The 111795-nt window shown below is 62.9% G+C and carries 112 protein-coding genes and 2 tRNA genes (2 of these 114 running past the window's edge); 66 read left to right on the forward strand and 48 right to left on the reverse strand.

The genetic code is table 11. The features are described from left to right. Together M9955_19870 and M9955_19875 are read left to right on the forward strand one after the other, a co-directional pair. A protein-coding gene (locus M9955_19870) for an amino acid ABC transporter permease (GenBank protein MCO5083901.1) crosses the window boundary here: on the forward strand, nucleotides 1–86 show its 3' end. The gene continues 1075 nt to the left of window position 1, outside the view; only the last 86 of its 1161 coding nucleotides appear in the window; its start codon lies off the left edge, out of view; its stop codon occupies nucleotides 84–86. Between the two features lie 83 nt (nucleotides 87–169). Beyond that, complete coding sequence (locus tag M9955_19875; GenBank protein ID MCO5083902.1) at nucleotides 170–919, forward strand: amino acid ABC transporter ATP-binding protein; 750 nt, start codon at nucleotides 170–172, stop codon at nucleotides 917–919. Between the two features lie 84 nt (nucleotides 920–1003). On the opposite strand, the gene M9955_19880 is transcribed toward M9955_19875, so the two are convergent. Both M9955_19880 and M9955_19885 read right to left on the reverse strand, forming a co-directional pair. Beyond that, nucleotides 1004–2212 carry an FAD-dependent monooxygenase gene (locus M9955_19880; protein MCO5083903.1) on the reverse strand — a complete coding sequence of 403 codons (1209 nt, stop codon included), beginning with the start codon at nucleotides 2210–2212 and terminating at the stop codon, nucleotides 1004–1006. Between the two features lie 11 nt (nucleotides 2213–2223). Next, a complete protein-coding gene (locus tag M9955_19885; protein ID MCO5083904.1) occupies nucleotides 2224–2469 on the reverse strand; it encodes a zinc-finger domain-containing protein in 246 nt (81 codons plus the stop codon). Nucleotides 2470–2612: 143 nt separating this feature from the next. Here M9955_19885 and M9955_19890 point away from each other — a divergent pair, with 143 nt between their 5' ends. Both M9955_19890 and ppx read left to right on the forward strand, forming a co-directional pair. Then, nucleotides 2613–4823, forward strand: a complete 2211-nt coding sequence (locus M9955_19890) for an RNA degradosome polyphosphate kinase (protein MCO5083905.1) — start codon at nucleotides 2613–2615, stop codon at nucleotides 4821–4823. Further along, on the forward strand, nucleotides 4820–6337 hold the full coding sequence (gene ppx, locus M9955_19895) for an exopolyphosphatase (protein MCO5083906.1): 1518 nt from the start codon (nucleotides 4820–4822) through the stop codon (nucleotides 6335–6337). Before M9955_19890 ends, ppx begins: the two co-directional genes overlap by 4 nt. Nucleotides 6338–6354: 17 nt before the next feature. On the opposite strand, the gene rnd is transcribed toward ppx, so the two are convergent. Then, nucleotides 6355–7512: a ribonuclease D gene (rnd, locus tag M9955_19900; GenBank protein MCO5083907.1), complete on the reverse strand. Its 1158-nt coding sequence runs from the start codon at nucleotides 7510–7512 to the stop codon at nucleotides 6355–6357. A gap of 68 nt (nucleotides 7513–7580) precedes the next feature. Further along, the gene (locus M9955_19905) at nucleotides 7581–8825 is read right to left on the reverse strand and encodes an MFS transporter (protein MCO5083908.1); all 1245 of its coding nucleotides are present in this window, start codon (nucleotides 8823–8825) and stop codon (nucleotides 7581–7583) included. Between the two features lie 190 nt (nucleotides 8826–9015). On the opposite strand from M9955_19905, the gene aspS reads away from it, so the two are divergent. Then, nucleotides 9016–10833, forward strand: coding sequence for an aspartate--tRNA ligase (aspS, locus tag M9955_19910; protein MCO5083909.1), 1818 nt, complete (start codon nucleotides 9016–9018; stop codon nucleotides 10831–10833). Between the two features lie 5 nt (nucleotides 10834–10838). Then, nucleotides 10839–11492: a pyroglutamyl-peptidase I gene (locus M9955_19915; GenBank protein MCO5083910.1), complete on the forward strand. Its 654-nt coding sequence runs from the start codon at nucleotides 10839–10841 to the stop codon at nucleotides 11490–11492. Nucleotides 11493–11529: 37 nt separating this feature from the next. Here M9955_19915 and M9955_19920 read toward each other — a convergent pair whose 3' ends face one another. Next, nucleotides 11530–12720: a YdgA family protein gene (locus M9955_19920; GenBank protein MCO5083911.1), complete on the reverse strand. Its 1191-nt coding sequence runs from the start codon at nucleotides 12718–12720 to the stop codon at nucleotides 11530–11532. Between the two features lie 203 nt (nucleotides 12721–12923). Between M9955_19920 and parC the strand changes: the two genes are divergently transcribed. Next, nucleotides 12924–15233, forward strand: a complete 2310-nt coding sequence (gene parC, locus M9955_19925; protein ID MCO5083912.1) for a DNA topoisomerase IV subunit A — start codon at nucleotides 12924–12926, stop codon at nucleotides 15231–15233. A gap of 10 nt (nucleotides 15234–15243) precedes the next feature. Here the strand turns inward: parC and M9955_19930 are convergent, their stop codons facing one another. From M9955_19930 to M9955_19945, 4 genes are all read right to left on the reverse strand, one after another. Further along, complete coding sequence (locus tag M9955_19930; protein MCO5083913.1) at nucleotides 15244–16179, reverse strand: DMT family transporter; 936 nt, start codon at nucleotides 16177–16179, stop codon at nucleotides 15244–15246. 35 nt (nucleotides 16180–16214) lie between these two features. Then, a complete protein-coding gene (locus M9955_19935) occupies nucleotides 16215–16967 on the reverse strand; it encodes an arginyltransferase (GenBank protein MCO5083914.1) in 753 nt (250 codons plus the stop codon). A 149-nt stretch (nucleotides 16968–17116) separates the two neighbouring features. After that, entirely contained in the window at nucleotides 17117–17587 is a 471-nt protein-coding gene (locus M9955_19940) for an RDD family protein (GenBank protein ID MCO5083915.1), read from the reverse strand. A gap of 116 nt (nucleotides 17588–17703) precedes the next feature. Then, nucleotides 17704–18759, reverse strand: a complete 1056-nt coding sequence (locus tag M9955_19945; protein MCO5083916.1) for an aldo/keto reductase — start codon at nucleotides 18757–18759, stop codon at nucleotides 17704–17706. Between the two features lie 225 nt (nucleotides 18760–18984). On the opposite strand from M9955_19945, the gene dnaE reads away from it, so the two are divergent. After that, a complete protein-coding gene (gene dnaE / locus M9955_19950; GenBank protein ID MCO5083917.1) occupies nucleotides 18985–22509 on the forward strand; it encodes a DNA polymerase III subunit alpha in 3525 nt (1174 codons plus the stop codon). A gap of 80 nt (nucleotides 22510–22589) precedes the next feature. Here dnaE and M9955_19955 read toward each other — a convergent pair whose 3' ends face one another. Then, complete coding sequence (locus M9955_19955) at nucleotides 22590–23711, reverse strand: M20/M25/M40 family metallo-hydrolase (GenBank protein ID MCO5083918.1); 1122 nt, start codon at nucleotides 23709–23711, stop codon at nucleotides 22590–22592. Nucleotides 23712–23764: 53 nt separating this feature from the next. Continuing rightward, nucleotides 23765–24646 carry an FCD domain-containing protein gene (locus M9955_19960; protein ID MCO5083919.1) on the reverse strand — a complete coding sequence of 294 codons (882 nt, stop codon included), beginning with the start codon at nucleotides 24644–24646 and terminating at the stop codon, nucleotides 23765–23767. A gap of 213 nt (nucleotides 24647–24859) precedes the next feature. Between M9955_19960 and M9955_19965 the strand changes: the two genes are divergently transcribed. From M9955_19965 to M9955_19990, 6 genes are all read left to right on the forward strand, one after another. Next, complete coding sequence (locus tag M9955_19965; protein ID MCO5083920.1) at nucleotides 24860–25942, forward strand: ABC transporter ATP-binding protein; 1083 nt, start codon at nucleotides 24860–24862, stop codon at nucleotides 25940–25942. A gap of 56 nt (nucleotides 25943–25998) precedes the next feature. Beyond that, nucleotides 25999–26817: an ABC transporter permease gene (locus M9955_19970; protein ID MCO5083921.1), complete on the forward strand. Its 819-nt coding sequence runs from the start codon at nucleotides 25999–26001 to the stop codon at nucleotides 26815–26817. Beyond that, nucleotides 26814–27611: an ABC transporter permease gene (locus M9955_19975; GenBank protein MCO5083922.1), complete on the forward strand. Its 798-nt coding sequence runs from the start codon at nucleotides 26814–26816 to the stop codon at nucleotides 27609–27611. The genes M9955_19970 and M9955_19975 overlap by 4 nt, the downstream gene beginning before the upstream one ends. Nucleotides 27612–27701: 90 nt before the next feature. Next, the gene (locus M9955_19980; protein ID MCO5083923.1) at nucleotides 27702–28775 is read left to right on the forward strand and encodes an ABC transporter substrate-binding protein; all 1074 of its coding nucleotides are present in this window, start codon (nucleotides 27702–27704) and stop codon (nucleotides 28773–28775) included. Nucleotides 28776–28848: 73 nt separating this feature from the next. Further along, nucleotides 28849–30099, forward strand: a complete 1251-nt coding sequence (locus M9955_19985; GenBank protein ID MCO5083924.1) for a Xaa-Pro peptidase family protein — start codon at nucleotides 28849–28851, stop codon at nucleotides 30097–30099. Between the two features lie 6 nt (nucleotides 30100–30105). After that, the gene (locus M9955_19990) at nucleotides 30106–31404 is read left to right on the forward strand and encodes an FAD-binding oxidoreductase (protein MCO5083925.1); all 1299 of its coding nucleotides are present in this window, start codon (nucleotides 30106–30108) and stop codon (nucleotides 31402–31404) included. A 17-nt stretch (nucleotides 31405–31421) separates the two neighbouring features. On the opposite strand, the gene M9955_19995 is transcribed toward M9955_19990, so the two are convergent. Further along, nucleotides 31422–31757, reverse strand: a complete 336-nt coding sequence (locus M9955_19995) for a DUF423 domain-containing protein (protein ID MCO5083926.1) — start codon at nucleotides 31755–31757, stop codon at nucleotides 31422–31424. A gap of 8 nt (nucleotides 31758–31765) precedes the next feature. Further along, on the reverse strand, nucleotides 31766–32797 hold the full coding sequence (gene hemB, locus M9955_20000) for a porphobilinogen synthase (GenBank protein ID MCO5083927.1): 1032 nt from the start codon (nucleotides 32795–32797) through the stop codon (nucleotides 31766–31768). 130 nt (nucleotides 32798–32927) lie between these two features. Here hemB and M9955_20005 point away from each other — a divergent pair, with 130 nt between their 5' ends. The 12 genes from M9955_20005 (at nucleotide 32928) to M9955_20060 (ending at nucleotide 45041) form a co-directional block, all read left to right on the forward strand. After that, on the forward strand, nucleotides 32928–33968 hold the full coding sequence (locus M9955_20005) for an enoyl-CoA hydratase/isomerase family protein (GenBank protein MCO5083928.1): 1041 nt from the start codon (nucleotides 32928–32930) through the stop codon (nucleotides 33966–33968). Beyond that, nucleotides 33965–34384 (forward strand): DUF6163 family protein, encoded by a 420-nt coding sequence (locus tag M9955_20010; protein MCO5083929.1) that lies wholly within the window; start codon nucleotides 33965–33967, stop codon nucleotides 34382–34384. The genes M9955_20005 and M9955_20010 overlap by 4 nt, the downstream gene beginning before the upstream one ends. A gap of 146 nt (nucleotides 34385–34530) precedes the next feature. Next, nucleotides 34531–35046 carry a winged helix DNA-binding protein gene (locus M9955_20015; protein MCO5083930.1) on the forward strand — a complete coding sequence of 172 codons (516 nt, stop codon included), beginning with the start codon at nucleotides 34531–34533 and terminating at the stop codon, nucleotides 35044–35046. Between the two features lie 307 nt (nucleotides 35047–35353). Continuing rightward, entirely contained in the window at nucleotides 35354–36607 is a 1254-nt protein-coding gene (locus M9955_20020; protein MCO5083931.1) for a L,D-transpeptidase family protein, read from the forward strand. 189 nt (nucleotides 36608–36796) lie between these two features. Next, nucleotides 36797–38104 (forward strand): serine hydroxymethyltransferase, encoded by a 1308-nt coding sequence (locus M9955_20025; GenBank protein MCO5083932.1) that lies wholly within the window; start codon nucleotides 36797–36799, stop codon nucleotides 38102–38104. A gap of 78 nt (nucleotides 38105–38182) precedes the next feature. Then, nucleotides 38183–38653, forward strand: coding sequence for a transcriptional regulator NrdR (gene nrdR, locus M9955_20030; GenBank protein ID MCO5083933.1), 471 nt, complete (start codon nucleotides 38183–38185; stop codon nucleotides 38651–38653). Next, nucleotides 38653–39777: a bifunctional diaminohydroxyphosphoribosylaminopyrimidine deaminase/5-amino-6-(5-phosphoribosylamino)uracil reductase RibD gene (gene ribD, locus M9955_20035; GenBank protein ID MCO5083934.1), complete on the forward strand. Its 1125-nt coding sequence runs from the start codon at nucleotides 38653–38655 to the stop codon at nucleotides 39775–39777. Before nrdR ends, ribD begins: the two co-directional genes overlap by 1 nt. Then, complete coding sequence (locus M9955_20040; GenBank protein MCO5083935.1) at nucleotides 39777–40394, forward strand: riboflavin synthase; 618 nt, start codon at nucleotides 39777–39779, stop codon at nucleotides 40392–40394. The genes ribD and M9955_20040 overlap by 1 nt, the downstream gene beginning before the upstream one ends. Nucleotides 40395–40517: 123 nt before the next feature. After that, nucleotides 40518–41003 carry a 6,7-dimethyl-8-ribityllumazine synthase gene (locus M9955_20045; GenBank protein ID MCO5083936.1) on the forward strand — a complete coding sequence of 162 codons (486 nt, stop codon included), beginning with the start codon at nucleotides 40518–40520 and terminating at the stop codon, nucleotides 41001–41003. A 1-nt stretch (nucleotide 41004) separates the two neighbouring features. Further along, nucleotides 41005–41505, forward strand: coding sequence for a transcription antitermination factor NusB (gene nusB, locus M9955_20050; GenBank protein ID MCO5083937.1), 501 nt, complete (start codon nucleotides 41005–41007; stop codon nucleotides 41503–41505). Continuing rightward, nucleotides 41502–42722: an MFS transporter gene (locus M9955_20055; GenBank protein ID MCO5083938.1), complete on the forward strand. Its 1221-nt coding sequence runs from the start codon at nucleotides 41502–41504 to the stop codon at nucleotides 42720–42722. The genes nusB and M9955_20055 overlap by 4 nt, the downstream gene beginning before the upstream one ends. 171 nt (nucleotides 42723–42893) lie before the next feature. Further along, entirely contained in the window at nucleotides 42894–45041 is a 2148-nt protein-coding gene (locus M9955_20060) for a sodium-translocating pyrophosphatase (protein MCO5083939.1), read from the forward strand. 96 nt (nucleotides 45042–45137) lie between these two features. Here M9955_20060 and M9955_20065 read toward each other — a convergent pair whose 3' ends face one another. Continuing rightward, nucleotides 45138–45650, reverse strand: a complete 513-nt coding sequence (locus M9955_20065) for an outer membrane protein assembly factor BamE (protein ID MCO5083940.1) — start codon at nucleotides 45648–45650, stop codon at nucleotides 45138–45140. Between the two features lie 109 nt (nucleotides 45651–45759). On the opposite strand from M9955_20065, the gene M9955_20070 reads away from it, so the two are divergent. From M9955_20070 to M9955_20105, 8 genes are all read left to right on the forward strand, one after another. Then, nucleotides 45760–46308, forward strand: a complete 549-nt coding sequence (locus M9955_20070; GenBank protein MCO5083941.1) for a ubiquinol-cytochrome C chaperone — start codon at nucleotides 45760–45762, stop codon at nucleotides 46306–46308. Then, nucleotides 46305–46856 (forward strand): DUF177 domain-containing protein, encoded by a 552-nt coding sequence (locus tag M9955_20075; GenBank protein ID MCO5083942.1) that lies wholly within the window; start codon nucleotides 46305–46307, stop codon nucleotides 46854–46856. Before M9955_20070 ends, M9955_20075 begins: the two co-directional genes overlap by 4 nt. A 105-nt stretch (nucleotides 46857–46961) precedes the next feature. Further along, the gene (gene plsX / locus M9955_20080) at nucleotides 46962–48026 is read left to right on the forward strand and encodes a phosphate acyltransferase PlsX (protein ID MCO5083943.1); all 1065 of its coding nucleotides are present in this window, start codon (nucleotides 46962–46964) and stop codon (nucleotides 48024–48026) included. A gap of 12 nt (nucleotides 48027–48038) precedes the next feature. Beyond that, nucleotides 48039–49010 (forward strand): ketoacyl-ACP synthase III, encoded by a 972-nt coding sequence (locus M9955_20085; GenBank protein MCO5083944.1) that lies wholly within the window; start codon nucleotides 48039–48041, stop codon nucleotides 49008–49010. 95 nt (nucleotides 49011–49105) lie between these two features. Next, nucleotides 49106–49426, forward strand: coding sequence for an integration host factor subunit alpha (locus M9955_20090; GenBank protein MCO5083945.1), 321 nt, complete (start codon nucleotides 49106–49108; stop codon nucleotides 49424–49426). Nucleotides 49427–49541: 115 nt separating this feature from the next. Continuing rightward, nucleotides 49542–50090 (forward strand): MerR family transcriptional regulator, encoded by a 549-nt coding sequence (locus M9955_20095; GenBank protein MCO5083946.1) that lies wholly within the window; start codon nucleotides 49542–49544, stop codon nucleotides 50088–50090. A gap of 148 nt (nucleotides 50091–50238) precedes the next feature. Then, complete coding sequence (locus M9955_20100; GenBank protein ID MCO5083947.1) at nucleotides 50239–50823, forward strand: NUDIX domain-containing protein; 585 nt, start codon at nucleotides 50239–50241, stop codon at nucleotides 50821–50823. 125 nt (nucleotides 50824–50948) lie between these two features. After that, the gene (locus tag M9955_20105; protein ID MCO5083948.1) at nucleotides 50949–51095 is read left to right on the forward strand and encodes a hypothetical protein; all 147 of its coding nucleotides are present in this window, start codon (nucleotides 50949–50951) and stop codon (nucleotides 51093–51095) included. Nucleotides 51096–51131: 36 nt separating this feature from the next. Here the strand turns inward: M9955_20105 and M9955_20110 are convergent. The 3 genes from M9955_20110 to M9955_20120 all read right to left on the reverse strand — a co-directional run bounded on the left by M9955_20110 (nucleotide 51132) and on the right by M9955_20120 (nucleotide 52947). Further along, a tRNA-Leu gene (locus M9955_20110) sits at nucleotides 51132–51216 on the reverse strand. Between the two features lie 83 nt (nucleotides 51217–51299). Beyond that, nucleotides 51300–52451, reverse strand: a complete 1152-nt coding sequence (locus tag M9955_20115) for a site-specific integrase (GenBank protein ID MCO5083949.1) — start codon at nucleotides 52449–52451, stop codon at nucleotides 51300–51302. A 16-nt stretch (nucleotides 52452–52467) separates the two neighbouring features. Next, nucleotides 52468–52947, reverse strand: a complete 480-nt coding sequence (locus M9955_20120) for a hypothetical protein (protein ID MCO5083950.1) — start codon at nucleotides 52945–52947, stop codon at nucleotides 52468–52470. 103 nt (nucleotides 52948–53050) lie between these two features. Here M9955_20120 and M9955_20125 point away from each other — a divergent pair, with 103 nt between their 5' ends. Both M9955_20125 and M9955_20130 read left to right on the forward strand, forming a co-directional pair. Further along, nucleotides 53051–53257: a helix-turn-helix domain-containing protein gene (locus tag M9955_20125; protein ID MCO5083951.1), complete on the forward strand. Its 207-nt coding sequence runs from the start codon at nucleotides 53051–53053 to the stop codon at nucleotides 53255–53257. Nucleotides 53258–53285: 28 nt separating this feature from the next. Then, nucleotides 53286–53960 carry a hypothetical protein gene (locus tag M9955_20130; protein ID MCO5083952.1) on the forward strand — a complete coding sequence of 225 codons (675 nt, stop codon included), beginning with the start codon at nucleotides 53286–53288 and terminating at the stop codon, nucleotides 53958–53960. A gap of 572 nt (nucleotides 53961–54532) precedes the next feature. Here the strand turns inward: M9955_20130 and M9955_20135 are convergent. After that, on the reverse strand, nucleotides 54533–55192 hold the full coding sequence (locus M9955_20135; GenBank protein MCO5083953.1) for a recombinase family protein: 660 nt from the start codon (nucleotides 55190–55192) through the stop codon (nucleotides 54533–54535). Between the two features lie 479 nt (nucleotides 55193–55671). Here M9955_20135 and M9955_20140 point away from each other — a divergent pair, with 479 nt between their 5' ends. Continuing rightward, a complete protein-coding gene (locus M9955_20140; GenBank protein ID MCO5083954.1) occupies nucleotides 55672–56046 on the forward strand; it encodes an excisionase in 375 nt (124 codons plus the stop codon). 22 nt (nucleotides 56047–56068) lie between these two features. On the opposite strand, the gene M9955_20145 is transcribed toward M9955_20140, so the two are convergent. Both M9955_20145 and M9955_20150 read right to left on the reverse strand, forming a co-directional pair. Continuing rightward, complete coding sequence (locus M9955_20145; protein MCO5083955.1) at nucleotides 56069–56458, reverse strand: hypothetical protein; 390 nt, start codon at nucleotides 56456–56458, stop codon at nucleotides 56069–56071. 86 nt (nucleotides 56459–56544) lie between these two features. After that, nucleotides 56545–56772: a hypothetical protein gene (locus M9955_20150; protein MCO5083956.1), complete on the reverse strand. Its 228-nt coding sequence runs from the start codon at nucleotides 56770–56772 to the stop codon at nucleotides 56545–56547. A 180-nt stretch (nucleotides 56773–56952) separates the two neighbouring features. On the opposite strand from M9955_20150, the gene M9955_20155 reads away from it, so the two are divergent. From M9955_20155 to M9955_20165, 3 genes are all read left to right on the forward strand, one after another. Next, nucleotides 56953–57462, forward strand: a complete 510-nt coding sequence (locus M9955_20155; protein ID MCO5083957.1) for a hypothetical protein — start codon at nucleotides 56953–56955, stop codon at nucleotides 57460–57462. Between the two features lie 96 nt (nucleotides 57463–57558). After that, nucleotides 57559–57855 (forward strand): type II toxin-antitoxin system HigB family toxin, encoded by a 297-nt coding sequence (locus tag M9955_20160; protein MCO5083958.1) that lies wholly within the window; start codon nucleotides 57559–57561, stop codon nucleotides 57853–57855. Beyond that, nucleotides 57855–58328 carry a type II toxin-antitoxin system HigA family antitoxin gene (locus M9955_20165; protein MCO5083959.1) on the forward strand — a complete coding sequence of 158 codons (474 nt, stop codon included), beginning with the start codon at nucleotides 57855–57857 and terminating at the stop codon, nucleotides 58326–58328. Before M9955_20160 ends, M9955_20165 begins: the two co-directional genes overlap by 1 nt. Before the next feature lie 126 nt (nucleotides 58329–58454). Here M9955_20165 and M9955_20170 read toward each other — a convergent pair whose 3' ends face one another. Beyond that, a complete protein-coding gene (locus tag M9955_20170) occupies nucleotides 58455–58658 on the reverse strand; it encodes a hypothetical protein (GenBank protein MCO5083960.1) in 204 nt (67 codons plus the stop codon). Nucleotides 58659–58806: 148 nt separating this feature from the next. On the opposite strand from M9955_20170, the gene M9955_20175 reads away from it, so the two are divergent. The 6 genes from M9955_20175 to M9955_20200 all read left to right on the forward strand — a co-directional run bounded on the left by M9955_20175 (nucleotide 58807) and on the right by M9955_20200 (nucleotide 63552). Beyond that, on the forward strand, nucleotides 58807–58971 hold the full coding sequence (locus M9955_20175; protein MCO5083961.1) for a hypothetical protein: 165 nt from the start codon (nucleotides 58807–58809) through the stop codon (nucleotides 58969–58971). Continuing rightward, nucleotides 58958–60925, forward strand: a complete 1968-nt coding sequence (locus M9955_20180; protein MCO5083962.1) for a phage tail tape measure protein — start codon at nucleotides 58958–58960, stop codon at nucleotides 60923–60925. Before M9955_20175 ends, M9955_20180 begins: the two co-directional genes overlap by 14 nt. Before the next feature lie 99 nt (nucleotides 60926–61024). Next, nucleotides 61025–61405, forward strand: coding sequence for a hypothetical protein (locus M9955_20185; GenBank protein ID MCO5083963.1), 381 nt, complete (start codon nucleotides 61025–61027; stop codon nucleotides 61403–61405). 163 nt (nucleotides 61406–61568) lie between these two features. Continuing rightward, nucleotides 61569–61793 carry an SOS response-associated peptidase gene (locus tag M9955_20190; GenBank protein ID MCO5083964.1) on the forward strand — a complete coding sequence of 75 codons (225 nt, stop codon included), beginning with the start codon at nucleotides 61569–61571 and terminating at the stop codon, nucleotides 61791–61793. Between the two features lie 4 nt (nucleotides 61794–61797). After that, complete coding sequence (locus tag M9955_20195) at nucleotides 61798–62835, forward strand: hypothetical protein (GenBank protein MCO5083965.1); 1038 nt, start codon at nucleotides 61798–61800, stop codon at nucleotides 62833–62835. Between the two features lie 30 nt (nucleotides 62836–62865). Further along, nucleotides 62866–63552 carry a hypothetical protein gene (locus M9955_20200; GenBank protein MCO5083966.1) on the forward strand — a complete coding sequence of 229 codons (687 nt, stop codon included), beginning with the start codon at nucleotides 62866–62868 and terminating at the stop codon, nucleotides 63550–63552. Between the two features lie 732 nt (nucleotides 63553–64284). On the opposite strand, the gene M9955_20205 is transcribed toward M9955_20200, so the two are convergent. The 3 genes from M9955_20205 to M9955_20215 all read right to left on the reverse strand — a co-directional run bounded on the left by M9955_20205 (nucleotide 64285) and on the right by M9955_20215 (nucleotide 67407). After that, the gene (locus M9955_20205; protein MCO5083967.1) at nucleotides 64285–65793 is read right to left on the reverse strand and encodes a tripartite tricarboxylate transporter permease; all 1509 of its coding nucleotides are present in this window, start codon (nucleotides 65791–65793) and stop codon (nucleotides 64285–64287) included. A gap of 4 nt (nucleotides 65794–65797) precedes the next feature. Beyond that, entirely contained in the window at nucleotides 65798–66262 is a 465-nt protein-coding gene (locus M9955_20210; GenBank protein MCO5083968.1) for a tripartite tricarboxylate transporter TctB family protein, read from the reverse strand. 167 nt (nucleotides 66263–66429) lie between these two features. Beyond that, nucleotides 66430–67407, reverse strand: coding sequence for a tripartite tricarboxylate transporter substrate-binding protein (locus M9955_20215; GenBank protein ID MCO5083969.1), 978 nt, complete (start codon nucleotides 67405–67407; stop codon nucleotides 66430–66432). Between the two features lie 211 nt (nucleotides 67408–67618). On the opposite strand from M9955_20215, the gene ade reads away from it, so the two are divergent. After that, the gene (gene ade / locus M9955_20220) at nucleotides 67619–69433 is read left to right on the forward strand and encodes an adenine deaminase (protein MCO5083970.1); all 1815 of its coding nucleotides are present in this window, start codon (nucleotides 67619–67621) and stop codon (nucleotides 69431–69433) included. 244 nt (nucleotides 69434–69677) lie between these two features. On the opposite strand, the gene M9955_20225 is transcribed toward ade, so the two are convergent. From M9955_20225 to ald, 3 genes are all read right to left on the reverse strand, one after another. After that, entirely contained in the window at nucleotides 69678–70283 is a 606-nt protein-coding gene (locus tag M9955_20225; protein MCO5083971.1) for a transglutaminase-like cysteine peptidase, read from the reverse strand. Nucleotides 70284–70503: 220 nt separating this feature from the next. Beyond that, nucleotides 70504–70707, reverse strand: coding sequence for a hypothetical protein (locus tag M9955_20230; protein ID MCO5083972.1), 204 nt, complete (start codon nucleotides 70705–70707; stop codon nucleotides 70504–70506). Nucleotides 70708–70757: 50 nt separating this feature from the next. Beyond that, on the reverse strand, nucleotides 70758–71873 hold the full coding sequence (ald, locus tag M9955_20235) for an alanine dehydrogenase (GenBank protein ID MCO5083973.1): 1116 nt from the start codon (nucleotides 71871–71873) through the stop codon (nucleotides 70758–70760). A gap of 162 nt (nucleotides 71874–72035) precedes the next feature. On the opposite strand from ald, the gene M9955_20240 reads away from it, so the two are divergent. Beyond that, complete coding sequence (locus M9955_20240; GenBank protein MCO5083974.1) at nucleotides 72036–72509, forward strand: Lrp/AsnC family transcriptional regulator; 474 nt, start codon at nucleotides 72036–72038, stop codon at nucleotides 72507–72509. A 20-nt stretch (nucleotides 72510–72529) separates the two neighbouring features. Here the strand turns inward: M9955_20240 and M9955_20245 are convergent, their stop codons facing one another. Further along, a complete protein-coding gene (locus tag M9955_20245) occupies nucleotides 72530–73102 on the reverse strand; it encodes a 5-formyltetrahydrofolate cyclo-ligase (protein ID MCO5083975.1) in 573 nt (190 codons plus the stop codon). 286 nt (nucleotides 73103–73388) lie between these two features. Between M9955_20245 and M9955_20250 the strand changes: the two genes are divergently transcribed. Further along, entirely contained in the window at nucleotides 73389–73598 is a 210-nt protein-coding gene (locus tag M9955_20250; GenBank protein MCO5083976.1) for a hypothetical protein, read from the forward strand. On the opposite strand, the gene M9955_20255 is transcribed toward M9955_20250, so the two are convergent. Next, nucleotides 73595–74410, reverse strand: a complete 816-nt coding sequence (locus M9955_20255; GenBank protein ID MCO5083977.1) for a DsbA family protein — start codon at nucleotides 74408–74410, stop codon at nucleotides 73595–73597. The two genes, M9955_20250 and M9955_20255, sit on opposite strands and share 4 nt — an antisense overlap. A gap of 46 nt (nucleotides 74411–74456) precedes the next feature. After that, the gene (locus M9955_20260; GenBank protein ID MCO5083978.1) at nucleotides 74457–75794 is read right to left on the reverse strand and encodes a M48 family metalloprotease; all 1338 of its coding nucleotides are present in this window, start codon (nucleotides 75792–75794) and stop codon (nucleotides 74457–74459) included. A gap of 205 nt (nucleotides 75795–75999) precedes the next feature. Here M9955_20260 and M9955_20265 point away from each other — a divergent pair, with 205 nt between their 5' ends. Next, nucleotides 76000–77148, forward strand: coding sequence for an aminotransferase class I/II-fold pyridoxal phosphate-dependent enzyme (locus tag M9955_20265; protein ID MCO5083979.1), 1149 nt, complete (start codon nucleotides 76000–76002; stop codon nucleotides 77146–77148). 86 nt (nucleotides 77149–77234) lie between these two features. Next, nucleotides 77235–77311, forward strand: a tRNA-Pro gene (locus M9955_20270). Between the two features lie 247 nt (nucleotides 77312–77558). Here M9955_20270 and M9955_20275 read toward each other — a convergent pair. The 4 genes from M9955_20275 to M9955_20290 form a co-directional block, all read right to left on the reverse strand. Continuing rightward, the gene (locus M9955_20275; GenBank protein ID MCO5083980.1) at nucleotides 77559–78794 is read right to left on the reverse strand and encodes an O-antigen ligase family protein; all 1236 of its coding nucleotides are present in this window, start codon (nucleotides 78792–78794) and stop codon (nucleotides 77559–77561) included. Then, on the reverse strand, nucleotides 78791–80323 hold the full coding sequence (locus M9955_20280; GenBank protein MCO5083981.1) for an undecaprenyl-phosphate glucose phosphotransferase: 1533 nt from the start codon (nucleotides 80321–80323) through the stop codon (nucleotides 78791–78793). The genes M9955_20275 and M9955_20280 overlap by 4 nt, the downstream gene beginning before the upstream one ends. Before the next feature lie 77 nt (nucleotides 80324–80400). Beyond that, complete coding sequence (locus M9955_20285; GenBank protein ID MCO5083982.1) at nucleotides 80401–81534, reverse strand: glycosyltransferase; 1134 nt, start codon at nucleotides 81532–81534, stop codon at nucleotides 80401–80403. A gap of 13 nt (nucleotides 81535–81547) precedes the next feature. Further along, entirely contained in the window at nucleotides 81548–82111 is a 564-nt protein-coding gene (locus M9955_20290) for a polysaccharide export protein (protein MCO5083983.1), read from the reverse strand. Nucleotides 82112–82371: 260 nt separating this feature from the next. Here M9955_20290 and M9955_20295 point away from each other — a divergent pair, with 260 nt between their 5' ends. After that, entirely contained in the window at nucleotides 82372–84603 is a 2232-nt protein-coding gene (locus M9955_20295) for an exopolysaccharide transport family protein (GenBank protein ID MCO5083984.1), read from the forward strand. Here M9955_20295 and M9955_20300 read toward each other — a convergent pair whose 3' ends face one another. After that, complete coding sequence (locus M9955_20300) at nucleotides 84604–85809, reverse strand: GNAT family N-acetyltransferase (protein MCO5083985.1); 1206 nt, start codon at nucleotides 85807–85809, stop codon at nucleotides 84604–84606. Nucleotides 85810–85897: 88 nt separating this feature from the next. On the opposite strand from M9955_20300, the gene M9955_20305 reads away from it, so the two are divergent. Next, nucleotides 85898–86956: a polysaccharide deacetylase family protein gene (locus tag M9955_20305; protein ID MCO5083986.1), complete on the forward strand. Its 1059-nt coding sequence runs from the start codon at nucleotides 85898–85900 to the stop codon at nucleotides 86954–86956. An 8-nt stretch (nucleotides 86957–86964) separates the two neighbouring features. Here the strand turns inward: M9955_20305 and M9955_20310 are convergent, their stop codons facing one another. Further along, nucleotides 86965–87180, reverse strand: coding sequence for a DUF2842 domain-containing protein (locus tag M9955_20310; GenBank protein MCO5083987.1), 216 nt, complete (start codon nucleotides 87178–87180; stop codon nucleotides 86965–86967). Nucleotides 87181–87301: 121 nt separating this feature from the next. On the opposite strand from M9955_20310, the gene M9955_20315 reads away from it, so the two are divergent. Further along, entirely contained in the window at nucleotides 87302–88396 is a 1095-nt protein-coding gene (locus M9955_20315) for a COX15/CtaA family protein (protein ID MCO5083988.1), read from the forward strand. 29 nt (nucleotides 88397–88425) lie between these two features. Here the strand turns inward: M9955_20315 and argC are convergent, their stop codons facing one another. The 5 genes from argC to M9955_20340 all read right to left on the reverse strand — a co-directional run bounded on the left by argC (nucleotide 88426) and on the right by M9955_20340 (nucleotide 92140). Then, entirely contained in the window at nucleotides 88426–89358 is a 933-nt protein-coding gene (gene argC / locus M9955_20320) for an N-acetyl-gamma-glutamyl-phosphate reductase (protein MCO5083989.1), read from the reverse strand. Nucleotides 89359–89408: 50 nt separating this feature from the next. Beyond that, the gene (speB, locus tag M9955_20325; protein MCO5083990.1) at nucleotides 89409–90353 is read right to left on the reverse strand and encodes an agmatinase; all 945 of its coding nucleotides are present in this window, start codon (nucleotides 90351–90353) and stop codon (nucleotides 89409–89411) included. Nucleotides 90354–90524: 171 nt separating this feature from the next. After that, nucleotides 90525–91007, reverse strand: a complete 483-nt coding sequence (gene rpsI, locus M9955_20330; GenBank protein ID MCO5083991.1) for a 30S ribosomal protein S9 — start codon at nucleotides 91005–91007, stop codon at nucleotides 90525–90527. Nucleotides 91008–91009: 2 nt separating this feature from the next. Then, on the reverse strand, nucleotides 91010–91471 hold the full coding sequence (gene rplM / locus M9955_20335) for a 50S ribosomal protein L13 (GenBank protein MCO5083992.1): 462 nt from the start codon (nucleotides 91469–91471) through the stop codon (nucleotides 91010–91012). Between the two features lie 216 nt (nucleotides 91472–91687). After that, nucleotides 91688–92140, reverse strand: a complete 453-nt coding sequence (locus M9955_20340) for a PaaI family thioesterase (GenBank protein ID MCO5083993.1) — start codon at nucleotides 92138–92140, stop codon at nucleotides 91688–91690. Between the two features lie 137 nt (nucleotides 92141–92277). On the opposite strand from M9955_20340, the gene M9955_20345 reads away from it, so the two are divergent. The 5 genes from M9955_20345 (at nucleotide 92278) to M9955_20365 (ending at nucleotide 95903) form a co-directional block, all read left to right on the forward strand. Then, nucleotides 92278–93096 carry an enoyl-CoA hydratase gene (locus M9955_20345; GenBank protein ID MCO5083994.1) on the forward strand — a complete coding sequence of 273 codons (819 nt, stop codon included), beginning with the start codon at nucleotides 92278–92280 and terminating at the stop codon, nucleotides 93094–93096. 2 nt (nucleotides 93097–93098) lie between these two features. Continuing rightward, nucleotides 93099–93518 (forward strand): VOC family protein, encoded by a 420-nt coding sequence (locus M9955_20350; GenBank protein MCO5083995.1) that lies wholly within the window; start codon nucleotides 93099–93101, stop codon nucleotides 93516–93518. Next, nucleotides 93515–94036 carry a CoA-binding protein gene (locus M9955_20355; protein MCO5083996.1) on the forward strand — a complete coding sequence of 174 codons (522 nt, stop codon included), beginning with the start codon at nucleotides 93515–93517 and terminating at the stop codon, nucleotides 94034–94036. Before M9955_20350 ends, M9955_20355 begins: the two co-directional genes overlap by 4 nt. Nucleotides 94037–94219: 183 nt before the next feature. Further along, nucleotides 94220–95503, forward strand: a complete 1284-nt coding sequence (locus M9955_20360; protein MCO5083997.1) for an O-acetylhomoserine aminocarboxypropyltransferase — start codon at nucleotides 94220–94222, stop codon at nucleotides 95501–95503. Nucleotides 95504–95543: 40 nt separating this feature from the next. Beyond that, nucleotides 95544–95903, forward strand: a complete 360-nt coding sequence (locus M9955_20365) for a cupin domain-containing protein (protein MCO5083998.1) — start codon at nucleotides 95544–95546, stop codon at nucleotides 95901–95903. Here M9955_20365 and M9955_20370 read toward each other — a convergent pair. Then, nucleotides 95890–97140, reverse strand: a complete 1251-nt coding sequence (locus tag M9955_20370; GenBank protein MCO5083999.1) for a cytochrome P450 — start codon at nucleotides 97138–97140, stop codon at nucleotides 95890–95892. The genes M9955_20365 and M9955_20370 overlap by 14 nt on opposite strands. Before the next feature lie 86 nt (nucleotides 97141–97226). On the opposite strand from M9955_20370, the gene M9955_20375 reads away from it, so the two are divergent. The 3 genes from M9955_20375 to clpX all read left to right on the forward strand — a co-directional run bounded on the left by M9955_20375 (nucleotide 97227) and on the right by clpX (nucleotide 100711). Continuing rightward, entirely contained in the window at nucleotides 97227–98327 is a 1101-nt protein-coding gene (locus M9955_20375) for an FAD-dependent oxidoreductase (protein MCO5084000.1), read from the forward strand. Between the two features lie 158 nt (nucleotides 98328–98485). Further along, nucleotides 98486–99118: an ATP-dependent Clp protease proteolytic subunit gene (locus tag M9955_20380; protein MCO5084001.1), complete on the forward strand. Its 633-nt coding sequence runs from the start codon at nucleotides 98486–98488 to the stop codon at nucleotides 99116–99118. A 318-nt stretch (nucleotides 99119–99436) separates the two neighbouring features. Continuing rightward, nucleotides 99437–100711, forward strand: coding sequence for an ATP-dependent Clp protease ATP-binding subunit ClpX (clpX, locus tag M9955_20385; GenBank protein ID MCO5084002.1), 1275 nt, complete (start codon nucleotides 99437–99439; stop codon nucleotides 100709–100711). On the opposite strand, the gene M9955_20390 is transcribed toward clpX, so the two are convergent. Next, the gene (locus M9955_20390; protein MCO5084003.1) at nucleotides 100701–102323 is read right to left on the reverse strand and encodes an AMP-binding protein; all 1623 of its coding nucleotides are present in this window, start codon (nucleotides 102321–102323) and stop codon (nucleotides 100701–100703) included. The two genes, clpX and M9955_20390, sit on opposite strands and share 11 nt — an antisense overlap. Nucleotides 102324–102450: 127 nt before the next feature. On the opposite strand from M9955_20390, the gene M9955_20395 reads away from it, so the two are divergent. After that, complete coding sequence (locus M9955_20395; GenBank protein ID MCO5084004.1) at nucleotides 102451–102702, forward strand: acyl carrier protein; 252 nt, start codon at nucleotides 102451–102453, stop codon at nucleotides 102700–102702. 1 nt (nucleotide 102703) lies between these two features. On the opposite strand, the gene M9955_20400 is transcribed toward M9955_20395, so the two are convergent. Further along, a complete protein-coding gene (locus M9955_20400) occupies nucleotides 102704–104113 on the reverse strand; it encodes a hypothetical protein (GenBank protein ID MCO5084005.1) in 1410 nt (469 codons plus the stop codon). A 420-nt stretch (nucleotides 104114–104533) separates the two neighbouring features. Here M9955_20400 and lon point away from each other — a divergent pair, with 420 nt between their 5' ends. Both lon and M9955_20410 read left to right on the forward strand, forming a co-directional pair. Then, complete coding sequence (gene lon / locus M9955_20405) at nucleotides 104534–106948, forward strand: endopeptidase La (GenBank protein ID MCO5084006.1); 2415 nt, start codon at nucleotides 104534–104536, stop codon at nucleotides 106946–106948. A 190-nt stretch (nucleotides 106949–107138) separates the two neighbouring features. Continuing rightward, nucleotides 107139–107411 (forward strand): HU family DNA-binding protein, encoded by a 273-nt coding sequence (locus tag M9955_20410; GenBank protein MCO5084007.1) that lies wholly within the window; start codon nucleotides 107139–107141, stop codon nucleotides 107409–107411. 53 nt (nucleotides 107412–107464) lie between these two features. On the opposite strand, the gene M9955_20415 is transcribed toward M9955_20410, so the two are convergent. After that, nucleotides 107465–108289 (reverse strand): helix-turn-helix transcriptional regulator, encoded by an 825-nt coding sequence (locus tag M9955_20415; GenBank protein MCO5084008.1) that lies wholly within the window; start codon nucleotides 108287–108289, stop codon nucleotides 107465–107467. 105 nt (nucleotides 108290–108394) lie between these two features. On the opposite strand from M9955_20415, the gene M9955_20420 reads away from it, so the two are divergent. Further along, nucleotides 108395–109606: an MFS transporter gene (locus M9955_20420; GenBank protein ID MCO5084009.1), complete on the forward strand. Its 1212-nt coding sequence runs from the start codon at nucleotides 108395–108397 to the stop codon at nucleotides 109604–109606. A gap of 25 nt (nucleotides 109607–109631) precedes the next feature. Here the strand turns inward: M9955_20420 and M9955_20425 are convergent, their stop codons facing one another. The 3 genes from M9955_20425 to M9955_20435 form a co-directional block, all read right to left on the reverse strand. Next, complete coding sequence (locus M9955_20425; GenBank protein MCO5084010.1) at nucleotides 109632–109898, reverse strand: hypothetical protein; 267 nt, start codon at nucleotides 109896–109898, stop codon at nucleotides 109632–109634. A gap of 159 nt (nucleotides 109899–110057) precedes the next feature. Continuing rightward, nucleotides 110058–110480 (reverse strand): hypothetical protein, encoded by a 423-nt coding sequence (locus M9955_20430; GenBank protein ID MCO5084011.1) that lies wholly within the window; start codon nucleotides 110478–110480, stop codon nucleotides 110058–110060. Between the two features lie 2 nt (nucleotides 110481–110482). Continuing rightward, nucleotides 110483–111795: the 3' portion of a TonB-dependent hemoglobin/transferrin/lactoferrin family receptor gene (locus M9955_20435; protein ID MCO5084012.1), read on the reverse strand. 763 nt of this gene lie beyond the right edge of the window; 1313 of the gene's 2076 nt are visible here — the last part of the coding sequence; the start codon falls outside the window, past its right edge; the stop codon is at nucleotides 110483–110485.

The raw sequence follows: 111795 nt of genomic DNA on the forward strand, positions 1-111795 counted from the left end.
CCGCTATTTTCTGGGTGTTCTGCTTCGGGATGTCGCGTTACTCTCAGTATATGGAACGGCGGCTCGATACGGGCCATCGCAAATAGCCCGCAAAGGGCGCTAGGGGAAACAGCACATGGCAATAGAAAATGCCGTCGCCGCCGAGGAAATCCAGGTCGATCGGTCGAAAATGCAGATCTCGACCACCGACGTGGCCGTCGAGATCGTCGGGATGCACAAGTGGTACGGCGAGTTCCACGTCCTGAAGGACATCAACCTCAAGGTCATGCGCGGCGAACGCATCGTCATCTGCGGCCCGTCCGGCTCCGGCAAGTCGACGCTGATCCGCTGCATCAACCGGCTCGAGGAGCATCAGAAGGGCAAGATCGTCGTCGACGGCATCGAACTGACCAACGACCTGAAGCGCATCGACGAGGTGCGCCGCGAGGTTGGCATGGTGTTCCAGCACTTCAACCTCTTCCCGCACCTGACGATCCTGGAGAACTGCACGCTGGCGCCGATCTGGGTGCGCAAGATCCCGAAGAAGCAGGCCGAGGAAACGGCCATGCATTTTCTGCGCCGCGTCAAGATTCCCGAGCAGGCGAACAAGTATCCGGGACAGCTTTCCGGCGGCCAGCAGCAGCGCGTGGCGATCGCGCGCTCGCTGTGCATGAACCCGCGCATCATGCTCTTCGACGAGCCGACTTCCGCGCTTGACCCGGAGATGATCAAGGAAGTGCTGGAGACCATGGTCGGACTCGCCGAAGAGGGCATGACCATGCTGTGCGTCACGCACGAGATGGGTTTTGCGCGCAAGGTCGCCAACCGGGTGATCTTCATGGATCAGGGCCAGATCGTCGAGCAGAACACGCCGGTCGAGTTCTTCGACCACCCGCAGCACGAGCGTACGAAGCTGTTCCTGTCGCAGATATTGCATTGAGGGAAAGCGAATAGGGAATAGGCTGCAGAGCGGACGGACAGAGCTTGCGAGCGGAACGCGCCTGCGTTTCATACTCGCTACTCGCTACTCGCTACTCATTCGCCACCCATACAACCAATCCAGATCGGCGGCGAGGCTTTCGCCGCCGCGAAGCTTCAGCACCAGATTGCGCGCCAGAGCGACTGGGCCTGCCGCGTGCCAGGCAAGCCGGTTGAGCGAGGCGCGGCGGCGGGCTTTCGCCACGCGCTCGCGCCGCTCGCGCTCCCATGCGGAAAGCGCGTCCGACAGGTCGTCGCGGCTTCGGGCCACGGCATCGGCCAGCGTGACGGCATCCTCGATCGCCATGGCGGCGCCCTGAGCCGCATAGGGCGTCATCGCATGGGCGGCGTCGCCGATAAGCGCGACGCCCTGCGGGACAGTCCATCGGGGCCGCGTATCGACGCGGTAGATCGGCCAGCTTGCCCACACGGGGGTATTTTCGAGAAGCTGCCGGAGCGGCGTAGCGCAACGGGCGAGCCCGCGTTTCAACGCGGCGTCCGAAGGCGGATGCGCTCCATCGGGCGAATCGCCGTGGGTAAAGGCGACGATATTGACGGTCTGGCCGGCCCGCAGCGGGTAGGCGATCAGATGGAAGCCGGGCTGGAGACAGGCGCTGATCTCGCGCGGCGAGCGGGAGGCGAATGGCCGGCCCGCCGGGCTGTCCGCCGCGATGGTGGCGCGCCAGGCGATCTCTCCGGCAAATGTCGCGTCGGCCGATCGCCCGCCCAGAGCGCGCACCGCCGAATGGACGCCGTCCGCGCCGACGAGAAGCCGGCATGGGAATTCGTGCCGCCGCCCGCCAATATCGACGGATACGGTGACGCCGCGGGCATGCAGCGCGGCATCGCGGACAGGCGCATCGAGCGTCAGGCTGATGTCGGCTTCACGCCCCACACGCGCCAGCAGGGCGCTTTGCAGGTCTGCCCGATGCGCTACCAGATAGGGCGCTCCCCAGCGCTCGCGCGCGGTTGCGCCGAGCGGAATGCGGCCAAGCTCGGCGAAGGAGGCGCCGTCCCGCAGGACGACGGCGGCCGGCTCCACCGCCACGGGCTTCAGCAGCGCGGTGACGCCGAGCAGGTCCAGCAGCCGGGTGGCATTCGGAGACAACTGGAGACCGGCGCCGGCCTCTTCGAGCCGGGGCGCCCGGTCGAAGACATGAACCGAAAAGCCTTTCGCGGCGAATGCAAGCGCGGCGGTCAGCCCGGCGATCCCGGCACCCGCGATCACGACCTGACGGGACGCCGCACTGGACATGGCCTGTGCGACTACGCGGCCTTTTCGTGAAAGATGCAGCCGGCGGGGCGCGTTTCGGTCGCTTTGAGAGTATGGTCGTAGCGATAAAGGGTCGAGCAATAAGGGCAGATCTTCTCGTCGTCGTCGCCCATGTCGAGGAAAACGTGCGGATGATCGAACGGCGCATCGGCGCCCACGCACATGAATTCCTTCACGCCGATCTCGATCAGCTTGTGCCCTGCATCGTTCTGGAAATGCGGGATAGCGCCGCCAGCCATGGCTTGTCTCCTGAAACCGCTCGTCATGCGTTTGGCGCAGGCGTGGTTGATTTGCAAGCGCCTGATATGAAACTGTCGCAAAAGCATGACAGGGGTTAGATTACCTAACCAAACACCGAGAAGCTGAGTTGACCAAGGATAACATGCCCGCGCTGCGGCCTTCCCAGACAGATTTTTCAGACACGGCCAAGGAAGGAGCTGACCCGGCGACGACGAACCCGGACCGCTTCGTCAACCGCGAATTCTCATGGCTGCAGTTCAATCGCCGCGTGCTGGAGGAGGCCGAGAACACCCGGCATCCCCTGCTGGAGCGCGTGCGCTTCCTGTCGATCTCGGCGGCCAATCTGGATGAGTTCTTCATGGTGCGCGTGGCGGGTCTCGCCGGACAGGTGCGACAGGGTATCGCGGTGAAGAGCCCCGACGGCCGCACGCCCGAACAGCAGCTCGACCAGATCCTGCTGGAAGTGGGGCGGCTTCAGGAAGACCAGCAACGGAGCCTGTCCACCCTGATGCAACTGCTGAAGGCGGAGGGCATCGAGATGATCGCAGGGTCGGGCCTCGCCAAGGACGACCGCTCCTGGCTCGAAGAGCATTTCATGGAGCAGATTTTCTCCGTGATGACGCCTCTCTCCATCGATCCGGCGCATCCGTTCCCCTTCATTCCCAATCTCGGCTTCTCGGTGGCCCTGCAACTGAGGCATCGCAAGAATGGCGAGGAGATGAACGCGCTGCTGCGCCTGCCTGTGGCGCTCCGGCGGTTCATCCGCCTGCCGGACCGCAAGAAGACGGTGCGGTTCATCACGCTGGAAGAAGTGGTGAACCTTAACATCGCGCGGCTCTTCCCTGGCTATGAGGTGAAGGGTGCGGGAACCTTCCGCATCATCCGTGACAGCGATATCGAGGTCGAGGAGGAGGCGGAGGACCTCGTGCGCTATTTCGAAACGGCCCTGAAGCGGCGCCGGCGCGGTTCGGTGATCCGGATCGAATTCGACAGCCAGATGCCGGCAGCGCTACGCGAATTCGTCGCCGGCGAGCTCGGCGTGCCTCCGAACAGGGTGAGCGTGCTCGGCGGGCCGCTGGCCATCAACCAGATTTCCGAGATCGTCTCGATTCCGCGCGACGATCTGAAGTTCCCTCCGTACAATCCACGCTTTCCCGAGCGCATCCGGGAGCATGGCGGCGACTGCTTCGCCGCCATCCGCGAGAAGGACATCATCGTCCACCATCCCTACGAATCCTTCGACGTGGTGGTGCAGTTCCTGCGCCAGGCGGCGCTCGATCCCGAAGTGGTCGCCATCAAGCAGACGCTCTATCGCACGTCCAACGACAGCCCGATCGTGCGCGCGCTGATCGATGCGGCGGAGGCCGGAAAGTCCGTGACCGCATTGGTCGAACTCAAGGCGCGCTTCGACGAAGAGGCCAACATACGCTGGGCCCGCGATCTCGAACGCGCCGGCGTGCAGGTCGTCTTCGGCTTCATCGAGCTGAAGACCCACGCCAAGATGTCGCTGGTCGTGCGGCGCGAGGACGGCAAGTTCCGCAACTATGTCCATCTCGGCACCGGCAACTATCATCCGATCACGGCGCGCATCTACACCGACCTGTCCTTCTTCACCTCAGATCCGGCCATCGCGCGCGACGTGGCGCATATCTTCAACTTCATCACGGGCTATGCGGAGCCGATGGAGACTATGAAGATCGCCATGTCCCCCAACACGCTGCGCAGCCGCATCCTGAAGCACATCGCCGACGAGATCGCCTTCGCGCGGGATGGCAAGCCGGCGCAGATCTGGATGAAGATGAATGCGCTGGTCGACCCGCAAGTGATCGATGCGCTTTACGCGGCGAGCCGGGCAGGGGTGGAGATCGACCTCGTCGTGCGTGGCATTTGCTGCCTGCGGCCGCAGGTCCCGGGCCTCTCCGAGAATATCCGGGTCAAGTCCATCGTCGGCCGGTTCCTCGAACACAGCCGCATCTACTGCTTCGGCAACGGCCATGGCCTGCCCTCGGATGACGCGATCGTCTATTTCAGCTCGGCCGACATGATGCCGCGCAATCTAGACCGCCGGGTCGAGACGATGGTGCCGATCACCAACCGGACCGTGCACGAGCAGGTGCTCGGGCAGATCATGCTCGGCAGCCTCGTGGACAACCAGCAGAGCTTCGAAGTATTGGCTGACGGGACGTCGCGGCGGATAACGCCTGACGAGGGGGAGGAGCCCTTCAACGCGCAGGAGTACTTCATGACGAATCCGAGCCTGTCCGGCCGCGGCGGTGCGCTCAAATCGCATGCGCCCAAACGGATTGCCCAGTTCAAGCGCCAGCGTAAAGCCAACGCCGTCGCCAGGTCATGATCGGGAATTCCCAGGGGCGGCTCCAGGACCGCCGGCCGCTGTCTGTCATAGACATCGGCTCGAACTCGATTCGCCTCGTCATCTATGAGGGGATAGCGCGCTCCCCGACCGTGCTTTTCAACGAGAAGATGCTCGCCGGCCTCGGCCGCGGCATCGTCTCGACCGGCAAGCTCGATCCGGAAGCGGTGCTGCGCGCCGTCGACGAATTCCGGCGCTTTCGCGCCCTTGCGGAGCAGGCCGGCTCGGAAAGCCTGCATGTCATTGCGACTGCCGCGGCGCGCGAGGCGGTCAACGGACCGGAATTCATCCACCGCGCCGAGGACATTCTCGGTACGGAGATCCGGGTGCTGAGCGGCAAGGAGGAGGCCTATTACTCCGCGCTAGGCGTCATCTCCGGCTTTCACGATCCGGACGGGATTGCCGGCGATCTCGGCGGCGGCAGTCTCGAACTGGTCGACGTGGCCGGGCGCGCGATCGGAGACGGCATCACGCTGCCGCTCGGCGGCCTTCGCCTGCAGGATATGGCGAAGGGTTCCATCGCCGAGGCTGCGCGCATCGCCAAACGCGAGCTTGCGCGCGCAAAGCTGCTCAAGGGCGGACAGGGGCGCGTCTTCTACGCCGTGGGCGGCACATGGCGCAACATCGCGCGCCTGCACATGAACACCGTCGATCATCCGCTCGCGGTGATGCATCATTATGAAATGGGCGTCGAAAGCTCCGCGCCGTTCCTGCGGCAGGTGGGACGCGGGGATTTCAGCCAGGTCAAGGGTATCGACAGAATCTCCAAGAGCCGCCGGGCGTTGCTGCCTTATGGCGCGCTGGTGCTACAGGAGATCATCGCGTCGATGAAGCCGTCGAAGATCGTCGTTTCTGCGCTCGGCGTGCGCGAGGGTTTTCTCTACTCGCTGCTGGATGAGGAGGAGCGGCGGGCCGATCCTCTCATCTCGGCCGCGGAGGAACTCGCGCGGTTGCGCTCCCGTTCGGTCGAGCATGCGCATGAGCTCGCGCAGTGGACGGCCTACACGCTGGAGGTGCTGGGTGTCGAGGAGACGGGGGACGAGGCGCGCTACCGGCATGCGGCGTGCCTGCTTGCCGACATAGGCTGGCGCGCGCATCCCGAATATCGCGGCACCCAGTCTCTGAACATCATCTCGCATGCGTCCTTCATCGGCATCGATCATCCCGGGCGGGCCTTCATCTCGCTCGCCATCATGTTCCGGCACGAGGGAATCTATGAGGACGCGGTGGCGCCGGCCTTGAGACAACTCGTATCGCCGCGTCTTCTGGAGCGCGCGCGGCTGCTTGGCGCCATGATGCGTGTGATCTATCTGCTGACCGCCGCGATGCCCGGGGTGATGCCGAAACTCAGATGGGAGAAGCGGCCGAACGGCGCGCTGGCGCTCGTGCTGCCGGCGTCTCTCGCCGGGCTTGACGGCGAGCGGCCCAAAGGCCGTGTCGCCGTCCTTTCCAAAGTGGTGGGACGACCGCTTTCGCTGGAGGTCGCGTCGGAATAAACGCGGCGACGATTCGCTCAGTCGGGAAGGTCGAAAACGCGTATCTTGCGCTTCTCGAACTTCAGGCCCATCTCGCCGCGAATGAGCTTCAGGGCGACTTCGCCGAAGACGTCCCGCCGCCAGCCATGCATGGCCGGCACGTCGGCATTCTCGGCCTGGGCGGCGATGCGGTCGAGGTCGTCCCCCGATGCCACCAGCTTGGCGGCCACGCCATGCTTTTCCGAGACGATGCGCAGCAAGACTTTCAGAAGCTCCGTCGCGGCGCTCGATCCCTCCGGCGATGAGGTCTGCCTGGGCAGGCGCGGCAGGGATTCCCTCGGGATCTCCATCGCGACGTTGATCGCCTCGAGCAGCGATGCAGCCGTCGACGAGCGTTCCCAGCCCCTTGGAGTCGTGCGGAGGCGGCCAAGGGCAACGGCGTCGCGCGGCTGTTGCTGGGCGATCTCATAGATCGCGTCATCCTTGATGATGCGTCCGCGCGGCACGTCGCGTTCGCGCGCCTCGCGCTCGCGCCAGGCGGCGACCGACTGAACCACGGCAAGCTCGATCGGCTTCCGAAACCGCATCTTGAGGCGTTTCCAGGCGTCCTCCGGGTGCGGATCGTAGGTCTCGCGCGCCGTGAGCACCTCCATCTCCTCATGGAGCCAGTGGCCGCGGTTCTCGCGCTCCAGTTCTTCCTTGAGGTGACGATAGACGTCGATCAGATGCGTGACGTCGGCCAGCGCGTAGACGAGCTGCTTGTCAGAAAGCGGCCGGTGACGCCAGTCTGTGAAGCGGGACGACTTGTCGATGTGCTGTCCGGTGATCTTCTGCACGAGCTGGTCGTAGGAAACGCTGTCGCCGAAGCCGCACACCATGGCGGCGACCTGCGTGTCGAAAACCGGGTGCGGGATCAGGCCGCCGAGATGGAAGATGATCTCTATGTCCTGCCGCGCGGCATGAAAGACCTTGGTCACCGCCTCCTTGGCCATCAGACGGAAGAAGGGAGCGAGATCGATGCCCGGCGCGAGCGGATCGATCAGCGCGGACAGGCCTGGCGCGGCCATCTGGATAAGGCAAAGTTCCGGCCAGAAGGTCGTTTCGCGAATGAACTCGGTGTCGACAGTGACGAATTCGCAGTTTTCGAAGCGGCGGATGATGTCTTCGAGTTCGGTCTGGTCGGTAATGACGTGGATCAATGGCGTATCCGATATTCTGCGGCGAATCCTAAACCGCAAGCATCACGCCTTCGTCAAGTGGCAGGTCATCCCGGCTCGTCTTTGTCGTGGCTTTCGGGTCTTCGCGCGAGCTTGGCGAATATGGTCGAGGTTCTGAGCAGCGCCGTGAACTTGCCGCGTGCGCCGGAGGGCACGCTGGCCCGCGCTCCCATGCGATAGATGATGAGCACCGTGAAGACGGCATAGATCGCTGTGGTGAAGAAGAACAGCGCCGTCGGACCGAACCACTGCATGAACGTCGCCGCCGCGAAAGGCCCGCCGATGGCGCCGAACGAATAGAAGAGCATGAGCGCGGCGTTCACGAGGACGAACTCGCCGGGTCCGGCGCGGTCATTCGCATGGGCGGCCGACAGTGAGTACATCGGCATGGCGAAAGAGCCGAAGATGAAGACGAGGGCAAAGTTCACCAGCGGATCGCCGCCGGCGAAGAGGCCGAGCGCCAGGCCGGTGACAAGCGAACCGATGGTCGTGACCAGCAGCACCTTGCGGCGGTCCCAGCGGTCCGAAAGATAGCCCAGCGGATACTGGATGATGCCGCCGCCGATGATGCCGACGCTGACGAAGGTCACTACGTCCGCGACCGACATGCCGAGCTGTTCCGCGTAGACGGGCGAGAGGCTGCGGAACGCGCTGTTCGAAAGGCCGACGATGATGCAGCCCATGCAGCCGAGCGGCGAGATCCTCCAGACGCGCGGCAGGTCGACCTTGACCTCCTCGGGCGGGGCGGGATTCGAGCGGTCGCCGAGCGACACCGGCACCAGCGAAAGCGTGATCATGATCGACATGATGGCGAAGATGGCGAAACCCTCGGCGCCGAAAACCGGGATCAGGAACTGGGCGCCGGTGACCGAGCCGATGTCGATCATCCGGTAGACGGCGAGAACCTGCGCGCGGTCCTGGTTGCGCACGCCGGAGTTCAGCCACGCCTCCATGACCGTGAACAGACCGGCGAAGCAGAAGCCGGTGAGGAAGCGGATGGTCGCCCAGACATAAGGATCGATCATCAGGACCAGCAGCAGGGTGCCGCTCGAAGCGAGCGCGGCAAGCGCGGCGAAGCTGCGGACATGGCCGACCGCCTTCATTATGCGTGTGACGGCGAGGCAGCCGAGCAGGAAGCCGCCGAAATATGCCGTGCCCATCAGGCCGATGGTGGCGGGCTCGAACCCTTCCTTGGCGCCGCGCAGTGCGATCAGCGTGCCCTGGAGACCGTTGCCGCCCAGAAGAATGCCGGCGGCGATCAGCAGGGGAATGAGCGGTCTGATGGAAGACATGCGGGCCGGAACACTCCGAGTCCGGACTGTATAGGCGAGCACTTGCCGGACGGCCACAGGCAATTCCACCTGTGTTGGGCCAACAGACCGCCTTTTCCTTGACAAAACCGGCCTTGCATGCGCTTTTCCGCGCGATTTCAGGCCGGCGCCCGACGCGCCGGCGTCAGCCGAGCTTCGGATAGATCAGGAAATGCATCGTTATCGCAGCCATACCTGCGCGCAATTGCGCAAGACCAATGTCGGTGACACCGTCCGCCTGTCTGGCTGGGTGCACCGGGTCCGCGACCATGGCGGACTTCTGTTCATCGACCTGCGCGATCACTACGGCCTGACGCAGATCGTCGCCGATCCGGACTCGCCGGCATTCAAAACCGCCGAGACGGTGCGCGGCGAGTGGGTGATTCGCGTCGACGGCGAGGTAAAGGCGCGCACGCCGGAGACCGTGAACCCCAACCTGCCGACCGGCGAGATCGAGCTTTTTGCCCGTGACATCGAAGTACTGTCGGCGGCCAAGGAACTGCCGCTGCCGGTATTCGGCGAACCGGACTACCCGGAGGACATCCGCCTCAAATACCGCTTCCTCGACCTGCGCCGCGACACGCTGCACCGGAACATCGTGCAGCGCACGAAGATCATCGCCGAGATGCGCAAGCGTATGGGCGAGGCGGGCTTCACCGAATATTCGACGCCGATCCTGACGGCCTCCTCGCCGGAAGGCGCGCGCGACTTCCTCGTGCCGAGCCGAATCCATCCGGGCACTTTCTACGCGCTGCCTCAGGCCCCGCAGCAATACAAGCAGCTCATCATGGTGTCGGGCTTCGACCGCTATTTCCAGATCGCGCCATGCTTCCGTGACGAGGACCCGCGCGCCGACCGCCTTCCGGGCGAATTCTACCAGCTCGACCTCGAAATGAGCTTCGTCGAGCAGGACGATGTGCTGGGCACCATGGAGCCGGTGCTGCGCGGCGTGTTCGAGACCTTTGCCGAGGGCAAGCCGGTCACGCAGAATTTCCCGCGCATTCCCTATGACGAGGCGATGCGCAAATACGGCTCGGACAAGCCGGACCTGCGCAACCCGATCGTCATGCAGGATGTGTCGGAGCATTTCCGCGGGTCGGGCTTCAAGGTCTTCGCCAACATCCTCGCCAACGATCCGAACGCCGAGGTATGGGCTATTCCCGCGAAGACGGGCGGCAGCCGCGCCTTCTGCGACCGCATGAATTCCTGGGCGCAGGGCGAGGGCCAGCCGGGTCTCGGCTACATTTTCTGGCGCAAGGAAATGGAAGCGGCCGGAAATGAGCCCGATGTCTGGCAAATTGCAGGAGCGGGACCGATCGCCAAGAACATCGGCGAGGACCGCACGGAAGCCGTGCGCCGGCAACTCGGACTCGATGATGGCGACGCGGCGTTCTTCGTGGCCGGCGATCCGAAGAAATTCGTGTCCTTCGCGGGAGCCGCGCGCACCCGCGCCGGAGAGGAACTGAACCTCGTCGACCGCGACCGTTTCGAGCTTTGCTGGATCGTCGACTTCCCGTTCTTCGAGTGGAACGAGGACGAGAAGAAGATCGATTTCGCCCACAATCCTTTCTCCATGCCGCAGGGCGGCATAGACGCCCTCAACGGCCAGGAGCCGCTGGGGATCAAGGCCTTCCAGTATGACATGGTCTGCAACGGCTTCGAGATCGCGTCGGGCGGCATCCGCAACCATCTGCCGGAGACGATGGTGAAGGCCTTCGAGATGGTGGGCCTTAGCCGCGAGACGGTGGAGGAACGGTTCGGCGGCCTCTATCGCGCCTTCCAGTACGGCGCGCCGCCGCATGGCGGCATGGCCGCGGGCATCGATCGCATCATCATGCTTCTCGTCGGAGCGAAAAATCTGCGCGAGGTCACCATGTTCCCGATGAACCAGCAGGCCTACGACCTGCTGATGAACGCGCCAGCCGAGGCGACGCCGCAGCAGTTGCGCGAGCTGCAATTGCGCGTCGTGCCGCAGAAGAAGGACGCCTGACGACGGTGGAGACCGGGCCGCGTGTTCTGGTGACGGGCTTCGAGCCGTTTCCGGGCGCGCCGGTCAATCCGACGGAATGGCTTGTAGGGGCTTTGCGAGAGGCCCCGCCGGTTCTGCCATGCACAGGCGCCTTCAAGGCGGAGATGCTTCCGGTAGCCTATCAGGCCGTCGCTGCCCGTCTGAGCGGGATCGGCGCGGATTTCCGGCCCGACATCGCCGTGCATTTCGGACTGGCGCAGGGATGCGCGGGTTTCAGGCTGGAACGCATAGCCCGAAACTGCTTCGTCGAGCCGCGCGCGGACAATCTCGGCTTCGTGCCAGCTTCCGGGCCGATCTGCGAAGGGCCAGGCACCTTGCCCTCTGGCCTGCCGCTGGAGGCGATCCACAGGGCGCTGACCGCTTCCGGATTTCCCGCCGAATGGTCGGACGATGCCGGCGGCTATCTCTGCAATACGGTCTTCACCCTGTCGCTGGCGCGGGGCGCCGCCGGTTTCGAGCCGACGATGAGCGGCTTCATCCATGTGCCGCTGCTGGACGAAGGCACGATAGGCCCGATCCGTCCTGTTTTCGATGCGAAGATGCTGCTCGAGGGTGCGGAGATCATCCTGCGCACCTGCGTCGCCGCCTATGTCGCAACGAAAGAAAATGGCCCGGCGTGACCGGGCCATCCCTTGCTCCTGATCGGTGGCGAACCGTTCACTCGTTCGCAGTTACGGTGACGCCGAGCGTTTTCGGCAGTTCCTGCGGAGCCGACATGGCGCCCGCAGCGATCAGTGCGAACGGCACCGGCTGTCCGGGGGCGGCCGTGATTTCGAGGCTTTTCGGATCGTCGAGGAACTTCGTGACCGCATCCGACACGCTCTTGATCAGCGCCTGATCCTGAACCACCTGCGCCAGCATCATCGGGGCCAGCGCCTTCGCCTGATTGGCGATATCGGCCGGCTTCAGGCCCTGCGTGTTGGCGACGAATTCCAGAAGCTTGTTGGTCAGCGAATCGTCGTCGAAACGGACGGAGGCGGTATGGAACGTAAGCTGCTGCATCAGGCCGAGCATCGCGAGACCTTGCGCCGAGTTGTCGGCGCCTGCCGGCTGATCGGCCATTTTCTTCTGCATGTCCTGCATCGACTTGATGAAATCAGGGGTGTAGCCGCCGAGGTCAACCGTGATGCCCAGCGTGCCCGCGTCGTTCACCGTGATGTCGTAGGTCGAGATCGCCATGCGCCCGTCTGTCGGCTGCCACGAGCCCTCCATTTCGACCGTGCCGCTCAGCGTCTGGTAGCCGAGAGCCTCGATCACCGCCTTGGACTGCGGGTCCTCGACCGATGAGAGATCGGCGTTCCAGCTTTCCGTGGACACGACGAAGGTCATAGGCTTGCCGTCCGCCGGCGCCGTGGCTTCGGCATGGGCGCCCTTCATCGCGAACAATTCCTTGCCGTCCTTGCTCACCGTGAGGCTCTCGACATCGGCGGTGTCGTACATCATCAGGTTGGCGAGCGGGTCGGTCGCTCCCTCGGCGCTCAGGCGCAGGCCAGCCATTTCCATGCCGGAAATGTTGATCGTCGCGCCGTCCTCAGTGATGTTGTAGTCGGGCAGGGTGACCGAGCCGATCCTGTAGCCGCCATTCTCCTCGGTGATATCGGAGAGCGTCACCGTGCCGACGGCGAACTCGCCCGGCGTTCCCACCATGCTCACCTTGACCCCGTCGAGAACCATTTCGGACGCGTCGCCGCTCGCACTCGCCCAGGAGATGGTCATTCCCTGATTTTCCATCACCGCTTTCAGGCGATCCCCGACCGCATTGATATCCTGAGCAAAAGCCCAACTGCTCGATGCGCACACCAGGAAGGTCGTAATGAAAAGCTTCCGCGACAAAGTCTGAGGTTTCATCGTTGTGTTCCCTGAGCGTTCGAGGTTTCCAGCTGCCCTCCCTGTGCGCAGAACTGGACGGGAAAAAGGCGTGCGGCAGCACATAGGGCGCAATTTCGGGCAAAACGCAATCCAATGGCGGGATACAAGCTTTCGCAACGTCAAGAAGACGTTGAAAAGGCTATTGCACTTGCCGCGAATCACCATCTTCGCTAGGCGAAACCATGGGAAAAAGCCTTGTTCCGCCCGGATCGGACGGCGGCGATCACGTTGAGCCGGTCGACCTCAAGAAAGCGCTTGAAGAGCGTTATCTGGCCTATGCGCTATCGACGATCATGCACCGCGCCCTGCCGGACGTGCGCGACGGGCTGAAGCCGGTGCACCGTCGCATCATGCACGGCATGCGCATTCTGCGCCTCAACCCGGACCAGAGCTTCGCCAAATGCGCCAAGATCGTTGGCGAGGTGATGGGTAATTTCCATCCGCATGGCGACCAGTCGATCTATGACGCGCTGGTGCGTCTCGCGCAGGATTTCTCCATGCGCTATCCGCTGGTGGACGGGCAGGGCAACTTCGGCAACATCGACGGCGATAACGCCGCGGCCATGCGCTACACCGAGGCGCGCATGACCGATGTCGCGGCGTCGATCCTAGAAGGCATAACGGAGGACGCGGTCGATTTCCGCCCAACCTACAATGAGGAGGACGAGGAGCCGGTCGTCCTGCCGGGGGCCTTTCCCAATCTCCTTGCCAACGGTTCGTCGGGCATCGCCGTCGGCATGGCGACCTCGATTCCGCCGCACAATGCGGCCGAACTCTGCAATGCGGCGCTGCACCTGATCGACCACCCGGACGCCGCGCTTGTCGATCTGATGACGTCGCCGACGCAGTGGGAGGCGATGAAGGACGATTCCATCGCGCGGCTCGATTGCAAGGTTCGCGGCCCCGATTTCCCAACAGGCGGAACGGTCGTGGACGACTGGTCGTCCATCGTCTCCTCCTACGAATCCGGCCGCAGCAGCGGTTTCCGGGTGCGGGCGCGCTGGATGCAGGAGGATCAGGGCCGTGGCACCTGGAACATCGTCGTCACCGAAATCCCCTATGGCGTGCAGAAGGCGAAGCTGATCGAGAAGATCGCCGAGCTGCTGGTGGCGCGAAAACTGCCGCTGCTGGAGGATGTGCGCGACGAAAGCGCGGAGGACATCCGCGTCGTTCTGGTGCCCAAGAGCCGCTCGGTCGATCCGGCGATCTTGATGGAATCGCTGTTCAAGCTGAGCGAACTGGAATTGCGCTTCCCCCTAAACATGAACGTTCTGTCACGCGGCAAGGTGCCGAATGTGCTGTCGCTGAAGCAGGTGCTGCGCGAATGGCTCGACCATCGCCGCGACGTGCTCGTTCGGCGCTCGAAGCACAGGCTCGCGGAGATCGAGCGGCGGCTGGAGATCCTTGCCGGCTACCTCATCGCCTATCTCAATATCGATGAGGTGATCAGAATCATCCGCGAGGAGGACGAGCCGAAGGCTGTGATGATGGCGCGCTGGTCGCTGACCGACACGCAGGCCGAGGCGATCCTCAACATGCGGCTCCGTGCCCTGCGCAAGCTGGAGGAGATCGAGATCCGCAAGGAGTTCGACGGCCTGAGCGCGGAGAAGAAGCAGATCGAGACGCTGTTGGCTTCGGAAGCGAAGCAATGGCAGGCGATCCGCTGGGAAGTCGGCAACATCAGGAAGCGCTTCGGCCTCGATACCGAGATCGGCCGGCGCCGCACCGATTTCGCGGCGGCTCCCGACCATGACGACGCCGACATCCACCATGCCATGGTGGAAAAGGAGCCGATCACCGTCGTGGTCTCGGAGAAGGGCTGGCTGAGGGCGCTGAAGGGGCACCTGACCGATCTGTCGCTGCTGAGTTTCAAGGAGGGCGACGGGCTGAAGCTGTCGTTCCATGCGCAAACGACGGACAAGATCCTCGTCTTCACCACCGGTGGGAAATTCTACACGATCGGCGCGGACAGGCTGCCGGGTGGCCGCGGCCATGGCGAGCCGATCCGCATCATCGTCGACATGGAGAACGATCAGGACATCGTCACCGCCTTCGTGCACGATCCGAAGCGGCGGTTGCTCGTCGTCTCGCACGAGGCGTATGGCTTCGTCGTGCCGGAGGCGGAAGTGGTCGCCAACACCCGGAAGGGCAAGCAGGTCATGAACGTCAAATCACCGGACGAAGGCGCCGCCTGCATCGCGCTGTCGGGCGATCACGTCGCCATCGTCGGCGAGAACCGCAAGCTGCTCGTCTTCGCGCTGTCCGAAATTCCGGAAATGGCGCGCGGCAAGGGTGTCCGCCTGCAGAAGTACAAGGACGGCGGCATGCTGGACGTGAAGACCTTCGCCATGGAGGCGGGCCTGACCTGGCAGGATTCGGCCGAACGGGTTTTCGTGCGCAAGCAGGAGGAACTGGCCGAATGGATCGGCAATCGCGCCGCCGCCGGCCGCATGGTGCCCAAGGGTTTTCCGAGAACGGGCAAGTTCGGTTGACGGCGTAGCTCTAGACCGGATGGCGGACATTGCCGCGCGCGGCGCGGCGCCTGCCTTCCGCGATCTGCCAGATCGAGTGGACGACGAGGGTGACGATGAGGATCGTGCCGCCGACCAGCGCATTGTTCGACGGGACCTCGTCGAAGATGATCCATACCCAGACTGGCGCCAGTACCGTTTCCAGCAGATAGAACATCGCCACTTCGGGACCGGACAGGTATTTGGGGCCGTTGGCGAGGCAGAAGAACGAGATCGGCATCACGATCGCGCCATTGAAGATGATCCACCATGGCGCATCCACGCTGAAGCCGACGGAGCTTACCATCGGAATGGCGATCAGAAACGGGAAGATCACGCCGACGAGCGCCGTAAAGCCCATGTCGCGCCCGCTGCGGCGGCTGATCGTGATCGCGCCGGCGATCGACAGAGACGACGACAGCGCCAGCAGATTGCCGCTCATGTTGCCCGAGCCAAGCCCGTCGGCGACGATGATGAGGACCCCGACGACCATCGCCGCCATGGCGGCCAGCGTTCCGTTGCGCGGGCGCTCGCCGAGGAAAATCCACGACAGGAGCGCCGCGAACATGCTGGTGAAAGCGAGGATGAAGACGAGATTCGCCGTCGACGTGCGATAGACGGCAAGGATGAAGCAGATGGAGCCGAGGCCGTAGAGCGCCGCCACGACGGCGCCGGCCACGCCCGGAAGCAGCGACGGCGCCCTGGGCGAAAGACTGCGCCACACGCTCCAGATCACCAGGGCGGCGAGAAAGGTCGTGCCGGTTCTCAGCAGCAGGATGGTCCAGGCTTCACCATCGGCAAGGCGGATCAACGGGATGTCGAAGGTCAGGACCAGACCGCCGATCGCGGTCATCAGCAGCCCTTTGAGATGATCGGGGGAAGGCGTGGTCACGATGCCATGGCGCTCGCGCCATGCTGCTCCCGGCATTGGCGGTTTGAGAACGAACGGGAGCGGACTGACGTCTATTCCGCGCCGAAGCGCGCCCAGCCTTTGGAACCAAGATGCTCCTGAGGCTGGAAGCGCACCTTATAGTTCATCTTGCGCGAGCCATTGACCCAATAGCCGAGATAGACGTGGGGCAGGCCGGCGGCAACCGCGCGCTGGATATGGTCGAGGATCATGAAGGTGCCGAGCGAACGGTCCTCCATCTCGGGGTCATAGTACGAATAGACCATCGACAGGCCGTCGCTCATCCTGTCGGTGAGCGCGACCGCGATCAGTTCGCCCGTACCGCGGCCCGTGATGAAGGTGTCCGGGCCACGCCGGCGGTATTCGATGACCTTGGTGTCGACATGGCTGTCCTCGACCATCATCGCGTAGTCGAGCACGGTCATGTCGGACATGCCGCCACGCTTGTGGCGTGCGTCGAGATAGCGGCGGAAGAGCGAATACTGTTCGGTGGAGGGCTCCGCGTCGTGCATCACCCCGATCAGGTCGGAATTGCGCTGCAGCACGCGCCGCATGCTTTTGCCGATCTCGAATTCCTGCGCGAGGATTCTGACCGACACGCAGGCGCGGCAATTCTCGCAGGCGGGCCGATAGGCGATGTTCTGCGAACGGCGGAATCCGCCCTGCGTGAGCAGGTCGTTCATCTCGGGCGCCTTGTCGCCCACGAGATGGGTGAACACCTTGCGTTCGAACTGCCCCTCCACGTACGGGCAGGGTGACGGTGCCGTCAGAAAGAACTGGGGCGACTGGGTGGAATGATGAGTCATCTAGCTGCGGTTTGGCCCCGGCGAACCTGATTTGTCGACTATAGCTCTCAACGTTCGGCGGGTGAAGCGTTACGCGCTATGCCGATTCCGTCAAGCGCGACGTTTCCGCCGCGCCATCAGATCTCGGGACATACTCGCAAAGATCGTGATCAGACGATGTCCGAGCGTGTCACGACCGTGCCGAGCAACAGGTCATGCAAGGTCCGTTTGCGGTCGCTGAACAGCGTCACGAGCAGGACAAGCGGCGTCAGCAGGGCATTGGCCGCCCAGAACAGCACGGAATGAACCACGGCCAGAAGGCCGTCCACCGGCCTGCCGTCGAGCCGGTCAAGGCGGATGCCCATCATGCGCATGCCGATCGTGGCCTGCTTCGGCCCGCCCATCGTGTTCCAGACATAGATCAGCGCGACTGCTGGCACGAGGGGCGTGAACAGCATCCAGCCGAATCCGAAGGTCAGGATGCCCAGCAGCAGAACGAGGATCGCGAACGGAATGAGCAACAGACCGACAATGATATAGTCGACGACGAAAGCCAGCATGCGCCGCGTCCGTACGCCTTCATAGGTCCGCATGTCGTCGAGCCGCGTCGCCAGTATCTCGCCGTCTATAGTGTGCGTCATCTTCCATCCAATCGAAACGTGCCTTCCGTAGGCGCGTCGTCCCGATTCATATGGGAAGATTTCGCAGGATTTCAAAATAAGCCCTGGCAGCGTTCTCCAGGCGGACGGATCAGGCTTCAGGTCGCTGTGGGATCGACATCGTCGCCAAGATAGAAATCCGGGGATCCGAGACGGTTCTTCGCTGTCAGGTGCTGGTGCCAGTAGGGATAGAGAAGCGGCGGCCGGCTGACGTTGTCCAGCCGCTTGCGTTCCTCGTCGCTCAGTTTCAGGCTCGCGGCGGCGACATTGTCCCTGAACTGAGCTTCCGACGTGCCGCCGACCACGAGCGAGGTGACCGCCGGCCGTCCGAGCAGCCATGCCAGCGCGATCTGCGCCGGCGACACGCCGCGTCCCTGGGCGATTTCCACCAGCACGTCGACGATGTTCCACAGCCGCTCCTGGTCGCGGATGGGCGGCTCCCGCCAGCCTTTGCTCTGGCGCGAGGACATGTCGCCACGCCGGTATTTGCCGGACAGCCAGCCGCCGGCGATCGGGCTCCAGACGAGAATGCCGAGGCCCTGATCGACGGAGACAGGTTGAAGTTCGTACTCCGCCTCGCGGGCTTCCAGCGTATAGTGGATCTGCTGGGTGACGAAGCGCGGCCACGCGTTGCGGTCGCTGATCGCCAGCGCCTTCATGACGTGCCAGGCGGAATAGTTCGAGCAGCCGATGTAGCGGATCTTGCCCTGCGACACCAAGGTCTCGAGGGCGGAAAGCGTTTCCTCCAGAGGCGTCATACCATCCCACTGGTGCACGTAGTAGATATCGATAACGTCCGTCTTCAGCCGTTTCAGGCTCGCCTCGCACTGACGGATGATGTGGTAACGCGACAGGCCGAGATCGTTCGGGCCGTCACCCATCGGCATGCGCACCTTCGAGGCGATCAGCACGTCGCCCTTGCGCTTGCCGCCGAGCGCGTTGCCGATGATCTCCTCCGAAAGGCCGCGCGAATAGACGTTTGCCGTATCGAGCAGGTTGATGCCGGAATCGATGCAGAGGTCGATCAAACGGCTTGCTTCCGCCTGCTGCGTCGTGCCGGTCGCGGCGAAGGGGCCACCGCCGCCGAAGGTCATCGTGCCCATGGTGATGGTCGAGACCCGCAGTCCCGAACGGCCGAGATAGCGATATTCCATCGTGGCGTCTCCCTGTAAGTCGATGGCCGCGGCGGCGCGGCAGGCGGGCCGGAACGTGCTTTTTTCCGCGTCGCGGCACAAGAGGAATCTTGATGGTGATGTCTGGTCCGGACCGATATGTCCATCGCGACACATCCTGTGAATCCGGAGACAATCGCGCCGGTTTGACTCGACCTCTCGGCTCGACGGCGCGACACTGGGGCGTCCGAATCCCTACATGGCTGATTGATGTCCGACCGACCCATCCGCGATCCGATCCGCCGCGCCGTCTCTGTTGCGGTGGCGGCGCCCGCCTTGCGGCCGTTCATCCACCTGCGCGTGCACTCGGCCTACTCGCTGCTGGAAGGCGCGCTGCCGGTCGGCAAGATCATCGGCCATGCGATGAAGGACAACGCGCCGGCGATCGCCGTCACCGACACGAACAATCTTTTCGGCGCACTGGAATTCGCGCAGAAGGCGACGAAAGAGGGCCTGCAACCGATCATCGGCTGCCAGATCGACGTGCATTTCTCCGGCGATCAGGGGCAGCAGGGCAGGGTGGGGCAGCGGCGGCATGGCGCCGAACTCAGGCCGTTGGTGCTGATCGCCGCGACCGAGACCGGCTACGCCAATCTGGTCGATCTGGTGAGCGCGGCCTATCTCGACACGCCGCCCGGCGAGCCGGTGCATGTCACCACTGACGACCTGCGCACGCGCGCGGAAGGCATCATCTGCCTGACAGGCGGCCCGCGCGGGCCGATCGGAACGGCGTTGAAGAGCGATCACGCGGAGCTGGCGGAAAACCGGCTGCTTACGCTGAAGGAGATGTTCGGTGACCGTCTCTATGTCGAGATCGAGCGGCTGGCGGGTTACGATCGCCGTCTGGAAGCGGCGACCGTCGATCTGGCCTACCGTCACGAACTGCCGCTCGTCGCCACCAACGAGGCGTTCTTCCCGGCGCGCGATTCTTTCGAGGCGCATGACGCGCTGATCGCCATCGCCGATGGTTCGGTGGTTGCCTCGGACGACCGCCGGCGTCTGACGCCGGACAACTATCTGAAAAATCAGTCCGAAATGTCGGCGCTGTTCGCTGACCTGCCCGAGGCGATCGACAACACCGTCGAGATCGCCATGCGCTGCTCCTACTATCCGCAGAAGCGCAAGCCGATCCTGCCGCGTTTCACCAAGGTCGGCACGGCCGATCCGGCCGAGGCCGAGAAGGCGGAAGCGGAGGAGTTGCGGCGCTTCGCCCATGAAGGTCTGGAAATGCGGTTCCGGACGCAGGGTCTGACGCCGGGCTTTTCCGAGGACGACTATCGCCGGCGTCTCGACTACGAACTTGGCGTCATCGAGCGGATGAAGTTCCCCGGCTACTTCCTGATCGTCTCGGACTTCATCAAATGGGCGAAGGCGCATGACATTCCGGTCGGTCCCGGACGCGGCTCGGGTGCGGGCTCGCTGGTTGCCTATGCGCTCACCATCACCGACATCGATCCCCTGCGCTTTTCCCTGCTGTTCGAGCGCTTTCTCAACCCCGACCGCGTGTCGATGCCCGACTTCGACATCGACTTCTGCCAGGACCGCCGCGAGGAGGTGATCCGATACGTCCAGAGCAAGTACGGGCGCGATCAGGTCGGACAGATCATCACGTTCGGTACATTGCAGGCGCGCGCGGTGCTGCGCGACGTCGGCCGCGTGCTGCAGATGCCCTACGGACAGGTCGATCGGCTGTGCAAGATGGTGCCGGCCAACCCGGCCAATCCGGTGAAGCTGGCCGACGCTATCGCCAACGAGCCCCGCTTCGCCGAGGAGGCGGAAAAGGAGCCGATCGTCAACACGCTGCTCGACATGGCGCAAAGGCTCGAAGGCCTCTATCGCCACGCCTCGACGCACGCGGCCGGCATCGTCATCGGCGATCGGCCGCTGCGGCAGCTCGTGCCGATGTACCGTGATCCGCGCTCCGACATGCCGGTCACCCAGTTCAACATGAAGATGGTCGAGGAGGCCGGGCTCGTAAAATTTGACTTCCTCGGCCTGAAGACGCTGACCGTGCTGGAAACGGCGGTGAAGCTGATCCGGCGGCGCGGCATCGAGATCGACCTGTCGAAGCTGCCGCTGGACGACGAAAAGACCTATGCCATGCTGTCGCGCGGCGAGGTGGTCGGCGTGTTCCAGGTTGAAAGCGCGGGCATGCGCAAGGCGCTGATCGGCATGAAGCCGGACCGCATCGAGGACATCATCGCGCTGGTTGCGCTCTACCGGCCGGGGCCGATGGAGAACATCCCGACCTACAACGCGCGCAAGCACAAGGAAGAGGAGATCGCCTCGATCCATCCGAAGATCGATCATCTTGTCGCGGAGACGCAGGGAGTCATCGTTTATCAGGAACAGGTGATGCAGATCGCGCAGGAGCTGTCCGGCTACTCGCTCGGCGAAGCCGATCTCTTGCGCCGCGCCATGGGCAAGAAGATCCGCGCGGAGATGGACAAGCAGCGAGAGCGCTTCGTCACCGGTGCGGTCGAGCGCGGCGTCGGCAAGCCGCAGGCCGATTTCATCTTCGACCTTCTGGCGAAATTCGCCGACTACGGCTTCAACAAGTCGCACGCGGCTGCCTACGCGGTCGTGTCCTACCAGACCGCCTATCTGAAGGCTCATTATCCGGTCGAGTTCCTGGCGGCGTCGATGACGCTCGACATGTCGAACACCGACAAGCTCGCTGACTTCCGACAGGACGCCATCCGTCTCGGCATCGAGGTCGTGCCGCCTTCGGTCAAGACGTCGTTCCGCGATTTCGAGGTCGGCGAGAACCGGATTTTCTATGCTCTTGCCGCCATCAAAGGCGTCGGCGACGCGGCGGTCGAGCACATCGTGGAAAAGCGCAGGGAGAAGCAGTTCGAGAGTCTTGAGGATTTCTGCGAGCGCATTGATCCGAAGATCGTCGGCAAACGCGTCTTCGAAAGCCTCATCATGGCCGGCGCCTTCGACTGCTTCGGTCATGATCGTGCGTCGATGATGGCGGGCGTGGAGCGCATGATGGGCATGGCTTCGCGCGCCAACGAGAATGCCGCGATGGGCATCATCGACATGTTCGGTGCGTCGTCCGCCGCGCGTTCGGAACGCATCCAGTTTCCGGCCTGCGATCCGTGGTTACCGGCGGATCGTCTGCATCGCGAATTTCAGGCCGTGGGCTTCTACCTCTCGGCGCATCCACTGGATGAATACAAGGCCGTGCTGCAAAAGATGCGCGTGCAGAACTGGGCGGATTTCTCCGTCGCCGTGAAGCGCGGCGCGACGGCTGGGCGTCTGGCAGGTACGGTAACGTCGAAGCAGGAGCGCAAGACGCGCACCGGAAACAAGATGGGTGTCGTGAATTTCTCCGATACGTCCGGCCAGTATGAAGCGGTGATGTTCTCCGAAACGCTGGCGCAGTATCGCGATCTGCTCGAACCCGGCAAATCCGTCGTGATCATCGTCAAGGCCGAAGACCGTCCGGAAGGCGTCAACCTGCGCATAGAGGCGGTACAGTCTCTGGAGGACGAAGCCAGCCGCGTGCAGAAAGCGCTGCGCATCTTCGTGCGCGACCCCAAACCCGTCAGCATGCTTGCCTCGCAGTTGAACGTGAAGGGCGAAGGGCAGGTGAGCTTCGTCGTCATCAAGGATGGAGCGCAGGGCGAGGTCGAAATCGCGCTGCCGGATCGCTATCGCATCTCGCCGCAGGTGGCGTCCGCCATGCGGGCGGTGCCGGGCGTGGTTGAGGTCGAACTGGTCTGAGGGCGCCTTTCAGGAAAGACCTGCGCCAATGGTGCCGGCGCGGGCGAGACTGGCAGGCTAAGCGCTGGTTCGGTGCCGCGTCACTGCAAGCGCATGAGCAGCCCGGCAATGAGACGCGTTCGCTTCTCCAGGCTGTCGATCTCGATATATTCTTCCAGCGTGTGTAGCCCGCGGCCGGTCAGCCCCAGTCCATCCAGTGTCGGGATGCCCGCATGGCCGGTAAAGTTGGCGTCCGATCCACCTCCGTCGCTGCCATGATCGATTGCCTGGCCGAGTTCGAGGGCAATGCCGCGCGCGAGTTCGTATAGCTTCAGCGTTTCAGGGCTCGGCTCCCATACGGGTCTCGCCACGCTGGGCTCGACGCCGAAGGAAGGTCCCCCTTCGTCGAAGGCGAGCGCCATCAGCTTCTGCTCGGCCAGGTCGAGGTCGGCCTGCCTTTTGGCCATGCTGAGCGCTTCCGCATTGCAGAGCGTCGGCACGCAGTTCACCCATTGCCCGCCATGGATCGTGCCGACGCTGAAAGTGTAGTCTTCCGTGGTCAGCGCCTCGATCTCGATGATCTTGCGCGCCATCAGGCTGATCGCTGATCTCCCGTCCTTCAATGCCTGCCCCGCATGGCTCGGACGCCCTCGGGCTGCCAGTCTGTATCGCGAGATCGCGTAGCGTCCGGTGACGAGGCCCCCCGCACCGAGCGCCGGTTCCGGCACCAGAACGTATTTGTTCCGGCTCGCCATGTCCTCGATAAGGCCGCGCGTGCTCGGGCTTCCCACTTCCTCGTCGGACGTGAGCAGGACCGTCACCGGAAGCGGTGTCTTGCGGCCCACGCGGCTCAGGCTGGCTATGGCTTCCAGTGCGGCGACGCAGCCGCCTTTCATGTCGAGGATGCCGGGACCGGAGCAACGTCCGTCCTTGATCGCGAAGGGCAGCACCTCCAGCGTTCCGACAGGGTGGACAGTGTCCAGATGCCCCATGACGAGAATGCCGGGGCCGGTTGCGCCAAATTGCGCGACCACGCAGTCGCCATAGCCCATCGTCCCGGGAATCCGGGCCGTCCGTCCGCCGATGGATGCGAGGTCGTCCGCAGCCCGGTCCATTGCCTTGTTTACGGCGGCGCTGTCGAAGGTCGGGCTTTCGATTTCCACCCAGCCGCGCAGGCGCTCGAGCGCGGCATCGGCATCAAAAGGCAGGTCTTGCATATTCATGACATGGTGGCTTTCAGGCGCGGTCGCGAAACGACGGAAGAGGGGGTATCGAATTATTCCTCGGCCTGGCGCACGCTGGGGGAACGCGGATCGATGCCGCTCATGCCGTTGACCGCCGTTGCGAGATCGAGGCTCGCCGCCATCGATTGATCGATCAGCGCGCGATCGAACGCCATTTCCATATTTTCGACCATCGCGGCGGCTTCCCGGATGTGATCCAGCATAAGGCTGGCCGCCGCCTCGGAATCCCGGCGCCGAAGCGCTGCGAGAATCTCGTCATGGGCGTGGATCACATGCTCGGTGAAGTGCTGATCATTGCCCTGCGCGACGGACTTGGGCGTCACCAGCGAATAGAGGATGTGATTCATGAAGATGCAGAAGAACCGCAGGAGAACGTTGGGCACCCGGTTCGCGATGATATGGTGGAACTGAAGTTCGGCCGCGCGATGGATGGCAGGGCCAAGCTCGCCATGAGCGCCACGATGGCAGATGTCGATGGTCTGCTGCATCGCGTCGAAATCCGCTTCGGTCAGATGATCGATTGCGGCGGCGACCATGATCGGTTCGAGGATGACGCGCGTCTCGTATATGGTGTGAGCGTCGAGCGCCCTGAAGAAGAAATAGGGCGTGAGCAGTTGCATCGCCCGGTCTTCGGGCACTTCCGTCAGCCGCGCGCCGCCGTTCGGGCCGGTCTGGATCTCGACAAGCCCCTGGACTTCCAGCGCCTTCAGGGTTTCGCGCAGCGTGCCGCGGCTGCCCCCGAACATGGCCATCAGGTCTTTTTCCTGAGGAAGGCGATCGCCGGGCTTGCGGCCGGTCAGCAGCACCCAGCGCAGGAGTTCACCGGCAATAAGATCCGATCGTTTGGCCCGCGTCCTGTGCAGGCTGTAACGGCCGGGTTGCAAGCCGGCCCTGTCGGCAGGAAGTCCGTCCATTCGTTCCATCGCTTCTTATTCTGCCGGAGCCGTATCCCAACCGCGACATCTGACACATGCCGCATCCGCTGCCAAGCTACAAGGGAAATCGCTTCTATCAAACATATTTATTATAAGAAATAGATTGACACGTTTTTCCGACCTGCGATCATTGGGCAATGGATGAGGTGCCCGGGATTGATGCATGCCCGCGACATTGAAAAAAGCAGCGCGATGACGGCCGGAGAGGGATCGCAAAGGTCGACGGCCGTCTTCATTGACGATGTCGGCAAAAGCTTCGGTTCGGCTCAGGTGCTGAGCGGCTGCACGCTTCAGGTGGAGGCCGGTTCCTTCGTGACGCTGCTCGGCGCCTCGGGCAGCGGCAAGACCACTCTGCTACGCATCATAGCCGGCTTCCTGGAAGCGGATCGCGGAGGCGTCTTTTTCAACGGGAAGTCGATGACGGGCGTGCCGCCGCACCGCCGAAACATCGGCATGGTTTTCCAGAGCTACGCGCTGTTTCCGCACCTTTCGGTCTTCGACAACGTCGCCTATCCGCTGCGCATGCGCAGGCTCGGCAATATCGAGCAGCGGGTCGCCGAGGCGCTGAAGTCGGTGCGGCTCGAGCAGTTCGTGGCGCGGATGCCGGCGGCGCTGTCCGGCGGGCAGCGGCAGCGCGTGGCAATGGCGCGGGCGCTCGTCGCGAATCCGCCGCTGCTTCTTCTCGACGAGCCTCTGAGCGCGCTGGACAAGGAATTACGCGAGGAGTTGCAGGTCGAGATCAAGACCATCCATCGGCAGGCGGGCACGACCTTCATCAACGTGACCCATGACCAGGGCGAGGCGCTCGGCATGTCCGATGTGGTCGTCGTCATGGGCAATGGCCGGATACAGCAGGCCGACAGCCCCGAGCGGCTCTGGAACGCGCCAGCGAACGCCTTCGTCGCGCGCTTCCTCGGCGGGTCAAACCTCATTTCCGCGACGGGAGCCGGCGGCGTCTACCGGCTCTTGGGCGGCGATGCTTTGAGCGCAGGCGGCGCGCCGGTCAATGGGGCCGTCGCTCTGGCCTTCCGTCCGGAGACGGTAAGCATCTCCACGACGGTCTCGGACGCCTCGGAGCAGAACAGGCTCAAGGGCCGCGTGGTGGAAACCATCTTCATGGGAGAAGCGGTGCGTGTCGTCGTGGCCGCCGAAGGTCAGGAGATTTCTGCGCGCATGGCGCCGCATCGTGCGGCCGGCCTGACGCCGGGTCTCGACGTGAGTATCGAATGGCCGATCCGGTCGACGATCGCGCTGCCTGTCGAGGCCGACGGATGAACCCTGCCGCGCCGCGCGCTGCGTTCTCAGGCCGCGTCCCGGGAGGCGCAGTTCTGGTGTGGCTTCTGCTTGCTCCCTCGCTGCTTATCTATGGCGCCTGCTTCGTCTGGCCGACCGCGGTGCTGCTTGCCCGCAGCATCTATGAAGACGGAACGTTCACCCTCGCCAATTTCGTCGAACTCCTGTCGACGCCGCTTTACCTCACGGTCATCGCGACGACGTTCCGCCTTTCCCTCATCGTGACGGTCATCAGCCTCGTGCTCGGCTACCCGGTCGCGATGATGCTCGCGCGCAGCAGCGGCGCATGGCGGATCATCCTGCTTGTCGCCGTCACCATTCCTTACTGGCTCGACTACATCGTTCGTACCTATTCGTGGATGGTGCTGCTCGGCCGCAACGGCTTCCTGAACCAGATTCTGGTTGCACTCGGGCTGGTGGAGGTGCCGGTATCGCATCTGTCCTCCGACCTTGCCGTCATCGTCGGCATGGTGCAGGTGATGCTGCCGCTGATGGTGCTCAGCCTCTACGCCGGCATGGTGCGGATCGACGCCTCGCTGCTGGACGCAGCTGCGGCGCACGGCGCCGGTTCGTGGTCGGCGTTCCGCACGGTGTTCCTGCCGCTCAGCATGCCGGGCGTGGTCGCCGGCTCGCTGCTCACCTTCGTCAATTGCATGGGGTTCTACATCACGCCGGCGCTGCTGGGCGGGCCTAAGCAGACCATGATCTCGCAGACCATCGACAGTTTCGCCAGCAAGCTGCTCGACTGGCCTCTCGCTTCGGCGGCGGCGGCGATGCTGCTCTTCGCAACGATTGTCCTCATGGCGGTCTTCAACCGTTTCCTCGGCTTCGAGAAACTGGCCGGAGGCACGTCATGAGCCCTGCCGAGCGGCGCGTCCTGACGATCTCCACCGCGCTGGTGATGATCTACCTGCTCTTCCCGGTCGTGGTCGTGGTGGTGATCTCCTTCAGTTCGAGCAAGTTCCTGACCTTTCCGCCGCCGGGATTGTCGCTGCAATGGTATCAGGCGCTGCTCGACGGCGACTGGCTGCAATCCTACCGCATCACCTTCCAGGTCGGCATTCTGACCGCGGTCCTCTCCACTCTCGCCGGCGTTCCCGCAGCCTTCGCGCTGGCGCGCCACCGGTTCGCCTTCCGGGGGGCGTTCGAAGCCCTGCTGATCGCGGCGCTGATCACGCCGCCGATCATCAAGGCGATCTCGCTCTACCTGTTCTTCGCACCGATCGGGCTAACCAGTTCCGTAACGGGCCTCGTGCTCAGCCACACGGTCACCGGCATCCCCTATGTCGTGCTCAACCTGCTTGCGAGCCTGAAATCCTACGATCAGGACATCGAGCTTGCCGCGCGCATCCATGGCGCATCGCCGCTTCGCGCGGTCACTACGGTGACGCTGCCCATTCTCGCGCCGTCGGTGATCGTCGGCGCGATCTTCGCGTTCCTGCAGTCGGCGCAGGAACTCCTCGTCGCCATGTTCCTGCTCGGAACCACGGAAAAGCCGTTGGCCGTCCGGCTTTGGGAGGGGGTGCGCATCTCGCTCCAGCCCACGATCGCAGCCGCCTCCACGACGCTCGTGGTCATGGCTCTGGTCGCGCTCGGCCTCATTCTTCTCGTCAATCGCCGCAATCGTCGCGCCGGCATGTCGCCTGCCTGACGCAACCAGAGGGAACCACAAATGTTTGATGAAAAAGAACAAAACCGCGCCGCGGGAATCCTCCGGAAGGTTCTGGAGGAAACGCGGGGAATGAACCGCCGTGCCTTCCTGTCGAACCTCGGCAAGGCGGCTGCCGGTTCTGCCCTGCTGACGACGTTCCACGGCATGCTGTCAGGTCACGCAGCCGCCGCGGAGCCTGTCACCACGATGGGGTGGGGTGGCGAGTGGGACGAACGCATCGCCGAAGCCTACTACAAGCCGTATACCGAGAAGTCCGGCTCGGAGGTCAAGATCATCCCGTACAGCACCCCAAAAGTGCTGGCCATGCACGAAGCGGGCAAGATGGAGATCGACTTCATCCTCGGCGCCGGCCTCGACACCCCGATGTTCATCGAGAAGGGCGTCGTCGAGCCCATCGACTGGTCGGTGGTGGACAAGTCCGCGCTGACCCCCAACCAGCTCGCCTACGGCGACAACGCCATCGGCGGCAGCACGCTTTCCTACGTGATGGCCTACAGCAAGAAGCGCTGGCCCGGCGACGATCACCCGAAGACCTGGGCGGATTTCTGGGACGTCGAGCGTTTCCCCGGACCGCGCGCCTTCGGCCGCTACACCGCCTATCCGACGATCGAGTTCGCGCTTCTCGCGGACGGCGTGCCGATGGACCAGCTTTATCCGCTCGACGTGGACCGCGCCTTCAAGAGCCTCGACAAGATCAAGCCGCATATCGTCACCTGGTGGGAGAGCGGCGGCCAGCAGCAACAGATGATGGAAGACGGAGAGGTCGACCTGCTCTATGTCTGGAACGGGCGCGGCACCGTGACCATCAAGGACAACGGCGCGCCGTTCGCCTTCGAGTGGAATCAGGCTGCCTATCAGGGCGAGGTCGAGGCTTGGCTGGCGATGAAGGGCGGCCCCAATCCGAAGGGCGCCATGGAGATCATGAACTGGCTCGGCCGCCCGGAGCCGCAGGCCGCCTTCGCCCGCGTCATGTATTATGGGCCGACCAACCTCAAGGCCTATGATCTGATCGATCCGGAACTGGCGGCGATGCTGCCTTCCTACCCGGAAAACCTCAAGAAGCAGTTCGCGATCGACTGGTCATGGTGGGCCAAGAATTTCGATGCGACGCAGAAGCGCTTCGAGCAGTGGCTCCAGTCCTGAGCCGCGCCTGAAACTGGCGCGTCCACGGGCCGGTGGGCGCGCCTCTTTCTCCTCCATTGTCCGGTAGATCGAGATGTTGAACGAAAATTATAATGGTCTGGCGCCCGGCGCCTTCGAAACGCTTTCCGGCGAGGCGACCGAACTCGCCTTCGAGCCGGCGGAATACAAGGAGCGTATCCGCAAGGTGCGGAAGCTGATGGCCGAAGCGGCGATCGACGTGCTCTACGTCACGACGCCGGAGCATGTGTGCTGGCTGCATGGCTACTATGCGAGCTGGTACAAGGCGAACGCGCCGATGCGGTATCCGCAGCTCTACGGCACCGTCATCCATGTCGATCACGACGACTTCATCCATTTCGACAATCCGACCGAACTGCCCGTTCTGGCGAAGTGCTCGATCTCGACCGACAACCGGTTCTTCACGTCGCGCGAGGCGTCGGTCAACGTGCCCTTCATCATGCGCGAGCTGAAGGCCAAGGGCTGGCTTTCCGGCACCGTCGGCATGGAGCACTGGAGCTACGTTCCGAACCGGGCCATCAGCACCATGCTGGAAGGCGCGTTCCTGGCCGAAGGCGCTCGCGTGGTCGACGCCAGCAGCATCCTGCGCCGCGCCCGTCTGGTGAAGTCCCCGGCGGAGATCCGCACCATCGAGAAGGCGACGACCTTCGCGGAGGTCGGCATCGAGGCGCTTCGCCGCGAAATCCGGCCGGGCATGACCGAACTGGAGCTGTTCGGCGTCGTCACGGCCGCCATGATGAAGGCCGGGAGCGAGTTTCCGGCACTCATTCCGATTTTCAACGCGGTTCCCGTGCGCGACGGCCGGCCCGTCTCGTCAGGTCATTCCATGGCTGGCCGCAAGGTCATCGAGGCGGGCGAATTCCTCACCGCCGACCTTTGCGGCGTCTACAACCGCTATCACTCCAACGTCATGCGCGGCTTCTATCTCGGCGAGCCGACGAAGGAGATGCTCTCCCAGTACGAGAAGGCCGCTGGCGTCTTCGACCTCTTCCTTAACGACGTGAAGGCGGGCATGACGGTGCGCGAGGTGAACGCGCTCATCCGGAAGTACCTGCAGGACGTCGGTCTTGCCGACGGCGCCGGATGGGTGCTCGGATACGAACTGGGGCTGAGCCTGCCGCCGGACTGGGTCGGCAACTTCTATTTCCACTATCAGGACGAGAAGTATCTCGACCGCGTCTTCGAGGAGAATATGGTCACGAACCTCGAAAGCCTGTTCAACACCTGGCTTATCGATACGCTTGTCTACGAGCGGGACGGGGCGCGCATCCTGTCCAACGTGCCGCTCGAAATGTTCGTGGTCTGATCGAAGATGCAGAAAGCGCATGTCGAGCGCCGTCCGCTGCCGCGCAGCCTCTATGCGGACACCGCGGTTCCGGCGCCCGACACGCCTGTCCTGTCGAAGGACGGGACGGCGCAGGTCGTCATCGTCGGCGGCGGCTATACCGGCCTTTCCACCGCGCTCCATCTTGCGGAGGCGGGGGAGGACGCCGTCGTGCTGGAGGCGCACGAACCGGGCTGGGGCGCTTCCGGCCGCAATGGTGGACAGGTCAATCCGGGTCTTTATCCCGATCCGGAACGCATCGCGGAGCAGTTCGGGCGAGAGCGCGCCATGGCGATGCTGCGCTTTGCCAGCGGCGCGCCGGATCGCGTCTTCGATCTGGTCCGCAGGCACAGGATCGACTGCGAGGCGGAACAGACCGGGACGCTGCGCGTCGCCTTCAACGCCGCGGGCGAGGCGAAGATCGCCGCGACGCTCGGTCAGTACCGCAGCTTCGGGCTGCCGGCCGAATCCGTCGATTCGGCGGACCTCCAGCGCCGGACGGGAACGAGCCGTTACCGGAGCGGGATCTTCCTGTCCCAAGGCGGAAAGCTCAATCCCCTCGGATATGCGCGCGGTCTTGCGAAGGCGGTGATCGCCGCCGGCGCGCGCGTCCATGGGGGCACGCCCGCTCTCCGCCTCCAGCGGACGGTTGCCGGCTGGATTGTCGAGACGCCGCGCGCGAAGCTCCGGGCGGACAATGTCGTGCTCGCCACCAACGGACACACTGACGGCTTGTGGCCCGGCCTGCGGCAGAGCGTGGTTCCGGTCTATACGACGATCGTCGCCAGCGAACCGCTGCCGGCCGAAATCGCGGGCCGCGTCATGCCGGCCGGATCGGTTCTCTATGAGGTCGGCAACAACACGGTCTACTATCGTCTCGACCGGCAGAACCGCCTTCTGATGGGTGGGCGCAGCGTTCAGCGCGACGTGACCGGCATGGCCGATGCGCGATCGCTTCAGGCCTACGCGCTGAAACTGTGGCCGTTTCTCTCAGGCATCGGCTGGACGCATGTCTGGAACGGTCAGGTGGCGATCACGACCGATCATCAGATCCACCTTCACGAACTGGCGCCCGGCCTTACTGCCTGTCTCGGCTACAACGGTCGCGGCATCGCCATGGCGACGTCCATGGGCGGCGTGATTGCGCGCCGGTTGCTCGGCGCATCGGTGGAAGAACTGCCGATGCCGATCACCGCGCTGCAGTCGATCCGCTTCCATGCATTGTGGAAACCGGTGACGGCAGTTCGCCTCGCCTATGGCGCCGTTCTCGACCGCTTCTCGAGCTAGAAAGCGCCGCGGACAGTCTAGCGCCGCGCGAAAGCCGAGAGCGCCACGACGGCCCAGCCGACCATCATCGTCACGCCGCCCGTAGGCGCGGCCATCGGGAAAAGGCGATGGCCGAGGAAATGCCGGGCGGCGAGGTCGCCGGCGAACAGAAGCGCGCCCAAAGCCAGGACATAGCCGCCGAGGCGCGTGAGGCGCGGCGTCGCTGCGAGGCCGATCGCCAGCAGGGCCGGCGCATGGACGAGCAGAATCAGCGAAGCGGGATTGAGGTCAGCCCCGCCGCCATGCGCGGCCACGGCAGAAAGGGCGACGCCGCACGCGCCGAACAGGCCGGCAACAAGGACGATTGGCGACATCGTTCTCGTCAGGCCCTCAGCATTTCCGCGACGGTCGGCGCGAAATAGGTGAGGACGCCGTCGCAGCCGGCGCGCTTGAAGGCGAGCAGCGATTCCAGCATCGCCTTTTCGCCGTCGATCCAGCCATTTGCGGCGGCGGCCTTGATCATCGCGTATTCGCCCGACACCTGATAGGCGAAGGTCGGCATCGAGAATTCGTCCTTCAGCCGCCGGATGATGTCCAGATAGGGCATGCCGGGCTTCACCATCAGCATGTCCGCACCCTCGATCAGGTCCTGTTCCGCCTCGCGTACCGCCTCGTCGGAATTGGCGTGATCGATGTAGTAGGTCTTCTTGTCGCCCTTCAGCAGGCCGAGCGTGCCGATCGCCTCGCGATAGGGACCATAGAAAGCCGACGCGAATTTGGTCGCGTAGGACATGATGGCGACTTCCTGGAAGCCGTTGGCGTCCAGCGCGTCGCGAATCGCGCCGATACGGCCGTCCATCATGTCGGATGGCGCGATGATGTCGGCGCCGGCAGCCGCCTGAAGCACAGCGGCGGCGGCGATCTGATCCACCGTCTCGTCGTTGACGATGACGCCACCGCGCAGGATGCCGTCGTGCCCATGGCTGGTGAAAGGATCGAGCGCCACATCGGTGATGACGCCGATATCGGGCACGGCATCCTTGATGGCGCGTGTCGCGCGATTGATGAGATTGTCCGCATCGAGGATGTGCGAACCGGTGACGTCCTTGCGCGCCGGATCGACAGCCGGGAAAGTGGCGATGGCCGGAATGCCGAGCTTTGCGGCGCGTTCGGCTTCATTCACCGCACGATCGACGCTCAGCCGGTAGACATCGGGCATGGCGGCGACGGGTTCGCGGATGCCCGTGCCTTCGGCGAGGAAGATGGGCCAGATGAGATCGTCGACGCTGAGCCGATTCTCCTGGACCAGCCGGCGCGACCAGTCGGCCTTTCGCATGCGTCGGAGCCGGCGGCCGCCCGTGATCTCGTCGACGCTGCGCGCGCCTGCTGCTTTGGTCGGGCTGTGTCGGTTCATGGCTTGATCTCCGCGGCGCTCCATATCACGTCGCGAACACGATCTCCAATGCGACACGCCGCATCAATCCGTGCAGCCATTGACGCCGTTGGATGACGCGCCTAGCACTCCGTTTCAAAAGGGAGCGAGCATGGATTTCGGTGGCGGTGACGAGATTCGTTTCGATCGCATCGGCAGGGCGGGTGTCGCCACGCTGACGCGTCCCAAGGCCCTGAATGCCTTGACGCACGGGATGGTCAAGGCGCTCGCGCGCGCCCTGACGGCCTGGGCGGAAGACGAATCGGTCGCGCTGGTCGTAGTCAGGGGCGAGGGCAGGGCGTTCTGCGCCGGCGGCGACATACTGGACGTCTACCGCTCGCGGGAGGAAGGCCGGGAGGCTCACGGCTTCTTCGCCGACGAGTATCGCATGAACACGCAACTCGCAGCTTTTCCAAAACCCTATGTCTCGTTGATAGACGGCATCGTCATGGGCGGCGGCGTGGGCATTTCCTGCCACGGCTCGCACCGCGTGATGACGGAAAACGCCGTGCTGGCCATGCCTGAGGTCGGCATCGGCTTCTTTCCCGATGTCGGCGGCAGCTACCTGCTTTCGCGGACGCGCGGCAGCTACGGTATGTATCTCGCGTTGACCGGCGGGCGCATCCGAGCCGGAGATGCGGTATGGGCCGGGCTCGCGACGCATGCGATCGCCTCGAGCGACATTCCTTTGGCGTTTGACGCTCTTGCCCAAACCGGAGATGCCGACGGTGCTCTGAAACCCTTCCTGAAGACGCCGGATCGGCAGACGGACGAGGCCACGCTCCACGCCATCGCCCGGCATTTCGGCTACGAGACGCTCGAAGACATCGTCGCCAGCCTCACGGAAGCGAGAAGCGACGAATTCGCCAAGGCGACGCTGGCGACGATGGCGACGCGGTCGCCGACCAGCCTCAAGGTGACGTTCCGCCAGATCAAGGCGGGCGCCATGCTTTCCATGGAGGAATGCATGGAGATGGAATACCGCATCCTGCGGCGGATGCTGAAAGGGCATGATTTCTACGAAGGCATCCGGGCGATGCTGGTGGACAAGGGTTCGACGCCGCAGTGGCGGCCGTCTTCGCTGGACGCGGTGTCCGAGGCGGAGGTGGACGCCTATTTCGCCCCGCTGCCGGACGGTGAGTTGTGGCCGTGACCGACTTCGCTGACCAGCGCAGTCCGCTTCGCGCCAGCTCGGCGCAGATTGCCTTCACCTGGTTTCAGCGTGTCATAGCGGGATACTGCCTGCTGTTCGGCGTTCTCTACTGGGTCCGGCTTGTCGGCTTCTATCCGGGCAGCCTGTGGCGGTTCGACCTGATGCCCGTGCACTGGCAACTCGCCTCGGTGGTGCTGGCGGTGCTGTTTCCGTTCGCCGCCATCGGCCTGTGGATGCTTTCCTCGTGGGGACCGGTCATCTGGTTCATATGCGCCGCGATGGAAATGACGATGTATCTCGGCTTTCCGGAACTGTACGGCTTCAGGCCCACCATCGGCCTGTCGCATCTGGGCGTGATCCTGCTCTACCTCGCTTTCCGCGCGGTGATTTACTTCCAAAGCCGGCATTCGCGTTAGCCCTTCATTAGGCCTGAATCTGATCTGCCTCGCGCAAACCTTTGTTAAGGCTGGCGTTTAAGTCGAATTTTATCGGTGTCGGCTACTGTCGCTTTCAAGGTGAGAAACAAAAACATCACCTAGGCGACAAACGAGAGGCGAATATCATGACCAACAACCGTTCGGCGGCCAAGCCCGCCGTCGTGGCGGACGAGCGCCGTGAGGCCATCCGCTCGCTTTATATGGAATCCCTGCAGCTGGTGGAGCGCCTGCACCGCCGTCTGCTTGACGTGATCAAGGACGAATTCGACCGCAACGGCCGCAGCGACATCAATGCGATCCAGGCGCTGCTGCTCTTCAATATCGGCAACGCGGAACTGACCGCCGGCGAACTGCGCTCCCGCGGCTACTATCTCGGCTCCAACGTTTCCTACAATCTGAAGAAGCTGGTCGATCTCGGCTTCATCAACCACCAGCGCTCGCGCATCGACCGTCGTTCTGTCCGTGTCAGCCTGACGCCGAAGGGAGCGGCGGTGGCCGAAGTGGTGGGCGGGCTCTACGAGCGCCATATCGGCTCGATCGAACAGGTGGGCGGCATCAATCAGGACGAGTTCAAGCAGATGAACCGCGCCCTGCAGCGTCTGGATCGTTTCTGGAACGACACGATCGCTTATCGCATGTAAGCGAACACGCATTGCATGCATGACAAGGGCCGGTGCTTGCGCCGGCCCTGTGCTTTTGGAGCAATAGCGACTGCTGTGCCGCCACGGATCACGGCATCTTGTCGCGACATGGCCACGCTGTCGCCATATTCGGGTGTGAGCGGGTTGAGGAGAGGGGCCGTGCGATTTCGCGGCGAACACCATGCAAAAGGCGGGACGACGACCGTCATGGTATGGGAAATGTTAACGTGCTGCCGCTAGCCTCCGGCGCGACGTCGGGCCGCGACCCGCAGGCAAAGCAGAATTCGGTGAAAAGTCAGGACGTTCGATGAAAATCAGCCGCCGCAACCTACTCGCCAGTGCAGGGGCCCTGGCCGCCACGACCATTTCCGGCGGCGCCATAGCCCAGGACGTGATCGGCGACCTTCTGAGCGCGCCGAAGCGCGGCGCGTGGAACGATCAGTTCGATGCGCGCGCCAGCGAGGGCGGCAAGGTTCAGTCGACGCTTCCGATCTTCAGCCCGCATACGGTCGCCTATCTGGAACAAGCGATCGCGCAGTATCAGAACATCGTGGCGAATGGCGGCTGGCCGACGGTTCCGATGGTCAACAAGCTCAAGCTCGGCATGTCCGATCCGGCGGTCTCCGAGCTTCGCAAGCGGCTGGTGATCTCGGGCGACCTGTCTAGGACCGCCGGCATCTCCAATTCCTTCGACACCTATGTCGACGCCGCGGTGAAGCGCTTCCAGGCCCGTCACGGGCTGCCGGCTGACGGCGTGCTCGGCAAATATACTTATGCGGCACTGAACGTTTCGGCTCCCGTCCGGCTCGGCCAGCTGGAAACGAACCTCGTGCGCCTGCGCTCGATGTCGGGCTTCCTCGGCGACCGTTATGTCATGGTCAACATCCCGGCCGCGCAGATCGAGGCCGTCGAGGGCGACCGCGTCGTGCTGCGGCATACCGCCATCGTCGGCAAGATCGACCGCCAGACGCCGATTCTCAATTCCAAGATCAACGAAGTCATCGTCAATCCATACTGGAACGCGCCGGAATCGATCGTCCGCAAGGACATCATCCCGCTGATGCGCAAGAACCCGCAATATCTCGCCGAGAACAACATCCGCATTCTCGGGCCGGACGGTAGCGAGATCGATCCCACGACGATCGACTGGAACACCGAGGACGCGGCGAAATTCCGCTTCCGGCAGGACCCCGGCAAGATCAACGCCATGGCGTCGGTGAAGATCAACTTCCCGAACCCGCACGCGACCTACATGCACGACACGCCGCAGCAGAGCCTGTTCGACAAGCTGATGCGCTTCGATTCCTCTGGCTGCGTGCGCGTCCAGAACGTCCGGGACCTCGTGACGTGGCTGATGAAGAACACGCCGGGCTGGGACCGTCAGCGCTTCGAGGCGACGATCAAGAGCGGCGAGAACACGCCGGTGGCGATCGCCGATCCGGTGCCGGTCTATTTTACCTATATTTCCGCCTGGTCGACGGGCGACGGCGTCGTGCATTTCCGCGACGACATCTACGGCCGCGACGGCGTGGACGAGCTGAAGATCAGTTCCGCGCTCTGAGCGCGTATCCCCGGCAAGCGAATGAGACGGCCGCCTTCGGGCGGTCTTTTCATTGCCGGCCGCCGCGCCTTTCGTGGTGGCGCAAAAGGGCGATCATATTTCGCGGTGCGAAGCGTGACGGCGGCGCGGCGAGTGTGTTAATGGCGCCGCAATCCGACGCTCCATCAATATTGCCCAGAGGTTTTGGATATGGCCCTTGCTGCTGCCAGCACGAACGACAGCTTTTTCACCGCGCCGCTCAGCGAGGTCGACCCGGAGATTTTCGGCGCCATCCGCAGCGAACTCGGTCGCCAGCGGCACGAGATCGAGCTGATCGCATCGGAGAATATCGTCAGCCGCGCCGTGCTGGAGGCGCAGGGCTCGATCATGACCAACAAATATGCCGAGGGCTATCCCGGCAAGCGCTATTATGGCGGCTGCCAGTATGTCGATATCGCCGAGGAACTGGCGATCGAGCGGGCCAAGAAGCTGTTCGACTGCAAATTCGCCAACGTCCAGCCCAACTCCGGCAGCCAGATGAACCAGGCCGTGTTCCTGGCGCTGCTTCAGCCGGGCGACACCTTCATGGGCCTCGACCTGAATTCGGGCGGCCACCTGACGCATGGCTCGCCGGTCAACATGAGCGGCAAGTGGTTCAAGGTCGTGTCCTACGGCGTCCGCAAAGACGACCATCTGCTCGACATGGACGAGATCGCGAAGCTCGCCGAGCAGCACAGGCCGAAGCTGATCCTCGCCGGCGGCACCGCCTATTCGCGCATCTGGGACTGGAAGCGTTTCCGCGAGATCGCGGATTCGATCGGCGCATATCTCATGGTCGACATGGCGCATATCGCCGGTCTCGTGGCGGGCGGCCAGCATCCGTCGCCGCTGCCGCACGCTCATGTCGTCACCACGACGACGCACAAGTCGCTGCGCGGCCCGCGTGGCGGCATGATCCTCACCAATGAGGAGGACATCGCCAAGAAGATCAATTCGGCCGTGTTTCCGGGCCTGCAGGGCGGACCCCTGATGCATGTCATCGCGGCGAAGGCCGTCGCCTTCGGCGAGGCGCTGCAGCCGTCCTTCAGGGATTATGCGAAAAACATCGTGACCAACGCCAAGGCGCTGGCCGAAAGCCTGAAGGAAACAGGCCTCGACATCGTATCGGGCGGCACGGACAACCACCTGATGCTGGTGGACCTGCGCCCGAAGAACGCCACCGGCAAACGTGCAGAGGCCGCGCTTGGCCGCGCCAACATCACCTGCAACAAGAACGGCATTCCCTTCGATCCCGAAAAGCCCTTCGTCACCTCGGGCGTGCGGCTTGGCACGCCGGCCGGCACGACGCGCGGCTTCGGCGTTGCGGAATTCCGCGAGATCGGCAAGCTGATCGCCGAAGTGCTGGACGGTCTCAAGGCCGCCAACTCCGACGAGGGCAATGCTTCGGTCGAGGCTGCCGTGAAGACGAAAGTCGAGGCGTTGACCGTGCGCTTCCCGCTCTACGGCTACCTCGGCTGATCGCTGCGGCCCGAACACTCTTGCATCGGTAGCTGTCTGCCTCCACTTCTGGGGCAGATCGCTCGCCAGAAGGTTCCCATGCGCTGTCCCTACTGCCAGTCCGAAGACACACAGGTGAAGGATTCGCGCCCTGCCGAAGACGGGGCGGCGATCCGGCGCAGGCGGGTGTGTCCCGTATGCGCGGGACGCTTCACCACTTTCGAGCGGGTCCAGCTTCGCGATCTGGTCGTCGTCAAGAAATCAGGCCGCAAGGTGCCGTTCGATCGGGACAAGCTGGCGCGCTCGGTGGAGATCGCGGTGCGCAAGCGCAACGTCGACCCGGAACGTATCGAACGGGCGGTGACCGGCATCGTGCGTCAGCTTGAAAGCTCCGGCGAGACCGAAATTCCGACAGAGGAGATCGGCAAGCTGGTCATGGAGGCGCTGAAGTCGCTCGACGACGTGGCCTATGTCCGCTTCGCCTCGGTCTACCGGAATTTTCGCGAGGCCAAGGATTTCCAGGAAGTTCTGGGCGAATTGAAGGGCGACGGGACGACGCCTGAGCAATGATGGCCGCGCCTGCCACGCTCGATCCGGATGCGGATCGCCGTTACATGGCGGAAGCCATCGCGCTTTCGCTGAAACATCGCGGGCTGACTGCGGAGAATCCGTCGGTCGGGGCCGTCATCGTCCAGACCGGATCTGACGGCGACGGGATCGTCGGGCGCGGCGTCACCGCAATCGGCGGCCGGCCCCATGCCGAGTTGCAGGCGCTCGCCGAGGCTGGAGCGCTGGCGAAAGGTGCAACGGTCTACGCCACGCTCGAACCCTGTTCGCATATCGGCCGCGCGCCGCCCTGCGCGGATGCGCTGGTGTCTGCCGGTGTTGCGCGTGTGGTGATCGCCACGCTCGACCCCGACATCCGCGTTGCCGGGCGCGGGGTGTCGATCCTCGAAAGGGCTGGCGTCGCGGTGACAACAGGCTGCATGGAAGCCGAGGCACGGCGCGCCATGGCCGGCTTCCTGTCGCTAAAGGGCAGGGGGCGACCTTATGTGACGCTCAAGCTGGCCGTCTCGCAAGACGGGATGATCGGCAGGAAAGGCGCGGGACAGGTTGCCATCACGGGTCCCGACGCTCGCCACGAAGTGCAGTTGATGCGGTTGGAACATGAGGCCGTGCTCGTTGGCGTCAGCACGGTGATCGAGGACGATCCGCTGCTGACCGTGCGCCTGCCGGGACTGGAACAGCGCACGCCGACGCGCGTGATCGTCGACCCGTTCGGGCGGACGCCGCCTTCCGCAAGGCTGCTCGACAGCGCCGCAAGGCACCCCGTGCTGATTCTGGTCAGTGAAAAGGCGGCGTCGAGACAGACCGTGCTGCTGAAGGATCGTGGCGCCATGGTGCGACCGATCGCTTCGGACTATCGCGGCCGCTTCCATCCGCAGGAAATCCTGCGCGTGCTCGGCATCCTCGGCCTGAAAAGCGTCTTCGTCGAAGGCGGCGCGGAAACGGCGCGGCGTTTTCTGGAAGCGGGTCTTGTCGACCGGATCAGGCTGTTCACAAGCGATGTCGTCGTCGGGGAAGGGGGGATCGTCTCGCCGCTGAGCGAAGCGAACATCCCGGAAGGATTCACGCTGCTCGACATGCGCCGGTTCGGCGGCGACCGGCTTGTCGACTACGAAAGGCCATTCTGATGTTCACCGGCATCGTCACCGACATCGGCGTCGTGGCGTGTGTCACGCCGCTCGACAAGGGCGTGAAACTGAGGATTAAAACCGTGTACGACCCCGCTGCCATCGAGATCGGGGCGTCGATTTCGTGTTCAGGCGTCTGTCTCACAGTGGTGGCGCTTCCGGAAAGCGGCGTCAATGAGCGCTGGTTCGAGGTGGAGGCGTGGGAGGAGGCGTTGCGGTTGACAACCGCGTCCGGCTGGCAGTCCGGTACGCGCATCAATCTGGAGCGGGCGCTGAAGATCGGCGACGAGCTTGGCGGGCACATCGTATCCGGCCATGTCGACGGCATGGCCGAGATCGTCACGCGTCAGGAGGAGGGCGAAGCTGTGCGCTTCACTTTGGAAGCGCCTGCCCATCTCGCGCGGTTCATCGCGCCGAAGGGCTCCGTGGCGCTTGACGGCACATCGCTCACCGTCAACAAGGTCGAACGCACGCGCTTCGACGTTCTCCTGATCCATCACTCACTGACGGTGACGACATGGGGAGAGCGGAACGTCAGCGATCGCGTGAACCTCGAGGTGGACACGATGGCGCGTTATGCCGCACGCCTCGCGGAAGCCGCGAGCGAGGGGCTGTAGCGGCCCGGTTGCGAGGTTTGCCGGGGCCTTGCGATTGCATGGCAGGGCTGCGCGAATACATCCACGACCCGCTTGCGGTAAGGATCGCTTCGGCCTAAGTCACCGGCTCATCCGGAGACCGACATGGCAGGCATATCCCAACACGGCAAGGCATTCATCCGCCCTGAAAAGGCGCATGTGCTTATTGTCGAGGCGCGCTACCACGACGATCTCGCCGACGCGCTGCTGGAGGGCGCGACGGGCGCCCTCGACGAAGCGGGCGTGACCTACGATATCGTGACCGTGCCGGGAGCGCTGGAGATTCCTGCTGTCATCTCTTTCGCTCTGGATGGCGCCGAGAATGACGGCACGCAATACGACGGATACGTCGCGCTTGGTGTGGTGATCCGTGGCGATACCTATCATTTCGACGTCGTCTCGAACGAATCGAACCGGGCGCTGATGGACCTCGCAGTTCAGGAGTCGCTGGCCATCGGCAACGGCATCCTCACCACCGAAAACGAGGCGCAGGCCTGGGCGCGCGCGAAGAAGTCGGAAGGCGACAAGGGCGGCTTTGCCGCACGCGCCGCACTCACCATGATCGCGTTGCGCGAACGTTTCGGAGCCTGACGTGACGACTCCCGCAGGCAAACCGGCACCGGCCATCCGCCACGCAAACAAGCGCGGCGCGGCCAGACTAGCGGCCGTGCAGGCGCTCTATCAGATGGACGTGGCAGGCAGCGGTCTGCTCGAGATCACCGCCGAGTACGAATCCTTCCGGCTCGGCAAGGAAGTCGACGGCGCGCTGTACCGCGAGGCGGACGCGCAGTGGTTCCGGGCGATACTCGCCGGCGTGGTCGAGAACCAGAAGACCGTCGATCCGATCATCCGGCAGGCATTGACGGAAGATTGGCCCTTGTCCCGTCTGGATTCCACGCTGCGCGCCATCCTGCGCGCCGGCGTCTACGAGTTGATGAAGCGCGAGGACGTGCCGGTCGCGGTGATCGTCTCCGAATATGTCGACATCGCCAAGGCGTTCTACGAAGAGGACGAGCCGAAGCTCGTCAACGCCGTTCTCGACCGGGTCGCCCGCCGTGTGAGGGGCGAGGGCCGCGGCAAGGAGGCGACATGACGCTGGCAGTGACCCGGCAGGAAGCGCGGCGCACGGCGTTCATCCTCGCCGCTGCGCAGGCGATCATCGGTTCGGCGCCGCCGATCTGCATTTCGGTCGGTGCGCTGGTCGGCTACCAGTTACTCGATGCCGACAAGTCGCTGGCCACCGCGCCGGTGACCGGCTTCAATCTCGGCGTCGCGCTGGGCGCCATTCCGGCCGCCATGATCATAAGGTCGCTGGGGCAGCGCAACGGTTTCGTGACGGGCGCCGGGATCGTCGGGGTGGCCGGCCTCGTCGCGACATTCGGCATGCTGCATTCGAGCTTCTGGATCTTCGCCTTGGGCATGGCGCTGGTCGGGCTCGGCAATTCCTTCAGCCAGCAGTACCGCTTCGCCGCTGCCGACAATGCTGATTCGACGTTCAAGGCGAAGGCGATTTCGTGGGTGATGGCGGGCGGCGTGGTCAACGGCATTCTGGGGCCGCAGATCGTCATCCTCACCGACGACCTGATGGACCCGATAAAGTTTGCCGGCTCGTTCGCCACGATCGTCGTGCTGGCGGGCATCGGAGCGCTGATCCTCAGCTTTCTTAGGCTGAAGCCGAAGACGGAGGCGGTGGAAGCGGTGGCGTCGTCGCAGCCGGCGCGTCCGCTCGTGGAGATCATCCGGCAGCCGCAATTCGCCGTCGGCCTGCTGTGCGCCGTCGGCTCCTACACGCTGATGAGCTTTGTCATGACCGGAGCGCCGCTTGCCATAGTCGGCTGCGGTTTTTCCACCGACGAAGCCGCGCTCGGCATTTCATGGCACGTTCTGGCGATGTTCGGGCCGAGCTTCTTCACCGGCTTGCTCGTCGCCCGCTTCGGCAAGGAGACGATCATTGCCGTTGGCCTGCTCCTTTTGATCGGCTGCGCGGGATTCGCGCTCGCAGGCATCGAGCTGTGGAATTTCTGGACGGCCCTGATCCTGCTCGGCCTCGGGTGGAATTTCGGCTTCATCGGCGCGACGACCATGGTCGCCGGCAGCTACCACCTCTCCGAGAAGAGCAAGGTGCAGGGCTTCCACGATTTCGTGCTGTTCGGCTCCGTCGCATTCGCTTCCCTGATGTCCGGGATCGTCTTCAATTCGGGCGGCTGGGAGAGCCTGAACATCGTCGTTTTCCCGGTGACCGGGGTCTGCCTGCTTGCGCTCGTACTTCTGCGGGTCGCCGCAATGCGCCGGCCAGCCACGGCGGATTGAGCGGAATCCTTCGCCGCCTCGATCTTTCCGGTGAAAATCGGGCGAAAAACGCACAAAACCTTGACGATATGAAGCGACTTTCTCATAAGCCCTAGCGTGAAGCCGCGCGCGCGGCTTCGCTCACGTGGTCCGGGGGGAATCTGCCGGACGCAATCAGGGAAAAAATCGGCAATGACCATGCTTTACGTCGTCATCGCCTGCGGTCTGCTTTCCGTCCTCTACGCCATCTGGGCGACACAGTCGGTCCTCGCGTCCGACCAGGGCAATGCACGCATGCAGGAAATCGCTGCCGCCATCCGCGAGGGTGCGCAGGCTTATCTGACCCGCCAGTACACCAACATCGCCATTGTCGGCGTGGTCGTGTTCCTGCTGGCCTGGTGGCTCTTGTCCGGAATTGCGGCCATCGGCTTTCTGATCGGCGCGGTTCTTTCGGGCGCTGCCGGCTTTATAGGCATGCACGTCTCCGTGCGGGCCAATGTGCGCACGGCGCAGGCGGCCTCGAACAGTCTGTCTGCCGGCCTCGACATCGCCTTCAAGGCGGGCGCCATTACGGGTATGCTGGTGGCTGGCCTCGCGCTGCTGGGCGTTGCCGTATACTATTGGGTTCTGGTCGGACCGTTGGGCTACAGCCCGGCCGACCGCACCGTGATCGACGCGCTGGTCGCGCTCGGCTTCGGCGCCTCGCTGATCTCCATCTTCGCCCGTCTCGGCGGCGGTATCTTCACCAAGGGTGCGGATGTCGGCGGCGATCTCGTTGGCAAGGTCGAAGCGGGCATCCCCGAGGACGACCCGCGCAACCCGGCGACGATCGCCGACAATGTCGGCGACAATGTCGGCGATTGCGCCGGCATGGCGGCCGATCTCTTCGAAACCTACGCGGTGACGGTCGTCGCCACCATGGTGCTCGCGGCGATCTTCTTCGGCACGGCCGCCAATCTCGCCGACGTGATGCTTTATCCGCTCGCCATCTGCGGCGCCTGCATCATCACGTCGATCGTCGGCACTTTCTTCGTCAAGCTCGGCACCAACGGCTCGATCATGGGCGCCCTCTACAAGGGCCTGATCGTGACCGGCATCCTTTCCGTTGTCGGGCTCGGCGCAGCCAATTCGCTGACCATCGGCTGGGGCGACATCGGCACCGCCAACGGCGTCACGATCAACGGCACGAGCCTGTTCGTCTGCGGCCTGATCGGCCTCCTCGTGACGGCGCTGATCGTCGTCATCACCGAGTATTACACCGGCACGAACAAGCGCCCGGTGAACTCGATCGCGCAGGCGTCGGTCACCGGTCACGGCACCAACGTCATCCAGGGCCTCGCGGTTTCGCTCGAATCGACGGCGCTTCCGGCGATCGTCATCGTCGGCGGCATCATCGCCACGTTCCAACTTGCCGGTCTGTTCGGCACCGCGATCGCGGTGACCACCATGCTCGGCCTCGCCGGCATGATCGTGGCGCTCGACGCCTTCGGCCCGGTTACGGACAACGCCGGCGGCATCGCCGAAATGTCCGGCCTGCCGAAGGAAGTCCGTCATTCGACAGACGCGCTGGACGCGGTCGGCAACACCACCAAGGCCGTCACCAAGGGCTATGCCATCGGTTCGGCCGGTCTCGGCGCGCTGGTGCTGTTCGCCGCCTACAGCTACGACCTGCAGTACTTCGCGGCGAATTCCACCCGGTATCCGTATTTCGCGGATCTCGGCACGGTGTCGTTCGACCTGTCGAATCCGTATGTCGTCGCCGGCCTGATCTTCGGCGGCCTGATCCCCTACCTCTTCGGCGGCATCGCCATGACGGCGGTGGGACGCGCGGCCGGCGCGATCGTGGAGGAGGTGCGCAAGCAGTTCCGCGAGAACCCCGGCATCATGCAGGGCACCTCGAAGCCGAACTACGCCCGCGCGGTCGACCTTCTGACGCGCGCCGCGATCAAGGAGATGGTCATCCCGTCGCTCCTGCCGGTGCTGGCACCGCTGGTCGTGTATTTCGGCGTTCTGCTGATCTCGGGCTCCAAGGCCTCGGCCTTCGCCGCGCTTGGCGCGTCGCTGCTCGGCGTGATCGTCAACGGCCTCTTCGTCGCTATCTCGATGACCTCGGGCGGCGGTGCATGGGACAACGCCAAGAAGTCCTTCGAGGACGGATTCGTCGACAAGGACGGCGTCAAGCACCTCAAGGGCTCCGAGGCCCACAAGGCATCGGTGACCGGCGATACGGTGGGCGATCCCTACAAGGACACCGCCGGCCCGGCCGTCAATCCGGCCATCAAGATCACCAATATCGTGGCGCTGCTGCTGCTCGCCGTGCTCGCGCATAGCGGCATGTGAGCTGAGACGCTCGTGAAAAAGGCCCGCCGGAGCGATCCGGCGGGCCTTTTGCTATTTTATACAGGTAGCTGCGGCGCTCGAAGCAGCCGGAGTACGCTATCGGGTCGGCTGGCCCGAGCCTCCCGGCACGCTCGGCAGGCCGCTGACGCCGGCGAGGATCTGGCCGATAAAGGTCTGGTCCTTGCCGCCTGTCGGCGTCGTGCGCGACACGAAGTCGAAGACCTTGCCGTCCTTGAGGCCGTAATTGGCGATGTTGGTGACCCTGCCGTCCTCGCCGAAATAAACGGCCAGCACACGCTGGTCGACAATGTGCGGATTCTGGAAGGCCATGCTGCGCTTGCGCGTCTGCGAGATGTAATAATAGACCTCGTTGTCGAAGGTCGCCTTTGTCGAGGGCGAGCCGAGCGCCAGGATCACCTGTTCGCGGCTTGAGCCGACCGGCACGAGTTCGAGCTGCTGCTCGTCGATCACATAGCCCTTGTGCAGCGTTTCGCTGGCGCTCAGGTTCAGCGCCGAGGTGTTGCAGCCGGAAAGCGCGATTGACGACAGCGCCGCCACGCCCCAGATCAGGCCGGAATTGAGAAGGCGCGAATTCAAAGGCAACTCCATGGTGGCGCAACTCCGTCAACGGTTTGCACGGAGCGGCAAAACGGGTAAACCAGCTTCCTTGCCGATGCAACCGAACGCGGCTTCATTCGCTTCCCGGAGGCCACAGTTGATGTTCCAGCGCTGGTTCGGCCGCGATTCCCGCACCAACCGTGCAATAACCGATGCGCTCTACGAGCAAATCGTGGCGGCCGCGCGGCAGCCGGCCCTTTATGCGCAGTGGGACGTGCCTGACACGCCGCTCGGGCGATTCGAAATGGTCGGGCTGCATGTTTTCCTTTTTCTGCATCGTGTCCGGGGCGAGGATGGCGCGATTGCCGACATCGCGCAGACGATGACCGACGAGTTCTTTGCGGATGTGGACAGCTCGGTCCGGGAACTGGGCGTAGGCGACTCGGGCGTGCCGAAGCGGGTGAAGCGGCTGGCGAAGATGTTCTATGGTCGCGTTGCAGCCTATGGCGAGGCGCTGGACAAGGATGACGCGGCCGCGCTGGCCGCCGCGCTCTCGCGCAACGTCCGCCCGGATCTGGCCCGCTGGGACGGGGCGGAGCCGCTGGCGGAGTATGTGCGCGTAGCCGATGCCGGGTTGCGCGGGCAGGCTGTTGCCGAGTTTCTGGCTGCCCGGATCGCATTTCCGCAGGCCGGAGGGATCGAACGATGAAGCAGGAGACGAGGAGCCCAGTATCCTATCCGGTCAATGTCGCGCGCCTGCCGCAGAAAGGCATGCCGGTCACCATCGTGGCCGACGATGCCCAGCGCGCCGCACTGGCTGACCAGCACGGGCTGCTCTCTGTGCGCAGCTTCCGGGCCGAGCTTCTCGTCACGACGTGGAAGCGCAACGGGGTGAGGGTCGCCGGAACGGTTGAGGCGGATATCGATCAGGAATGCGTGGTGACGCTGGAACCTCTGCAGGCCACGATCTCGGAGGAGTTTTCGCAGGTCTTTCTGCCGGAACAGTCCAGGCTTGGCCGGGAGGGGTTTCACGAGGGAGGGGAGATTCATCTCGATGCCGAAGGGCCGGACAGTCCCGAGCCCTTCAGTGGCGATGTTATCGACGTTGGCGCTCTGGCGGAGGAGTTCTTCGGTCTGGCCATCGATCCATACCCGCGCAAGCCGGGCGCCGCGCTCGACGCGGGAACGGGCGAGGAAGGATCGGCGACAGGCGGTTCCTTGCGCGAAAAGCTGCTGTCATTCACACGAAAAAGCTGATCCAGGCAGCTTCCGGGAGGAATTTGACGTTGTGCGCCGGCCCGAAACCAGTATTTTCGCCGGACTTTCCGGTCCCGGTCGGGACGACCACGAGATGAACTGCGCGTGATAACCATTTCCATCGACGCGATGGGAGGTGACCATGGTCCCTCCGTCACGGTGCCTGCGCTCGAACGTGTGATCGAGCGCCGGCCCGATCTTCGCTTCCTGGTCTACGGCATCGAGTCCGAGTTGCGTCCGTGGCTCGACAAGCATCCGAAGGTGGCGGCGGCAAGCACACTGGTGCCTTGCGAAATAGCGGTGTCCATGTCCGACAAGCCGAGCCAGGCGCTGCGGCAGGGACGATGGAAATCCTCGATGTGGAAGGCGATCGAGGCGGTGAAGACCGGTGAGGCCAGCGTCTGCATTTCGGCCGGCAATACCGGCGCGCTGATGGCCATGTCGAAATTCTGCCTGCGCACCATGGCCAGTATCGAGCGCCCGGCGATTGCCGCGATCTGGCCGAACATCCGCTCCGAAAGCGTCGTGCTCGACGTCGGTGCCACGATCGGCGCCGATTCGCACCAGCTCATCGACTTCGCGATCCTCGGCGCCGCCATGGCGCGGGCATTGTTTTCCATCGAGAAGCCGACCGTCGGCCTGCTGAATGTCGGCGTCGAGGAAATCAAGGGGCAGGAAGAGGTCAAGGAGGCAGGTCGCCTGCTGCGGGAAGCCGCCATGCCGTCGATGACCTATCACGGCTTCGTCGAAGGCGACGACATCAGCAAGGGCACCGTGGACGTCGTGGTGACCGAAGGGTTTTCGGGCAATATCGCGCTGAAGACCGCCGAGGGGACGGCGCGGCAGATCGGCAGCTATCTTCGTTCGGCCATGAACAGGACCTGGCGGGCAAGGCTCGGCTATCTGCTCGCTCGTCCTGCTTTCGAGCGCCTGCGCGAGAAGATGGACGTGCGCAAATCCAATGGCGGCGTCTTCCTCGGCCTGAACGGCATCGTGGTGAAGAGCCACGGGGGTACCGACGACCAGGGTTTTGCGGCCGCGGTCGAGCTCGGCTACGACATGGTGCGCAACAGCCTGATCGAACGGATCAAGGCCGATCTCGACACGTTTCACGCCCGTCTGCCGCAGACGCTTCTGGGCGTTCGACAATCCGCCGATGAAAGCGAATAGCAGAGGCTCTCTATGATACGTTCCGTGGTGCGCGGCGTGGGCGCATCGTTGCCGCGCCGGGTCATGAAGAACGCCGATTTCGAGGGCGTCGTGGAGACGTCCGACGAGTGGATCGTGCAGCGAACCGGCATCCGCCAGCGCCATATCGCGGCGGACGACGAGACGACGGCGTCCCTCGGCGAGGCGGCGGCGCGCGCCGCGCTAGACAATGCGGGCCTGGCTCCCGCCGACATCGATCTGATCGTGCTTGCGACGTCGACGCCGAACAATACCTTCCCCGCGACCGCTGTGGAGATCCAGAGCCGGCTTGGCATGCGTCACGGCTTCGCCTTCGACATGCAGGCCGTCTGCAGCGGCTTCGTCTACGCTGTCACCACTGCCGACCTCTATTTGCGCGGCGGCCTCGCGAAACGGGCGCTGGTTATCGGCTCGGAGACGTTTTCGCGCATTCTCGACTGGTCGGACCGCACCACATGCGTGCTTTTCGGCGACGGCGCGGGCGCGCTGGTGCTTGAAGCGCAGGAAGGCGAGGGAACGATCGCGGACCGTGGCGTCCTGACGGCCAGCCTCCGTTCGGACGGCACGCACAAGGACAAGCTTTTCGTCGACGGCGGACCGTCCACGACGCAGACGATCGGACATCTGCGCATGGAGGGCCGCGAGGTGTTCAAGCACGCTGTCGGTATGATCACCGACGTCATCGAGGCCACGTTCGGCGAGGCGAAGATCACCGCCGAGGATATTCAGTGGTTCGTGCCGCATCAGGCCAACCGGCGCATCATCGACGCGTCGGCGAAGAAGCTCGGGATTGCCGAGGATAAGGTGATCGTGACCGTCGACCAGCACGGCAACACCTCTGCGGCGTCGGTGCCGCTGGCGCTGTCGGTCGCGGTGGCCGACGGGCGGATCAGGAAGGGCGATCTCGTTCTTCTGGAGGCGATGGGCGGCGGGTTTACGTGGGGTGCGGTGCTGCTGCGCTGGTAGGCCGGGATCGGTTCTTGACCTTGCCGGACCAATTTCCTAACGTCGCACCCGTTTGGAACTGACCCTTGTGTTTTTGAGGATGGTTGGACGTTCGAATGGGGGGACACACACTCACTCGCGCCGACCTGGCCGAAGCTGTCTATCGCAAGGTCGGGCTATCTCGTACTGAGTCCGCGCAACTCGTGGAGGCTGTGCTCGACGAGATTTGCGAAGCAATCGTGCGCGGCGAGACGGTCAAGCTTTCCTCTTTCGCGACCTTTCATGTTCGCGACAAGAACGAGCGTATCGGCCGCAACCCGAAGACCGGCGAGGAGGTTCCGATCCTGCCCCGCCGCGTCATGACGTTCAAGGCCTCCAACGTGCTCAAGTCGCGCATTTTGAAGGCGCACAACAGCGGCAAGCCGAAGGGCAAGTAGCGACTTCGCCACGGTTGCGGTCTTTTTCCGGGCGCGTTGGCTTTTTTCGCTTGAAAGCCGCCCGGCAACGGCCTGTGATTGCTTGTGATTCGAGCGTCGCACCAAAGGTTGCAGCATGGATAAGAGTCCAGACGCGTTCCGTACGATCAGCGAGGTGGCCGAGGATCTCGACCTGCCGCAGCATGTGTTGCGTTTCTGGGAAACGCGCTTCGCCCAGATAAAGCCGATGAAACGCGGCGGCGGACGCCGCTACTACCGACCGCACGACGTGGAACTGATCAAGGGCATCAGGCATATGCTCTATGATCAGGGCTACACCATCAAGGGCGTGCAGAAGCTGCTGCGCGAGAACGGCAACCAGTTCCTCGTCGCGGTCGCCAATGGCGACGTCGCGGCGATCGAGGCGATCGCCCAGCGCAAGCAGGCGGAAGCAGCAGCGGCGATCACGCCTGCTGCCCAGCCTCGCAACACAGCCGACGACGAGGTGCTGCTCGGCGAGGCCAAGGCGAAGCCCAACCGCCGTTTCTTCGGGCTCGGCAAGGCGGAAGACGAGGGACCGATAGCGCCGGGTCAGGGCAAGCTCTCGCGCGACAACCGCGCCCTTCTGCAGGAAGCACTTTTCGACCTTCTGGAATGCAAGCGCCTGCTCGATCAGGTGCGATAGGATTTTCGCGATTGGTGGCCTGCCTGGGCCGCCGATCCCGCCTTTGGCGGTTAGCCACGCAAGCGTCGAAACTCGTCGGGCGTTTTGCATTGCGGTATGCCGGCAAGCCGGATAACGGTCTAGCCTCTTCAGGCGTCGGGCTCTCTCCATGCAAGATCGTATCAAGATACATTCCGTCGAAACCCTGTCCGACGACTGGGGTACGCTGAAGAAAACCACGTTCGACTACCGGGCGCGTAACGGCGCATGGGAGAAGCAGACGCGCGAGACCTACGATCGCGGCGACGGAGCGGTGATACTGCCCTATGACGAGGCGCGCCGGACGGTGCTGCTGGTGCGGCAGTTCCGTTTCCCTGCCTATGTCGTCGGCCATCACGAGCCCTTGCTGGAAGCTTGTGCGGGTCTGCTCGACGAGGACGATCCCGAGACGGCGATACGACGGGAGGTCGAGGAGGAACTCGGCTATCGTCTGCGCGAGGTCACGCATCTCTATTCGCCGTTCATGAGCCCGGGGAGCCTCACCGAACGGCTGTCCTTCTTTACGGCGACCTATAGTCCCGGAGATCGCGTTTCCGACGGGGGCGGGCATGTGGACGAGGGTGAGGACATCGAGGTCGTCGAAATGGGGCTTGACGATGCGCTGGCCGCGATTTTCGACGGGCGCATCGCCGATGCCAAAACGATCGTGCTTCTTCAGCATCTGAAACTGCGACTCGAGGGATTTCTGCCATAGACCGGCTTCGTTGCGGACATCAGCCTTTCCAGAGTCTTTGGGCCGGACCGAGAATGCGAGCCTCCGCCAAAGGAGCCCGTTAACGTCTTGATGCCACTATCCGCGGGCTTGGCGGGTTCACCACAATGACGAAGAATCTCGGTACGGACTATGATCCGCATGAGGAGCGCCGAAAGCCCACGCGCGTGCTCGCCTGGGCGTTCGACCTTCTGTTTCCACTGGTTCTCGTGCTGGCGGCGGTAGCTTTCGGCCGTTACGGCTGGCCGTTCTGAGGTCGGGGAAAGGCGTTCGGGTCATTTTTCCAAGACTGGTGCGGACGACGGGGGTCGAACCCGTACGGATCGCTCCGAGGGATTTTAAGTCCCTTGCGTCTACCAGTTTCGCCACGTCCGCGCGTTGGAGTTACAAGCACTTAGAGGGCGTTTCGTCCAGCCCTCACGGCCATTTTGGCACCGGATTGGCACCTGGAACGCTGATCAGCGTTCCGCGCCTGTTCTCATTGCCGCTTCGATGGCATCGGCCGCCCCGCCGTCCGCCTGCTTAAACAAGTGCGCATATATCGTGAGCGTGACGACTGGTGAGGCGTGGCCGAGGCGCTTGCTGATCTTCACCACATCCATGCCGCTGGAAATCAGGGCCGAGGCGTGCGTGTGCCGCAAGTCGTGAAAGCGGACGTGCGGCAATTTCTTCGCCTTGATGAAGTCGCGCCACGCACCGGATACGCGCGATGGGGCGATCGGCTGGGCTTCGTGATCGCAGAAGACCAGCGCATCCGTGCTAGGTTTCCCCAAGCCGAGAGCGAGGCGCTGCTCCAACTGCTGCTTCCTATGTGCCTGCAAGGCTGCGGTGGCACTCGCCGGTAGCGAGATCGTGCGTATGCCGGCCTTGGTCTTTGGTTTTTTGAACCGCAGGCCGTAGGCTTTCGTTTCCTCTAGGCTGCGCTCGACCCGAACTATTCCGGCGTCGAAGTCCATATTGCGCCATGCAAGCCCCATTAGCTCTCCCTGGCGCATGCCGGTGCCGACAGCGAGCACGGCTATGGGCAGGAGCCAGTGACCGGCCAGTGCGGCAAGCACCGGCGCGATCTCCCCTTCCTGTAGGATAATGATGTCCTTCGTCGTGCCCTTCGGAAGTTTGCGGCCCGAGGCGACGTTGCGGCCGATCTTCTCGACCTCCAGTGCATCGGCTAGCGCCAAATGCAGAACACGGTGCGCCTGCTTGACCGTCGCTGCCGCAAGCGGCCTGCCATTCTTTCCACCGGACGCACGCAACCTCTTATGCCATGTGCTAATCTGCGCCGGCCGGAGCTGCTGCATCTGGACAGCGCCGAGATGAGGCACGATTTGCTGTTCGATCAAGCGCGCGAAGCGTTCGCGTGTCGTTTCGGCGATATCGAGATTGCCGGCCAGCCATGCGCGGACGTGCTCGGCAACGGTCTCACTAGACCGCGCAACATAGGTGCCGCCATCAAGTTGCGAAAGGCGCTTGGTGAGTTCGCGGTTAGCGTCTGCCTTTGTACCCTTCACTGTCACATATTCAGTGCGGCGCTCGCCTGTCGCCATATCGGTGCCGAGGTCGAACTTGATGCGCCAGGAATGCTTGCCGCGCCGCGTGATGTTTCCTCTCACCGTGACTTCCCCCGGTTCATCGCGACTGCTTGTCGAAGTGCGCTTTGGCGTCGAGCGCCGTCTTGATTTCGTTTGAGATCATGACAGCTTCGTCGAACTGACGCCGCCCGTCTTTGATCGCGGTTCTCTCCGCATTGACGGTGTGCAAAGCGTGAACGAGGTCCGCCTTTGCCACGACCACGTCACGAAGCATCGCAAGAGCAGCACCGACAGACTCCGCGACCTTCCTATTGTCGGGGGCGGCATCGACAATAGCGCCCCCCATGAAGTGTTCGGCCAGGAGCTTCATGCCCTCGGAAAGCTGTTTCGCATGGCTCGCCAAGTCGTCGGCGGATCGATCAAATTTCAGCGCAATTTGCACCAAGCGACGTACAGCTTCCGACCGAGATGGAACCCGGTTCGCATACCGCCAGTCGTCGATTGCCTCAATCTCGTCAGCAGTGATCTTGAGATGCAAGCGCTCTGTCTCGCTCTCGCCAAGTTTAGGACGGGCCATTCTTCATACTCCACAGAAAGGTGTGTAACGTTCGCACAAAACGGTTGCAAGTGAATTCACGCGGCACAATGATACGCACATAACGTACGAAACAGGACGCGCAATGACTATCGAAGAAGCACTCTCGCAGGCCACCCTTTCAGTACCGGAGGCTGGTGCCATTTTTTTCAGGCTGAGCCGGAACGGCTCTTACGAGGCGGCGAAACGCGGCGAACTCCCTACCGTGCGGATCGGCCGCAAGATCGTCGTACCGGTGGCGCTGCTCGCCGAAAAGCTTGGACTTCGTGCCAACTTTGCGAGGGCGGCATGATCGGGCGCGAACCCGGAGCCGCCGCCTGATGGGGCGCTCCAATCATATCGACGGCAACTTCGTCATGATCGGCACCCGCGATCTGCGCTGCGACGCGTTTCGCACGATGAGCCCGCGCGCTGTGAAGGCGTACCTATATATTCTGGCGAAATATTGGGAGAGCAGAGGCACCAATCCCGTTCCGATCTCTTGCCGAGACCTGGGGCGCGAGATTGGCTGCGGACGCTCCGCAGCAAGCGAAGTGCTAATCGAATTGGTCCATCGTGGGTTTCTGGCAATCGAGCGTCCCGGGTCAAAGATTGAGAAGGGCTTTTCGAAGGATGATGGCGCTTCGGGCGGACGCGTCGCATATTATCGAATGACTGCCCAAAAAACGACGAACGGTCAGCAGGCAACGAACGACTTTCGAAAGTGGCGTCTGCCAAAGGTAACGTCCTCGCAGGCGGACACTACGTCCGATCGGCCGGACACTACGTCCGCCATACCGGACGTTGGCGGAGGCGCTGATCAGCACGAGACAGAGAAAATTTCGCTTGACGGTCAGGTAGTTGGCGGCATCGCGCCGAAAGCGCCGATCGCCGACGACAACCCACGTTATATTCATCCTGATAAGTTATCTACTACGTCAGAGACACAGCGTTCCCGAGAGTGCGCGCTGCCGACACGCCTTCGCCCTCCCACATTCGAAAAGAGGACCGCATGACCACTCCATGCACCATCATTCCATTTCCGGCTGCCCGTCAGGTCGGCAAAGTCCGCGCGGTCGCCGACGGCCTTGCTAAGCGCTCCGGCGAGCGCAAAGGCGGCGAGGGATATTGGCGCCAAGTCATAGACAGCATGGCTCGCCGGATGCGGAAGGTCGGTCTTGCCGACGACGTGATCGATCGCGAGTTGCGAGCGTTTCACGATGCCGTCGCGACTGAACTCACACGCCTCCACGCTGTGGAGCAGAGGCAAACACGCTGAGTGCTATGCAGTGGCAAGCCGGGTGGGGGGATTTGCGGTAGGAAATCGCAAAAGGCGATGCCTTGCATAGTCTTTGTCGCGCTTCTGCGGCCATGTTTGAATTTTCCGGAGTTTTAATTACCGGCAACCATTTTTTATTGGCAAAAATTGAGATGATCGTACCGCGCTCAAGCGCTTGCGCACCAAGGCCTTCGTTCGAATAAGTGCCAGGAATTAGTTGGGGGTTTCAATAGCGTCCTGCGCGCCCGCGCGTGCGCGCGAGGAATGAGCCCCGTTCTGAGGCATCAAGAGGGCTTTGGTGGCCTGTCCTCAAGGCCGGCTCAACACCTTCTGAACTGCGACGTGCGAAAGGGAAAACCCATCATCGGCCATGATCGCTGCGATCGTGCGTAGCGACACGTTCTGGCTCCGCAGGTAGCGCATCTTTTCGATCGCCGCTTTTTCCGCTGGAACCTCGACAAGGGCGCCACTGTCGGTGTCGAGGGCGAAACCAAAGGGGCGGTTCCCGCCGAGGTAACGGCCGCGCCCTCGCTGATCCGCCTTGACCTGTGCGATGCGCTCGCGAATGCGGTCGCGCTCCGCTTCAGCGAAGGCCGCCGCAATCGTGAGGAAAAGCTTCGACAGCCCGTTTCCCGCAATGTCGCCACCAAGGTCGATTAGGTGGAGCCGCACGCCCTTCGCTTTCAATTCCTCGACCGTTTTCAACGCGTCGAGGGCGGAACGGAATAGGCGATCAAGCTTCGAGGCGATCACGATATCGCCGGAGGCGAGCTTATGGAAAAGAGCGGCTCCAGCAGGTCGCTCCGAAACCGGGACCGAACCGGAGACGCCTTCCTCAACAGTGATTTCGGCAAGGCTCAATCCATGCATCAAAGCGTAGCCTTCGATCTGGCGCTTCTGGACATCAAGGCTCTCGCCTTCGCTGACCTGTCTCGCCGTCGACACTCGCACATATCCGTACACCGGCATTCGCCCCTCCTGTAAACGTGTAAACGCGCGCGTGGCATAGCATGTGACGATTCGGCATGTAAAGGTGCTAAAGCGCGTTTACAGAAACGGGTTGATATCTCGCCAAATTTGTCTTTCGGCCGACGCGTGCAGTTGTCGAAACCTCGCGATCGCGGTAGCGTTCAAGTCTGCCACAGGAAAACGAATTGGAAACTTCAGCCGGGCCGAGAGACCGGGCCGGGCGCAACCTTGTGGTTATCTCTATGGCGAGACCTTCAAAAGGCGCGAGATTGGTGTGGCGAGACACCAGCTACAAAAGGGATGGCTCACTGCGCAACGGTGCCGGATGGTTCATCCGAGACCGGTCACTTTTCAGGAGTACGGGGTGCGGCGCTGGCGAGCGCGAGGCGGCGGAAAGAAAACTCGCAGGATACGTCGCCGGACGGAAGCGAGATGCAAGAGCGGAGGAACCGGGGCGTGCGGCGTCGAGGCCAGCTCTCTTGGCCGATTATCCTATTGATGCGCCTCTGCGTCTTGATCTGGCCGCCCGGATTGCGTTTCCAGACGGGTCGATTGGCCCGAAAGGCCTCCGCAAAGAACGCTACGCCGGCCGACTTGTCACGTTCATTGTCGCCCGGAAGGAATACACGACGCTTGCCGCGATCGAGAGGATGAAGGAACTATGCCGCGTCCAGCCGAAGCCGTCGGCCGCCAAGGGCTTGGCGACGGCTCGCGGAAACATCAGGCCAGACGGTCTTTCCCATGAAGAATACGGTAAAACCGCCCAGGAAGCGCTTATGAGGAAACTGTCAAAGCGGATTGGGAATTCGTCGCTCGGATCGAGCAAAGGCAATAGGAGCGCCCCGAAGACCTAATGCCGGCCCTCGGGGCGCTCAATCAATGTCGCGGTTTGACTAGGCGTTCATTATCCGCTTCGATTGAGGTACGAAGCATTTCCGCAGCGTCTTCGTCGAGGGCAGTGATTTCCAGATGATGTAGCGCGGCTTGCTTCATGCGGAGTTCGGCGAGTGTGCCAGCGGGCGCGTAGGCCAACATGCGAGCAAGGGCGATATGCCCGTTGGTCGCCGCATCAAGCAGGCGACCGGGTTCGGCGTCGGTATTCAATTCGTCGCGGTCAGCGGCACTCCAGACCCGCGTTGCCATCACGAAAGCCGCGTACAGCGCCGGGACGCTCATCCCCGCAGCCTTGGCGATCTCATCTTCGATAACGCGGTATGCGATCGCGCCCATGTTCTTGATATTCGGCAGCATTGTGACGGCGGGCATGTCAGTCTCCTTGGCTGGAAGCGATTTGACGGGAGTGGTGCGGTGGGAAAGGATGAACGGAGTCGGTGAACGTCTCACTGAAACTGTCATAGGATCGCCTCAAGCTGCGCACGAAGTTGGCGCTCGATCCGCTCTATGCTCACGGCGAAAGGCTTGTATTTCAGCATCTCAATTTCGAGCCGGATGGTTGCCGCGCGCGCTTCGCGCTCTTCCGATGGGATCATCGCCTTGCGTGCGGTCGCATTAGCGCGGCGCCATGCCTCTCGCATGGCCCATTGGAAGCCGCGCCGATCGAAGCGGACGCGGCAGAACATTTCATAGGTCTCCCGGTACAGCGTCCAAGCTGTGCGCAAGATCGCGCCGGTCGAATTTCGGGGTAAGTGTGGTATGGGTTGCGTCAGCCATTCGATGATCCTCCTAAGATCGTCGTTTCGGTCAGGACCGGGTGGAAGTTGGCGCTTCCGTCCGGTCCGAAACTGTGTTAACAGAGTTATATGCGCCAGTCAATAACCGTGTTAACAGAGAAACGCAAGAAAAGAGGCCCGGCGCCGACCGGGAAGGGAACGCTTGTTGGCGTCCGCCTTCAGCCTGATCTTCTCGACGCCGTAGACGCGTATGCGATCAGCGACGATTTGGAAAAGGACGGGGAGCCGCAACGACCAGAGGCCATTCGCCGGCTGATCATCCAGGCGCTAGCCCTTCGGAAATCCGGACGCAAATTCGTCATCCGCGATGCCGATACCATGCGCCGCCTACATCGCGACGAAGAGGCAATCCGCGAGGGCGAGTTCTGGCGCAGCAAGCCGGAGGACATAGAGGCGGCCGTCAAGCGGCTTTGGCGCACAGGGGCGTTTGATACCGGCGGCGCAGACTGGCCCGCTGATGCACCTGATGCGGAGATCAAGGCGCGGCTCGCCGAAGAACTTGATCAGTGCATCCGGTTTGACCTTATGTGGTCCGCCGATCCCGGTCTTGCCCGGCAGATTGATTGGCGGCGATCGTAGCGCTTCAGACAAACACGATCGCCCAACCTCGTGACATTTCGTTCCCAAATTGGGATTTCAGCTTGTTCCCGATATGGGAACTTGCTATATGAAGCCATGCAGATCATCGCCAGAAAAGCGCTGAAGGACTTTTGGGCCGTCCACAATCAGGCTCAAGCTCCTTTGACCGCGTGGTATCTGGCGGTGAGCAAGGCGGACTGGCGTGGGCCTGCCGACATCAAGACGATGTTTGGCTCGACGGTGGACTTCGTCGGCGACAATCGCGTCATTTTTGACATTGGCGGCAACAAGTATCGCCTGATCGCCCATGTCGCCTACAAATTTCACCGCGTCCTGATCAAGTTTGTCGGGACACACAAGGAATACAACAAGATCGACCCGGAGAAGGTGTGATGGAAAACATTCGCCCCATTAAGACCGAAGCCGATTACGAATGGGCCGTCGCCGAGATCACCAAGTATTTTGAGAACGAGCCCGAGGTAGGTTCCCCTGACGGTGATCGTTTTGACGTGCTCGCCACCCTGATCGAGGCATACGAGGACAAGAACTATCCGATCGAGATGCCCGATCCGGTCGAGGTCATCAACGCGCACATGGAGTTGAAGGGGCTGAAGCGTGCGGACCTTGCCGCGTTGATCGGTTCCAAGTCGCGCGCTTCCGAAGTCCTACACCGGAGGCGCCGGCTGACCCTAGAGATGGTCCACAAGCTCAATCATGAATGGCATATTCCAGCCGACGTGCTCGTCGTTCCCTACCATCTCGTCAATGATGATGAGCGAAGCCACGGCGCGCCGTTCTTGACCCGACTAGGCGAAGAGAAAGCACGCGACGCAGGCGAGCGCCACCCACGGCAAAGTCGCGCATAGCACCCTGACTAGCAGTCGTTTCGCGAGGTAGAAGGCGCGGCCGGCCGCAAAGCCGACGCCGAATGCCGCAGCGCGTCTTGCCGGTGTGTCGGAGCATTCCTTGACGATGGGAACGGAGCGCATGGCTCAGTGCGCCGCGAACCGCGTCCTAAACGCATCGCGGTAGTTGGCGATCATCGCACGCACATAGTGAGGCTCCGTAGTCCCCGGCATGCTGAAGCCCTTCGGCGCGCGCATATCCTGCCCAATGACCCGGCGGAACTGCTCGACTGGCATCTCCATCACGCCGGCCGCCTCGGTTTCGCTGATATAGTCGCCTAAACTCGCCATTGTATTTCTCCAAAATCTGTTTGTTTTCGTTGAGAAAACGATAGCTTCATGCTATGAACAAAGCAAGAACTCTCTGAAAGGATGGATACAGAAAAAGATCAGCAAAACAAAATTTTTTGTCGAAATATTTGGCGAGGGAAAACAAGACATGAAAGTGAAACTAATCGAGCAGGTGGCGGCCAACGTGTCGCCGGACATGCTCGCCGCAATTGACAAGGCCGCAGCGGCGGAGCTTATCTCCAGAGCAACGTGGCTCCGCCGGGCTATCTGGAGCGCGCTTGAGGATTTGGGGGCGCGAGATGGCCGCGCTTGATGTCGACCTTGTGTTGAAGCTCGTCGACAAGGCGAGCGGTCCAGCGCAAGGCATCATGGCGCGCATGTTTGGTGGCCGGAACGGGCCGGCCGCGCTCACCGGGCAGTTTGGCGCGGCAGAAGGCGCCATGATGGCGCTCCGTCGCTCCGCAGCGACGTTCGCCGCCGGAGCGGGCGCCTATTTTGGATTTCAGGCCTTGACCGGCTCGGCGGCCGACTTCCAAAGCCAGTTGACCGCCATTCAGAAAAAGGCCGGCACCACGGCCGAAGAGACGCGGAAGATCGGCCAGGATGCCCTTGCGCTCGCCAATTCCGGCGAGCTTGCAACCTCGATCGAGGAAGTCCTTTCCGCCTATGAGCGCGGCGCGGCGGCTGGCATCCCGCTTGACGAGCTGACCGAGTTCGCGAAGCTCTCCGCGATGGCGGCCGATGCCTTCGAAATGTCGTCGGAAGACGTTGGCAACGCGGCGGCTGGCTTCAAGGTCGCGCTCGGCATCCAAATGTCGGAGATGGAGGCATACTTCGGCCTGATCAACAAGCTTGCCGACGCCGGCATCGCCAACGAAAGCGACCTGATCAGCTTCCTTGATCGCGCTGGCGCGAACATGAAGCTGTTCGGCCTGTCGGCGGAGCAGGCCGCAGCCTACGCCGCGAGCCTGGCAAACATCAAAATGGCGCCGGAGACGGGCGCCCGCATGATGAACACGCTGACGAGTAAACTCCTGTCGCCCGGCTCAAAGGCGGCACAGGCGGCGTTGAAGGGCATCGTCGGCAACGTCGGCGAATTCCAAAAGCTGCTCAAGTCCGACGCGAATGCGGCGCTGGAGCTGTTTCTGAAGAAGGTCGGCGAGCTGGACAAATTCAAGTCCGCCAAGCTTCTCACGGATTTCATGGGGCAGGGCTTCGCTGACGAAGTCATCCGCATGTCGGCCGCTTATGACGAGCTACAGCGCAACCAGAAGATCGCCGCAGATCGTTCGTCGTGGGAAAACTCGCTCCCCGAGACCTACAAGCTCAAGCTTGACGATTTTTGGTCTCAGTGGCAGCTCCTGAAGAATGCGCTGGAGGCGCTACAAATTCAGCTCGGCGATATGGGGCTACCGGGTCTTACGTCCGGCCTCGGGTCGGCGACCGAACTCGTCAAAGAGATCGGCGAAGGGTTGGAGAGCTTCAGGGCGCAGATCGACACTGAGGAATTGCAGGCCGCCTCGGCGACCGTCGGAGAGCTGGTGTCGAAGCTTGAAACGCTGCTTGGCATGGGCGGCGGTGACAATGTCCCGATCATCGCATTCTTCGAGCGCCTCGCCGACCTGACGAATGCCATCTCTGCTGGTGTTGTCGAAGCTCGAAAGACGGCGGAGAAGTTTGGTCTGATCGAGGCGGAGGCGGAGGCGCCGCAGCAAGCGGCCGACCGCAAAGCCATGATCGCCGATGGGACCGTAAGCGCGGCGGCCATCATTCACGAAGGGTTTGGACGCTTCGTCGAGGATTACATCGCCCGCAACGCCGACGGGCAGGCCGCGAAGACCGATAGGCCGACTTATCTCGACGCCACAGGCCGGCCCGAAAACGACCCGCAACGGCCTGTCGGCGGTGAGCCGCGCCGGTCGCGGTTCGGATACGACGCGCCAGAGCCGCCGGAGGGTCAGCAGCGGGTGATTGCTGCGGAAGCCACATCGTGGCCTACGGCACCGGCAACGGCCGACGTTGAGGCTTATATGGCCGCTCTTGGTCAAGCGCAGCAAGCCAAGATGAAGGTCGCGGAGCCGATCGTTACGTCGGCAGATTTGCAGACTGCCGCGTTCATGGCAGGCCTTGCGACGATGGAGAGTGCTGCGCGCGATACCGTCGCGCGCATCAACGCAACGCTCGGCTCGATTTCAGCGCCGTCGGTCAGCGGCGGAGGCCAGGTCGGTTCAGCGCTGCGTAGTCACCTTGGCGATGGAGCAAACTGATGGCCGGGCCTGTGATCACGCTGCTCAGCCAGGCCGCGCGATATTGCAAACCTTCCCCGCCTGATGTTCACTCGGGCGGGGATTTCTCGGGGTTTTGCAATGAGATTTGGGATACCCGCGCTGGTCGCGGCTGTGATGGTCGCGCAGTCGGCGATGGCCGACGATCGTGAGGACGCAAAGCTTGTTCGCCAATTCTGCTTCGTATTGCAGGCGCAAGCGCTCTGCGACGACTTGATCGTCAATATGCAGACCGAGAAGCGGATTGAAGAGGCGATAGGCTTCCAAGTACGCGGTCCCGAAGCGCCTTTTAACGATAGCTGTTGGGAGGGATTGAACGAGGCTTCGGATCGTGAAAACGAAGCTGGTTTTTGCGAGGCCGTGTGGAGGGATTTTGGCTGCTTTGGCAGTATCCGTCCCGCTTTGATCATGCAGTCTCCCTTTGGCAATCCGGATGCGGTCACTTGTAAGTTCGTTCCCTGACGAGGCTTGCCGAGCGATGCAGACATTCTGGACGGCAACCGTCGTCGCGATACTGGTCTCGCTTGCGGCCTGGCGATGGCCGAACGTGCAGTCCTTCTTGCCGTGTGGCGAACGCCGTCGCGGCGTCCCTCTGGCTTGCAAGCGGACGCTTTCCCCCGATGGAATGGTGAATGGTGCGCCGGGACAAGATTACCCGATCATCATCCAAGCGCCGGACGTGTGCGGCCCCGTCATTATGCGCGCAACCTGGGGCTTCGTCCCGCTATGGGCAAAAGAACGTAACGGCTCCGGCAGGCCGCCGCCGATCAACGCGAAGTCGGAGACTGTCGCGACTAATGGCGTCTTTCGGCACGCCTATGCATCACGTCGCGCCCTTCCGGAGTTCTGACCGCGTGAACGAACAAGATGAGACGTTGTCAAAGCGACTTGCGCTTGCCTATGGAGAGGAATGGTCCCTCTTCGTGAGCGAAGACCCCGCATGGCCGGGCGCACAGGCCCTCGGCATGCTAATTTTTCCTTCCGGAGATGGAATAGCCGTCTTGGGGCACGCGCCGATTATCGCAACCAGCGGGCCTTTTGCCGTATGTTTCGCAGCCGCTCATAGCGTTGATGCGATACAACTTGATCAACAGAGGCAGAAGGGATGGTCAGAGTTCAATCTGTCACCAGACTTTCGTTCAAGAAAAACTCGTGTGATCGATGTGTCCAAGAGCGTCTGCTTCTTTGATGTCGGAGGATCGGCTCAGACGGCAATGCTCGTCGGCATGCACTACGTTGAGAACTTCGATATCGCCGCTGTAGGAGTTTCGGTCATCGGCGATGCCCGCCTGCCGCAGCATCGCTTGGCACTTGATCTCACGCCTCCAGAAGTCGGTGAGACCGTTTTCGCTCTGGTGAACGAAATCGCGAGCGTGGACGTTTCCACGAGCGAGCGGCTTGAAACAGAGATAACGCTTAAATCGCACTGCCGAGTTGGCAAAGTTACCGCTGTTCATGCGAGTGGACCGCTACCCGGCCAAACGATGACGTTCCGGACAACCATCCCCGTCACCCCCGGGATGAGTGGAGCGCCGATCTGCCGGCTTCCGGAGACGGCGTCCGGCAAGCTGGCAATCTGCGGTATTGTATCCTCCGATATTTCGGCACCCGAGGCGTTTGTAGACCGACGCATTGCTGGCAATTCGACCGCGACGATGATTTGGCCCTCAATGGGGCTGCGCCTCCCGTTTCGCCTAGACGATGCGCCCGCGCTCGCCTCGTTGGGCGTCGGACTTCAGCTTGGCGCTTTTGACGATCGCACCAAAGCCGGAACATTGACCGTCGAAGAGAGTGCAGAAGTCACCCGGGTTACCTATATCGATCAGCGGCGTGTCAGACCTCGAGTTTGGACTTACGAATTCACAGGGGAAGGCCGCTTCCTTCGCGAATGAGACCCTTCGGGGTTCGGAGATTTCAAGACTTTGGAAAACGAGAACTCCTGTTCGCCAAAGCGCAAACGGCCCCCGAAGCCGACCCTTACGCATGGAGGTATCGCCTTCGGAAAAGACGGAAGCGTCCGACCACTTCTCTCACGCCTGCCGGACGCGAAAGAAGAGCAAGAGCGTGACGTTCTCCAGTCTTTCGTCGCCCACTGCTTAGGCAGTGCACTGCCCGCCGGTGCCATCGTAAAGCCCCTTGAGGAAGATGATCACGATGGCGTCGTCGAGGATGTCAGCGGCTCGCGACTGGCTGTGATCCAACTCACCGAAATAACGCTTCGGGACGTGTGCATCCCGATCACGTGGGAAGAAAGTGCTGGGCATCCGATAATCATGCCGATCTACCCGCTGTTGCGGAGCGAGGCCAAGTTCATTCCGGCGTCGGCCGAATATCTGTCCTTTCCCCCCGTCAAGACCAAAGAAGCACTCGCTCGAAAGATTGGAAGAAAGCTCGATCGTCACTATGGAAGCGTAGGCGTGGAGCTATGGCTTGTCGTTTTCACGGTCGCCCCTATTGCGTTTCTCGGAAACGGATGGAAGGCGGGAGTATGGCATGAGAGAGACATGGTGCGCGGTGCGAAACAGCTCCTTCGACAGCGGGGGGCCAAGCCATTCGATCGTGTGTTCTACTTCGATCTCGATTTGCGACCGCAACAGCTTTGGCCATGAGCCGCGATAGGCAAATGCAACCTCGTTGATGGACCGCAGCTACTCCCCGGCCGCCAGCGCCGATAGGCGACGCACCATCCGCATGGCCTTGCCACTCTGCCGCAGCAATTGCTTATTTCCGGCCTCATACCTTTGCATGCGTCGGCACGGCGATCAGTCGACCGCTGACGTTCAAGCCTACCTGGCGGCAAAGCTGTGTCCATGATCGCGAGACCGATACAGTTGGCACCGGAATTGGCACCGGACACCGCGCAACGACACGTGACAACAAGGGACGTTGGCTAAGTCGACCGCTGGAAAACCACAGATTTCAGGGATGCAAGAGGACGGTAGGGGACGCAAAAAGCCGCAGTTTCCGCATTTTAAGTCCCTTGCGTCTACCAGTTTCGCCACGTCCGCGTGCAGGCTTCGTAGAGGCTTTCATTTGCCGTGTGAAGTGCGAAGGATGGAACGGGAAGGCCGAGCGGTGTCTGCACTGCGATGCAACCCCCGGTATCGGAACGACGCACGCCGTGATATGAACCTGTCCGGTCGGGCTGCGAGAATCGGGCGCCTGCCGTTTCAGCTGCAAGAGGAAGGACGGAAGGCGAGGACTCATGCGCTATGTCATCGTGATCGTTGCGATCGCCTTCTTCATCATCTGGGACGGCCTGTACAATCAGGGCATCTACCTCGATTATTTCATCCTGTTCATCGTCAACATGCTGCGCGCCATTGGACTCTGAAGTCGGGTCAATCCTCTTCGACGAAAACCTCATCGCGTCTTTTCCGCACCGAAGGAAGCAAGACGATAATCAGAACGAGGGCGGCAAGGGCGAGCAGCGTGGCGCTGAGAGGGCGTGTCACGAATGTCGTCGGATCGCCACGCGAAAGAATCATGGCCCGGCGCAGGTTTTCCTCGAGCAGCGGTCCCAGCACGAAGCCAAGGAGCAGCGGCGCAGGCTCGCAGCGCAGCTTCGTCAGCAGATAGCCGAGCAGTCCGAAAAAGGCGACGGCATAGAGGTCGTAGACGTTGGAATTGACGCTGTAGACCCCGATCGAGCAGAACGCCATGATGATCGGGAACAACACATAGTAGGGCACGGTCAGCAGTCTCACCCACAGGCCGATCAGCGGCAGGTTCAGCACCAGCAGCATCAGGTTGCCGATCCACATCGATGCGATGATGCCCCAGAAAAGCGCGGGCTGTTCGACCGCGACGTTGGGGCCGGGCACGATTCCCTGAATGATCATCGCGCCGATCATCAGCGCCATGACCGGATTGGCCGGGATGCCGAGCGTCAGCATCGGGATGAAGGAGGTCTGCGCACCGGCATTGTTCGCCGACTCGGGTCCGGCGACGCCCGCGATGGCACCTTTTCCGAACTCCTCGGGATGTTTCGAAACACGCTTTTCGACAGTGTAGGAGGCGAAGGCGGCCAGGATCGCGCCGCCGCCCGGTAGAACGCCGAGCGCCGAGCCGATGGCGGTGCCACGCACGATCGGCGCGGCCATCGCCTTGAAATCCTCGCGTGTCGGCATGAGGCCCGACACTTTGGTCCTGAGCACTTCCCGGCCGTGCTCGTTCTCCAGATTTCTCAGGATTTCGGCGATCCCGAAGACGCCGACCGCGACCGCAACGAAATTCAGCCCGTCGGCATATTCGCGAATGCCGAGCGTGAACCGCGGCGCTCCCGAAATGACGTCCGTGCCGACAAGGCCGAGAAGCAGGCCAAGCACCACCATCGCCAAAGCCTTGACGACGGAGCCATGCGCCAGCGCGATGGCCGATACGAGGCCGACGATCATCAGCGAAAAATACTCGGCTGCGCCGAATTCCAGCGCGATCGCCGTCAGCGGGGGCGCGAAGATGGCGACGAGGAAGGTCGACACCGTCCCGGCGAAGAAAGAGCCGATGGCGGCGATGGCAAGCGCGGCTCCGGCGCGGCCCTTCCGCGCCATCTGGTAGCCGTCGATTGCCGTTACGGCCGATGAGGATTCGCCCGGCATGTTGATGAGGATCGCCGTGGTCGAGCCGCCGTACTGCGCGCCATAGTAGATACCGGCAAGCATGATGAGCGAGGAGACAGGGTCGCCGATCTGGAAGGTGATCGGGAGAAGCATGGCGATGGTGGCGGTCGCGCCGATGCCGGGCAGCACGCCGATCAACGTGCCGAGCAGCACTCCGACGAGACAGAAACCGAGATTCCAGATCGTCGAGGCCGTGGAGAAGCCTAGGGCAAGATTGTTCAGCAGTTCCATCGGCTCAACCTGCCCCAAGCCAGCGGCCGATCAGCCGGAACGGCAGGCCGAGACCGTAGCTGAAGACGCCGACCGAGAAAGCCGTCACCGCCGCGGCCAGCACGAGCGCGGCTGCCGGCTTCATGCGATGGCTGGCGAAGGCCGCGATGAGGCAGGTGAGAAACAGGGCGGGCGCGAAGCCGAGGCCCCTGACGGTCAGTCCGAAGAAGATCGGGGCCGGCAGAATGAATGCGCCGCCGCGCCACGCTATCGCACCCACGGGTTCGCCGGCGACGCGGGTCGCCTGAACAAGGATGACGAGGCCGAGGAGGATGAGGACGCCGGCCAGAACCAGCGGGAAGTAGCCTGGGCCCATCTTGAATGCATTGCCGATTTCCAGCCCGAGCGACTGGATGGCGAAGAATGCGCCAGCCGCGATGAAGAGTGTGCCGCAGACGCCGTTTGTCGGATCGATGGAGATCGGTTTCATTGCTCAGTTCCGGGTTCCGCAGCAAAGACTTCCGACCGGGCCGCGCCTGTTTCATCGCCTTGCCGGGCGCTTCTCCCCGAAGATCGGGAAGAAGAATACCGGTCGCCGCGTCAGCCCGTGCTTTGCCCCCCATACTCTCACGAGCGAGGCGGCTGGATCATAGCCGCTCAATCCGCGTATTGGCCGGCAGCCTCGATGATCGGCTTCCAGCGGGCGATCTCACTTTCGAGCTTGGCCTTCAGGGCGGCAGGCGTGGCGTCGGCGTCGGAAGACGGCGCCGTGCCGAGCTCGGCGAAGCGGGCGACGACGTTCGAGTCCTTCAGCGCGACCTGCAGCGATTTCGACAGCCGCTCCGTCGCCTCGACGGGCGTGCCTTTCGGAGCGTAGAGACCGTGCCAGATGCCCACCTGCATTCCGGGCAGACCAGCCTCATCGGTGGTCGGGAGGTCCGGCAGCACGTCGAGACGCGCCGGCGAGGTGACGGCGTAGGCCTTGATTGTGCCGCCCTGGATCTGCTTGGTCGTATTGGTGGTCTGGTCGCACATGATGTCGACCTGACCACCGAGCAGGTCCGTCATGGCCGGGCCGGTCCCCTTGTAGGGAACGGTAACCAGCGGCGTCTGGATGGCGCTCATGAACAGCATGCCGCACAGGTGCGAGGCCGCGCCGATGCCCGCATTGGCGACGGTAACGGCGTCCTTGTTGGCCTTGGCGTATTCGACGAGGCCCTTGAGATCGGTCGGCTCGAGATCCTTGCGCGCGACAATCGTCATCGGGACCTCGGTCACGAGGCCGACATATTCGAACGCGTTCAGCGTATCGTAGGCGAGTTTCCTGTAGAGCGTGGCGCTGGTCGCCATGCCGATGTGATGCAGGAGCAGCGTGTAGCCGTCGGGTTCGGCGCTGGCCACGCGGCCGGCGCCAAGGGTGCCGCCGGCGCCGCCGACGTTCTCCACCACGATCTGCTGGCCGAGATCCTTCGACATCGATTCGGCAACGAGGCGGGTCACCGTGTCCGTCGGCCCGCCGGCCGCGAAGGGCACGACGATGGTGATCGTACGATCCGGATAGGTCTGGGCATGCGCGCCAAATGCCGCCACGGCGAAGGTCGCGGCCAGCGCGACGCCGGCCAGAAGCTTTTTCATCGAAATTCCTCCCTGTTTCCGCGCGTTTCGGATACCGGCGCGCGACATTGGCGGTATCGAAGGAAAATCGACCAGACGTGTCAAGTGTTTGAGAAGGTACGTAGGACGAAGGGATTAGTCGGCGCCGCACCTTCGCCATGCGGAAAATCGTGAAGGCTGGTCAAATCGTTGCCGTCTTGGCAGTGTCGTCTTCGCAGGAGATCGAGACAACATGGACAACACCGCCGTACAGTTCCGCAAGCCGAAGCCGTGGTCGGAAATCGCGCCGCTGCTGGTGGACGTCGCGACCGGCCGCAAGCCGGCCGACCTCGTCGTGCGCAACGGGCGTTGGGTGAACGTCCATTCCGGCGAGATCATTCCGAGCACGGACATAGCGGTCGCGGCAGGTCGTTTCGCCTATTGCGGACCGGATGCGGCACATTGCATCGGGCAGGGGACGCGCGTCGTCGATGCCGGCGGCCGGTATCTCGTGCCCGGCCTGTGCGACGGGCATATGCATGTCGAGAGCGGCATGGTGACGGTGACCGAATTCTGCCGCGCCGTCATTCCGCACGGCACGACGTCCATGTTCATCGATCCCCACGAGATCGCCAATGTCCTCGGGTTGCCGGGCGTGCGGCTCATGCATGACGAGGCCGCTGCCATGCCGATCAACGTGCATGTGCAGATGCCGTCCTGCGTGCCGTCTGCGCCCGGGCTGGAAAATCCCGGCGCGACTCTCGACGAGAAGGATGTCGCGGAGGCGATGACCTGGCCCAACATCATCGGGCTTGGAGAGGTCATGAATTTTCCGGGCGTCTCTGCGAACGACCCCAAGATGGTGGCCGAGATCGCCGAGACGATGCGGGCTGGAAAGACGGTCGGCGGCCATTATGCCTCGCCCGACCTCGGAAAAATGTTCCACGGCTACGCCGCCGGCGGCCCGGAGGACGACCATGAAGGCACCCGGGCCGACGATGCGATCGCGCGCGTGCGGCAGGGGATGAAGGCCATGCTGCGCCTGGGGTCGGCATGGTACGACGTTGCGAGCCAGATCAAGGCGGTGACCGAGCAGGGGATCGATCCGCGCAATTTCATTCTGTGCACCGACGACAGCCACTCCGGCACGCTGGTTCACGAAGGTCACATGGATCGCGTGCTGCGCCACGCCATCGCGCAGGGCCTGAAGCCCGTGACGGCGATCCAGATGGCGACGCTGAACACGGCCCAGCACTTCCGTCTCGAACGCGAGATCGGTTCCATCGCGCCCGGAAGGCTGGCGGATTTCCTGATCGTTTCGGATCTTCCATCTCTGGCCGTCGACGAGGTCTACGGTCGCGGCGTGCTGCTTGCGCGCGACGGCAGGCTGCTGGTGGACATTCCGCCCTATTCCTATCCGCAGAGCGTCAAGGACACCGTTCGCATCGGCAAACTCCCCGTCGCGGCGGATTTCGACATTCTTGCTCCCGTCGGCGCCAATTCGGTTCGCGCGCGCGTCATCGGCGTCATCGAGAATCAGGCGCCGACGCGCGCGCTCGAAGCCGATCTTCCGGTGATGGACGGGCTGGTCGGAATGGACCGCGAGGGTGACGTCTGCCAGATCGCGCTTGTCGAAAGGCATCGCGGCACCGGGACGGTCACCAACGCTTTCGTGTCGGGGTTCGGCTACAGGCAGGACTGCGCGATGGCTACCTCCGTCGCGCACGACTCGCATCACATCCTCGTGGTCGGCACCAACAAGAAAGACATGGCGCTTGCCGTGAAACGGCTGGCCGAGGTCGGCGGCGGCGCGGTGCTGATTTCCAGGGGAGAGGAGTTGGCGCTGGTCGAAATGCCAATCGCCGGGCTTATGTCCGACGAGCGGGCGGAGGTCGTCGCCGAGAAGGCTGCCAGGCTTACCGACGCCATGCGCCGGATGGGCTGCGATCTCAACAACGCCTACATGCAGCACTCGCTGCTGGCGCTCGTGGTCATTCCTGAACTCAGGATTTCGGATGTCGGTCTGGTCGACGTGACGACATTCGAGAAGGTGGATCTGTTCGTCTGAAGCATGTCGCCCGAAAGTGGGAACCGGTTTCGGGACAACGACATGCGAAAAACAATAACTTGAAGCGTGTCGCCTGATTCCGGTTCGATGCGACACGCTTTTAAACCGGATCGGCCCGGATTGCTCGTCGATGCCGGACGAGTCCTCCCCGAAAACGGCGGAGCCGGCCCGGGGACAGGGGCCGGCTCCTAAGCCCGGTCGATGGGGACGGGGAGGGTGGGGACTCGACCGGGTTTCCCGAGATTCAGCGAACCGAACCGACCGCCACCGCGCGGCCGTCGTTGATGGAGACCCAGGCGCCCGAGTTTTTCGACGATTGGCGCTTCAGATAGGTGTAGGGCGTAGCGGTCCACACGAGGACGCGGCCATCCAGATTGTCGAGCACATAGTCGCCGCGGTCCGTATTGACCGTGAGCACGGCGTGACCGTCACCGTTCGGCTGCCTGACGACCGTGATCAGAAGATTGCCCGCCGGAATGCCCGCCTTCATCAGCAGGCGGCGCTTTTCGAGCACGTAGTCCTCGCAGTCGCCGATGCTGTTGGTCGGGTAGGACCAGACTTCTTCGCGGCCCCAGATCTCCAGATCCGTGCGCGGCGTCACTCGTGTGTTGACGGCGTTGTTGACGGCAACGATCTGGGACCACAGCGCGCGGCTCAGCGCGACCGGTTTGGCGCGGGGGGTCACCTGATTGCATTCGCTCTGACGGCTCTGGCAGAAATCGTAGTGCCCGACCGGCTGCGTCGCCCGACCCGCAGTGGTCATGAAACTGTCGCTGGCTGCCGATGTTACCCCGCATATGGCGAGCTGCCCCGCAAGAGCGGCCAGTAGCGCCCCCTTCTTCAATGTCATTGTTGTCGTCTCCCCGTTTAAGGGCACAATGACAGAGGCGCATTTATTTCACGCAAAACAGCGAAGTATTACTTGAATAAACATTCGAATGAATAATAATAAAAACAGCACTTAATTTAAATAAAAACCATCTGTTCCAAGTCGTGGATCGTTAACCACGGCATGGCTCCCGCGATACGAGTTGCCCGGGGTGCGGACGTTGAAGTCTCCGGAAACTCTGTCACGACTTGCAGGCGCCGCGGTCGATGACCTTTCCGGAAGTATGCGCTGTGCTTGCGCCGGCCGAACAGCCTTGGTCATAAATCGTTAACCATTCGGCGCGTACAAATTCGACGTCGGGCATATCGTCGACCATGGATGGACCGGCGGCGATGTGTTTCGGCGAAGAGGCGGGGCTTGCCCCGCCTTTCTTGTTTTCGGCCAAAGAAAAAGGCCCGTCGGCAGCGCGGCGGAACTTTGGGTTGTGGTTCGGGCTCAGGCCGCGAGGATTGCGCGCGGTTCGGTCATCTCGTAGCCGAGCGCCTCGGCGACGGCGCGATTGGTGATCCTGCCCTTGTGGACGTTCAGGCCATTGCGCAGATGCGGATCGTCCGCCAGCGCCTTCAGGCCCTTGTCGGCGAGCTGCAAGCCATAGTGCAGGGTGGCGTTGTTGAGCGCGTGGGCGGAGGTGACGGGAACGGCGCCCGGCATGTTGGCCACGCAATAGTGGATGACGCCGTCCACTTCATAGGTCGGATCGGCATGCGTCGTGGCGTGCGAGGTTTCGAAGCATCCGCCCTGATCAATCGCCACGTCCACGAGCACCGATCCCTTCTTCATCCCCGACAGCATTTCGCGGGTGACGAGCTTCGGCGCCGCCGCGCCGGGGATGAGCACGGCGCCGACCACGATGTCCGCCGAGAAGCATTCTTCCTCAAGCGCTTCCACGGTCGAATAGCGCGTGTGAACCCGACCGTTGAAAATGTCGTCGAGCTGACGCAGCCGTGGGATGGAGCGGTCGATGATCGTGACGTCGGCGCCAAGGCCGGCCGCCATCTTGGCCGCATGCAGGCCGACGACGCCGCCGCCGATAACGGCGACCTTGCCCGGCAGCACGCCCGGCACGCCGCCCAACAGCACGCCGCGGCCGCCATTGGCCTTCTGAAGCGCGGTCGCACCGGCCTGTATGGAGAGGCGGCCTGCGACCTCGGACATCGGCGCCAGCAGCGGCAGGCCGCCGCGCTCATCCGTCACCGTCTCATAGGCGACAGCGGTCACGCCGGAAGCGAGCAGTCCTCGCGTCTGATCCGGGTCCGGCGCCAGATGCAGATAGGTATAGAGAATCTGGCCGTCGCGAAGTTGCGTCCATTCGTTAGGCTGCGGCTCCTTCACCTTAACGATCATGTCCGACCTGGCGAACACTTCCTCGGCCGTCCTGGCGATCTTCGCGCCCGCCGCGGAATAGGCTCCGTCGTCCGCGCCGATGCCAGCGCCCGCGCCGGCTTCTACCAGAACTTCGTGGCCGTGGGCGACATATTCGCGTACCGAGCCGGGCGTCAGGCCCACGCGGTATTCATGGTTCTTGATTTCCTTGGGGCAGCCGACGCGCATCTCGTGATCTCCTCTTGGCTCTCTTGGAAGCCATTTCGTCCCTGTATCTTACAAATAAAGCACGAACCGAGCCGAATGTGTTTGCGAATTTAGTTGCGTCTTAAGAGGCTGATAGATACTTTCTTGCGTTGAAACCCGCTGTATTCGAAAGATTCACGAATAATGCCGCTCGACAGGATCGATATCGCCATCCTCGAAACGCTTCAGAAGGACGGACGGATCTCCAATGCCGCGCTGGCCGAAAAGGTGGGGCTTTCGCAATCCGCCTGTTCGCGGCGGCTCGATAATCTGGAGAAGTCGGGAGTCATACGCGGCTATCACGCCCAGCTTTCGAACGCCGCGCTCGGGCATCAGATGACGGCGATCGTGCATATCTCCCTGTCCGGGCAGTTCGAGAAGACGCTGTCGGACTTCGAGGCTGCGGTGAAGCGTTGCCCGAACATCCTTTCATGCCATCTGATGTCTGGCGAATATGATTACATTCTGCGCATCGCGGCAAAGGATCTGGCGGATTACGAGCGAATCCACAAGGAGTGGCTGTCGGCCATGCCGCATGTCACCAAGATCAATTCGAGTTTTGCGCTCCGTGAGATCATCGATCGGACGGCGCTCGGATTGAAGCCGGACATGGCCTGAAGGCGAAACAGCGTTGCGCGCTACCGGTAGCGATGCGTCGCCTGCTCGGTCACTATGACATCCATTGGTATGTCGTGGTGCTGCGGCTCGATGGTTTCGATATGTTGCAGCGCATAGCCGACGCCGACGACCGTGGGTTTGTTCTTCATCGCCGCCAGGGTGCGGTCAAAGAAGCCGCCACCATAGCCCAGCCGGTAGCCGGCCCGGTCGAAGCCGACCACCGGGGCAATCGTAACGTCTGGAACGACCGCCTCGCCGTCCGCAGGGACAGGGATGTTCCAGACACCCTTCTCGAGCGCATCACCGGGGCGGTAGGCGCGGAAGACCAGAGGTTGCGCCTTTTCCACCACGACGGGCAGCGCGCCGGTCGCGCCCCTTTCGACGATGGCGGCGAGCCAGCGCCTGAGGTCGGGCTCGCCGCGGAAAGGCCAGTAGACGCTGACGACGCGGCCCGCCACGTCGCCGATCACAGTGTCCAATCCGGCCACGATCTTCTCGGTCATCGCCGAGCGCCGCTCGGCCGTTACCGCAAGGCGTTCCCCGATCAACCGCTCGCGTTCGGCCTTGCGCCATTGCCGCAGTTGCGGAGTCATCCGGCCACCTGCGCATCGGCAATACTGCCGGTCGAAAGATCGTGATTCAGCATTGCCGTTCAGCCCTCCGCAAACAACAGCAGCCTAAAGCGTGCCGGCGATATCGGATGATGCAATCGCGACGTCCCAGGGCGCGTCGACCGTGCGCGTCGGCGGCATCGACGTTTACGACCGAAGCCTTGCGAACGGGAACGAATGCGCGACGCAGCCGTTTTTCTCTTCTAACGCACATTCGATGAGTTGAGCGTCGCCGGATCGCCTGCGGCGCGAGTGCATGGAGCGTTACATGATGAAGCGGATCATGCGGGCAGGGCTCGCGCTGGTGTCGGCGCGGCCGCCCCAAAAACCCAAGCGCAAATCAACACGAAACGACGCCACGACACCGCAGAAGCGTACAGAAAGTACGGATTTCGGCAAACGAGGCGAGAAGATGCCGACCGCAGCCTGGCGCCGCGATCGTGCATCAAGATCGGAAAAAAGTTCTGATGCCGACTAACAGGTCGTGGAAGCCGAGCACGCGGCGCGTGCGGTGGCGATCTTCTCGTTGAGCACATCCTTGCCCAGCGCGCCGAAGACGACCTCGTTGCCGACCACGTAGGAAGGCGTGCCGGTGATTTGCAGCTTGTTGGCCAGATCGTAAGTCTTGGCGAAATTCTCGACGATTTCCTCGTTTTTCATCTCTTCGCGCAGCTTCGCCTCGTCGGCGCCGAGCGACAGGGCGATTTTCAGGGCGCTGGCCTCGCCGGCGCGGCCCTGGCTGCCGAGAAGCTGATTGTGGAAGTCCTCGAACTTCTCCGGCATCAGGCGCAGGAAGGCGCTGGCGACGACATGCGCCTTCTGCGAGTCCGGGCCGAGGATCGGGAATTCCTTCAATACGAAGCGCAGGTCCGGATTCTCCTGTGTAAGCGCCTGCATGTCTTCGAGCGCGCGTTTGCAGAAGCCGCAATTGTAGTCGTAGAATTCGACGATGGTGATCTTGCCGCTCGGATTGCCGACCACGCCGTCATAGCTCGCGTTGAAGATCTCGCCCTTGTTGGATTGGATGGTCTCGATCTGCGCGACGCGCTGCTCTTCCTTGCGCTTCTCGTCCAGCGAGGCCTGCATCTCCTCAAGGATCTCGGGGTTGGCCAGAAGATAATCCCGCACGATCTGTTCGATCGCGGCCTTGTCGAGCGGAGTGCCCGTCTGGGCCGTTTGCGGCATTTCCTGCGCCCTGGCCGGCGTCAGATCGCCGGCCGCGTAACCGAAGGCCAGCATGGCGAATGCAATGGCGATGCCGGAAGCGCCGAACAGAATTGACTTGGTCATGTCGCGTCGATCCTCTGAGAAACAGGCCGCCCGTGTCGAAGGCGGTTCAGCCCTTCTTCTTTTTCTTTTTGCCGGTAGGCTGATTGATGATGTCTTGCGCGCGCACCCACCCCGGCGTGCCGCGCTTGAATTTCTGTTGCGCGCGGGCGGCCATTATCTTCGCCTGCTCGTAATCCCCGCTGTAGTAGTAGCCATCGGCTGTGGCGAGTTCCGCCTCGGCGATATCGCCAAGCTGGCCGTATGCCTGCGCGAGGTAGCGATAGGCGGCTGCGTTTTCGGGATCGCGATCCAAGCCCTTGCGCAGCTGCTGTACGGCTTTCTCCGCCGAATCCCGTGTGCCGACGGCGAGCAGCGCCTGCCCATAGCTCATCATCAGCATGCCCGATTTCGCCGGGTCGAGGCTGACGGCCGTGGCATACGCCTTTGCTGCTTCGGCGGGGCGGTTCGCTTTCATCAGCACGTCGCCGCGCAGTTCGTGGAAATAGGGGTTCTTCGGCTGCTCCTTGAGCAGCGCATCCACCTTGCCGAGCGCCGAGCGTGGATTGCCGAAGACGAATGTGGCCTGCGCATCGCCATATTGCGCCGCGACCGACGTGCGGTTCTGGCGGAACAGGCGTTGTGCAGCCGACTGTCCCTGCGTGTAGACGGCGATCTTTGCGCGCATCATGTCGTGGCGCTGTTGCAGTGCCGGCGGATCGAGCTTGTCGAAATAGGGGCTTTGCCGGGCAAGCGTTTCCAGATTGGCGATGCGGTCGCGCGGGGTGGGATGGCTGATCCGGTACGGATCGACATTCGCGCCGGAAAGCGCCAGCGCGCTCTGGAACCGCTTGAACGTCTTCAACATGCCTGCGGGCGACTGGCCGGTGCGCTCAAGATAGGTGAGGGCGGAGCGGTCGGCTGTCGTCTCCTCGGTCCGCTGATAGGCAAGCAGGCCGCGGCGCGCCACCTCGCTGCCGCCGAGCGCCAAACCGGTTCCCGCCTGCGCGAGGCCGCTGCTTTTCGATGCCGCGCCGGCGACCGTAGCGCCGATGCCGAGCAGCCCGGCGACGATCGCCATCGTCTGGGCGCGTGCAAGCTGATCGCGCAGCCTCTCCTGATGGCCGCCGGCTATATGGCCCGCCTCATGTGCGAGCACGCCGATGATCTCGTTCGGCGTTTCCGACTGGAGCAGAGCGCCGGTGTTGACGAAGATGCGGCGGCCCGCGACGAACGCATTGAAGCTCGAATCGTTGACCAGCACGATCTCGATGCCCGAGTTCGCCAGACCCGCGGCCTTCAGCACCGGCCGCGCATATTCGCGCACCAGAGCCTCGATCTCGGCGTCGCGCACGATCGGCAGCTTCTGCTGCTGGGCGAGGCCCGCATGCAGCGATGTGACGAGCATGCCGACGCTTGCCACGGCCGCGACGATCGGCCGGCGTGGCAGTATTCCGACGATATTCTCGAACATCGACATGGTGAGCACTCGTAGACGAGCGGCCTTGCGGTGAAAAGGGAGCGGCGCGGGATTCATCAACTTGTGATCCCCATACCAATCGGGCATTTGTGCGGCGCATGGCCTGTCGCGGCCGCCCATGAAGGTTTTCCGGATGACCGTTGCCATTTCGAAACGCGGCGAGGTGGAGCCGTTCCACGCAATGGACGTCCTCGCCGAAGCGAATCGCCTGAAGGCGAAGGGTGTGCCGGTCATTTCCATGGCGGTCGGTCAGCCGTCCGATCCCGCGCCGGCGGCAGTCCGCGATGCGGCGCGGCATGCGCTCGCCGACGGGCGCATCGGCTATACGGACGCGCTCGGCAGGGCCGAACTCCGGGAAGCGATCACGCGCCATTATGGCGAGCGCTACGATATCGACGTGCCCGCATCACGCGTGGTCGTCACGACCGGCTCCTCGGCGGCTTTCAATCTCGCCTTCCTCACCATGTTCGATCCCGGCGACCGTGTCGCCATTGCCGCACCCGGCTATCCGGCTTACCGGAACATCATGGCTGCGCTCGGTATCGAGGTGGTCGAGATCGAATTGCAGGGCGCGCCGTTCCTGGACGCCGATCACCTGCGCAACGCCTGGCTGGACAAGCCGCTCAGGGGTCTTCTCTTCGCCAGCCCCGCCAATCCGACGGGCGCGGTGGTGCCCGCGGGCGAACTGGAGCGGCTGGTGCGCACGGCCTCCGAACTCGGCGTCGCCGTGATCTCGGACGAGATCTATCACAGGCTCTCCTACGGTGCGCCGGACGTGACGGCGCTGTCTTTCGATGACGATGTGACAGTCATCAACTCCTTCTCCAAATACTATTGCATGACGGGCTGGCGCATCGGCTGGATGGTGGTGCCCGAACGCCTTGCGCGGGCCATCGAGCGGGTGCAGCAGAGCCTCTACATCTCGGCCCCGGAACTGTCGCAGATCGCGGCTGTCGAGGCTTTCACTGCGACGAACGAACTCGAAGCAGTAAAGGCGCGCTACGCCTGGAACCGGTCCCTCCTGATGGAGCGGTTGCCTGCCTTGGGTTTTTCGCTCGCTGCGCCGATGGATGGGGCGTTTTACGCCTTCTGCGACGTTTCGAAACTCACCAATGACAGCATGGAATTCGCGCGCCGCATGCTGGCGGAGGCGCATGTCGCGGCAACGCCCGGGCGGGATTTCGATCCGCTGCAGGGCCATCGCTACATGCGATTTTCCTATGCGGGCAGCCACGACGACATGGTCGAGGCGCTGCGGCGGCTGGAGAACTGGCTGGGATAGGGGCGGGACCGTCTCGTCCGGGCGAGGCGGTTTTGCAATTTGGGCCTTGCGCGGACAGGCACGAGACTATAGGGCTTTGCGCGGTTCGGAGCGTAGCGCAGCCCGGTAGCGCACTTGACTGGGGGTCAAGGGGTCGTGGGTTCGAATCCCGCCGCTCCGACCATCTCTTCATCGACAATTCAGAGCGAAGATATGATCGGCGAGTGCGATGTAGCTCTCGCATCTCGCGGTTGCGTAACATTTTGTGCATTGCGGAATCACGTGGATCGTCATATCGAAGTGCTGTCGACCATCTCCTCCTCCCAGATGTGATGTCGACGTGAGATGTGGTGCTCCTCCTCCCGCGCCACATTGAAAGTTGAAAGCCCGTCGGATCTCCTCCCCCGACGGGCTTTTTCTTTGCGGAGTGCTCAGCGTGCGGCGCGAAGATTGCGCTGATGTCGGTATTCAAGGGCGATGGCGCCCCAGATCAGGCCGAGCAGGAGATAGAAGTGCCGCCAGTGATCGGTGTCGATCACGCTGCCCAGCCCGACATGGCCGATGAAGACGACATAGGCGCAGAGCAGATAGGGTTGCCAGGGACGGGCGCGGAACAGGGTCCGGAAGCCGGCTGCGATGGTCCATAGAATCAGGCCGAGATAGGAGAGGAAGCCGACCCAGCCGTAGTCCATCAATGCTTTCAGCCAGATATTGTGCGTGTCCTCGCCAAAGATCTGGCCGAACTCCAGCGGGCCGATGCCGAACGGATGCTCCAGCGCCATCTGGAAGCCGATGACATAGCGGGCGAAGCGGCCAAGCCGTGCGCTGTCATAGTCCTGCGCAAGCTGGGCGCGGTTGGTGAAGAGTTCCGCGATGCTGGGGATCTGCAAGGCGACGAGCAGGCCGACGATGAGAAGAGCGAAAGCCGCGATGCTCATGACGACGATGCGCAGCCGGAGCCTGCCGCTTGTGGTCTGCAGGAACAGCGCGAACACCAGCAGGACGGACGAGACGCCGAACAGCCCCCATGCTCCGCGCGAGAAGGAGAGGAAGATGCCGCCCGCGACGATCAGCAGAGGCACGGCGTAGAGCAGGATATAAGACGGGCGTTCCGTCAGCGTGCGATAGAGCAGGTAGATGCCCGGCAGCGCCAGGAACGGGCCGAAGACGTTCGGGTCCTGGAAGGCGCCGGCGGCGCGCTCGTATTTCGTGAAAATCTCCGCGCCCGGAAAGGCATGGAAATAGCCGAGAATACCGAGCATCGCGGTCGGGATCGCCGCGCACAGCCACGCTGTGAAGATCGGGCGATAAAGATTTGGATTCGCTTCTACAACGGCCGCGATGAAGACAGCCGTGAAGGCGAGGAACAGGGATACGGCGAGATAGAGCGGCGTGCTCCTGAGATCGGCCATCTGTGTCATGGAGATCGCGCCGCCGATATTGAAGACGACGAGAAGGATGAGCAGAGGCAGGACGAAGCGCGAAATCCTGAGACCGAACAGCGCCCATACGCCGATGAGAGCCGCCATGTAGAGCTCGTACGGCGCGGGCTCCTCGATGACGAAGCCCGACAGGAACACGCCGAACGAAACCGCCGCCGTCGAAATGAGCGCGATCGACTTGGCATTGATCGCCGCGCGGTCGAGCGGTGCGGCAATCGCGCTCAATAGGCGTTCTCCGTATTCAGCAGCTTGACCGGCGTGAGCAGCAGAATCTTGAGATCGAACCAGAGCGACCAGTTCTCGATATAGTAGAGGTCGAACTCCGTGCGCTTCTTGATCTTGTCGTCGCTGTCGATCTCGCCGCGCCAGCCGTTGATCTGCGCCCATCCGGTGACGCCGGGCTTCACGCGGTGTCGCGCGAAATATCCGTCGACGACCTCGTTGAACAGCTTGTTATGGGACTGCGCCGCCACCGCATGCGGCCGTGGGCCGACCAACGAGAGGCTGCCGAGCAGCGCATTGAAGAACTGCGGCAGTTCGTCGATCGAGGTCTTGCGGATGAAGCGGCCGACGCGCGTGACGCGCGGATCGTTCTTGGTGACTGCGTTCTTGGCGGTCGGGTCGGCCCTGTCCGTGTACATCGAGCGGAACTTGTAGACGTCGATCTCCTCGTTGTTGAAGCCGTGGCGCTTCTGCTTGAAGAGGACAGGCCCCTTGCTGTCGAGCTTGATGGCGATCGCCGTGGCGATCATGATCGGCGAGAAGACGATGATGCCGATCAGGCTGAAGAAGATGTCGAAGACTCGTTTCGCCACCGAATCCCAGTCGTTGATCGGCTTGTCGAAGATATCCAGCATCGGGACGGAGCCGATGAAGGAATAGGACCGTGGCCGGAAACGAAGCTGGTTCGAGTGCGCCGAAAGGCGGATGTCGACGGGCAGGACCCAGAGCTTCTTGAGCAGCGAAAGCACACGCGATTCGGCGGTGAGCGGCAGGGAGACGATGAGCATGTCGATCCGTGCGATGCGCGCGAATTCTATCAGTTCGGCCACCGTGCCGAGCTTCGGATAGCCGGCCACAATCGGCGGCGAGCGCCTGTTGTCACGGTCATCGAATATGCCGCAGATGCGGATGTCGTTGTAGGGTTGCTGTTCGATGGAACGTATCAGCGCCTCGGCGGTCTTGCCGCCGCCGACGATGAGCGCGCGGCGCTCCATGCGGCCGTTCCGCGCCCATTTGCGGAAGAAGTGTGCCGCCACAAGGCGTATGCCGAACACCAGCGCGAAGCCGGTCGCGTACCATGCGCCGAACCAGAAGCGGGAATATTCGGCGGAAATCTTGAGGAAGAAACCCGTCACGATCAGTGCGGCGAAAGTGCCCGACCAGACCAGGAACATGCGCCCGAAGTACCGCATCGGACGCATCAGGGTTGAGATCTCGTAGGCGTCCGTGAGTTCCAGAAGGATGACGGTCATCGCGGAGGCGGTGAGGGTGATGCCGAGATAGTGCAGCAGCAACTGCGAGTTCATCCCGACATAGGCAGCGCACAGCAACAGGCCCGACATGACCAGCAGGCCGAATTCGACGATGCGCATGGTGCCGCTCGCGAGCACCGGAGACATGGAGTCGCGCCGGTACTGCGACGCGATCTGCCGGGCCATCGGATTCAGCGTGGTGGATTTCTTGCCAGTCTCCTCGCCGACCGCCCTGACCGCAGCGGTCGAGAAGCGATGTGCGGGGTCCATCTCGTTCATCGGTTGCTGTCCACGATTCTGCCTGCGGATAGCAGAAACGAACTAAGAATCCCTTGATGGAGAGACCTGTATACGGTTCAGGCGGCGAGCGCGCCGCGATAAGCCGCTTCGATGCGGGCGGCCATGACATCTGCGCCGAAGCGGCTCTTCAGATCGGCCTGCACGGGCATCAGTGCGCGGAATTTTTCCGGCTCCTGCAACGCGAATGCCATTTTTGCCGCAAGCTCGTCGGCATCCGGTTGCACGAGGGCAGGGGAGTCGGCTCCAAAAATCTCAGGAATGCCGCCGACCGCTGTCGCGATCATCGGCTTGCCGGCGGCCAACGCTTCGAGCACGATATAGGGCATGGCTTCCGCGCGCGATGGCACGGCGATCGTCTTCGCCAGCGCAAACGCCGCGCGCGCCGGCATTGCAGGATGGAACTTGACCCGGTCCGTCATGCCGAGCGTTCGCACCTGCGCCTTGTATTTCGGCAGATCGTCGCCATCGCCGACCATGACGGCGCTGAGCGGCCGGCCGACGATGCGCTCCGCCGCCGCCAGCGCGTCGATGAAGATGTCCGGCCCCTTCAGGTCGCGCATCATGCCGATGTAGAGAAAGTCGCCGGCATCCGTCGCCGTCGCCACGGACTGGAATTCCTCGGCGCGCAGTCCGTTGTAGACAAGGCTGTTGGGGACGGGCGCTTCTCCCACCTTTCTGCGATATGCGCTGCGTTCATAGTCGGAAACGAAGAGCAGATGGTCGGTGAAGCGCCCTATCAACCTTTCCAGCATGAAGAAGAGCTTTCCGACCGCTGTGCCTTCATCATAGTGCAGACTGCCGCCATGCGGCGAATAGAGGCGGGCCACGCGAGACCTTGAAACCCGCAGAAGTGAGCCGAAAAGACGGGCGTAGACGCCACCCTTGGCGCCGTGCCCATGTATAATATCCGGCTGCAATCCCTTGATAATCCTGTATGTTCGCCAGGCCGATGCGAGGTCGCCCGGGCCGATGTGGCGCTGCATCGGCGTGCGGTGCATGCCGAGCGCGAGATGATGCTTCAATCCGTCGAAGAGCTGCTCCTCATAGGCGCCGCCCGTCGTCGAATCGCAGACGATGCCGATCTGATGCCCGGCCGCGACCTGCGCCTCGGTGAGATCGCGAACGTGGCGGAAGATTCCGCCCACCGGCGACCGGAAGCAGTGAACGATGCGGAGCGGCGTCGTCGACACGAAGGCGCCGCGATCAGAAAAGGCGCTCGCGGACGTAGATCGTATCGCCCGGAAGGACGGGGTCCGACGTGACGACGCGCCCGGTCATCACCTTGCCGTTGATATCGCGCGTCACGTCGACATTGGTCTGGTTGGCGCGTGGGGTGAACCCGCCGGCTATGGCGATGGCCTTTTGGGCGGTCAGGCCCGGAACGTAGGAATACTGTCCAGCCGCGCCGACTTCGCCCATGACGAAGATGGGACGGTAGCGGTCGACCTCGACCGAGACGTCCGGATCGCGCAGGAAGCCCTGACGCAGTCCGGCGGCGAGGGAGGCCTCCAGTTCCTGAACCGTCCGGCCGCGTGCCGGGATTGAGCCGATCAGCGGGAAGGCCAGGTAGCCTGACTGGTCGATGCTGTAGGTGTTGGTGAGGCTTTCCTGTTCGAATACGGTGATGCGGACGCGGTCGCCGGCGCCGAGACGGTAGGGCTGGGTGATCGCGGCATGGAACGCCTCGGGCGCAGGCCGATAGCCAGAACAGCCGGCGAGCAGGCCGACTGCGACGACTGCGGACAGAAGCGGAAGAAGGCGTGCCATTCGATGGTCGTATCCTTGCGCGTGCGCTCTGCGACGGTGCGCACCCCGATGCGTTCTTATCGACTTGTTAGGGTTAATGCCCGGTAAAGCCGGCGGCTCGGGCGACGAAATCGTTAATGGCCGGACTCGTGTCATTCCGCCGCAATCCCGGCGAACAGTCGGATGGGGCGGGTGAATCATGGCGCCCGCCGCGTTTCTTAACGACTGAGTTACCATAGAAGTTTACGCTTCCCGACGATCTGGATCAGGCGAGTGCCCGCATGACGCGTGTCGAAAACGCTGCAAACGACGTGGATGTCGATCTCGGCAAACTGTTTGCCAGCCTCGTGCGGGAATGGCCCCGCATTCTCATCGTGGCGCTGGTGGTCACCGGAATCGCCTTCGTCCTCGCATGGCTGGCTACGCCGAAATATCGCGCCGAGACCCGTATCCTGATCGAGACGGGTGAGTCGGTGTTCACCCGGCCGCAGGATACGAACAACGAATCGAACAGCCCGAGCCTCGATGCGGAAGGCGTCGCGAGCCAGGTCGAGGTGATACTCTCCACCAACGTCCTCCGTCAGGTCGCCCAGCAGTTCAACCTCGCTGGGCGCGAGGAGTTCGACGATGTCGCCAATCCGTCGCTGCTCGACTGGCTGATGGTGGTGGCTCGCCTGAAGGCCGATCCGTCGGAGATTCCGGCGGACGAACGGGTGCTGAAGAAGTTCCGCGAAAAGCTGAATGTCTATCGCGTTGAAAACTCGCGCGTCATCGTCATCGAGTTCTCGTCCGAGGACCCGAAGCTCGCCGCGGATGTGCCGAACGCCATTGCCGAAGTTTATCTGAAAGCGCAGCGCGACGCGAAGCTCGCATCCAACACGGATGCGACAGCCTGGCTCGAACCCGAGATCAAGGAGTTGTCGAAGCAGGTGAAGGATGCGGAGGCCAGGGTTGCTGCCTTCAGGGCGCAGTCCGACCTCCTGATCGGCCAGAACAATTCCGTGCTCGCCACCCAGCAGCTTTCGGAAATCTCGACGGAACTGAGCAGGGTTCGCGCCAACCGGGCGTCTGCGGAGGCGCGCGCGCAAAGCGTCCGCGACGTGCTGGAACGCGGCGCGTCTCTCGACGCCCTGCCGGACGTGCTCTCGTCGCCTCTCATCCAGCGCCTGCGCGAGCGCCAGGCGCAATTGCAGGCGGATATTGCCGATCTTTCGACGACGCTGCTGGACAACCATCCGCGCATCCGCGCGCTGCGTTCGCAACTGGGCGATCTCGACGCCCAGATCCGTCGCGAAGCCAACAACGTGCTGGACAGCCTGATGACGGAGGCCAAGACAGCCGGACTGCGCGAGGAGCAACTTGTCGGCAGCCTCAATCGGATGAAGGCGGAATCAGCCCGGGCCGGCGAGGAAGAGGTGGAGCTGCGCGCATTGGAGAGGGAAGCCGCTTCCCAGCGCGATCTGCTGGAATCCTATCTGACGCGCTATCGCGAGGCCACATCGCGCAATGACCGCAACTACATGCCGGTCGATGCGCGCGTTTTCTCGCCAGCCACCGTCCCGGCGGAGCCGTATTTCCCCAAAATCCTGCCGATCGTGATCGCCGCCTTCATCGCTTCTTTGCTGGTCATGGCGATTGCAACCATGCTGCAGGAACTGTTCAGCGGCCGCGCCATGCGGCCGGCGCCGGGAGCCCGGATCGAGCCTGTGGCGCAGGTCGAGATGCCAGCCGTTCGGACGGCGGAGATGTCCGAGCCGCGTATCGACGCCATCGAAGTCGCATCGCCCATCGGAGTTTCGGCGGCTGTCCCGGGAGATAAGGACGCGGAGCAACATGTTTCCGACGAAGCGCCGGATTCGTCCTCGGACGAGGACGCATCGTCTCTGCGGCCGGTGTCGTTCACTCCCTCCGTTCTGGGCGAAGTAACCATTGACCGGGCTGCCGAGAAGCTCATTTCGGGGGGTGCATCCCGGGCGATTTTCGTTTCGCCGGAGGGCGATGAAGCCGCTGCCGCTGCCGTCATGGTGGCGCGCGAGGTCGCTGATGCCGGACTGCGCGTCCTGCTGCTCGATCTGACGGCGGCTGGCGCGGCGTCCCGTCCGATGCTCGATGGCGTCGGCTTGCCCGGCATCACGAACCTTCTTGCGGCGGAGGCGCAGTTCACGGACGTCATCCATTCCGACCACTATTCGGATTGCCACGTGATTCCGGTCGGCACCGCCGATCCGGTTCGCGCTATGCGCGCCGCCGATCGCCTGCCGATCATCATGGATTCGCTCACGACAGCCTACGATGTGGTCGTCGTCGAGTGCGGGCCGACGGATGCGGAAGGCATCCGTCGCCTGGTCAGCAACGACACGGAGATCCTCGTGAGCGTCATCGAACCTGGCGACGACGCCATCGCCGATACGGCCGAGGCGTTGCGCGCGCGTGGTTACGACCATCTGACGCTTGTGACGCCGGCGGGTTACGTGCCGCCGATGGCGCCGGTGCCGGGCCGTTCGGCAGCCTGATCAATCGCCGTCCGTCGATGTGGATTCCGCGCCTGCGGCGCCCTTCCGGAGACGTTTGACGAGATTCCACAATGCCGGATTGTTTTTCACGGCGGCCTTGGCTGCCGTGGCGGCCCGTAGCGCTCCGGCAAAGGCGCGTCCTTTCAGCGTAAATGGCACTATTACGTCGTATTGGGTGGTTTCGATATTGCACCAGAGCCGCTTGTAGGGCTCGTCTCCGACGCTGAAATCGTAGACCGCAAAGCCGGACCGCGCCGCTTCGCAGATGTTTTCGAAGAACAGGAAGTCGCCGGGACTTGCATGCGCCATGTCGTCTTCCGCGATGGCGCCGAACTCGCAGATCAGACGGTCGCCGCAGACGCTGGAACCGGTTATCGCGCGGAGCTTCCCGCCGACTTCCAGCCCGTGCAGCACAAAGGAAGGGGAGGGACCGAGGCTTTGCGCGAAAAGCTCCCGGAAAAAGCGCCGCACGGCAGGATCGCCGAAAACATTGGCGATGCCCATCTTTCGGAAGCGCTGTTCCTTCATCTCGAAAAAGACGTCCAGAAGCCGGTCGACTTCTTCCGGCGTCGAGGCACGGATGCGGCGAAACCCGCCGGCGGCGTCGAACTTGCGCGTCTGCGAACGGTGCTTCTTGCGCTTTCGCTTGGCGCTGGTGCGATTGAGCACGGCGTCGAAACCGCCGTCGAGACTGAGAGCGAGCGCCACGTTGGAGCTCGGATAGTGGTCGAGCCGCAGCAGTGGATTGGGGACGTCGCCAAGTTGCGGGGCTAGTCGTTCCAGCTTCAGCAGGTCTATGTCGGGCCGGGCCCGATGGATGCTCTCGAACAGATCCAAAAACGCCGCTGGCGAAAGGTCCGCCAGCAGGGCCGGGTCCGTGGCGGGGAAATTGCCGTTGGCGTGCCGCCCTCCCATGAACCCGCAGACGGTCAGCGGCCCGCTCCGCGACACCTCAAGGCCGATGGAAAGCGCCGGCTGATCGTCGACATGGATCGTTACCAGCAAGGCATCGGCTTCGACGTTCGAAGCCCAGCCACCTACCCATGCCGCGCTCTGCGCGGGCGCCGCAAGGCCGCGTTCGACCAGTCGTGCGTAGGCCTCTACCGTTTCGCCTGTAGCCGCAGAGACCTCGACACGACGCTGCGTCGGCGAAATATCCGCCGTGGGTGCCTGCCTCGCGCGCATTGAAGCGGCAGCGTCAACCATCCTTCAATTCTTCCAGCGTATTCGGAAACGGTGAAACTTTGCCCCGAAACCGTGATCGATCGTCAGCCTAGGTCAAAAAGGTGAAGCAATGATCGACACGGGCGAGGCGATCCGGAAACTGACGCTCAACCTTGCACGATATTCAGGCATCGCGCCGCTGACGCGACCGTTTTTCGGCGGCGTCGGCGCCATCCTCATGCTGCACCGCGTCACCGCGCAACCGATCCCTCCGAACAGCGTCAACCGGCATCTGACCGTCGACCCCGCTTTTCTCGACGAACTGATCGCCGACATGAAACGTTCGGGCTACGTGTTCCTGTCGCTGGACGAGGTCTGCGAGCGCCTTGCCGTCGGCGATTTCCGGCAGCGTTTCGCCACGATCACCGCCGACGACGGCTATCGTGACAATCTGATCGAAGCGTTGCCGGTGTTCGAAAAGCATGGCACGCCCTTCACCATCTATGTCGCGCCGGCGCTGATCAACCGCGCCGTGGATCTGTGGTGGATGGTGGCGGAGAACGTCGTCGACGCGCGGGACGTGCTCCGCGTGCCGACCGCCTCGGGGACAGCAACGCTGGATTGCTCGACGCCCGCCAGGAAGTTCGAGGCGAATTCCTGGCTGCACACCTTCCTCACCACCGCTGTGCGGGAGGAGGACCAGCGACAGGTGCTGCGCGACCTTGCCAGATCCGTTGGCGTCGACCCGGAGGCGCCGGCGCGCGAGACGTTGATGAACTGGGACGAGCTGCGCCGCATCGCCGCGCATCCTCTCGCCACCATCGGCGCGCATTCGGTCAATCACTACAGCCTGAGCCGGCTGCCCGAGAGCAAGGCGGCGCGCGAGATCGCCGATTGCGCCGGCATCCTCGAGATCGAGATCGGCGCGCGGCCTCGCCACATGGCCTATCCCTACGGATATGCGGGCGCGGCGGGCTGCCGGGAGGTGGCGCTTGCGGCGAAAGCCGGGTTCGTGTCGGCGGTGACGACGCGCCATGGCGTCCTGCAAAGCGCGCATTCGGGCCACATGCATGCGCTGCCGAGAATTTCCGTCAACGGCCGCTACCAGCGTATCGGGCATATGCGCACCATGCTTTCGGGCGTCACGACGCCGCTGGCAAACGCCGGCAAGATGGTTGTAACCGTCTAGCCGTCGGCTCAACGGCCGGTCGGTCGCGGTCCCACCATCCATTTGATCAGCAGCATCGCTGGCAGCACCCAGAGCAGGCCGGAGAACAGGAAGAACGAAAACTGGATCAGCGGCCCGGACTCGGCCAGCTGCGCGACGGCGAAGACGGTCGCGACGATCGCATAGACGATCACCAGAAGGACCAGAAGCACGGTCCCGATGAGTTTCCTGAGGCGCACGGGCATTGCAGGTTCCTAACCTCCGGGCGCGAACTTCGCAATAACGGCGCGACGGCGTGTCGCGAGCGCCAGCCTTGCCAGCGCCGATGCGATGGTCCACGACACGCGGCACCATGAGGCAAGCCATATGAGCGCTGTCGCAAGCACCATGCCAGTCTCCGCCACGAGCGACCGCATATTGCGGAACCGCGCGCTGGTGCGCCTATGGCTCTACGTCGTGCTTGTCGTGCTGTTTGCGTTGGTTGTCGTGGGCGGCGCCACGCGACTCACGGAATCCGGCCTTTCGATCACCGAGTGGAAGCCCATCCACGGTGTCATCCCGCCCCTCAACGACGCGGAGTGGCAGGAAGAGTTCGCAAAATACCAGCAGATCCCGCAATACACCCAGATCAATAAAGGGATGTCGCTTGACGAGTTCAAGCGGATCTTCTGGTGGGAGTGGGCGCATCGGTTTCTCGCGCGCGGTGTGGGCGTGCTGTTCGCGCTGCCTCTGCTTTTCTTTGCGGTGACGCGACGGATCGAACGGGGGCTCGGCCCGAAACTCGTGTTCCTGCTGTGTCTAGGCGGCCTGCAAGGCGCTATCGGCTGGTGGATGGTGGCTTCCGGACTGGTCGAGCGGACCGACGTCAGCCAGTACCGGCTTGCCACCCATCTGACGCTCGCTGCGGTCATCTTCGCCGCGATCTTCTATGTCGCGCGGGGGCTCGCGCCCCACACAGAAGCCGCCGCAGACAGGAAAACGCAGCGTTTCACCGGCATCATGGTGCTTCTGGTGCTGTTCCAACTGTATCTTGGCGGGCTGGTCGCCGGGCTGAACGCCGGCTTGAGCTACAACACTTGGCCGCTGATGGACGGAACGATCGTACCGGGCGGCCTGTTCGCCATCGATCCGGCTTGGCGCAACTTCTTCGAGAACCCGAAAATGGTGCAGTTCGTGCATCGTCTCGGGGCCTATGTCTTATTGGCGATCGGCCTTTGGCACGCGATTTATGTGACGAAGCGCGGGCCGGACACGACACATTCGCGCCGCGCGATCATTCTCTTCATGCTTCTGATCGCGCAGGCGGGCCTGGGGATCGGCGCATTGCTGACGCAGGTGGAATTCCATTGGGCCATCGCGCATCAGGCCTTCGCGCTGGTCGTGCTGGGCTTCGCCACTGCGCATTGGCGCGGCACGAAGGGCCCGTATCAGATACCCGCAGACACGCCCGCAAAAGGCTGAGCGCCACGTTACGAACGCGATGGCCGGCGTCAGCCGGCCAGCCCGAGCATCAGGTTCATGTTCTGGACGGCGGCGCCGGAAGCGCCCTTGCCGAGATTGTCATAGACGGCGAGCAGGATCGCCTGGGCTCGCGCATCGTTGGCGAGCACATAAACCTTCATGCGATTGGTGCCGTTGTAGTGCTCCGGCTCGATCTCCGGCGAACGCTCGATATCGGCCAGCGGCGCGACTTCCACGAAGCCATTTTCGATGCCGGCATAATGGTCGGCGATCGCCGCATGAAGCTCCGCGCCCTTCGGTACCTTCGGCAGATGGCCGAGCTGCAGCGGCACCATGGTTATCATGCCCTGCGCGAAATTGCCGACTGCCGGCTGCATCAGCGGATCGGTCGTCAGCTTCGAATAGGTGCGCAGCTCGGGAATATGCTTGTGCTTGAGCGTCAGACCGTAAGGCTGGAACTCGGGCGCATCCTCGCCTTTGGCGACGTAGTCCTCGATCATCTGCCGGCCGCCGCCGCTGTAGCCGCTGATGCCGTTCACCGTCACCGGGAAGTCGGCCGGCAGCAGCCCGGCGCTGACAAGCGGGCGTAGCGTCGCAATCGGACCCTGCGGCCAGCAGCCGGGATTGGCGACGCGCGTCGAACCGGCGATGGCGGCCGGTTGGGCGCGGTCCATTTCCGGAAAACCGTAGGCCCAGCCATCGGCGACGCGATGCGCCGTGGAGGCATCGACGACGCGTGTCGTGTCGTTTTCAATCAGCGAGACGCTTTCCCTGGCCGCGTCGTCCGGAAGACAGAGGATAGCGAGATCGGCCTTGTTGAGAAAATCCTTGCGGGCGGACTGGTCCTTGCGGTGTTCGACCGGGATCGAAATCACTTCCAGATCGCCGCGATCGGCCAGCATGGCGCGGATCTGCAAACCTGTCGTACCGTGTTCGCCATCGATGAAAATCTTCGGCTTCATGTGCCTGCCCGCCAATCCTTCGTGATCCCGATGCTTTGCGCCGGCCGCCTTCAGCCGCGCGCTTTCCGTTCCGCCAGCAGGCCCAGATAAGCCTGCGCCACCGCCGCGCCGGCGATCGCCGTTATATCGGCATGGTCGTAGGCCGGCGCAACCTCGACGACATCCGCGCCGACAATGTCGATATGACCCATCTGTTTGAGCACCGAGAGCATCTTCGACGAGCTGGGGCCGCCCGCGACCGGCGTGCCGGTGCCCGGCGCATATGCGGGGTCAAGGCAATCTATGTCGAAGGTGACGTAGGTCTTCTTGCCGCCGGTGCGTTCGGCGATCGCATAGGCGATGTCGGCCGCCCGCATCTCCTCGACGTCGTAGCCGTAGAGGATCTTGATGCCGTAGTCCTTCGGCGCATGGGTGCGGATGCCGATCTGGATCGAGCGGTCGGGGTCTATGATGCCCTGTTCGGCGGCGTGCGCCACAAACGAGCCGTGGCTGATGCCGGTGCTCGCCCAGGTGTCCTGATGCGCGTCGAACTGAACAAGCGCCAGCGGGCCGTGGATCGCTGCGTGCGCCTTGAGCAGCGGCCAGGTAATGAAATGGTCGCCGCCCAGCGACAGCAGGAAGGCGCCCGACTTCAACAGCTTCGTAGCCTCGCGTTCTATGGTGCGCGGCGTCCGCTCGTGATGGTGGGAATCAAGCAGGCAGTCTCCGTAGTCGACCACCGCCAGCGTGTCGAACAGTTCGCGATGGAACGGATATTGGGGATCGTTGTCCATGATGGCCGATGCACGCCGGATCGCCTGTGGGCCGAAGCGCGCCCCGGGCCGGTTGGTGACGGCTGCATCGAAGGGGATGCCCCACACGATCGCATCGGCGCCGGCGACTTTCTTGGAGTATTTTCGCCGCATGAAGGAAAGCGCGCCCGCATAGGTCGGCTCGTAGGCGTTGCCGCGTACCGATTTTGCGACGAAGGCGTTGTCGATGTCTCCGGATGCCATGCGCTTTTCCCCTCGTTTGCCGGACGCCTGTCTAGCCAAGCTGCGCCGAACTTGCCAGCCTCATCGCCAAATCCGGAGACGCAAGGGGTGAGCATCGATCGTCCGGACGCTCCCTCCCAAACGAAAAAGGGCCCCGCGATGCGGAGCCCTTCTGGTCTTCGATGAAGCGTCTTAGCGCTTCGAGAACTGGAAGGAACGGCGGGCCTTCGCCTTGCCGTACTTCTTGCGCTCGACGACGCGCGGGTCGCGGGTAAGGAAGCCGCCCTTCTTGAGCACGCCGCGCAGGCCCGGCTCGTAATAGGTCAGCGCCTTCGAGATGCCGTGGCGGACGGCGCCCGCCTGACCGGAGAGACCGCCGCCCTTGACGGTGACGACGATGTCGAACTGACCGTCGCGGTTGGTCGCGACGATCGGCTGACGAAGCACCATCTGCAGCACCGGACGGGCGAAATACGCCTCGTACGCCTTGTCGTTGACGGTGATCTTGCCGGAGCCCGGCTTCACCCAGACGCGCGCGATGGCGTCCTTGCGCTTGCCGGTAGCGTAGGCGCGGCCCTGCTTGTCCAGCTTCTGGACGTGCACGGGAGCGGCAGGCTGCGTGTTGGTCTGGCCGGTGGCGGCGCCCAGTTCTGCGAGCGAGGAAAGCTCAGCCATTGTCAGGCCCTCTTGTTCTTGGAGTTCAGCGCCGCGACGTCGAGCGCCTCGGGCTGCTGCGCCACATGCGGGTGCTCGGCACCGGCATAGACGCGGAGATTCTTCATCTGGCGACGGCCGAGCGGGCCGCGCGGGATCATGCGCTCGACCGCCTTCTCGACGACGCGCTCGGGGAAACGGCCCTCGAGCAGCTGGCGCGCGGTGCGCTCCTTGATGCCGCCGGGATGACCGGTGTGCCAGTAGTACATCTTGTCGGTGTGCTTCTTGCCGGTGAAGGCTACCTTCTCGGCATTGATGACGATGACGTTGTCGCCGTCGTCGACATGCGGGGTGAAGGTGGGCTTGTGCTTGCCGCGCAGACGGTTGGCGATGATGGTGGCGAGACGGCCGACGACGAGACCCTCGGCGTCGATCAGCACCCACTTCTTCGTCACCTCCGCAGGCTTCTGCGAAAAGGTCTTCATGGTTTTCTCTCTCAAGGACCTTCACAAGGAAGGCGTTTCTTGTTGCTTGGATTGGCTTCTTCGAAAGCCAATAGTGAAACGGCGGCCGAAGGGGCCGCTGTTCCGAGGCGGCTTATAGAGGACCGCCATCATGGCGTCAATCGACGTTATCGCAATCGCGTCAATACAAGCTCAATAAAATCAGACAGTTATAGATGTGGTATGAAAATACCCCATCTATTTCTTTGCTTGGGGCGGGATGGAATAGGTTCCTGTGGCGTGGGCCACCGTATGGCGGTCCGGTCCGGCCACGATGTCGCAGTCGAAGACCATCAGGCTCTTGCCCAGCTTCAGGATACGGCAATGCCCCTCGATCAGGCCCGCTCCGGCCTTGCGCACGAAGTTGATGTTGAGGTTCGTCGTGACCGACAGCGCGTCCGGACCCGCATGCGAGAGGACGCAGACATAGCCGCCAATGTCCGCGAGCGTGAAGAGAGCAGGGCCCGATACTGTGCCGCCCGGCCTGAGATGGCGCTCTTCGGCATTCAGCCGAACCACGCATCCGCCCTGAAAGATCTCGATCGCCTGATAATAATCCGACTGCTCGTTGAGTTGCGGGAAAACCTCGGCCAGCAGCGCGTTGACCTCCGCGACCGTCATGACAGGGGTGAGGCTGGACTGTTCGGGCATGTGTTCCTGCGTCTTGGTACAAGCGTCCGTGCCTTCTGGCCGGGACCGCGGCGGTCACCAAACACGTTTGACGGCTGTGCTTCAAGGTTCCACATGCTAGGTTGGAACACGACAGGAAATTCGATCGGGAGATGATCATGGCTGAAGTGGTCGCGCTGAAACGCCAGCCGGAAGGACCGGTGGTCGCCAGCCGCGAAGGCGCCATTCTGACGCTGACGCTGTCGAATCCACCTGCGAATGCCCTGTCTCTCGAAACGATGCAGGCCTTGCAGGTCGAGCTTGACGCTGCGGCGGAGGAGAAGCGGGCGCGCGTGATCGTCATCAATGCCGCCGGCAAGCTGTTCTGCGCGGGCCATGATCTCAAGCAGATGACCGCGCATCGCAGCGATCCCGACGGCGGCAGGGGCTATTTCGAGGAGACATTCGCCGTCTGCTCGCGCCTCATGCAGTCGATCGTGCGCCACCCCAAGCCGATCATCGCCGAGGTTGACGGCATTGCCACAGCCGCCGGCTGCCAACTCGTCGCGTCGTGCGATCTCGCCATCGCGTCGGACAAGGCGACTTTCGGGGTCAACGGCATCAATGTCGGGCTTTTCTGCACAACGCCCGGCGTGGCGCTGGTACGCGGACTGAAGCCCAAGCATGCGATGGAAATGCTGCTCACGGGCGAGATGGTCGACGCCGCCGCCGCCAAGGAATTCGGGCTGGTGAACCGTGTGGTGCCGCGCGAATATCTCAGCCAGGTCGTGAACAAGTACGCGCAAACCATTGCTTCCAAATCACCTTCGACGCTAAGGATGGGAAAAGAGGCTTTCTATGCGCAGGCCGAGATGGGATTGGCTGACGCATACGATCATGCCTCGCGCGTCATGGTGGAGAACATGCTGGCCGCAGACGCGAAAGAAGGCATATCGGCCTTCATCGACAAGCGCACGCCGGAATGGAAGGGCGAATAGGCATGGAGCCGCGCGTCTCGATCGTCACCATCGCGGTGAACGATCTCGAACGCCAGACTGCATTTTATGAGGCGATGGGCCTGACGCGCCATCGTATCGATGACGGAGTCACCTTCTTCCAGATGGGAGGCGTGATACTCGCGCTTTTTCCGAAGGCGAGCGCCGAAGAGGATGCCGGCGTCTGGTTCGGCGAAGGCGTTTCGCGGGTCTATCTGGCGTACAACACGCGTTCGGAAGGCGAGGTGGATGACGTGCTCGGTCTTGCCGAACGCTGCGGAGGCCGGATCGTCAAGCCGGCGGGCCGCGCTTTCTGGGGCGGCTGGTACGGCTATTTTTCCGATCCGGAAGGCAATCTCTGGGAGGTCGCCCACAATCCGGACTTTCCGATCGACGCGGAAGGACGTATTGCGCTGCCCGCATGAACCACGATTCCTACGACAACGCCTACATCGCCGGCATACTCAACTCCGTTAAGACGATTGCTATCGTCGGCGCATCGGCCAACGACGTGAGGCCGAGCTTTTTCGTGACGAAATACCTGCTCGACAAGGGGTTCGACGTCTATCCGATCAATCCGGGGCAGGCCGGCAAGGAAATTCTCGGCCGCATGACCTATGCCAGGCTTGCGGATGTGCCTGTGCCGATCGACATGGTGGATATTTTCCGCGCGTCGGCCATGGTGCCGCCCATCGTCGACGAGGCGCTGGCGCTCGATCCGCTGCCGAAGGTGATCTGGATGCAACTCACCGTGCGCCACGACGAGGCGGCGGCGAAGGCCGAGGCGGCCGGTATCAAGGTCGTCATGAACCGCTGCCCGAAGATCGAATACGGCCGCCTGTCGGGCGAGATAGGCTGGAACGGGGTCAACAGCCGCGTGCTGTCGTCCAGGAAGCCGACCATGCGTTCCGGCTTCCAGAGTTTCGGCATCCGGGTGAAGTGACGGCTCACCGGGCATTGATGCCAATTTAGGACGTTTTGACACGGGAATGGCGTCGTGGCTGCCTGTCATGAAACGTCGTTCTTCCAAATCTTCACCTGGCGGAATTTTCGTCTTTGCTTTTGCCGCGCCGCTTTGCCAAGAATGCGACCGCATTAGAAAGATTTTTCAGGTGAGGAAAAACTGATGTCCCAGCGCGCCCCAGGGTTCAACACGCTTGCCGTCCATGCGGGAGCCAAACCCGATCCGGCGACCGGCGCACGGGCGACGCCCATCTACCAGACCACGTCCTACGTGTTCGACGACGCCGATCACGCTGCGTCGCTGTTCGGGCTGAAGGCGTTCGGCAACATCTACACCCGCATCATGAACCCGACGCAAGCCGTGCTCGAAGAGCGCGTCGCGGCGCTGGAGGGCGGCACGGCAGCGCTCGCCACGGCATCCGGCCACGCCGCGCAGATGCTCGTCTTCCATACCATCATGCGGCCGGGAGAAAATTTCGTCGCCGCCAACAAGCTTTACGGCGGCTCGATCAACCAGTTTGGCCATGCCTACAAGAACTTCGACTGGCAGGTGCGCTGGGCCGACGCCAACGATCCGGCGAGCTTCGAGGCGCAGATCGATGACAAGACCAAGGCGATCTTCATCGAGAGTGTGGCGAACCCGGCCGGCAACTTCGTCGATATCGAGAAGATCGGCGACATCGCGCGCAGGCACGGCATTCCGCTGATCGTCGACAATACGATGGCTTCGCCCTATCTGGTTCGGCCGATCGAGCACGGAGCCGACATCGTCGTCCATTCGCTGACCAAGTTCATCGGCGGTCACGGCAACTCCGTTGGCGGCATTCTGGTCGATGGCGGGACTTTCGACTGGTCGAAGTCCGGAAAGTACCCGATGCTGTCGGAGCCGCGTCCTGAATATGCCGGTATCGTGCTGCACGAGACGTTCGGCAATTTCGCCTTCGCTATCGCGGCGCGGGTGCTCGGCCTGCGCGATTTCGGCCCGGCCATCTCTCCGTTCAACGCCTTCCTGATCCTGACGGGTCTGGAGACGCTTCCGCTGCGCATGCAGCGCCATTCAGACAATGCGTTGACCGTCGCAGGCTGGCTGTCGGATCATCCCAAGGTTGCCTGGGTGGAGCATTCCGGTCTCCCGACCAGCAAAAACCACGCGCTGCAGAAGAAGTATTCGCCGAACGGGGCGGGTGCCGTTTTCACCTTCGGCCTCAAGGGTGGCTACGATGCGGGCGTGAAGTTCGTGGATTCGCTCGAGCTTTTCTCGCATCTCGCCAACATCGGCGACACCAAGTCGCTGGTGATCCACCCGGCCTCGACCACGCACCGCCAGCTTTCGGACGAGCAGAAGATCGCCGCCGGGGCAGGGCCGGACACGGTACGCCTCTCCATCGGCATCGAGGATGCGCAGGACATCATCGCCGACCTCGATCAGGCGCTGTCCAAAGTCTGATCGGCATGGCACAGAGAGGCTCCAGCAGAGGAGCCTCTCGATGACCGCGCCGAAATTCCTGAGCATCGACATCTCCGCCGTGCAGCCGGAGGCGGGAGCACCCGCCAGAGACCGCCTCATTTCCGGCGACCCTAAATTCCTGACATGGAATATCGAGGAGGTCGAAGGCGGCCTCTATGCGGGTATCTGGGAAGCCACGCCCGGAAAGTGGCGCATCCAGTACGACGAGTGGGAGTTCTGCCATATCCTGGCGGGCCTGTCGGTCGTGACCGAGGACGATGGCGAGGCGCGGATCGTGAAACCCGGAGACAGCTTTGTCCTGAGGCCCGGTTTCAGCGGCACCTGGGAAGTCATCCAGACGACCCGCAAGGAATATGTGATCCGGCTTAGGGCCGGATAAGGACGTCGAGCCGCTCCAACCCATGGAAATGATAGACGTCGTTCACGCGCGGTTCTTCAGCGAGGCGGAGTTCCGGCAGCCGGTCGAACAGCACCTTTAGTCCTATCTGCAATTCGAGCCGGGCCAGCGGCGCGCCGATGCAGAAGTGAATGCCGGCGCCGAAGGAGACGTTCTTCTGATCCGTACGGTCTGGCCGGAATTCCGTCGGCGCCTCGAACGATTGCGGGTCATGGTTCGCCATGCCGAGCAGCAGGGCGACCTGCTGGCCCGGCTCCACCGTCACGCCGGGCGCGGCTTCGATCTCGTGATAGGCGTAGCGCGTGAACATGTGCAGCGGCGCGTCGATGCGCAGGCATTCCTCTGTTGCCGCTTCCGTCGCCTCGGGCGTCGCGAAGAAGCGGCGCGGATCGCCGCCCTGCCGCAATATCGTACGGACGGCGTTTCCGGCCTGATGCACCGTCGCTTCATGGCCTGCATTGAGCAGCAGTATCGTCGATGAAATCAGTTCGTCCTCGGAGAGCTTCTGGCCGCCCTCATGCGCCGAAATCAGCAGGGAAAGCAGGTCTTCGCCGGGATTTTCGCGTCGCTGCCTGATGTAGCTCCGCAGGAAAACCGTGAAATCGCGCGCCGCGCGCTCGGCGCGCTCCTCGGTCTCTCGCGTGCGGCCATGCATGTACATGGCGACCATGTCGTGCGACCAGTCGAGCAATTGCGGTCCCATCTGCACCGGAACGCCGAGCATTTCCGCGATGATGGTGATCGGCAGCGGCGCGGCATAGGCCGGCAGCAGATCGATCGTTCCCGTGGCGGGAAAGCGGTCGACCAGTTCGTTGGCGAGCGCTTCGATGCGTGGTCTCAGCCGCTCGACCTGACGCGACACGAAGGCGCGATTCACCAGCGTCCGTAGACGCGTATGAACCGGCGGCTCCAGTTCCAGCATGGAGTTGGCTTCGATCCCGTCGAAGGTCGCGAGATGGGCGCGGCTGCCGTCCGCAGCGACGGAAAGATACCCGCCGGGTCGCTCGCGCCCGAAACGGCGGTCGCGCAGCAGGCGGTTGACGTCTTCGTAGCGGCCGAAGCACCAGAGGCCGTAGTCTTCCCAGAAGAATACGCCGCCCTGTTCGTGGAGCCAGCGATAGGCTTCATACGGATTCCGGAAGAACGCCCGCTCGTGCGGGTCGAGCCGCAGCCGGCGGCCAGCAGGGTCGTAGGCGAGATAGGACGGGCGATCTGTCATCCCGTGCAGATAGCGCGGCTTGCCATGGCCGCGCCAGAGTTTGTAACTGGATGCGAAAAGAGCTCGCGCGCCATTGGAGGTCCTGCTTGAACATCATCGTCTTGGGGGCAGGGATCGCCGGACTGTCGACCGCGTGGTCGCTGGTCAAGCGCGGACACAATGTGACGCTGCTGGAGCAGGGGGCGATTCCGAATCCACTCGCCGCCTCGGGAGATCATCATCGGATCATCCGCCGCGCCTACGGAGCCGCCGCCGGTTATGGCCGTTTGATCACGGAAGCCTACGAGGCTTGGGACGAGCTGTGGTCCGACCTCGGCGAAAGCCACCTCGACCCGCGCGGGTTTCTCTGCATATCCCGCGAAGAAGGCGACGAGGCGGAAGAATATCTGCAAGGCATGCGCGACGGCGGCTACGGCTTCGACTATGTCGAGGCGGCGGAAGCGGCCCGCCGCTGGCCTTTCCTTGAAGCGGACACGTTCCGCTATGCTTTCTTCTCGACAGAGGGCGGTGCGCTGCATTGCCGTCGGATCGCGGCCGGCATCGCAAAATGGCTGCGCGAACACGGCGCCAATGTCTATGAGAACAGCAAGGTCGTCGCGATCGACCGCGACGCTGGCAAGGTCGAACTGGAAAGCGGCGAGATGCTTTCCGCCGATCGCGTCGTGATTACGGCCGGCGCGTGGGTCCTGAAGCTGTTTCCGGAGCTAGGCGCCGAGCTCACCACCTACCGCACGGCGGTCGTCTATCTGGAGCCGCCTGCCGATCTCAGGGCCGCGTGGGCCGAAGCGCCGGTCATCCTCGATGTCGGCGGCACGACGGACGGCTACATCATCCCGCCTTCCGGCGGCGGCGGGCTGAAATTCGGCTCCGGGCTGCACAAGGTGCGGACCAGCGACGCCGACTGGAACCGGGAGCCGGTGGAAGGCGAGGGCGAGGCGATCCGCAACCTCTTCGCGCCGCCCATGAAGCGGATCGGGGAGTATGAGGTCACCAGTGTCGTCACCTGCGCCTACACGTTTACGGACGACGAGCGCTTCACGGCGGGCGAGTTCGGAACATGCCTCGTCGTCTCGGCCTGCTCGGGGCACGGCTACAAGTTCGGCGCCTCGGTCGGGCGGCGGGCTGCCGAAGCGGTCGAAAGCGGCGGCATCGACGATTTCAGGCGGTGGCTGCGCGCCGAGGCCTAGCCAGGGTCTGCCGGGCCATTAACCTGAACGGCCGGAAGCGATACCTGCCCAACCGGGCGGCCTTGCGCAGGCCGTGGCAGCCATCCTATCTAGGGATTAACCAGCCAATCCCGATTCTGAGCATTTTTCACCGGAATCGCGTCCAACAAGGGACAGTGATGAAGAATCCCGTCGAGACCTACATGAACCTCGTGCCGATGGTGGTCGAGCAGACCAATCGCGGCGAGCGCGCCTATGACATCTTCTCGCGCCTGCTCAAGGAGCGCATCATCTTCATCACCGGTCCGGTCGAAGACGGCATGGCGACCCTGGTCTGCGCGCAGCTTCTGTTTCTCGAAGCCGAGAACCCGAAGAAGGAGATCAATCTTTACATCAATTCGCCGGGCGGCGTGGTGACGTCGGGCATGGCGATCTACGACACCATGCAGTTCATCAAGCCGGCGGTGGCGACGCTCTGCGTCGGGCAGGCGGCGTCCATGGGCTCGCTGCTGCTTTGCGCCGGTCACAAGGACATGCGCTTCGCCACGCCGAATGCGCGCATCATGGTGCACCAGCCCTCGGGCGGTTTTCAGGGGCAGGCCTCCGACATCGAGCGTCACGCGCAGGACATCATCAAGCTGAAGCGCCGGCTGAACGAGGTCTATGTCAAGCATACCGGACGGGACTACGAGACCATCGAGCGGACGCTCGACCGCGACCACTTCATGACGGCCGACGAGGCAAAGGATTTCGGTCTGATCGACAAGGTGATCACCACCCGTGAAGCCATGGAGACGGCGGTCGGCGTCTGATAGGATGCGAATGACCACCCGAAGCGACAGCAGTGGATATTGACGCCTTACTGCGGCAATTCCGTCACAATTTGCTGTTTCCTCGTTCTCGCCCAGGCCCTACGTTAAGCCAAAATTGAGTTTCGGCGGCTTAGCTTCGAAAGGGGATATGTCCGTATCGTGAATGCGGATTCGGGTGCAGAGCGTCTAGAGTTTGGAATTCTGCCAGCCAAAACTGTTGGCAGAGGCGTGCGGACGCCTTAACTTGCTGGTAAGGCTTGCGTTGCAGGCAACTAAGGGCGCCGCTTTCCGGGCGGCGCCAAGAAGGACTGAGAAGGCATGAGCAAGGTCAGCCACGGCGGCGGTGATTCCAAGAACACCCTCTACTGCTCGTTCTGCGGCAAGAGCCAGCACGAGGTTCGCAAACTGATCGCGGGTCCCACCGTCTTCATCTGCGACGAGTGCGTCGAGCTCTGCATGGACATCATCCGCGAGGAGAACAAGACCTCGATGGTGAAGTCCCGCGAGGGCGTGCCGACCCCGCAGGAGATACTCAAGGTTCTTGACGATTATGTGATCGGCCAGCCCTACGCCAAACGCGTGCTGTCGGTGGCGGTCCACAATCACTACAAGCGCCTCGCGCATGCGGGCAAGAACAACGACGTCGAACTGGCCAAGTCCAACATTCTGCTGATCGGCCCGACCGGCTGCGGCAAGACGCTGCTTGCCCAGACGCTGGCCCGCATCATCGACGTGCCGTTCACCATGGCCGACGCCACGACGCTGACCGAGGCCGGCTATGTCGGCGAGGATGTCGAGAACATCATCCTGAAGCTGTTGCAGGCGGCCGACTACAATGTCGAGCGGGCGCAGCGCGGAATCGTCTACATCGACGAGATCGACAAGATCTCCCGCAAGTCGGACAATCCCTCGATCACCCGCGACGTGTCGGGCGAGGGCGTGCAGCAGGCGCTGCTGAAGATCATGGAAGGCACGGTTGCCTCCGTTCCGCCGCAGGGCGGCCGCAAGCACCCGCAGCAGGAATTCCTGCAGGTCGACACGGCGAACATCCTGTTCATCTGCGGCGGCGCGTTCGCCGGCCTCGACAGGATCATCTCGGAGCGCGGCCGCAAGACGTCGATCGGCTTCGGCGCGAGCGTGGCCTCGCCGGAGGATCGCCGCACGGGCGACCTGTTCCGTATGGTGGAGCCCGAGGACCTGCTGAAATTCGGCCTCATTCCCGAGTTCGTGGGCCGTCTGCCGGTTCTGGCGACGCTCGAGGATCTCGACGAGGAAGCGCTGATCCAGATCCTGACCGAGCCGAAGAACGCTCTGGTGAAACAATACCAGCGGCTGTTCGAGATGGAGAATGTCGACCTGACCTTCCATGAGAACGCCCTGTCGGCCATCGCCAAGCGCGCAATCGAGCGCAAGACTGGCGCGCGGGGTCTCCGTTCGATCATGGAAGCGATCCTGCTCGACACCATGTTCGAGCTGCCGGCGCTGGAAGGCGTGCGCGAGGTGGTGATCTCCGACGAGGTTGTCACCGGCAGTGCCCGGCCGCTCTACATCTATTCCGAGGCCAAGGAGAAGAAGGGGCCGGTCAGCGCTTGACCGACCTGCCTTCATGACGATCCGCGACGGCGCCTGCGGGCGCCGCTTTCGTGTCCGGTCGAAGGGTGTGGGCGCTGGATTGCACCATGGCGACGAGCGCCTTGCGGTCGACCTTTCCATTGATGTTGAGCGGCATCGGCTCAACAATATGAATCTCGGCCGGCACCATGTAGTTTGGGAGTGTCAGGCGCATTCGTGCGCGTATATCGTCCGGCGAAAGCGTCGTGCTCGCACAGAAGCCGATGAGACCTTCGGCTGAGCCGAAATTGACCGGCCAGGCGATCGTCGCCACCGTTTCCGTACCGGCAGCTTTGCGCAGATGCGCGTCGATCTCCTCCAGTTCGATGCGGTTGCCTTTCACCTTGACCTGATTGTCCATGCGTCCCAGGTGATGATAGGTGCCGTTTTCATCCTGTCGTCCGAGATCGCCGGTCAGATACCAGCGCTGTCCGTCGATGAGTCGGAAGCGGTCAGCGGTCTGCCCGGGTGCATTGAAGTAGCCGATGGCAAGCTGCGGACCTGAAAGCGCGATCTCGCCCGCCTGGCCAGCTTCGACCGGCTGTTGCTTCTCATCGAGAATGGCCACGGTTGTTGTGTCGTAGGGGCGCCCTATCGCGAGCGTCCCGCGTTCCGGGGTCGCGACAGGCGGCTCGGTCAGCGTCTGGCGCATGCAGACGACCGTGGCCTCGGTAGGTCCGTATATATTCTCGACGACACCGGACGGCGTTGCCTCGGCCCAGGCCTGGGCGACGGTGACGGGCAGGGGCTCGCCGCAGAAGATGGACAGGCGAAGGCTTGGGAAAATGCCTGGTTTGAGCGCGCCGAGGCGCCGCATCGTGGCAGCGATCGTCGGCACGGAGAGCCAGACGCTGATCTCATGGCTGCGGATGAAATGCGCCGGAGCCACGAGATCGAGCTGCGACATCAGATGGAGCGAACTCCCCGCGCGCCAGGCCAGGAACATGTTGTGGACTGTGAGATCGAAAGTGACATCGCAGCATTCTCCGATCCGGTCTTTCTCCGTAAATCGCGTCCACGGCTCCGTCTGGTCGAGATAGTGCTGAAGCGCCGCGGAGGCGATGACCACGCCTTTCGGTGTCCCCGTCGTGCCTGACGTGAAGATGACATAGGCCGGGTGACCTGGCGAGACGGGCACCGGCTCGTCCAGCGCATCGCCCGGCAGAGCGTCGAGGCGCAAGGCCCGATCCACCCGTCCATTGCCTGCGGGCGCGACGATCAGTTCAGGCGCCGCCGCGAGAACGCCGGCTGTGAGCAGGCTTTCGCCTGTGCTATCGACGACCAGCGCATCGAGATCGAGCATCCGCAGCAGTTCGACGAGGCGTGCCTCCGGCCATTTCTGGTTGAGGGGAACATAGGTGCCGCCCGACCATGCCGTCGCGATGATGCCGGCATAAGCCTCCATGCTGCGCGTCGCGAGGATGCCGACGCGCCCGGACCGGCGCGCGGAAGCCAGCCGGGCAGCCAATCTCGAGGCAAGCCCCGAAAGCGCAAAATAATTGTGGGTGACGCTGCCGACTACCAGCGCCGGCAGATGAGCATGGCGGCGTGCAGTATCGAAGAATGACCGCGCGGCGTTGAACCGATTTCGCATGTGTTCCCCGAGGTCGCCGGGCGAGCGGTCTCGCACTTCGGATGACGATCCGACGAACCTCATACATTGTTAAACAAAACTCAATTCCTGTCGGCTCTCTTTGTCACTCTTAGGATGGGGAGCCGCTATGCGGGACGAGAAATTCGGGGCGGTCAGGCGCCTTCTTACCGAAAAGCTTGTCGATCGGGGCGACACGCGTCACTTGTCGGATGATGATTCGCTGTTCGCCGCCGGCCGCCTCGATTCGATGGCCGCGCTTGAAGTGATGATGCTGCTTGAATCGACCTATGGAATCGATCTTGCCGATGCCGACTTCGACGTCTCAAGGATCGATACGCTGCGCGAGCTGCGGGCGCTTGTGAACGGGGCCGCCGGCTAGGTCATGCCCCCAGGAGATGGAGCAGAAAGCCTGTCCTCTCCGCAAGCGACGTATGCGCGCCTTCATCGGAAAAGATCTGAGCGACGCAGAAGAAGCCGATCACCGTCACCCGTGGCAGAATCTCGTAGCGCAGGACGCCGTCCTCGGGCCGCGGTCGGCGTGAGGCAAGCTGCGAGGCGATCAGCGCCACTGTGAGGGCCAGCGCGTAGACCGCATAGGAATCGAACATGGCGAGCGTCTTCAGCGGTCCGATATCGGCGAAAAGATGCACCTGCGAGAGGATCGAGAAAATCATGTTGCCGACAAAGGCGGCGCAGAAGGTGGCGAAGGCGATGCGAAGCCTGGGCCATTTCTTGAAGAACCGGACGAACGCCGGATAAAAGAAGAAGTCGACAAGCAATTCCTTGAAATAGAAGAGATAGCGGTTCCAGAACTCGGCGATCGACCGCGCGGTCAATGGTCGCGCCATGCCGCGCGGAATGCCATAGCCGCACATGCGGATGACGGCGACGAGCGTGTGAACGAGCGCTCCCAGCGAAATCACGTTGAACAGAAATGCCTTGATCAACACCGTCCAGCTAAGAGCAATGCCGTAAGAACTTGCGCCGGCCGTGTCGGCGATGGCCTGCTGCAATGTCGGCAGTCCGGCCATGTCATAGGCGCCTGCTTCCAGCATGCGGCAGACACATGCGAGCATGGTCGCCCATACAATGAGCTTCAGAGCCCGCAACCGGACGGCCGCCAGTTCCGCCGGCTCATGCGCCTCGAATTTGCGTAGATAGGACAGGCCTTTGAACGGTATGGATGGGCCGCTCCAGAACGGCCTGACGAATCCGACATGGATTGCAGTGCGGACATCTCCTTGTGCGCGGATGTCGGCCATGCCGTAGGCCAGGAAGAAAAAGGAAGCCGCCATCATGACGATGAGCGACCAGATCAGGCCGTAGGAGGCCGTCGTCGGCGAAAGCGCACCGCCGACGACCAGCAGGGCGAAGAAGACCACCGTCTGGCTGATGAGAGACCGGCGAACCGGAAGAGCGCGGGGGTAGCGGCTGGCGAGACGGCCGACGACGTAGAAAATGGCAAGAAAAGCGATGGCCAACGGCGTATAGGACGCCAAGGCGGGGAGTTCGGCCATCGCGAACTCGGGCGGATAGACACGTTCGGAGAACTCGATCTGTTGCTGGGTCCGGTATGGCCGCAGACAGAAATACACAGCTCCGGAAGCCGCCATGATGATCAGCTTGCGGTGTGGCGCAGCGATGCAGGCCGCGACCGTCAAGGCGATGAGCGCAGACGCCGCGAGCGACAGCTGGCGTCCGGCCAGCAGCGCGAGCACAAATCCCGCGTAGATGAGGATCTTGCCGTAGCAGGTCTGCGCCAGCGCGAGCACGCGTGGATTGGTGTCCATGCCGAGCCAGGCTTGCCGCCATTGCGCAAGTTTGCCCAGACCTTGCAATGATCGGGCGGCTCGCGCGGATTGCGTGCTGGTCGCTGATCCCATGTCTTCCCTCGCCACACCCTCAAGATGGTGCCTGCATAGCCCGCAAATTGCTCATTTTCGCCTAATTCGGAAGCTAGGCGGGCCGAACGGGAATACTCTCCGCGGTTATGCCGCCGAGGAAGCGGAACAGAAGGCGCCTCCATTGCCGCAAGGTGCGTCCGGCACTTGATCTTTGTGCGATGCAACGCCAACTAACGTCCTGAAGGTCGTGGAGTTTGAAATCCGTGCTGCTCGTCCCGTTCGAAATGAACGGTAGGCGGAATGGCTCCCGGCCATTAATATGGGATTCGCGGTTGGCTACAGGCGGCCGTGAAGAAAGGTAAGACAATGGCCAGAACACCCCGGGCTTCCGGCAGCGGCGTTTTCGCAGTTCTCCCACTGCGCGATATCGTCGTGTTCCCTCATATGATCGTCCCGCTCTTCGTCGGGCGCGAAAAGTCGATCAAGGCGCTGGAAGAGGTCATGGGCGCCGAGAAGCAGATCCTTCTCGCCACCCAGATGAATGCGGCGGACGACGATCCTGCGTCTGACGCCATCTACGAGATCGGCACGCTCGCCAATGTGCTGCAGCTCCTGAAGCTCCCGGACGGCACCGTGAAGGTGCTGGTCGAAGGCACCGCGCGCGCCAAGATCAACCAGTTCACCGATCGCATCGATTTCCACGAGGCGAGCGCCTCGGTGCTTGCGGAGCCCGAGGAGGACGAGGTCGAGATCGAGGCGCTGGCGCGCTCCGTCGTCTCGGACTTCGAGAACTATGTGAAGCTCAACAAGAAGATTTCGCCGGAAGTCGTGGGCGCGGCTGGCCAGATCGAGGACTACTCGAAGCTGGCGGACACCGTCGCCTCGCATCTCGCGATCAAGATTCCGGAGAAGCAGGAAATCCTCGGCACGCTGTCCGTCAAGGAGCGGCTGGAGAAGGCCATGGGCTTCATGGAGGCCGAAATCTCCGTGCTTCAGGTGGAGAAGCGCATCCGCTCGCGCGTCAAGCGCCAGATGGAGAAGACCCAGCGCGAATACTACCTCAACGAGCAGATGAAGGCGATCCAGAAGGAGCTCGGCGAGGGCGAGGACGGCCGCGACGAGGTCGCCGAGCTTGAGGAGCGCGTCAAGAAGACGAAGCTCTCCAAGGAGGCCCGCGAGAAGGCGAATGCCGAGCTGAAGAAGCTCCGGACCATGTCGCCCATGTCGGCCGAGGCGACCGTCGTGCGCAACTATCTCGACTGGCTGCTGTCGCTGCCCTGGGGCAAGAACTCCAAGGTCAAGCATGACCTGAACTTCGCCCAGGAGGTGCTCGACACCGACCATTACGGGCTGGACAAGGTCAAGGAGCGCATCGTCGAGTACCTTGCCGTCCAGAGCCGCCAGCGGAAGATCAAGGGTCCGATCCTCTGCCTCGTCGGCCCTCCCGGCGTCGGCAAGACCTCGCTCGGCAAGTCGATCGCCAAGGCGACCGGACGCGAGTTCGTGCGCATGGCGCTGGGCGGCGTGCGTGACGAGGCCGAGATCCGCGGTCACCGCCGCACCTATATCGGGTCGATGCCCGGCAAGGTGCTGCAGTCGATGAAGAAGGCCAAGAAGTCCAATCCGCTCTTCCTGCTCGACGAGATCGACAAGATGGGCATGGATTTCCGCGGCGATCCGTCATCGGCGCTGCTGGAAGTGCTCGATCCGGAGCAGAACTCGACCTTCATGGATCATTACCTCGAGGTCGAATACGACCTGTCGAGCGTCATGTTCGTGACCACGGCGAATACGCTGAACATTCCCGGTCCGCTGATGGACCGCATGGAGATCATCCGTATCGCCGGCTACACGGAGGACGAGAAGGTCGAGATCGCCAAGCGGCATCTGCTGCCGAAGGTGGTTCGCGACCACGCGCTCCAGCCGAAGGAGTTCTCGGTCAGCGAGGACGCGATCCGCGGGGTCATCCAGACCTATACGCGGGAAGCGGGCGTGCGCAGCCTCGAGCGCGAGCTGATGAAGCTCGGACGCAAGGCGGTCACGGAAATCCTCAGGACCAAGAAGAAGTCGATCAAGATCACGCCGGCCAATCTGGCCGACTATCTGGGCGTGCCGCGTTTCCGCTATGGCCAGATCGACGGCGAGGATCAGGTCGGTGTCGTGACTGGTCTTGCCTGGACCGAGGTCGGCGGCGAACTGCTGACGATCGAAGGCGTCATGATGCCCGGTAAGGGAAAGATGACGGTGACGGGCAACCTGAAGGACGTGATGAAGGAGTCGATCTCGGCTGCAGCATCCTATGTCCGCAGCCGCGCCATCGACTTCGGCATCGAGCCGCCGCTGTTCGACAAGCGGGACATCCACGTGCACGTGCCGGAAGGCGCGACGCCGAAGGACGGTCCGTCTGCCGGAACGGCGATGGCGACGGCGATCGTGTCGGTCCTCACCGGCATCCCGGTCCGCAAGGACGTGGCGATGACGGGCGAGATCACGCTGCGCGGCCGTGTCCTGCCGATCGGCGGTCTGAAGGAGAAGCTGCTTGCAGCGCTTCGCGGCGGCATCAAGAAGGTGCTGATCCCGGAGGAAAACGCCAAGGATCTGGCGGATATTCCGGAGAATGTGAAGAGCGGCATGGAGATCATTCCGGTCAGCCGCGTCGGCGAGGTGCTGAAGCACGCGCTGGTGCGGATGCCGGAGCCGATCGAGTGGAGCGAACCGGCCGAGACGCCGGCGCCGAAGGTCGATCCGGCCACCGATGCGGGCAAGTCGCTCGCTCATTGAGCCGGCATAGGCCGAACCATCGCAAAAGCCGGGCCCCGCGCCCGGCTTTTCTGTGAGAAACCGCAGAATTCTGCGGTTTTTCTCGTTTCTGAGCGATATTCTCGCTTGGTTCGGACGGCGCTTCTTTCTAATGTCCGTTCCTCCCGGCAGACTCGCGGGTCGCCGGTTCTCTGATGGAAGGAAACAACTGATGAACAAGAACGAACTCGTCTCTGCCGTCGCCGAGGCTGCCAAGCTGTCCAAGGGCGATGCCCAGTCGGCGGTGGATGCGGTATTCTCCGTCATCACCTCGGAGCTGAAGAAGGGCGGCGATGTCCGTCTGGTCGGCTTCGGCAACTTCTCCGTCTCGAAGCGCGCTGCCTCGACCGGCCGCAACCCGCAGACCGGCGCGGAAGTGAAGATCCCGGCCCGCACCGTGCCGAAGTTCTCGGCGGGCAAGGGCCTCAAGGACGCCGTCAACTGAGGCGTCGCCGCATCAAGACGAGACAAGCCGGGCCCTGTCCCGGCTTTTTCGTTTCAGGCGGCCTTTTTCTTCTGCAGGTACCGGCGAGGGGAGATGCCGGTCATACGGCGGAACATGGTGGTGAAGGCCGGCACGCTGTCGTAGCCGAGGTCCAGCGCCACGCGTGTCACGGGCTGCCCTTCCGCCAGCCTGGGCAGCGCGGCGAAAATGCAGGCCTGCTGGCGCCAGGTCGAGAGGCTGAGATTGGTTTGGCGGTGAAAATTGCGGGTGAAGGTGCGGCGGCTCATGCCGAGTTGATCCGCCCAGTCCTCGATCGCGGCGCGGGACGACGGATTTCGGACGAATGCCTGGCACAGTGCCGCCAGTTTCGGGTCTGTCGGCAGCGGCAGGGCAAGCGGCACTTCGCGAAGATTGGGGATTTCATGCAGCAGCAGCGTGGAGAGCAACCCGAAGCGCTGGCTGCCGGCGTCGCGTTCGGCCTCGCGTGACACCTCGACGATCAGGCTGCGCACGAAATCGGTGACCTCGACGACCCGCAGCTTCTGCGTGGGGCCGCTGAGCGCGCCCGGTTCCGCATAGATCGAGTGCATTTCGACGTCGCCGAGTATATCGACCGCATGTTCGATTCCGGCCGGAATCCACATGGCATGATCGGGCGGCACCATCCAACGGCCGGCATTGGTCATCACCATGACCACGCCGTGCAGGGCCTGCAGCAACTGGGCCCGGCTGTGGCGATGCATGGGTACATGAAGGCCGTCCGGATAGACGGCTGGAATCGCCACCAGCGCGCCGTGCGACCTTTCCAGCCAGTCCAGCCGGCGCGCGTGGAGATAGGAAAAGCCTTCCCTGTCCTCCGGTTCGATTCGTCCCCGCATTCTGGCCCACTCGCGTAAGAAATGGACCGAAGCACGAAGGAAGGGTGACGGCAAGAGGCGTAGTAGGGCAGCCGGCTTGGTCGGACCAGCCGCCAGGAGACAGAATTGACCGATACCGCAGCTTCCAGCCGCCCGATCGCGCCGAGTGTCGCTACGAACACTGCGATGGCCGTGATCTTCGCGATCAGCCTCAGCCACATGATCAACGACATCATGCAGTCGCTGCTTGCGGCGATCTATCCGATGCTCAAGGACGGCTATCGCCTGGATTTCTGGCAGATCGGGCTGCTGACCCTGACGTTCCAGGTTACCGCGTCGCTGCTTCAGCCGCTGGTCGGCATCTATACGGACAAGCGGCCGATGCCTTACTCGCTGGCATTCGGCATGGGTTCGACATTGATCGGGACGCTGCTGATCGCCTTTTCCGCGCAATATGTGCTGCTGCTGATCGGTTCGGCCTTCATCGGCATAGGCTCGTCCATCTTCCACCCGGAAGCGTCGCGCGTTGCGCGTCTGGCCTCCGGCGGGCGCTTCGGCCTCGCCCAGTCGCTCTTTCAGGTTGGCGGCAACTTCGGGCAGTCGCTCGGGCCACTCCTCGCCGCTTTCATCGTGGTGCGCGGCGGTCAGAGCAGCGTGGCCTGGTTTTCCCTGCTGGCGCTGGTCGGTGTCGGGCTCTTGTGGTGGATCGGCGACTGGTACAACCGCAACCGGGTGGTGGTGGCGAAGAAGGCGTCAGCCGCCGTGTCCGCCGTGACCCGGCCGCGCCTCGTCGTAGCGCTTCTGGTGCTGGTGGCGCTGACCTTCAGCAAGAACGCCTATATGGCCAGCATTTCCAGTTACTACACTTTCTACGTCATCGAAAAGTTCGGCGTTTCCGTGCAGAACTCGCAGGTGCTGCTGTTCCTGTTTCTTTTCGCAGCGGCGGTAGGAACGGTGATTGGCGGACCGATCGGCGACCGCTTCGGCGCGAAGTTCGTCATGTGGTTCTCGATTCTCGGCTGCCTGCCGTTCACGCTGGCGCTGCCCTATGTCGACAGCCTGCTATGGACAGCGGTGCTGAGCATGATCATCGGCGTCATCATGGCGTCGGCGTTCCCGGCGATCGTTGTGTTCGCACAGGAACTGTTGCCGGGCCGTGTCGGCATGGTTGCCGGCATCTTCTTCGGCTTCGCCTTCGGCATAGGCGGCATCGCGGCCGCCGTGCTCGGCGTCGTCGCCGACCATCGCGGCATCGACTACGTTTACTGGATGTGCTCGTACCTGCCGGCGCTGGGTCTGCTGACGATATTCCTGCCAAGCACCCGAGCGCTCCGCTAGGAGCAGAACCCCCAAGGCGAGGGCGCTACCGGACTGCCTTCCAGAGTCCGGTTTCAGGCAGCGTGGCCGGCCGCGAGAAGGTCACGACATTGTCGGTGCTGTTTACCTCACATGCGGCCACCGGATTCGGTCCCGCCTGCGTGAAGCCGGTCGCGCGATGATGCTCCAGATGCGCGATGTTCGTATCGGACGCGTGCAGCCGGCTCTGGCGCGACAGGAGCTCCAGAAGTTCCGGTCGCATCCCGTCGCCGCGGGCGGCCGCGATCGCGTGAAAAGAGAGAAGTCCGAACATGACGATCCTTTCGGGTTACCGGCGCTAAGTCGCTCACGACGGCAAGGGTTCCTCTCGGCCGGCCTGGTCGCCGGCCCGAATATCGAAGGTGCCGAAAAGGGTGCCTGGGGATGCTGGCTCGTGCGAGCCAGCGAACTCATTGAAAGGGCTGGAGTATCGTCAGATGCCGAACTCCACGCCCCCCTTTGAGCTGGTCGTCAGTTGCCGCATGCAGGCCGTCGGCTCGATGCCTTCGCCCTGACACTCCGTCGCGCCGTTGATCAGCACACGCGTGATCTTGGTGCAGTCCGTGTTCGCCAGCTCGAAGCGGGTGACTTTCGTCTTGCCCGCCGGCAGTTCCTTGAAGTCGAGAACGGTCAGCCTGTCGACGACGCCAAGCTCGTTGAACAGGGCCACCTCGAAAGCGGCGCGGGAAAGCTCCGCGCCGAGGTTATTCTTCACGACGAAGGTGAGCCGGCAGCCCTTTTCCGATGGTTGAACAGCGTTCAGTTCGAGCTGAAGGGCCGGTTTCGCATCTTGCGCGAAGGCTGTTGATGCCGCAGCGCAAGCGAAGATGGCGGTAAGAAGCGATCTGAACCGCATGTTTATCCTCCGAAGCGCATGGTGGCGGCGAACTTGACCGAGACACCGGGCTCATACAGCGTCTCGGTGCTGGCGGCATTGAGCGGCCTGGCGTATTTTTCGTCAAGCAGGTTGTCGACGCGCAGATCGAACTTCAGATTGTCGTTGTGGCGGTAGGACGCGAACGCATTCACCAGCGTGTAGTCATCCGCGAACTCGTTGCCCTTCGGCTTGCCGTTGTATTGCACCTCGCCGCCGACGGTCAGACGGTCGTCGAGGAAGCGGAACCCGACCTGGCCGGTGACCTGGGAGGATGGCGTCGTGGCAAGATCGGCGCGCTCGCCTTCATAGGAAATCGTGTGTCCGTCAATGATCGAGGCCGATAGTCCGAGGAAACCCCAGGACGCGTCGTAGACGCTTTCGAACTCGAAGCCGTCGATCTTGGCCTTTGCGAAGTTCTGGTACTGGAAACAGATCGGGATGGAACCGCCGCGGAAGCAGCCGCTGGTCGGATCGAAGGCGGAAAGGGTCACGCCGTCGATGTAGTCGTCGACGTCGTTGTTGAAGTAAGCAGCCTTGATGCGCAACGCGTCGCCGGTGGCGATGACGCTGTCGGCCTTGTAGTTGACGCCGAATTCCCACGTTTTGCCGGTTTCCGGCTTGAGGTTGGGGTTGGGCAGGAATGGGAAGCTCACGCCCGCCGGATGCAGCCCGCTGATCAGCGTTTCCGAGAGCGACGGCGAGCGATAGCCCTCCGCATAGGTGCCGTAGAATTGCAGGCCGGCGAGGCTGCCTTCGTCGAAGGGAGAGACGCCCACCGATATGCGAGGCGAAAGATGGTCGCCGGAGGTTTCGGTGTTCTCGCCCTTCAGCTTGTAGTCGTCATAGCGGAGGCCACCAAGCACTTCGAGCCAGTTCCAGGTAAGCTTGTCCTGGATATAGGCGCCCCAGATGGTGCGGTCGCCTGAGGGCGTGTAGAAGCTGTCGCCGCCTGCGGTGCCGGTCGTGTCGACGTTATCGCCTACCCAGTCCGCGCCGTAGGTAAGTTCGTGCGCAACCGCGCCGGTCTCGAAACGGGAGGTGTTCCAGGCATCGATGCTGGTGGTGCCGATGTCGTAGTTGGCGGTAGAGCCCGCCGGCAGCGTGATCCGCTGGCCGGTGACCGGATCGAAACGACCGCCGAGCGGCACGAGGCTGATCTGATCAAGTTCAGCGGCGTTGTAGGCGACGTTGATGTGGAGATCGAGCCAGCTCCTGGCATCGTCGGTAATGTTGTAGCGGCCCGTGAAGGTATTCTGCTTCAGGTCGATGTCATAGGCGGTCTGGCCGCCGCTGA

Source organism: Rhizobiaceae bacterium (assembly GCA_023953845.1).
Taxonomy (GTDB): Bacteria; Pseudomonadota; Alphaproteobacteria; order Rhizobiales; family Rhizobiaceae; genus Arvimicrobium.

Excerpts from the sequence above, each read along its gene's own strand:
- M9955_19875 (MCO5083902.1), top strand. The coding sequence starts at position 170 with ATGCAGATCTCGACCACCGACGTGGCCGTCGAGATCGTCGGGATGCAC.
- M9955_19880 (MCO5083903.1), bottom strand. The coding sequence starts at position 2,212 with ATGTCCAGTGCGGCGTCCCGTCAGGTCGTGATCGCGGGTGCCGGGATC.
- M9955_19885 (MCO5083904.1), bottom strand. The coding sequence starts at position 2,469 with ATGGCTGGCGGCGCTATCCCGCATTTCCAGAACGATGCAGGGCACAAG.
- M9955_19890 (MCO5083905.1), top strand. The coding sequence starts at position 2,613 with ATGCCCGCGCTGCGGCCTTCCCAGACAGATTTTTCAGACACGGCCAAG.
- ppx (MCO5083906.1), top strand. The coding sequence starts at position 4,820 with ATGATCGGGAATTCCCAGGGGCGGCTCCAGGACCGCCGGCCGCTGTCT.
- M9955_19905 (MCO5083908.1), bottom strand. The coding sequence starts at position 8,825 with ATGTCTTCCATCAGACCGCTCATTCCCCTGCTGATCGCCGCCGGCATT.
- aspS (MCO5083909.1), top strand. The coding sequence starts at position 9,016 with ATGCATCGTTATCGCAGCCATACCTGCGCGCAATTGCGCAAGACCAAT.
- M9955_19920 (MCO5083911.1), bottom strand. The coding sequence starts at position 12,720 with ATGAAACCTCAGACTTTGTCGCGGAAGCTTTTCATTACGACCTTCCTG.
- parC (MCO5083912.1), top strand. The coding sequence starts at position 12,924 with ATGGGAAAAAGCCTTGTTCCGCCCGGATCGGACGGCGGCGATCACGTT.
- M9955_19930 (MCO5083913.1), bottom strand. The coding sequence starts at position 16,179 with ATGCCGGGAGCAGCATGGCGCGAGCGCCATGGCATCGTGACCACGCCT.
- M9955_19935 (MCO5083914.1), bottom strand. The coding sequence starts at position 16,967 with ATGACTCATCATTCCACCCAGTCGCCCCAGTTCTTTCTGACGGCACCG.
- M9955_19940 (MCO5083915.1), bottom strand. The coding sequence starts at position 17,587 with ATGACGCACACTATAGACGGCGAGATACTGGCGACGCGGCTCGACGAC.
- M9955_19945 (MCO5083916.1), bottom strand. The coding sequence starts at position 18,759 with ATGGAATATCGCTATCTCGGCCGTTCGGGACTGCGGGTCTCGACCATC.
- M9955_19955 (MCO5083918.1), bottom strand. The coding sequence starts at position 23,711 with ATGAATATGCAAGACCTGCCTTTTGATGCCGATGCCGCGCTCGAGCGC.
- M9955_19960 (MCO5083919.1), bottom strand. The coding sequence starts at position 24,646 with ATGGACGGACTTCCTGCCGACAGGGCCGGCTTGCAACCCGGCCGTTAC.
- M9955_19965 (MCO5083920.1), top strand. The coding sequence starts at position 24,860 with ATGACGGCCGGAGAGGGATCGCAAAGGTCGACGGCCGTCTTCATTGAC.
- M9955_19975 (MCO5083922.1), top strand. The coding sequence starts at position 26,814 with ATGAGCCCTGCCGAGCGGCGCGTCCTGACGATCTCCACCGCGCTGGTG.
- M9955_19980 (MCO5083923.1), top strand. The coding sequence starts at position 27,702 with ATGAACCGCCGTGCCTTCCTGTCGAACCTCGGCAAGGCGGCTGCCGGT.
- M9955_19985 (MCO5083924.1), top strand. The coding sequence starts at position 28,849 with ATGTTGAACGAAAATTATAATGGTCTGGCGCCCGGCGCCTTCGAAACG.
- M9955_19990 (MCO5083925.1), top strand. The coding sequence starts at position 30,106 with ATGCAGAAAGCGCATGTCGAGCGCCGTCCGCTGCCGCGCAGCCTCTAT.
- M9955_19995 (MCO5083926.1), bottom strand. The coding sequence starts at position 31,757 with ATGTCGCCAATCGTCCTTGTTGCCGGCCTGTTCGGCGCGTGCGGCGTC.
- hemB (MCO5083927.1), bottom strand. The coding sequence starts at position 32,797 with ATGAACCGACACAGCCCGACCAAAGCAGCAGGCGCGCGCAGCGTCGAC.
- M9955_20005 (MCO5083928.1), top strand. The coding sequence starts at position 32,928 with ATGGATTTCGGTGGCGGTGACGAGATTCGTTTCGATCGCATCGGCAGG.
- M9955_20015 (MCO5083930.1), top strand. The coding sequence starts at position 34,531 with ATGACCAACAACCGTTCGGCGGCCAAGCCCGCCGTCGTGGCGGACGAG.
- M9955_20020 (MCO5083931.1), top strand. The coding sequence starts at position 35,354 with ATGAAAATCAGCCGCCGCAACCTACTCGCCAGTGCAGGGGCCCTGGCC.
- M9955_20025 (MCO5083932.1), top strand. The coding sequence starts at position 36,797 with ATGGCCCTTGCTGCTGCCAGCACGAACGACAGCTTTTTCACCGCGCCG.
- nrdR (MCO5083933.1), top strand. The coding sequence starts at position 38,183 with ATGCGCTGTCCCTACTGCCAGTCCGAAGACACACAGGTGAAGGATTCG.
- ribD (MCO5083934.1), top strand. The coding sequence starts at position 38,653 with ATGGCCGCGCCTGCCACGCTCGATCCGGATGCGGATCGCCGTTACATG.
- M9955_20040 (MCO5083935.1), top strand. The coding sequence starts at position 39,777 with ATGTTCACCGGCATCGTCACCGACATCGGCGTCGTGGCGTGTGTCACG.
- M9955_20045 (MCO5083936.1), top strand. The coding sequence starts at position 40,518 with ATGGCAGGCATATCCCAACACGGCAAGGCATTCATCCGCCCTGAAAAG.
- M9955_20055 (MCO5083938.1), top strand. The coding sequence starts at position 41,502 with ATGACGCTGGCAGTGACCCGGCAGGAAGCGCGGCGCACGGCGTTCATC.
- M9955_20060 (MCO5083939.1), top strand. The coding sequence starts at position 42,894 with ATGACCATGCTTTACGTCGTCATCGCCTGCGGTCTGCTTTCCGTCCTC.
- M9955_20065 (MCO5083940.1), bottom strand. The coding sequence starts at position 45,650 with ATGGAGTTGCCTTTGAATTCGCGCCTTCTCAATTCCGGCCTGATCTGG.
- M9955_20070 (MCO5083941.1), top strand. The coding sequence starts at position 45,760 with ATGTTCCAGCGCTGGTTCGGCCGCGATTCCCGCACCAACCGTGCAATA.
- M9955_20075 (MCO5083942.1), top strand. The coding sequence starts at position 46,305 with ATGAAGCAGGAGACGAGGAGCCCAGTATCCTATCCGGTCAATGTCGCG.
- M9955_20085 (MCO5083944.1), top strand. The coding sequence starts at position 48,039 with ATGATACGTTCCGTGGTGCGCGGCGTGGGCGCATCGTTGCCGCGCCGG.
- M9955_20090 (MCO5083945.1), top strand. The coding sequence starts at position 49,106 with ATGGGGGGACACACACTCACTCGCGCCGACCTGGCCGAAGCTGTCTAT.
- M9955_20095 (MCO5083946.1), top strand. The coding sequence starts at position 49,542 with ATGGATAAGAGTCCAGACGCGTTCCGTACGATCAGCGAGGTGGCCGAG.
- M9955_20100 (MCO5083947.1), top strand. The coding sequence starts at position 50,239 with ATGCAAGATCGTATCAAGATACATTCCGTCGAAACCCTGTCCGACGAC.
- M9955_20105 (MCO5083948.1), top strand. The coding sequence starts at position 50,949 with ATGACGAAGAATCTCGGTACGGACTATGATCCGCATGAGGAGCGCCGA.
- M9955_20120 (MCO5083950.1), bottom strand. The coding sequence starts at position 52,947 with ATGGCCCGTCCTAAACTTGGCGAGAGCGAGACAGAGCGCTTGCATCTC.
- M9955_20125 (MCO5083951.1), top strand. The coding sequence starts at position 53,051 with ATGACTATCGAAGAAGCACTCTCGCAGGCCACCCTTTCAGTACCGGAG.
- M9955_20130 (MCO5083952.1), top strand. The coding sequence starts at position 53,286 with ATGGGGCGCTCCAATCATATCGACGGCAACTTCGTCATGATCGGCACC.
- M9955_20135 (MCO5083953.1), bottom strand. The coding sequence starts at position 55,192 with ATGCCGGTGTACGGATATGTGCGAGTGTCGACGGCGAGACAGGTCAGC.
- M9955_20145 (MCO5083955.1), bottom strand. The coding sequence starts at position 56,458 with ATGCCCGCCGTCACAATGCTGCCGAATATCAAGAACATGGGCGCGATC.
- M9955_20150 (MCO5083956.1), bottom strand. The coding sequence starts at position 56,772 with ATGTTCTGCCGCGTCCGCTTCGATCGGCGCGGCTTCCAATGGGCCATG.
- M9955_20155 (MCO5083957.1), top strand. The coding sequence starts at position 56,953 with ATGCGCCAGTCAATAACCGTGTTAACAGAGAAACGCAAGAAAAGAGGC.
- M9955_20160 (MCO5083958.1), top strand. The coding sequence starts at position 57,559 with ATGCAGATCATCGCCAGAAAAGCGCTGAAGGACTTTTGGGCCGTCCAC.
- M9955_20165 (MCO5083959.1), top strand. The coding sequence starts at position 57,855 with ATGGAAAACATTCGCCCCATTAAGACCGAAGCCGATTACGAATGGGCC.
- M9955_20170 (MCO5083960.1), bottom strand. The coding sequence starts at position 58,658 with ATGGCGAGTTTAGGCGACTATATCAGCGAAACCGAGGCGGCCGGCGTG.
- M9955_20175 (MCO5083961.1), top strand. The coding sequence starts at position 58,807 with ATGAAAGTGAAACTAATCGAGCAGGTGGCGGCCAACGTGTCGCCGGAC.
- M9955_20180 (MCO5083962.1), top strand. The coding sequence starts at position 58,958 with ATGGCCGCGCTTGATGTCGACCTTGTGTTGAAGCTCGTCGACAAGGCG.
- M9955_20185 (MCO5083963.1), top strand. The coding sequence starts at position 61,025 with ATGAGATTTGGGATACCCGCGCTGGTCGCGGCTGTGATGGTCGCGCAG.
- M9955_20190 (MCO5083964.1), top strand. The coding sequence starts at position 61,569 with ATGGTGAATGGTGCGCCGGGACAAGATTACCCGATCATCATCCAAGCG.
- M9955_20205 (MCO5083967.1), bottom strand. The coding sequence starts at position 65,793 with ATGGAACTGCTGAACAATCTTGCCCTAGGCTTCTCCACGGCCTCGACG.
- M9955_20210 (MCO5083968.1), bottom strand. The coding sequence starts at position 66,262 with ATGAAACCGATCTCCATCGATCCGACAAACGGCGTCTGCGGCACACTC.
- M9955_20215 (MCO5083969.1), bottom strand. The coding sequence starts at position 67,407 with ATGAAAAAGCTTCTGGCCGGCGTCGCGCTGGCCGCGACCTTCGCCGTG.
- ade (MCO5083970.1), top strand. The coding sequence starts at position 67,619 with ATGGACAACACCGCCGTACAGTTCCGCAAGCCGAAGCCGTGGTCGGAA.
- M9955_20225 (MCO5083971.1), bottom strand. The coding sequence starts at position 70,283 with ATGACATTGAAGAAGGGGGCGCTACTGGCCGCTCTTGCGGGGCAGCTC.
- ald (MCO5083973.1), bottom strand. The coding sequence starts at position 71,873 with ATGCGCGTCGGCTGCCCCAAGGAAATCAAGAACCATGAATACCGCGTG.
- M9955_20240 (MCO5083974.1), top strand. The coding sequence starts at position 72,036 with ATGCCGCTCGACAGGATCGATATCGCCATCCTCGAAACGCTTCAGAAG.
- M9955_20245 (MCO5083975.1), bottom strand. The coding sequence starts at position 73,102 with ATGACTCCGCAACTGCGGCAATGGCGCAAGGCCGAACGCGAGCGGTTG.
- M9955_20250 (MCO5083976.1), top strand. The coding sequence starts at position 73,389 with ATGATGAAGCGGATCATGCGGGCAGGGCTCGCGCTGGTGTCGGCGCGG.
- M9955_20255 (MCO5083977.1), bottom strand. The coding sequence starts at position 74,410 with ATGACCAAGTCAATTCTGTTCGGCGCTTCCGGCATCGCCATTGCATTC.
- M9955_20260 (MCO5083978.1), bottom strand. The coding sequence starts at position 75,794 with ATGCTCGTCACATCGCTGCATGCGGGCCTCGCCCAGCAGCAGAAGCTG.
- M9955_20265 (MCO5083979.1), top strand. The coding sequence starts at position 76,000 with ATGACCGTTGCCATTTCGAAACGCGGCGAGGTGGAGCCGTTCCACGCA.
- M9955_20280 (MCO5083981.1), bottom strand. The coding sequence starts at position 80,323 with ATGAACGAGATGGACCCCGCACATCGCTTCTCGACCGCTGCGGTCAGG.
- M9955_20290 (MCO5083983.1), bottom strand. The coding sequence starts at position 82,111 with ATGGCACGCCTTCTTCCGCTTCTGTCCGCAGTCGTCGCAGTCGGCCTG.
- M9955_20295 (MCO5083984.1), top strand. The coding sequence starts at position 82,372 with ATGACGCGTGTCGAAAACGCTGCAAACGACGTGGATGTCGATCTCGGC.
- M9955_20300 (MCO5083985.1), bottom strand. The coding sequence starts at position 85,809 with ATGGTTGACGCTGCCGCTTCAATGCGCGCGAGGCAGGCACCCACGGCG.
- M9955_20305 (MCO5083986.1), top strand. The coding sequence starts at position 85,898 with ATGATCGACACGGGCGAGGCGATCCGGAAACTGACGCTCAACCTTGCA.
- M9955_20310 (MCO5083987.1), bottom strand. The coding sequence starts at position 87,180 with ATGCCCGTGCGCCTCAGGAAACTCATCGGGACCGTGCTTCTGGTCCTT.
- M9955_20315 (MCO5083988.1), top strand. The coding sequence starts at position 87,302 with ATGAGCGCTGTCGCAAGCACCATGCCAGTCTCCGCCACGAGCGACCGC.
- argC (MCO5083989.1), bottom strand. The coding sequence starts at position 89,358 with ATGAAGCCGAAGATTTTCATCGATGGCGAACACGGTACGACAGGTTTG.
- speB (MCO5083990.1), bottom strand. The coding sequence starts at position 90,353 with ATGGCATCCGGAGACATCGACAACGCCTTCGTCGCAAAATCGGTACGC.
- rpsI (MCO5083991.1), bottom strand. The coding sequence starts at position 91,007 with ATGGCTGAGCTTTCCTCGCTCGCAGAACTGGGCGCCGCCACCGGCCAG.
- rplM (MCO5083992.1), bottom strand. The coding sequence starts at position 91,471 with ATGAAGACCTTTTCGCAGAAGCCTGCGGAGGTGACGAAGAAGTGGGTG.
- M9955_20340 (MCO5083993.1), bottom strand. The coding sequence starts at position 92,140 with ATGCCCGAACAGTCCAGCCTCACCCCTGTCATGACGGTCGCGGAGGTC.
- M9955_20345 (MCO5083994.1), top strand. The coding sequence starts at position 92,278 with ATGGCTGAAGTGGTCGCGCTGAAACGCCAGCCGGAAGGACCGGTGGTC.
- M9955_20350 (MCO5083995.1), top strand. The coding sequence starts at position 93,099 with ATGGAGCCGCGCGTCTCGATCGTCACCATCGCGGTGAACGATCTCGAA.
- M9955_20355 (MCO5083996.1), top strand. The coding sequence starts at position 93,515 with ATGAACCACGATTCCTACGACAACGCCTACATCGCCGGCATACTCAAC.
- M9955_20360 (MCO5083997.1), top strand. The coding sequence starts at position 94,220 with ATGTCCCAGCGCGCCCCAGGGTTCAACACGCTTGCCGTCCATGCGGGA.
- M9955_20365 (MCO5083998.1), top strand. The coding sequence starts at position 95,544 with ATGACCGCGCCGAAATTCCTGAGCATCGACATCTCCGCCGTGCAGCCG.
- M9955_20370 (MCO5083999.1), bottom strand. The coding sequence starts at position 97,140 with ATGACAGATCGCCCGTCCTATCTCGCCTACGACCCTGCTGGCCGCCGG.
- M9955_20380 (MCO5084001.1), top strand. The coding sequence starts at position 98,486 with ATGAAGAATCCCGTCGAGACCTACATGAACCTCGTGCCGATGGTGGTC.
- clpX (MCO5084002.1), top strand. The coding sequence starts at position 99,437 with ATGAGCAAGGTCAGCCACGGCGGCGGTGATTCCAAGAACACCCTCTAC.
- M9955_20390 (MCO5084003.1), bottom strand. The coding sequence starts at position 102,323 with ATGCGAAATCGGTTCAACGCCGCGCGGTCATTCTTCGATACTGCACGC.
- M9955_20395 (MCO5084004.1), top strand. The coding sequence starts at position 102,451 with ATGCGGGACGAGAAATTCGGGGCGGTCAGGCGCCTTCTTACCGAAAAG.
- M9955_20400 (MCO5084005.1), bottom strand. The coding sequence starts at position 104,113 with ATGGACACCAATCCACGCGTGCTCGCGCTGGCGCAGACCTGCTACGGC.
- lon (MCO5084006.1), top strand. The coding sequence starts at position 104,534 with ATGGCCAGAACACCCCGGGCTTCCGGCAGCGGCGTTTTCGCAGTTCTC.
- M9955_20410 (MCO5084007.1), top strand. The coding sequence starts at position 107,139 with ATGAACAAGAACGAACTCGTCTCTGCCGTCGCCGAGGCTGCCAAGCTG.
- M9955_20415 (MCO5084008.1), bottom strand. The coding sequence starts at position 108,289 with ATGCGGGGACGAATCGAACCGGAGGACAGGGAAGGCTTTTCCTATCTC.
- M9955_20425 (MCO5084010.1), bottom strand. The coding sequence starts at position 109,898 with ATGTTCGGACTTCTCTCTTTTCACGCGATCGCGGCCGCCCGCGGCGAC.
- M9955_20430 (MCO5084011.1), bottom strand. The coding sequence starts at position 110,480 with ATGCGGTTCAGATCGCTTCTTACCGCCATCTTCGCTTGCGCTGCGGCA.